Here is a 115,343-nt window from a genome sequence, read left to right as displayed (position 1 = left end):
CGACGTCGTCTATTGCTTCTGCCACCAAAATCGCTAAAAAATGAACTAAACATATCAGATATGTCAAAATCACTACTAAATCCACCAAATCCAGACGATCCGTTCAGTCCTTCCTTACCATATCTGTCATATATAGAGCGTTTATTATCATCACTTAGCACCTGATAAGCCTCATTAACAAGTTTAAATTTATTCTCAGCTTCTTTATCTCCAGCATTTCTATCAGGATGGTATTTTAATGCTAATTTTCTAAAAGCCTTTTTAATCTCATCACCACTAGCATCCCTTGAAATTTCTAACACTTCATAATAATCAACTTCCATTACTTTTCCCATTTTTATTATTTTAAATTTGTGATTTTACCCTATATTTTATAAATTTTAGAGAAAAATTTAATTTTTTCGCGTATAATAGAGAAAATTAAACAAAAAGGATGAAAATGATTAATGTTTTAATGATTGAAGATGATACAGAATTCGCACAAATTTTATCTGAATACTTAAGCGATTTTAATATAAAAGTTACAAACTTTGAAGATCCATATCTTGGACTAAGTGCAGGTGTAAAAAATTACGACCTACTTATTTTAGATCTTACTTTGCCGGGCATTGATGGTCTTGAAGTTTGCAAAGAAATTCGTCAAAAATACGACATACCTATCATTATAAGCTCGGCACGTTCAGACATTAGTGATAAGGTCGTGGGGCTTCAACTTGGTGCAGATGATTACTTGCCAAAACCTTACGATCCAAAAGAGATGTATGCACGTATTACAAGTCTTATCCGCAGATACAAAAAGACAAACGAAGCGACTGAAGAGATCGTAGATAGTGCATTTAGAATAGACGATAAGCGTCACGAAATTTATTTTAACAATGAAGCACTAACGCTGACGCCAGCTGAATATGAAATTTTGACATATCTTATAAAGCAACATAGCTTTTCAGTCTCACGCGAACAGCTAGTTTATAACTGCAAAAGCCTAAAAGACAAAGATTCAAAAAGCCTTGATGTTATCATCGGGCGACTTCGCACAAAGATCGGTGATAACTCAAAATCACCAAAACATATATTTTCAGTACGTGGCATCGGATATAAACTACTAGGATGAGATACTCGATCACCACAAAGATAACTATCATATTTTCAATAGCGTTCTCTCTTGTTTGTCTGCTATTTTTAACGTTTGCAGGCATTCAAAGAGATAACGCTCTTGAACGACTTCGCGATAAGCAAATTAGTGCTATAAACTACCTTCTAACACTCTATGAAAGAGCAAATCCTCCGCGTGATTTAGGCGATTATTTTAAAAATTTTAATCTTGAATATGTTGGCAATAAAAACTTAGCAACATCAGTTGTAAATGAGGGTAATTCAGTATTTGCTCATAGCACACCACTTGGGCTTGTACAATCGCTAAAATACAAAGATGATCTTTATCTGCTTATTAAAAATCCATCTTTCCAGCTTTTGTTAGAAAGCAACGAAGCAAGACATATAAATGATCCGATCTGGATAGCATTTTTTATCGTTTCGGCACTACTTATCTCTCTTTATGTCTCTGTACTTAGGAATTTATTTCCACTGCGAAAACTAAGCAAGGATATAAAACGTTTTGCATCTGGAAATATGGACGTAGCGATATGCAACATTACAAACATAAAAGCACAAGATGAGATAGGGCAAGTCGCAGCAGAATTTGATAATGCTGTTTGTCAAATACGCGATCTAATCCGCTCACGTCAGCTATTTTTACGAGCGATAATGCACGAGCTAAAAACCCCTATCGGCAAGGGTCGCATAGTCTCTGAGATGATACAAAATGAGACACAAAAAACACGCCTCATAAATGTATTTGAACGACTTGAAATGCTTATAAATGAATTTAGCAAAGTCGAGCAACTTCTCTCAAAAAGCTATGCGTTAAACTACGAAGAGTATCATTTTTCACTTATTTTAGAGCAAGTGCAAGATATGCTAATGCTTGATAAATTTGAAGAGCGAGTGAGCGTAGATATCAAAGATGATGTGATATTGCGAGTGGATTTTCAGCTTTTTAGTTTGGCAATTAAAAATTTAATAGATAATGCTTTAAAATATTCAGATGATAAAAAAGCTGAGCTTATCTGCGATAATAACGCAATAATTATAAAAAATTTAGGCAAAGAGTTATCTCATCCGATTAGCTATTATAAACAGGCATTTGTTAGAGGTGACAAAAATAGCAGTAGTGGTATGGGACTTGGGCTTTACATTATAGAGCAAATTTGTGCTATGCAAAAATTTGAGCTTAAATACTCATATGAAAATGGATACCACTGTTTTAAAATAGTTATGCCAAAAAATACTATAGTAACAAAATAACCAAAAGATGAAGAAAAATTTAGAGAAATTTAACGAATTAGTTGATGCATTTAGTAAACTTCCAGGTGTAGGAAAAAAATCAGCTGCACGTTTTGCATATTTTGTGAGTTTGCAAGATACATTTAGCGGTCTTAAACTAGCTCAGTGCATAGAAGATGCAGTGCGATGTCTAAAACGATGCGAAAGATGTGGTGGACTAAGTGAAAATGAAATTTGCGACATCTGTGCGGATACGAGTCGCGATACAAGCAAGATAATAATTGTAGAAACTCCAAAAGATATTTTAGTGTTTGAGCAAAATGGAATTTATAATGGAATTTACTTTGTGCTTGATGACATAGATGATCGTGCGATAGCTAGACTTAAAAATTTAATAGAATTAAATAGTGCAAACGAGATAATATTTGCTTTCACGCCAGGGCTAAACTCAGATGCTCTTATGCTCTATGTAGAAGACAAGCTCACTCTTAGTGGGCTTAAATTTAGCAAGATCGCACAAGGTGTTCCAACCGGCGTAAGCCTAGAAAATGTAGATATGCTATCGCTTTTAAAAGCTTACGAGAGTAGAACAAAGGCATAGGCGAATTTATTCGCCTACATACTTTAAATTTTATAAATATATTAAACTAAATTTACAGACCTTGCCGCTTCAAGGTAGTAATCAAGTTGATCTTTTCTGATTATCCTTATAAGGTTTGTGCTACCCTCAACACCTGTTGGATAACCAGCTGTTATAAGATATGTCTTATCGTGCGTTACATAGCCATTATCAAAAGCCTCTTTTATAACATTTGCCATTAGGATATTGAGCTTGCTTTTCTCAACCACAAGTGCCGGAGTAACACCCCAAGCAAGTGTGAGCGAGTGGGCTGTCTGCTCATCGTGTGCGATAGCAATAATGTTTATAGCCGTACGGTTACGAGCTAATTTAATCGCTGACTTACCTGAGCCTGTTATAGAAAGTATGCCATCAGCCTTTATGCGTACTGCAAGAGATGCTGCACTTGAAGCGACCATATCGGTCTCATCTAAAAACTCAAATTCATCAAATTTATTATAAGGATATATCTGTTGAGTTTGTATGATTGTTTGACTCATAGCCTCAACAACTGCAGCAGGATTTTTGCCTATTGCACTCTCTTCGCTTAGCATAACGGCGTCAGTACCATCTAGCACAGCATTTGCAACATCACTTATCTCAGCTCTTGTAGCTGTCTCATGCTCTGCCATGCTTAACATCATCTGCGTTGCGGTTATTACTGGTTTGCTAGCTGCATTTGCTTTTTTGATGATGAGCTTTTGGATAGTTGGCACTTTGTAAAATGGCACCTCTATACCAAGATCGCCACGTGCAACCATCACACCATCGCTTACTGCAATAATCTCATCAATATTTTCAACTGCATCAAATTTCTCTATCTTTGATATCACGTTCGCACGTGAGCCAAGCTCTTTTAAGATTGATTTCGCCTTTAGCACGTCTTGTGCATTTTGCACAAAGCTAATAGCTACGAAATTTACTCCATTTTTAGCACCAAACTCCATATCTACTCTATCTTTTTGCGTAATGACATCTATGCCAATACGTGTATTTGGGAAATTTACGCCCTTGTTTGAGTTTAGCACTCCATTATTTTCTATATACGTTTGCACCACACTCTTGCCACTTTGTATGACCTTAGCACGTATGGAGCCATCATATAAATAGACATATTCGCCACTTTTTAGCATGGGTAGGATTTGTGGCTGATTTAGGCTCACTTTATAGTGCTTTTCGCCTACTTTTTCGCCAATTATCTCATCAGCACAAATGTCAAGCCTATCGCCAGCGTTTAGCTCAAACGGACTTTGTAGCTTTCCTATACGAATTTTTGGGCCACATATATCTTGAAGTATGCCGATACGAACACCAAGCCTAGCCTCAACGTTGCGGATTTTATCTATATTTGACTTGTGATATTCATGTGTTCCGTGGCTGAAATTTAAGCGAAATACATTAACTCCAGCTCTAACCATCTGCTCTATCGTGTTTTCATTATCGCTTGCTGGCCCAAGAGTAGCCACTATCTTTGTCTTTTTTTGCATACTTATCCTTTTAATTTTTCACGATTATAGCATATTTTATTTTTTATTAGTTATTTTTGAGTTTCTAAAATATTATCAAATGTAAGATGAAATCGCGTTTTACTTGCATCAGATTGACAAGAGATTTTAATCTCTTGTTCATCGCAGTATTTTTTAACGATATGAAGTCCCACGCCAAAGCCACCATTTTGACTATCAAAGCGAGTGTATAGATCAAAAATTTTATCTAAATTTTCACTTGCAATCATATCTCCACTATTTGCGATGATTAGTTCGTTTTTATCTAAATTTATACTGATTTCACCGCCTTCATTGCAGTATTTTACAGCATTGTTTAGTAAGTTATCAATAATCTTTTGTAACTTTGTTTTTGAAGCTTTTATATAAATATCATCTAAGCTGGTATTTAAGCTTATCTTTTTTTGCTCCATTGATAAGCTAAAATACTCAATCCGCTCATCAAGCATATCGGCTAAATTTATGGCTTCATTTTTATCGTTTACGGTCTGATTGAATTTAAGTGCCACTAGATCGCTGTGTAAATTTGATAGCGTATTTGCAGCAGTCTTTATATTATTAAGGTATTTTTTAGGATCACCTTCAAACAACTCCACGCTCATTAGTATCACACTAAGTGGCGTATTTATCTCGTGAGTCGTATCGCGTAAAAATCCGTCTAAAAATTCAACCTTTTCATAAAGCGGACGAAGTGAAAGGCGGATGATGAAATATGCAATTATTAAAATAACTGCTAAAATAATAGCAGAGACGGCTAAAATTTGCATTTTTAGCGTAAAAAGCTTCTCATTTTGCACTCCACGCTTTATAGCAATCATATACTCACTTCCACCATCTTTGCCACTTCTTTGCCCTGACATATGACTCATTTTACCACCCATCATATGATGCGGTCTATACAGAACAAATTGCTCTATTATATCGTCATTCTCAACATATCTACGTGTATTTTTGTTTGGTGTAAAATCGTTTTTGATAACTTCACCTGTTTTTAAATTTAAAGCATAGGCATTTAGCTCAGCAAAATCATCTTTTGATAAAATACCATTTTCATGTAATCTCATCTGCAAATCACGCCTTATCTCTCTTAGCTCAAAGGCATCTTTTTCCATTATAAAATTTTTACCACGCTCATAAAACAGAGTGCCAAAAAAACCCAAAAATGCAATACTTGTCAAAAAATATAACAAAAATATCGGCAAAATATGGTGGCGATTAAGCATATTTGTAGCCTAGTTTTGAAGCACTCACGATGCGTTCTTTACCTAAAATTTTACGCAACTCAGCGATATAAACACGCAAACTTAGCTCACTTGGACTCTCAGAATACTCCCAAATTTCACTATAAATTTCATCACGACTTATAAATTTATCACGATTTTTTAGCAAAAGAGCGAGTAGTTTTGCTTGTTTTTTAGGCATCGCTACACTATTTTCTCCGTTAAATAAAACATTTTGTTTCATATCAAAGCTAAGCCCACCACCTAAAATCTCACGCTCATTTACATTATGTATAAAGGTGCGTTTAAGGATGTTATTAACCCGCAAAAGTAGCTCTTTAAGCTCAAAGGGTTTTTTGATATAGTCATCACAGCCACTTAAAAAGCCATCTTGGACGTCTTTTATTGTATTTAGCGAAGTTGTAAATATACAAGGTGTGCCTCTCCCAGCTTCTCTTAGCTCACGAAGTAAACCAAAACCGCTCCCACCGATAATCTTAACGTCAAATATCCAAAGATCAAAGTTATTTTCATACGCTAAATTTAAAGCCTCATTGTAGCTTTTAGTGCCGATAACATCGTATTTTTCACTCTTTAGATAAGATGTCATCATATCAAGTAACATAGCTTCATCTTCAACAATTAAAATTTTATTCACAAATTGCCTTTGATTTAAAATTTATTTTGTTAAAATCATTTTGCAAAAAAATTTTTGATAAATTTATAATATATTTTTTATAAAAGCCCTAGCGTGTGCCAAGGCTTTAAGCTTTAATTAATGTGTATGTCCTACGTGTTTATCACTCTTATTATCAACTTTATCGGCGTCAGAATGTCCTGCATGTCCACCTTTAGAACAGCCACAGCCACCTTTTTTATCATCAGATTTTTTACTCATCATGCCCTTATTATCACTCTTGCTACCACACATGCTAGATTTATTAGAGCTATTTTTATCTTTCATTTTAGCAGAGCAACCATGTTTTTCACCCATTATATCGCCCATTATATCCATAGAACGAGCCTCTTTAACACTTAAACTATCCATCTTATCACGCATAAGACCTTTATATTCATCCATAAATTTACTACGCTCCGTATCGCTCATTGATGATATTTTTTTATGCATTGCATCACGAAAATCATCTTTTATATCCATCGCTTCAGACTGCAACTTTCCAGCACGTTTATGCATCTCTAATGAAATTTCACTAAGCGTCTTTGCATCAGCATTTGCTATCATACCTGAAAGCTCAGCGTTTGTGCTATCTTTTATAGACACTGCAAATAGGCTTGATGCCACCAAAATACTAAACACTGCCACTTTTGTTTTACTTAAAAACATCTTTTCTCCTTTAAAATAATTGTTATTTTACTTAAAATTTTCTTACTTTATAGCTTATATCACCGCGTCCGTGAATACCACATTAACCCTGCGATCAAGCTATAACTAACGAGCTTCTTTATTGCTTAAAGAGATAATCCTATCATCAAAATCCCTCTAAACTTGCCCATCAATCTCACACTCCATAGGTATATCGTAACTATTTACCTACTTTTATGTAAAAACATATTGGCATTTTAATAAATTTTTGTGAAATAAAAGTTAAAGCTATAAAATTTACACATTAGTATTAAATTTGAAACGATTAATAGCCCATTATCTTTTAAATTTGTATTTTGAAATAGTATAATATTTCAAAATTTAAAGGAGTAAAAATGAAAAAAATTTTAATACTAGTGGCTACTATGTTATTTGCTTCACTTGCATTTGGCGATGAAGGCAAGGTGTATAAGCTAAAACTGGCTAGTTCATGGGATAGCACGATGCCCATACTTGGCGAGGTACCTAAGCGATTTAAAGAGGTGCTAGAACGTATGAGCAACGGACGCATAGAGCTTCGTATAGACTATCCATCAAAACACAAGTCGCCGTTTGCGATGCTTGACTTTACTAAAACAGGTCAGTATGATATCGGCTATACAGCGAGTTATTACTACAAAGGCAAGGATGCAAAGACGATGTTTTTTACGGCGGTGCCTTTTATGTTAAATACGGATGAGCAACAAGCGTGGTATAAATTTGGTGGTGGTAAAGAGCTTGAGGCAAAAGTCTTTGATTCGCATAATATCAAAGTGTTTAATGCTGGGAATACCGGTATGCAGATGGGTGGTTGGTTTAAAAAAGAGATAAAAAACGTAGATGATCTAAAAGGCTTAAAGATACGCATACCAGGCTTTGGCGGTGAAATTTATGCTAAACTTGGAGCAAATATAAATACCATACCGACAGGTGAATTATATATGGCACTTGAGATGGGGACGATAGATGCGGTTGAATGGGTGAGTCCAGCCTATGATATGGCACTTGGATTTCATAAAGTGGCTAAATTTTACTACACTGGTTGGCAAGAGCCAAATGGTGAAACGCAATTTTTCGTAAATAAAAAAGCTTACGAGAAGCTACCAACTGATCTTCAAGCGATATTTGAAGCTGCAGCAGCACAAATTTCACAAGATGTAAGAAGAAAGGCATTTTTTGAAAATACTGAGTATTGGGCAAAAATGAAGAGTGAGTTTGCAGATATTGAGGTCAAGTCGTTTACTCCTGATGTCATCGCTGCACTTAAAAAGGCTACAAATGAGCTACTAGATGAGCAAAGCAAGAAAGATCCATTGTTTAAAGAGATAGTTGAGTCTCAAAGAGCATTTTTGAAAAAAGCCAGAGAGTGGAGCAAGATCTCAGACTTTGCATATATACAAAACACAAGTGAGTAACAATTAAACCTTATTGCACCGTTACTTTAGCGGTGCAATTTTGATTTTCAGCAAATTGTATAATTTATAAATTTAGGTTTACTAAATCTGCTTATTAGTATACTTAAAGCTTAAAAACTTTACGCATAGATCGCTCTATCCTGCTCTCATCAAGAGTTGAATTATAAAATAAATTTAGTGCCAAAACCGCTTGAAACAAAAGCATATCAGCACCGTTTTTGCAAGTTAGATTGTGTTTGTGGGCTAAGCTTAAAAATGGCGTGGCACGATTATATATAACATCAAAGGCAAAATCTGACAACTTAAGCGTTGGGTCTAAAAGCTCAAGTGGAGCACAGAGCGTATCATCTTTTAATCCAGCAGAAGTTGAGTTTATGACTAAATCATAGCCTTTTGAGTTATAACTATCCCAACTAAAACACGCAAACTCACTCTCAAAGTCCACCAAACGCTCTTTACTTCGGTTTAAAATTTCGACTTCTACGCCAGCGTCTTTTAATACATAAGCCAATGCCTTAGCCGTGCCACCAGCACCGATAATAAGAGCTGTTTTTAAAGTACCAAACGGCTGTATCGCTCTTAAAAAGCCAGGTGCGTCTGTGTTATAGGCATAAATTTTATCATTTTTAAACACCAAAGTATTTGCAGCACCTGATTTTATAACGATAGGAGATGCCTCATCTGCTAAGCATAACGCCCACTCTTTATGTGGCACGGTTACATTTGCACCACTTAATCCAAGGCTTTTAAATTTATTAACCAGCTCACTACCATCTTTTAACAATACACGAGTATAAACACCATCAAGCCCCATATCTTGCAAGGCTTTATTATGAAGCCTTGGAGATATAGAGTGTGCTACTGGGTCGCCAAAGAGTGCAAAAATTCTCACTACGTCCTACTTATGCCTGTATATAAAGGCATCTTTATTGACATCTTTTCGAATATCGCTAAGAGTAGAGCTTAAGTTGTTGCCACTAAGAGGACCCACTAAAATTTTAGTTATCTCGCCTACTTTTAGTGTTTTATAGCTATAACCCTTTGCTCCAAGTTGTTTAATATAAGATGCATTTGGATTAAATTTACCAGTTGCAAATACCTGCACGTATGCACCAACGCTAACATTGCTTCTAACGTTAGTCACTACTTTTGGCGTCTCAACCTTTGGTGTTGATTTTTGCATAGCTGGTTTACTCTGCTCTTTTTTATCTGCTACCCTTGGTTGTTCTTTTGGCTCTGCCTTACTTTGCTCTTTTATCTCTGTTTTTGGCTCATCTTTTGATTCTGGTTTTGAAACTATCATAGAATCTTTGACTTTTGTCTTATTGTTCTCTTTATCTTTGAGCTTTTTTATCATATCTTCAAAGTCATCTTTTGACTTATCAGCTGGCTCTATAGGCACTTGCTCAAACAACTGATCATCGTTCTTTTTCTCGTTACTAATGATATCTTGCGTTTGTGCCTGTTGTGGCATAGGTGGTAAAACAAGCCTTGAATCTATCTCAGCTTGATTTTGCGGTGTATCATCTGAATTTATAAGCTTCATCGTAATGACTATCACTAAAAATAACACAACTAAGGCAGCAACAAACATCAAAAGCTTTTTAAGCTTTGCACTTTTGTTCTCGTCATCTCTATCAAGCAATATATCTTTTAATTCATTTTCTTCCATCATCACTCCTTACATATGTTTAGACCAGCTTGCTCCACGTTCTTTTTGATAAAGACGGTATGGCAAAGCTAGGATATTAAATTCTTTCGGTAGCTCAATAGTCGGAAACATTCTCCACTCTTTTGCCAAACGTTGCGAGAGCTTTGCACTTAGCATATTTGCAAGTTGATAGGCCTCATTTAGCGTTGTATGGCCCTTATGCACGTAAAGATGCAAATGACCGCTCGTTTTACTCTCATAAGCTGTAAAATTTATATACCCCTCTTCTCTAAGCAAAAGCTGTGCCCTATGCCAAAAACGCTCAGGAGTCCTGCCATTGTAGTCAAACACAATATTTTCAACTTTATCGGCTGAGTTTATAAGCGAGTGGGCCACGGTTATTTTACCACTTTCGTGATCCTTGATAATGTTATAATTAAGTGGTTCATTCACTCTTTCAAATTTATCAAAAAAAAGCTTACCCTTATATTCAAGCTTATTTACTATCGTATCACGCTTGATATAATAGTGCGTGGTTATAATTTTTATAAGAGCCGTATCTATGCTTTGCATTAAAACATCGCTCTATCATATATTATAAAATTTGACGCAAGTGCCTTTAGTTCAGCTCTTACCTTGTTTTGAAGATCTGTGTTACTTATATCACTTAACACATCAGCTATCTTATTTGCTATGATCTCAAACTCCATCTCTTTCATACCACGAGCCGTTAGTGCTGGACTACCTACACGGATACCGCTTGTTACAAATGGACTTCGGATCTCGCCTGGTACGGTATTTTTATTGACCGTGATACCAGCGTTGCCAAGTGCTATGTCAGCCTCCTTGCCACTAAAATCTCTATTTAAAAAGTTCATTAGAATAAGGTGATTATCTGTGCCACCACTAACTAGCTCAAAGCCACGCTTCATAAGCACTTCGCCTAATTTTTTAGCATTTGCTTTAACCTGTTTTGCATAGACTTTCCATTCTGGGCTAAGATTATGTCTAAAGCCAACAGCCTTACCAGCGATAACGTGCATAAGTGGTCCGCCCTGAATGCCGGGGAATATTGATGAGTTTATCCTTTTAGCATACTCTTCATTATTTGTCATGATTATACCACCACGTGGTCCACGCAATGTCTTATGCGTAGTTGAGCTTACAACATCGCAGTGTGGGAATGGATTTTGATGCTCGCCAGCTACAACAAGTCCGGCTATATGAGCCACATCAGCAAATAGTATCGCACCAACCTCATCAGCTATAACTCTAAATTTATCAAACTCAATCTCTCTTGTGTATGCACTCGCACCACATACAATCATTTTAGGCTTTACTATCTTTGCAATATCTAAAACACGCTCATAGTCTATACGTCCATCAAGCTCAACACCATAAAAAAAGCTCTCATAAATTTTACCAGAGCTACTGACCTTTGCACCATGTGTTAAATGCCCACCATGGCTTAGATCCATACCTAAAATTTTATCGCCTGGATTTAGCAAAGCACCATAAACTCCTTGATTTGCCTGGGAGCCTGAATTTGGCTGAACGTTTGCATACTCGCAACCAAAAAGCTGTTTGCATCTATCAATAGCAATCTGTTCTATCTCATCAACATACTCACAACCACCGTAGTAACGTTTACCAGGATAGCCTTCTGCGTATTTATTTGTTAAAACTGAGCCCATAACCTCCATAACTTCAGGATATGTAAAATTTTCACTAGCTATCATCTCAAGATGATCACATTGACGTTTTAGCTCCAAATTTACAAGGTCAAATATCTCCTTATCGTAACTCTCTAGACTCATTTTTCATTCTCCTTTATTTCAGTTTTTAGCGGTCTCATAGCAGGGAAAAGCACTACATCACGTATTGATTTTTTATTTGTTAGCAACATAACAAGGCGGTCTATACCTATACCCTCTCCAGCCGTTGGAGGCATGGCATATCCTAGTGCCTTTACATAACCCTCATCCATCGCGTGAGCCTCGTCATCTCCAGCATTTTTAGCATCTATTTGAGCTGCGAAGCGATTGTATTGATCGATCGGATCATTTAACTCATTAAAACCATTTGCCAGTTCTCGCCCAGCGATAAATAGCTCAAATCTCTCAGCTATATCTGGGTTTTTATCGCTTCTACGTGAAAGTGGGCTGATAGAAATTGGAAAATCTATAATAAATGTTGGATTGATAAGCTTTTCTTCCACATAGTTATCAAATAACTCAGCTTGAAGATGCCCTAGATCAAGTTTGGCATTTGCCTCAAAGCCATCTTCTCTAAGCTTGGCTAAAATTTTATCCCTATCATTGATAATATCAGCGTCTATACCACCTATGTCAACAAGAGCTTTTTTATAGTTTATCCTTGCAAATGGCTTTGAAAAGTCGATATTCATACCATCAAATTCTACGACCTTTTCCATATCAAGTCTATCAAGAAGAACATTAAACAAATCTTCTGTGATGCCCATTAAATCGTGGTAGTTGTGATACGCCCAATAAAACTCAATGCTTGTAAATTCTGGGTTGTGAGTAAGATCCATACCTTCATTTCTAAAATTTCTATTCATCTCATAGACTGCTTCAAATCCACCTACTACAAGGCGTTTTAAATATAGTTCAGGAGCTATCCTAAGATAGCGATCCACCCCTAGTGCATTATGAAATGTAACAAATGGCTTTGCATTTGCACCGCCTGCTATTGGATGCATCATCGGAGTTTCAACCTCTAAAAAGCCCTTATCTTCAAAAAATCGTCTGATCGTGCTAACAATGATAGAGCGACGTTTGAAGTCTGTGCGAACCTCTGGATTCATTATCATATCAAGGTAACGTTGACGGTAGCGTGTCTCGATATCGGTTAGTCCGTGAAATTTCTCAGGCAACGGACTTATCGCCTTTGCCGCCAAAACCAACTCACTAACATGCATAGAAAACTCACCAGTTCGTGTTATAAATGCATATCCACGCACAAAAATTATATCACCAACTTCGATATTTTTCTTTACTATTTTAAACCACTCTTCATCAAGTGTGCTTTTGCTAAAATAAATTTGAAGATTGCCACCTTCATCTTCAATATTTGCAAATATAGCTTTTCCGGCGTCACGGATGAGTTTTATGCGTCCAGCCAACCCAACCATCTGGCCTTCTGCTTTTTTATCTTCCGTATCTTTTATAAAACTAAATTTTAGCCTAAATTTTGATATATCCATATCTCTTCTAAGAAAATGTGGGTATGGATTGACTCCTAAATCTCTTAAATTTTGTGTAGTTTTAAGTCGTTGAATTTCTAATTGATTGTCAAATATCACCCTATTTACCCTTTATATTATTTTTGTTACAATCTTTACAAATTCCATAAAGTTGCATCATATGCCCTGTGAGTTTAAACCCATGCTCTTTGGCAATCGCAATCTGACGTTTTTCTATCATTTGATCTTCAAATTCTATGATAAGCCCACACTTTCTACATATCATATGATCGTGGTGTGGTTTAGTAGCAAGCTCAAATTTCTTACCCTGAGCACCAAAGCTGATAGAAGTAACCATCTCTGCTTCTTCGAGTAAATTTAGTGTTCTATACACAGTTGCTATGCCGATATTTAGCTCTGGATAGCTCTCTTTTATAAATATATAAAGCTTTTCTGGCGTAAAATGCTCATCGTTATTATAAAGCGTTTTTAGCAAAACTTCACGTTGTTGAGTATATTTTAGTCCATTATCACGAAGAACCTTTTTAAATTTCTCAAGCAGTGCATCATATTCTAAATTTTCGATCATTGTTCATCTCCATTTGTTGTGTTTTTATCTAAATTTATGCTTGTATTTGTATCCATTTTTATGAGTGCGTCAGTTTTATTTGTGTCAGGTGTTCGCGTAACTATATTATTAACATCATTTTTTAGCTGATTTACATCGATATTTGTTATCCATTTTCCAGCTTCAAGTAGCGTTGGATGGACTTTGCTATTTTGAAATAATGGATCGAAATTTTTACTCAGTCCTGTTCCCGATATAACAGCTATAACCGCTGCAAATATCAAGAAAATTTTACCGCTTCCAGCAATAAATCCGCCAAATCTATCCAAAAATCCAAGTCCACTAAGTGCTATCATTTTTGACAAAAATTTGCCTATTAGCAGACAAAGTATCCAAAAAACTATCCAAAGTGCAACAAATCCTACAAATTGAAGCATAGAAGCATTATCAAATTTATAGATATTTTCATTTATCAGCGTCTCAGCCTGAGCTGAAAATCTACTTGCTACGATCAAACCGCCGATAAGGCCAATAAGACCAAAAGCCTCTTTTATAAGACCATTAAAAAGCCCTTTGATACCAAGTATCAAAACCAAGGCAACTACAACTATGTCAAACCAATTAAATGCGTCCATTTTACATACCTACTAAATTTAAAAAATCCTGCACATTTGTCGAATGATTGAGTGCATTTTCTTTACTGATAGCTCCGCTTTGCACTGCTTTTTTTAGCGACTGAGCTTGAGTTATCATACCATTTTGTTGCTGATTTAATTGCATTTGTGAATAAATTTGGTGAATTTTATTCTCACGTATTAGATTTGCAACTGCTGTATTGTTTACTAAAATTTCATATATCACGCATCTACCGCCGTCTATTTTAGGCACTAAATTTTGTGAAACTATCATCGCAAGTGAGCTACTTAGCATATTTCGCACTTGCACTTGTTCGCCACCGCCGAAACTGTCTATTATGCGATTTATGCTCTGCACGGCTGAGTTTGTATGAAGTGTGGCTAATACTAAATGCCCTGTTTCTGCAGCCGTTATAGCTGTAGATATAGTTTCAGCATCACGTAACTCGCCAACCAATATCACATCCGGGTCTTCACGCAAGGCATACTTTAAAGCCCTTGCAAAGCTGTGTGTATCGGTGCCAACATTGCGATGGGAAAAGAGTGAATTTTTACTCTCGTGAATAAACTCAACAGGATCTTCTATCGTGATAATATGCTTATTTTCATGTAAATTTATCTCATTTAACATCGCTGCAAGTGTTGTTGATTTACCACTACCAGTCGCTCCAGTAACTAGTATAAGCCCCTTTTGACGAGTTAAAATTTGCTTTAAAATTTGCGGACTATTCAGTTCATCAAGCGTTGGGATATGCTTTGGTATCACACGAAAAGTAGCTGCTAAATTACCATTATCTGTATAATAGAAATTTGCACGAAATCGCCCAAAATTAACTATCTCAAACGCAAAATCAAGCTCTTTTTCGCTTTTTAAAATAACCTCTTGCTCACTATCTATCAAGCCATAACATAAATTTTTAATGCTTTCACCGCTTAAAATATCAAACTCTAATGCTCTTAAGGCTCCATCTACTCGCATTTGCGGATATGCATTTGCTACAAAGTGTAGATCGCTAGCATTATTAGCTACGGCAATTTTAAACAATTTTTGCATATCAGAGCTGATTTGAGTGTACATTTGCTTTAAATTTTTATCCTAAATTTCTACTCTATTATCTTTGGAACACTGAAAAAATGACCCTCTTTTAATGGAGCATTTTTTAGTATAACATCTATCACATCGCTGGAGCTTGGCTCATCATCTCTTAGCAAAGTTCCACCATTTATCGAGCTTACGACCGCTTCATCACCACTTAGATCAAGTTCATTTAAAACATCTACAAATGATACAATATTGCTTAACTGAGCCTTAATCTCTTCGCGTTTATCATCATTTATTTTTAACGACGATAGCTTTTCAAGCTTTGCAAGTAGTGCGTCATCAATATGCATAAAAAGCCTTTAATATTAAATTTTTAGCCATTATAACACATTTAAGCTTTAAACTAAAACAATAGTAACTATAAAAGCTAAAAATACATTACATTTTCAGCTTTTATTTTATCAAATTTTATCTAAAATTGATAATATTTCATAAAATTTTACCATTTCACTCCAGCTTCTAGCCAAAACTGACGCCCAGATTCATAAACTAGCTCAGATGATATATCTGCCAATACTCTAGCCTTATTCTTTATTATTTAACGTATTAAAAATATCTAAATTTGTAAAAACTCTACATTTTTCAGTAATTCTTTACTATATCCTATACGCATATCCCACGAATAGCTACTGCCAAAATCTACTTTTTCATAGACATCGTAGAGCCTATTGTGATTAGGATTAGCCGTTGCAGTTTTGATTATCGCGTCTTGTTTTCACGATATGAAAAATAGTTATTTATACTAAGTACTTTAGTTATGATATTTAGCGTCGCTATCCAAGGTCTAGCATAGTTTTGTATAGGCAAGTCATATTAATTTATAACGCTTCCTTCATACGCAACAAGCTTTTCTTTGTGTATCGTATCACTATCAAGCGATACGTCATAAATACTATTATTTGACTTTGATTTTATATGCTAATAATTTATCTCAAAGCCATTTTTGATTCTCCATAAGCTTAAGTCATCTACACTTTTAGACTAGGTGTTAAGACCTTGCTTTCGCCCTTACCGTCGTTTGTAAATGTCTGATAATCAGCTAAATTTGGAAGGTCAAGGGTTCTTCTGGTGGCTTTTATGACTTGATCTTTACCCTTTCTGTCAATATACTTTGCACAAATTTCAAATCCTTAAAACTTTTGCTTAAATCCCACAGAAAGCTCATTGTCATATGGAATTTTAAGCTCTGAGAATTTAGTTAGCGATAAGACAGTAGATGATTATTTCCAGCTTTGAGTATATGAAGTCCTTGATCTTGTTTATGTAGTGGCGAGTTTTTATATGCCATTGCGTAGCTTATAAGAAAAATTTGCGTCATAGTAGCGATTTGCACCAAAGCTGATTATTCAGATCGTAACTAGAACTAAAACACTAGGCTAATTTAAAAATTTGTTGAGTTTAAAATGCATTTTCGTCTTCATATGTGAAATCTCGTCCGAGAATCCTGAGTATGTTGCATATAAAATTTTCCGTGAAACCCAGACCTTGGATCTCGCGTTTTAGAATCTATAACACCGCCAGTAAAATCACCGCATTTTGCAGATATATCACTATCTATCGCTATGCCTTGAGAGACAGAATTTATAGTATCAAATATGCCGTAATATTTTGAGCCGTTTATACTAATATTTGCAGAATCTACCTCGCCCATTGTCGTTGATTGGCGATTTGTATTACAAATTGCACATTTGGATTTGCCTTTAAAAGTTGAACAAAGTCGCCATTATTACTTAGCAAAGACTCTATTATCGTCTTACTTGTGCTCTTTACAATTTGAAATTTATCTGTAGATGTAGTCAAGATTAAGTTATTTTTTGTCGCATTTGCATCTATATTTACCTCAGCTAACTCATATTGAATTTTACTATCATCAATAGTTGATAAATTTACACCGCATAATAAAACAGCTAAAGAGTAAGCAATCCTGCGATAGTCTCTATCTCTTTTCATTACTTTTATCCATATTTTAGGCATATTTTCCCTTTATGCTTAAAAATTTTTATTAAAATAATGTCCCTTTAAATTTTAAATATAGTTTAAATTAATAATGATTATCTATAAATATTTTATCAATGCAATATAGCTAAAATTAAAAAATATTTTTGCATAGTTAAACCTCTTTTTTGTATGCTTTAATTTTATTTATGCTACAATTGCGATTTAAATTTTATATGAGGATAAAAATTTGGCACTAAAACAGGATTTAAACGAGATAAAAAAAGAGATCGGTGCAGAAGAACAGTTCTTAGAAAGCGTCATAAAGGGTGAGAGATTTTTTAACAAATACAAAAAAGTATTTATCTTAGCTTTTATTATTGCTATAATAGCGATAATAGGCTTTTATGCAAATAAATTAGTCAATCAAAACCGTGTAGAGAAAGCGAATGAGGCATATTCAAAACTCATAACAAATCCAAATGATACCGCCGCCTTACAAATTTTAAAAGAAAAGGCTCCATCACTTTATGCACTTTATGAATTAAAAGCAAGACTTGCAAATGGCGATACAAATGGCACAAAAGAGCTTTTAGATCTTTTTATTGACCCTATAATAAAGCAGATTATAGTAGCACAAGATGGTGAAAATAGTGAAATTTTAAGCAGTTATGGTGCTTTTATTAAGGGCTATGAGTTGCTAAAACAGGATAAAATAGATGAAGCGAAGGCTGAATTTGCAAAAATTCCACTTGACTCACAACTTACAAATTTAGTTAAAAATTTACAACACTATCAGGGAATAAAATAATGAGAAAATTTGCACTTTTATTAACACTAGGCATCGCCTTGTTATTTGGCGGATGTGGCACAAAAAGGCAGTATTTCGAGCCAGAAAATGTAAATGAAAGTATAAAACTTTCATCAGATCTACCATCTTCTATAAAAGCCACAAGTCCAAATGGAGCAACACTTAAAAATGGCGATATAATAACAAAAGATGGGCTGCTAGAAGAGATAAAGCTGCCAAAAGATTATATGTTTTTAAACAAAAGTCAAAGTCAGATCATATCGTCTGATCTAAATGGCGATCTAAATGTCAGCGATATGAGTGGTGCGACACTTTATTATGGTAAATTTCCAACAGCTATCATCTCAGCATCAATAGAGGGCAACCTACTAGCAGCCATCAGTGCGACAAATCATATATATCTAATCGATATAGTTGCAGCAAAAACCATAATGGAGTATAAATCATCTGAAATTTACGCTGTTGATTCACGTGTGGCAGCACCTTACTTTATGAGTTCGCTTATCATATATCCGACATTAGACGGTAAAATTTATATCGTTCAAAAAGATAGTGGGCGTATCATAAGAGATATAGTAGTAAGCTCTGAAAGCTTCTTTAATAACGTCATATTCTTAGATATTATTGGCGAAAATATGATAGCCGCAACAGCCAAAAAACTTATCGTGATAAACCCACAAAGGACACTGTATTATAACGGCGAGATAAAGAATATATTGGTAAATGGCGAAGATATATATGTATTTCAAAAGGATGGAAACGCCATAAAAACTGATCTAAATCTACAAAAAATCAATGAAGTAAATTTTAAATTTGCCATATTTTCAGATGCGATAGCTTTAAATAACTCACTTTACATCATCGAAAAAACAGGCTATCTTATAAAGACCGATCTTGATCTAAATAATGCTAAAATTTATGAGCTTGATGGGGAGATAAAAGACAAAAGCTTTATGAGCAAAGATGCGTTTTACTATGACGATGAGTTTGTGAGATTTGAGTAAAAATTTATGAACAAAAGGCTCTGTGAACTCTTTGAAAAAAGGCAAATTTTACTTAAAAATTTACAAAATTTAGATGTGAGTGAATTTAGCAAAAAACGCTCACTTGCTCTGTATTTTGGAGTAGATACGAAGGGCTTTTATACGTTAGTTTGTGTAAGAGATGCAAAATCTAGACTACTTTTAAAAGAAGCTTTAAAGATAGATGAAATTTGCCAAAAATGTGAGGTAAAATTTAATACAACTATCAAAAAACGTGTGCTATTTTACAATTCACAAATTTGCTCAAAATCACTTGAGATATTGAATAAAAATGGCTGGAGATGTTATGATTTTGTGTAATATCGGAAACACAAATGCAACTTTTTTAGATGATAGCAAGATCTCACGTATGAGTGTTGAAGAGTTTAAAACATATGAGCCAAGCGAAAAGATCTATTTTATATGTGTAAATGATAGTCTTTTTAATAAACTAAATAGCAATAAATTTTTTATAAATTTAGAGCCATATTTTGAGATAGATACGATATATCAAGGACTTGGTGTTGATCGTATAGCGGGATGCTATGGCATAAACGACGGTGTTGTAGTAGATGCTGGAAGTGCCATCACGATAGATATAATGGCAAATGGCATACACCTTGGAGGATACATACTGCCAGGTATTGCAGGTATGTTAAAGGCTTACGAAAATATATCACCACGCTTAAAATTACCCATAAACTCACAGATCGACATAGACGCACTACCACAAAAAACAGCTGACGCGATAAGCTACGGCATACTAAAGCCTATCGTTACACTGCTAACACAGCTTGCTGGTAGCAAAAAGGTATATTTTACAGGTGGTGATGGCGAATTTTTAGCTAAATTTTTTAAAAATGCCATATGCGACAAGATGCTCGTATTTCGTGCTATGCAAAAGCTCATCAAAGACAAAAAGGAAATTTTATGCTAACTATAGCATTGCCAAAGGGCAGGATAGCAGAAGATACTCTTGATATTTTTAGGAAAATTTTTGACTCGGATTTTTTATTTGAGGATCGTAAACTTATCCTTAGCGAAGGAAGTTTTAAATTCTTAATGGTACGAAACCAAGATATACCCACCTATGTAACAGAGGGTGCAGCAGATATCGGCATAGTCGGGCTTGATGTGCTTGAAGAGCACCGCCCTGATGTAGTGCGTTTGCTTGATCTAAAAATAGGCAAATGTCACGTTTGCGTTGGTATAAAAAATGAAGATGAACTTGACTACACACAACCCGAACTTAAAATCGCAACTAAAATGCCAAATATCACGCGAAACTACTTCGCACAAAAAGCGATCGCCGTAAAGATAATCAAACTCTACGGCTCAATAGAACTAGCTCCTATAGTTGAACTAAGCAATGCTATAGTTGATGTAGTCGAGACCGGTACAACAATGAAACAAAATGGACTAAAAGTGGGCGAAACTATAATGCAAAGCTCAGCACACTTAATTGCAAATAAAAATAGTTTTGTGATAAAAAAAGATGAAATTTTAGAGCTTTATCACAAGATAAAAGAGCAAGTAGATAAGGACTAAAAGGCTAAAATTTTAGCTAATTATTTGCATAAACTTTATAAATTTATACTCTTATTTTTAAATTTTTAAATTAAATTGCTACTCTATCATATTGCTAAATTTAAACCACCGCTTACCAAAAACTTGACTTAAAATTTATCATCTAAAATTTTGCAAAGTCATGATTGTCTATAATTCTTTATGTATTCTGCAAAACGTCTTATTATTGCACTATTAAAATCGTAGTAGTTTTTAGTTTACTTAGTTTTGTAGTAAACTTATCTTTGATATACATTTTAAAAATTGAAACTTATTGTTTAATAATATCATTAAAAATTCTCCGATAGTAAGACATCGTAGCTTTTTAAATGAGTCTGGTAGTTTTTATATAGTCTCTTTTCATCGTGCAATACTACCAAACAATCAATTACAAATTTAAAACTAGTATATATCCCTATGATACTTTGTGATAGCATCCATAATCAAGTAGTTTTTCAAAAACCTTTAACCTTTAACTTAGCTTTAAGTTATGATAAACTATTCTTTTAATTTATAGTATAACCAGCTATCATAGTTTTATATAAATTTAATTCTAACTACTTTATTAAAATTGGCTCAGAAATCTTTTTTATAAACATTAAAGTTGCATTTTGCAAATGAAACTTCAGTTAAAATTCTCTATCAAATCCCTAAAAATAGCATATAGCTGCTCTACTTCAGCCACACTTGTTCGCTCATTTACTGCGTGTATGCGATCATTTATCACTCCAAACTCAACGACCTTTACACCAAACTCAGCCAAATACCTTGCATCGCTTGTGCCACCTTTTGTATTTAGTTCAGGCTTAATACTAGTTATATTTTCGACACTTTGAGCCATTTTTTGTACTATTTTACTATGTTTGTCCGTCAAAAATGGCTTTGAACTTTGCTTTAAATTTAAATCATAGCAAAGCCCGTTCAAGACACTGCTTAGATAATTCTGCACGTCATCAACACTTGTCATATCAGAGTTTCGCACATTAAACATCAGTGTAACATCGCTTGGAGTAACATTACAAACTTGCATACCACCACGAATATCTGTGATGACTATCTTACTTGGCGAAAAAAACTCACTACCACTATCTAAGTCATATCCTGCGATCTTGTCTAAAAGCGATGCCAACAGATGCACTGGATTGACACATTTTTCAGGATATGCAGCATGCCCTTGTACTCCTTTTATAACTATCTTGCCATTTATCGATCCGCGTCTACCAACTTTTAGGCTATCGCCAAATTTTTTATCACTTGTAGGTTCAGCCACGACCGCAAACTCAGGTAAACAACCTTGCTCTTTCATAATTTTTAAAGCTTCAAGTGTGCCATATATCGCATCACCCTCTTCATCGCTTGTTAAAATAAGACTGATTTTACCTTTAAATTTAGAAGCTCTAGCTGCATCCTTACATGCACAAACAAAGGCAGCTACACCACTTTTCATATCCTGCGTTCCACGCCCATAGATATATCCATTTTTATGGCACGGCTCAAATGGATCACTCTCCCAGCCCTGTCCTGATGGTACAACATCGATATGACCTGCAAAGGCAAGATGGGAGCTACTCGCACTGTCCAAAGTGCCAAACTCACGGCTAAGTATCAAACTTTTAACTCCATTTTTCTCTATAAACTGAGCTTCAAACTCACTCAAAAACTCAGCTATAAATTTCAAACAACCATCATCATCAGGCGTAACTGAGCGAAATCTAATAAGCTGCTCAAATAGCTCTATAACACTCACTTATAGCACCTTGCCACTTGGAGCACCTAAGTAAAATCCCTGAAATTCATCCACACCTATCTCCTTGCAAATATCCAAAACATCCTTTGAATGAACGTATTCAGCTATAGTTTTTATATTTAGATCCTTAGCAAAAACAACAATCGCACGTGCGATAGCGTATGAATCTTTATTTGTATCAATATCTTTTATAATCGAGCCATCTATCTTTATATAATCTGGTTTTAGCTTGATAATATAGGCAAAATTTGAATACCCTGAACCAAAGTCATCTATGGCTATTTTAGCACCCATATTTTTAACCTTATCAATAAAAATACTCGCACGATTCACGCCTTGCATATCTTCATCTTCGAGTATCTCAAAAACTATACGATCGGCAACTTTGTGCTTATTTAAAATACTTAAAACAAATGCACTTACGCTACCATCTGTCATATCTCTAACGCTCAAATTTATAGACAACACTAAATTTGGATCTTTAACTAACTGTTCTATGCTCTTTGAAACTAGCATTTTTTCAAGCTCTACATAGCGTTTGATACGCTTTGAAACGCTCAAAAATACTTGCGGAGACACAATTTCGTTGCTATCAACTATGCGTATTAAGCACTCATATTTTACCACATTACCATTAGCATCAAATATCGGCTGATAATACGGTACTATGCTATCGTTCGTGATAGCCCTTTTTATAAGCTTTGAGTGTTCGATCTGCTTTGCATATTCAGCCTTTTGGTTAAGTCCTTTAAAGTAGCAAACATAGTCTTTATCTGTCGTCTTGGCGATCTTTAATGCCACGATAGCCTTTTGTAGCGTGTAGTCAGTATCAATTGAAAAGCCTATAGTCGTATGCACCTCGATATCGGATATCTCTTCGCCATTTTCATCTTTTATAGTGATAAGTCGCCCTTTAAATCGCCCTAAAAGCTTATCTGCAAGATCTTCATATCTATCTATAAAAAACTCTCCATCTTCGATCAATGCAAATCTATCAGTGCCAACACAATAAGCCGACATATTCTCTTTTTTAGCAAATTCATCTATTAAATTTGCCATATATATAAGGATCTGATCGCAGACATATTGTCCGTAAAAGTCATTCATCTTACCAAATTCGTCAATATCTATCAATATAACCTTCGGTAGTCTAAACTTCGATATATCCCTAGTAAGGGCAGTTTTGTTTGCTAGTTTTGTTACTGGATCGATGTATAGCTGAGAAATAAGGTCATCTATTCGACCGGACGTATTGTCCTTTAAAGAGATGTATTTTTGTTTTAAATTTGAATACGCTACAATAAACCAATAACAACCAATAAGCCCGATCAAAGCAGAAACAAACGCCATAAAAAATACTAATGATAAATTTTGTATAGCCCAATCGATAAATCCTTTATCTTTTAAGCCACTTATGCTATTTTTCAAAACGCTTTTAAATCCTACAATATAGCTACCAGACTGCACAAATGCACAGACTCTAGCACTATTTTCTGGTAAATATTTATATGAAAAGTAGCTATCTTTTCTAAAATCATGCTTAATAACACCAAGACAATCTGCATCATTATAATCGCTTCCGACCCTGATGCCTCTAATGGCGGATGCTGAGACTTTATAGCCATTTTTGCCATTATCTTCTAATAATACAACCTCATATATAGCATTGTTGTTTATATAATCTTGAAACATTTCTGGATCAGATCTACAGACATCTTTAAAACGATCGACGTATTGTTCCGCTAAGAACATAGACTTTTTCTGCAAGTCAATGTTTTGATACGAGACGGCATTTGTAAATTTATAATAAAAAGATATCCCGACAATAGCTACAAAGTATATACAAACAAAAATTGTTACAAGTAGCATTCCATTTATCTTTGCACGTCTTTTTTTATCGTTATTGAGCATAAATATTCCTTATCCTATAAAATTGAATATTTTACCAATTAAAATATAAATTTATCTTTATAATAAACTTAAAATCTTACTATTTTCGCACCAAATCCTCCTTGATTAGGAGCTGCATCGCTAAATCCTTTCACACTAGGATGTGATTTCAAGAAATTTTTAACCGCATATGAAAGCTTTCCTGTGCCTATACCGTGATATACAAGCACTTCATCAAATCCCATAATCAAACTATCACTTATAAATTTATCTAGCTTAGCTATCGCCTCATCAGCTCTAAGTCCGTGCAGATCAAGCGTTACAGACGCATTTGTTGGCCTTTGCACGTTTAGATTTATGCCTGGCTTTTTAGGTGATAGCACTGGAGCGTTATTTTTACGTAAAAGTGCTATTGGCACACGTAGTCTTATCCCTTCGACTTCAATCATAGCGTCATTTTTACTGATGTTTAACACAACGCCTTTTATCTTTTCATATTTTACATTATCGCCTATTTTTAGCTCTTCAATAGCTTTAATATGCGGTTTTACAATGTTAGTTTTTCTTTCGTGAGCAGCGTTTAAGGCACGTTGTTTGTCCTTAGTATCTTTTAAATTTATAACTGATTTTGCCTGTTTTATCGCTTCAAAATACTCTCGTTCAAGCCGTGAGATAATGGCTGAAATTTTCGCTTCATCACGCTCTTTTTGCTCTTTTACATCATCAAGCATTCGACTTAGTTTTTGCTCTTTTTGCGTAGTTTGCCTTAGTTCTTCATTAAGTTTTGTTTGTAAATTTAGCGTCTTTGTAATAATTTCATTTAAATTTTCCTTATCTTCGCCATAAATTCTTTTGGCTTCGCCGACTAAATTTGGCGGTATGCCATATCGACTAGCCGTCTCAAAAGCATAGGACTTGCCTATTGTGCCTTTTAAAAACTCAAATTTCGGACGCTGAGCCACTTCATCATAAAGTGCAGCCACTAGCTCAATCTCACTATTTTTAGCAAGTAGCATTGCCAAACGCTTGTGGTGCGTTGTAATTATCATCTTTATATCTTGTGTAATTAGCTTTTCTATTATGACGCCATAAAGACTAGCCGCCTCTTCAAAGTCAGTGCCTAGCTCTATCTCATCAACGCCAATAAGTAGTGAGCGTTTGCTAAACAAGCGTGAGAAGTGTAGCATCCGTCCAGCAAAAGTAGAGATATCGTTTTTAACATTTTGCGGGTCTTCAATGATAGCGTCAAATTCTTTAAACGTGCCGATAGTTGAGGCGTTTGCATTTATCCGCATAGGTAAAAGATACTTTGATAGAAGCGTTGCTGAGATAATTGATTTTAATAGCATTGACTTTCCACCTGCATTTACACCTGTTATAAGTAATACCTTTTTACTAAAATCCACGCTTATGCTCTTTGGGTTTTTAAGTGCTGGGTGGGAAAAATTTACTAAATTTATGCGATGCGAACTATTTGGTAAAACAAACTCATAATCCCTAGCTCTCGCTAGACGCACACGTGCCTGATACGCATCAAACTGATCAAAGGCGTTGTTTATAAATTTTAAAAACAAAAGTGACTTACTCATCATGCCACTTAGCCGTTTGCAATGTTCATAAACTATCTCTTCGCGACGACTTATTAGCTCGCTTTGCTCATTTTTAAGCCGTTCAACATTCGCTGGTGCAACGTAGAAATACCCACCAGAGCTACGTGCAAGTATCGTGCCTTTAAGCACGTGATTAAAACCGCCACGCACGAGTAGAGCCTCTTGTGAGTTAATAAAATGCACCTGTGTATCTACAATGTATGGCGTGATGTGCTTTGAATAAATAAGCCGTTTTAGCTCGGCATCGATCTGGTTTTTTTTCTCATCAAATACTCTTTTTATCGTTCCAAATCTCTCGTCAACGCTATCTTTAAAAAAGCCATCTTTATCAAAGCTATTTGCCATCTCTTGCATATTTGCAGGGATTTGTATCTTTGCGACCCACTCACCAAGGCGATTAGCAAACTTAAGCCCTTTAAGATAGGAAAAATAGCGAATGATCTTTGCAAATTCATAAATTTCACTGATGTGAAGTGTAGCTTGTTTGCTAAGCCTAGCTAATGCGTCATCTAGACTCATACTCTCGTGTGGTGCATCGAATTCATAGTTTATAAGCTCAGTTATATTTTCAAAGTGAATTTTACTATCGCCTTGCAAAAACAGTGGCTTGGGACGTGCTAAAAAACTCTTAAAACTATCTAGATACTCGCTTAGATCAAGGCGAGTTATTATCTCATCAAACCCACTCATCATTTCTCACATTTTTTGATAGGAATTATAACGCCATCAAGCTCTTTTATATCACGTTTTACGACAAATGTCGCAGTGCCAAACTCATAGTTAAATTTATCATTTGTTACGTTATACTCGCCACAAACTATAGTTTTGCCCTGCTTGAATTTATTTAATATAGCAATACTTTTACTCTCATTTTCAGATATATTTTGCTCGTAAATATACGCAATCACCGACATGACCGCCAAAATTGCTGTTATGATAGCTTTTGTCTTTTTACTAAGTTTTTCATCTTTTATCGCCCAAAGTGCCACTAACAAACAAGTAATAGCCACAACTAGAATTAAATTTCTTATCATTTTATACCTTTAACAACTTCCACGTAGCTGAATACTAATGTCCCCAGCACCAAATCCCACAACTATGCCGTCACTTAAACGATTTATCACACCAAACTCATCGGTAAATTCTACTCCATTTTCTGTTCGCTCAACCCTATCTGTAAATATCGGATTATACTCCTTAAACTCGGCTTTCATATCAACTTCAATAGGCGTCTCTCCTGCTGCATAAACAGGTAGAATAACTAGCTCATCAACCCCCTTAAAACACTCCTTAAATCCAGCTAAATTTGTGCTTAATCTAGTATAACGATGTGGTTGAAATATCGCTGTAACTTGCGAAATTCCAAGTAATTTTGCATACTCAAAAACCGAAGCCAAAGTCGCTTTTATCTCAGTTGGATGGTGTGCGTAATCATCAATAAGTATAAAGTTTTTATCGGCACGTAATATATCAAAACGCTTTTTTATCCCTTTAAAATTTAAAAGCTTCTCTCTTATATCTTTTAATGGCGTTTCGTGTAGTGCTGCAAGTATAGCAAGACTAGCGTCTATGGCGATATGCCGACCCATACCAAATACTTCAAATTTACCTAGATTTTTAAGATTAAAGCTCGTGTACGGCTGATAGTCTCTAACAACCATCGCCATTTCCGTGATGTCTGTGCTAGGAAAAAGTCGTATAGCGTCAATCTTTAAGGTGCTTAAAAACTCATCTTCAGCGTTTATAACACGCACCTTTGCACGCTCTAAAAACCCCTTATACGCAGCATAAAATTTTGCTAAATCATAATCATAATGCTCCATATGTTCGGGTTCTGCGTTTGTTACAACGGCTAGATATGGATTTGAGTTTAAAAAGCTACTATCGCTCTCATCTGCTTCAAAAACGACATTTTGACTCTGCTCGTATCGCATATTTGAGCCAAACTGCTTTGATATGGCACCGATGATAACAGAGCCATCTATCAAGCTTGAAAGCATAGCTGATGTCGTGCTTTTTCCGTGTGCTCCAGCAACTGAAAATACACGCTTATCCTCAAGCACGTAGGGTAAAATTTCTTTTCTAGAAAAGCACTTTATCCCACGCTTTTTAGCCTCAACTAGCTCTACATTATCATCTTTTATCGCTGCTGAATATACTACAAAATCTTGATCTTTTATCGCCTCTTTACAATGCGGCGTCATCACCTCTATGCCTTGTTTTTGAAGCTCTAGCGTAGTTTTGCTCTCTTTGATATCACTACCACTTATCTTTAGTCCTTTTTCATTTAAAAAGCGGGCGATGGCAGAAATGCCAATACCTCCTATCCCAACAAAATGTACCTTTTTCACTTTTAATTCCCCATACTTGATAGATTTTTAATAATAAACAAATTCAAAAAAGAGCAACTCATTATATTAAATTTAATTTTCATTTTTTTATCGCCCTTTTGTTAGCTCAAAGCTCGTCTTTATCAGATCCTGCACTACACTACCTTTAATGTCACTATCTAAATTAACACTTATCCAATGTTTTTTATTCATATGATAAGCTAATAAAATTTGACTATCATCTCTTAAAATTTTAGCCAAATCAGGCTTGCATTTTAAATTTAAAATTTGTATCTGTCGTCCTGATTTAAAGCCTAATTTTTCACTTTCAACTAGCATAAAAACAGCAAACCATTTTTCATTTTGAATATGGCGAAATACTACAAACTCGGGGTATCTTTCAAACAATCTTTCACCTTTTATGCCATAACTTTGATATATAAATTTAAAAATTTCATCTTGTTTTTTATGATTAGCCATATTATCTTACATATCTTTTATTGAAGATTTTATATGCTCTCGTTCTTCATTAGATAGGCCATATTTATCAAACAATTGTTCGTCAATCTCATTTATAGGCTTTGTCCAGTCTATATCTGATTTATTTGTAAAGTCTTGCATTGGAACAAATTTATATGTTGCTTTCGTCCCGTGCTGACTTATTTTTGCCAAAAAATGTAAATATCTTGCAAATTTGGTTTTCAGATACAACGACAAATTTATAGACGAAAACTCAGTTAATTCGGCCTCTGCCCCAATGGTTAAAAATGTTTCCGTACATACAGAATTTGGCTCACCAACAAACGAATTTTGGTTGTCATCTTTTAACTCTGTACCAATATTATTTGCATATGGAGTATAAACTTTCCAAGTATTAATCCATTCTTTATTATTTAATATTAAATTTTCTTCTATATATCCAACTTTTTGACTTTTTCCATAGCATTTTACAGGCTTAGAAAGTTTTTTTGCGTCAATTTTAAAATGACTACTATTAACAAAATTACTTTCTAATCCAAACGGTTTCCTAGCTGATATAATATCATCGAGCATATGTTTATCTTTTGTTAAAAATATTTTATTTATAACACTTAAACCAAAATTATCTCTAACAAATATGTCTACACCATCTATCAGTAATCTTCTATTAACATCAGAAACAACTTGATTATCCTTATGCGTAACAACTTTCACTTCCAATTCCGTTTTATTTTTGTCTTGTATAAAATAGCAAACACCACCCCTATTATTGGTATTAGGAAACAGATCTTCTGGAGTTAAAAAATCATGCAGCTCTTTTATCGTTTTATCTCTAAGCATCAAATCTCTAAACTCATCTAATCCCTTACCTCCAGCAAACCATCTTGTAGGAGTTATGTAACAAGTATAATTAGAAGAAAGCTCTTTACCAAGCAAAACAAAATACTGATAGATAGGCTTTGCACTTGCCTGAGCCCCACCATCACTTATTTGATACGGCGGATTGCCAACTACAGCTCCAAATTTCACTTTATCATCACCTGCCTTAATTTCATCATTTAATTTAATCTCGCTAAATTTTTTGTCTTGTTTTAGCAAATTGCTTATTTTTTTATAATCTACTTTATCATTTTCATTATTAACATCTATCAAATCATAAGCATTAAAATTTATTGCTATATTATCTATATTTAGATTTAATATCTCATAAAATCTTCTCGTAAATTCGTATGCCACCTGCGATGTTGGGATAGAGTAAATAATATCCTTTATTTCCTCGTGAGAATATCGAAGTTCAGAGGTTAATCTCTTATACAAAGATACCGCATACTCTCCTGATTTACTAGCGGTATCAAGTAATTTTTCTTTATTGTTTATAATTTCTCTTAGTCTATCTTTTGGTAATAGCGACACCATCTCATCACACACTCTTGATGGTGTAATTATCTCAGACTCAGACATTCTATTAAATTTTTTTATAGATGTCATAGCTCTTGTGAGTGGTTCTATCCTTTCATCAGAAACAAGCATAGATATGTTTTGAATTTTATAATCCAAACTACTTCTTTTAAATGGATCCATAGTCTCGCTTATCTTTTGAATAATATCCTTTTTTAAGAATAAATTTCTTGAAAGTCTGCTATTTTCTGCACTATCAATTACACTTAAAATATCGTCTAATGAAGAGACTCTATCTTTAGTCAAGAATGAGAAGAAAAGCAATCTTTGATAGTATGTTTTTATCTGATTCTCTAATTTTTTTATTTCATCAGCAGTCTTGGTTTCACTATAGTCTTCTTCATTTTCATTTGGTCTTGCCTCATCTGTATTTTTTACTCTATCTGTTGTAGGCTCATCAATATCTAAGTCTTCGCCATCACCTTGATTAGGATCGATTATTAAACCTTGTTTTGAATTAAATTCAGCTTGGCTTTCTATGGCCTCTCTGACATCTTCATCATTAAGTATTGATAAGTCTACAGGAATATCTAATACCTCATCAGATATGCTTCTTTGATTGTTATATTCACTTATGGCTTCTAAAATATTAGTAGCTTCTACCTCTTTGATTTTATTATGGTTCATCATAATAATCGGAGAGATACGAAGCTCTTCAATGATTCTTTCTTTTAGCTTACTATTGCCATTTTTATCAGTATTAACATTATAAATAAGTGATTTTTGTTCTTGCATTCTAAAGAGTCTGATAGGATCAAAATCAACAAGCAATGTTTGTGGTTTTAAGTTCTCTTTAATAATCCCATTATCGCTAGATAAGATTCTGATATACTGGTTTTGAAGTCTAAATATAGACTGATCATATTCTTGTGGAGAAGCCGTATCCTTAAAATAAAGCATAGTATCCCACTGCTGTACTGTAGAGCCTGTGAGCATTCTATTAACTGTTAGTGTTAAGGTTTTTTGATTTTTTGCTTCACATTCTCTAATCTTATTTTTTATATCATTTGGTTTTTTATACTCTCTCTTTGCTTCTACTCCTGAAATATTAATAATCTCGTATTCGCTTAAATTTTTAAAAGTATCTTTTTGTAGTTTTATTAGCTCTTCCATAGCATCACAAGACGCACAATATGGCAATACCATTACCATATGTCTACACATCTTGCCCTCTTTTATCTTATCGTAATCTAAAAAGCCTAATAATTCATCATCTTCTTTACTACCGTCTATTACTTGCAATAAATCAAGAATTTCAATTTCGTTGATGAATTTTTTATGTTTATTATTCTCGCTATCCTTTTTTATAGACCTTGGTTCAAATAATTTTGAAAAAGCAAAGCTAACTCCACTTTTCTTTAAAGCTTCCATTTTTTCACGTGATGATTTATTTGGATTAAAGGCAAACCGAATCATTTGTGGGAAACCATAATATGGGTTGTCCCATTCATTTACATCATCGTTATTTAGATATTTTCTATCCCAATCTTCTTGTTCCTTGACAATATCAGAAAACTGAACAAATGAGATGATATCTTCTTTTGCAAACTCACTGCCCATCAAAATACGATATGGCGTTCCAGACAAATGCAATCTTATTCTTGCATTTATTTTCTTGATCTCTTTTTCAGCTTCATTGATATCAATATTTTCATCATCAAATTTATTGATATTTTCTTTGTCTGATTTATCATATCCTGCATCTTTTAAGATTTTTCCAAAGGATTCTGCTCTTGCTCCAAAATGTGTTTCATCAACAATTAAAAGGTCTACTTGCTCTCCAAAAATTTGTCTGTGTTTATCTTTAACGACATCTCCTTGAAGGTCTTGCAAAGTGAGAAAAACAACAGCATTTTTCTCTTCTAATAGCTTATCCTTAATTGCACTTTCATTATTGGCTAAATCAGATGCCTCTAAAAACACATATTCAACAAAATTTCCAGCACTTTCCACCGTCTTCTTCCATTCATCCTTTACATCTGCCTTAGCTGATACAACTAATACAAGCTTGGCTTTTAATTCCAAAGCACAGCAAAGAGAGGTGAAGGATTTACCAAAACGCATTACTGCATACATCAAAAGATTTTTTCTACCATTTTTTACAGCCTTTGTAAAATTATATACCGCAGCTTGCTGATTTGGTCTTAAAGTCCAATCTTCTTCTCTTTCATAATGATAAATCTGGGGTAGTCTATTATCTGAGCTATAGTATTCATATTTCCCAGAATTTGACTCATAATTTTCTTTTATGTCTTTAATGGCATTATCAATATCAGAATCGTCTGTATCTTTAAAAAATTCTCTGCTGTAGTAGATATCCTCATCTAAATCTTTTTTCGTTAAGCGTTTTTTCTTTAAATCATTTTCTAGATATTGATGTATGGAATAATCTCTAAAATAGGTTTTTTCATCAATAATAGCTTCTTTATTATATTTTTCTTCAAGCTCCGGGAAAAATTCTTTCCACTCTTTTATCCTTTTTGATACGGATCTATAAGTATCCCCCACTTTCAAATAATTTGGTATAGTATTTGTTGTAAAGGCATAGATACGTGGTTTAACACGTCCAATTATTATTCTATCCAATATATCTGTAGCTTCTATTCTTGAATCATCCATTTATCTATATCTCTTATCAAGTCTTGAAAAATAATATTTTTTTTAGATTTCCAATCTTTTATAATACACAAAGCATTTTTATCTTTTTCCATAAAATCAAATAATGTCATTTGTGCATTTAACTCAACGGGTTTTTTATATGGAATAGTATATGTTAGTCCATCCATCTGCCATAGATTCCATGAAATTATCTTAGCTATTTTTAAAAGTTCCTCTTCTGTCGGCTCTCTATATAATCTATCTTCCATATAATCACAATAAGAAATAAGCAAATTTTCTCTTGCTATAAGCAAACTATCTCCTTGAAATTCAAAGCCATAAATACTTTGAAACGCTCTTTCTGTCCATTTAAGCCATTCTGCCTCCGTAGTCGTATTTTCTTTTACAACTCTCATTTTTCTGTCTAATATACCTACTCTTTTATGCAGCTTTATAGGCTCTCCGGTAACTGTATCATATCTGCTTACTAAATATGGTGCTTCCCCACATGCAATCTCAAGCCTTCTATCATCAACATATTTTTGCCAAGTTTTATTTTTTTTATTTGGAAATTCTATTTTGTTCGTAGTTGCAACCCAAGACTTCTCTTTTTCTATATTAAAGACATAATCTTTTTCAAACCATGCATTATCAACTAAATTATTTTGAGCATTACAGACCCAACTTGGAGTAAAAACCTCTGCTTTTTCTTTCGTTCTATTGCCCTGATTTTCTTTAGTCTTAAATATTCTAGGTTGAATTACCTTTGAATTATTGCCATTAATAAGATCAAAAAGGATAGGATAATGCGAGCAGTACTCTTTTCCTAATATCTCATAATCATCTGTTCCCCAGATAATATTTCTATTTGTTGTTCTATCAATAAGGAGAGTTTTTAAAATCTCCTTACTCCATTTATCTTCATCTACATCAATTGTAAATGCCATTTATCTGACCTTCTTAATATATTTTTCAATACAAATTAAATCTCCTACGTATATTACAAACTCTTTGTAAATTTTTCCGATAACAAAAAAAGACGCTCGTCATATTTAACTATCTTAATATTATACCACATACCACATATAGTTGCCAAATATAAATGATACACAAAAACGATCAGTATAGCCAAAAGACCACACTGATATAGTTTTTACGCAATTGTTTCATTCTTACTAAAAAGTGCTATATTAAACATACTTGCTTCACTTGTATATCTGCAATATAACTACTCACCGGTAATGCTTTAAATATTATTTGATTGCATTAGTAGGATTTTGTAGTTAATCTTTAAGTTTTCTCTATTCAAATTCAAAATTAATAATAGTTTTAAATTATATACATCTTGAACTCAGTAAAAATCCATACTAGTTAATCTACATTTTGCTTATCTCAATGCTTTTATACTCACTAAATGGATAAAAGTGTGTCTATTTATTTGTATTATATAGCTTATATTTTTACTACAAAAAGCTATTATCGCTTAGCTGATGTGTTAGCTCTTAGCCTTGGATATAGAGTATCAAAAGCAAATTATAAACATTTACAATATCTGTCTTTTATCTTTTAGAACTAATTTTGCCTTTTATAACAGTAGCTTAGATGATCATCTATCACACCGATAGCTTGTAAAAACGAATAAGCACTAACCGCACCGAAAAATTTAAAACCACGCTTTTTCATATCTTTTGCCACATATTCACTAAGTGGTGTTTTAGCTGGAATTTCTTTAATATTTCTCCAGTTATTTTTTATCTGAATACCACCAACAAAGCCCCAAATATACTCATAAAAGCTACCAAACTCACTCTGTACAGCTAAAAATGCCTTTGCATTTGCACTCGTTGCAGCTATCTTTGCACGATTTTTTATTGCACCATCATATTTTAAAATTTCATCAAATTTAGCTTCATCATACTTAGCAATCACGCTTGGCTTAAAACCATCAAATGCCACTCTTAGGCTCTCTCGCTTTTTTAACACGATATACCAACTAAGCCCAGCTTGAAAACTCTCAAGCACAATAAACTCAAATAACTTTCGCTCATCACGTATCACCTGCCCCCACTCATTATCGTGATAGCTACGATACAAATCATCTCTTTCACACCATTCGCAACGTTTTATCTCTAAATTTTTAGCCATTTTCTACTCAAATTTAGCCACTATGCTATCAAACCCCCAAAGCTTTCTAGCTGCACTCACCTGTCTTTTATCAATATCAAGCACGAGCATCTCCTCGCCCTCGCCAAGTCTTTGCGAGATCTCTCCAAATGGTGTAACTAAAAAGCTATCGCCATAAAAACTCCAGTTCTCATCTGTATCTTTTTGTTTATAAGTTCCTATACGATTGACACGCAAGACATAGACATTATGTGTAAAAGCTCGCATTTTTAGTAGCTCTTCCCAACGTCTTTGCGTCTGAAATGTATTCGCACAAGGCACGATAACCACATCTACCTTTTTCGCACTCATTGTTACCCAACTCGTGTCAAAATGTGTCTCAAAGCCACTAAGGACACCGACTTTTAACCGCTCATGAGTAAAAAAAGCAAAGTTTAGATCACGCTCGAATTTATTTGCATAAAATTTGCTCTCGTTCCAGTGAGAGTAAGGCATTAAAATCTGCTGGTCATAAAGCCTAGTCTGACTTGGGCTAAATTTTGCCACTGACTTAAACATATCACCACCACGAAAGCTCACGATAGGTGCTATGATCGTAAGCTCATATTTTTTCGCCAAATTTGCAAGGCTTTGAATTTTTTGCTCACTTTGTGCCTTTATCATATTTTTAGGCATCATCTCAAGCTCTTTAAAAAAGCTATTTAGCACATATTCACCTAGTACCACGAGCTTTGCACTCTCATCAGCACAAATTTTTAGATAATAATCCAGCCTTGCCTCACTCAATGGTAAAGTCGGTAGTTGCAAAGCACAAATTTTACTCATCATCCACTTCTTGTATGCTAAGCTCAGCCTTTTGTAGTATCTCTCTTGCCTCGGCTAAAAGCTGTTTGCCCTGTTTGTGTAGCTCAACACTATGCATAAGGCTTACTTCATCTTTATTTAAATTTGCTAAAATTTCATTAGCCTGTTTTATCTTATCTTCAAATGTTTGTGAATTTTCCATTTTATCCCTTTATCTCACGTTCAATAGCACGTTTTACATACATTTCAAATTTATCTATCTCAACCAAAAAAGCATCGTGTCCGTAACTGCTATTTATCTCTATGTATTCGCACCGCTCACATCGTCCCATATCGCAAAATGTATCATAAATTTCACTCATACAACTAGGTGGGAATAGCAAATCTCCCTTAAATGCAATAAGACTAAGGTGCGATTTTATCGGACTTAAAGCGTCTTTTAAACTATCATAATGACGTGTGCAATCAAAAATATTCATCATCTTTACGATGTAAAGATAGCTTAGTGGGTCAAATCGCTTTGGAAAATTAAAGCCATTATAATCCATATAGCGATCAACTTCAAAACGTCCAAAAAGTTCGTAAAGTCCATCTGTTTGGACATAGTTACGGCCGAATTTAGTATCCATACTATCAGGGCTTAAAAAGCTTATATGCCCTGCCATTCTACCGTAGCTTAGCCCATTTAATCCATTCTCTTTGATAAAATTTTCATCATATTCGCCATTTTTAAACTCAGGGTCATTTACGATAGCACTTATGGCGATTTTATTAAAAGCAATCGCCCACGCTTTGCTTTGATAGGTGCTAGCAAGCATTATTATACGTTCAGCAAAATTTGGAAACTCTATCGCAAAACAGAGTGCTTGCATACCACCAAGTGAGCCGCCTATCACAGCTTTGGCTCTATAAATTCTAAGCTCGTTAAATAGCCTTATCTGAGCCTTTACGACATCACTTATCGTTAAAACTGGAAATTTAAGCCGATACTGCTTACCAGTGCTAATATCTATGCTAAGTGGCGAGGTTGAGCCGTAGCATGAGCCTAGAATGCTAACACAAATGACAAAATATTTATCTGTATCTACGGCTTTACCGCTACCGATGAGCCCATCCCACCAACCTGCTTTGCCATCATTTTCGTATCTGCCAGCTGCGTGGTGTGAGCCAGTGAGTGCGTGGCAGATGACTACGACGTTGCTTTTATCAGCATTTAACTCACCATAAGTCTCATAAACTAGCTCATAAGAGCTTAGCAAACGACCGCTTTCAAGGTATAGTGGCTCACTAAACTTAAATTTACCAGTTTTTAAGTTTAACACTAATTACCGACTTTATAATTTGGTGCTTCATGCGTTATGACAACGTCATGCACATGACTCTCTTTTAGTCCTGCACTCGTTATCTCTACAAACTCTGCTCTTTCTTGAAGCGTAGGTATATCCTTTGCTCCAACATAACCCATAGAACTTCTTAAGCCACCTATTAGCTGGTGTATGACATCTTTTAAACCACCCTTATACGGCACACGCCCTTCAATGCCTTCAGGGACCAGCTTATCTTGTGCTGTACCTTCTTGAAAATACCTATCAGAACTACCGCGTGTCATAGCACCGATGCTACCCATTCCACGGTAAGCCTTATACTGTCGCCCTTGATGAGTGATGACCTCACCCGGGGTCTCTTCGCAACCTGCAAGTAAGCTACCAGCCATAACACAACTAGCTCCAGCAGCAAGTGCCTTTGCCAAATCGCCTGAGTATTTTAATCCACCATCAGCCGTAACTGGTATGCCGTAACGTGCTGCTTCTGTCGCACAGTCATCTATGGCTGAAATTTGTGGCACACCGACACCAGCGACGATGCGTGTGGTGCATATTGAACCCGGTCCAATGCCAACTTTTATGCCATCTGCCCCTGCTTCAGCTAAGTCTTTAACAGCAGCAGGATTAGCGATATTACCCACGACAACATCAACTTCAAATTTAGATTTTATCTGTTTTAATGTATCTATAATACCCTTTGAGTGCCCATGTGCTGAGTCCATAACAATAACATCAACTCCAGCATTTACAAGTGCTTCGACTCTATCAAGTTGACCCACACCAACAGCCGCTGCTACACGAAGTCTGCCGTAGCTGTCTTTATTTGCATTTGGATACTCTTTGCGTTTTTTTAGATCTTTTATCGTAATAAGCCCATCAAGCTTACCGTTCTCATCAACGATAGGAAGCTTTTCTACACGATTTTGGCTAAAAATTTTCTCCGCATCATCAAGAGTGCAGCCTTTTGGGGCGGTTATCAGTGGTGCTTTTGTCATTCTATCTTTTACAAGTGTAGTCTTGTCGGTTTCAAATCTTAAATCGCGATTAGTTAAAATTCCTATTAATTTATGCTCATCATCAACTACTGGCACACCTGATATATGCAAATCCGCCATTAAATTTAAAGCCTCGCCAACACTCGCATCAGGCTTTATAAATATAGGATCAATAATGACGCCACTCTCGCTTTTTTTAACACGTCTAACCTCTTTGGCTTGACTATTTATATCCATATTTTTATGTATAACGCCGATACCACCAAGTCGTGCCATCATAATAGCTGCACGATGCTCTGTTACCGTATCCATCGCGGCTGAGACGATAGGAATGTTTAACGTTACGTTTTTGCTAAATTTAGTCCTTATATCAACTTGCTTAGGCAAAATCTCAGAATACTGTGGCACAAGTAACACATCTTCAAACGTCAAAGCTCTCTTAACTATCTTCATGCTCTATCCTTTTATTAAATTTTCTAAGCTAGTTGCACCATCTATCAAAGTCTGCTCATCCCATGCTCTACCGATAAGTTGAGCACTTATATTTAGATTATCACTATTTTTTGCTATCGGTACAGAGATGGCAGGAAGTCCAGCTAAATTCACACTTATTGTATATATGTCACCCAGATACGCTTCAAGTGGATCGCTCAACGCTTTAAATTTAGGAGCAACACTTGGAGTAACCGGCATAAATATAAGATCAGCTTCATTTAAAATTTTCTCATACTGTGCTTTTATGTGAGCACGTGCTTTTTGAGCTTTGATATAGTAAGCATCGTAATATCCGCTACTAAGCACAAAAGTACCTAGTAAAATTCTACGCTTTACTTCATCACCAAAGCCTTCACTGCGTGAGTTTATGTAAAGCTCTTTTAAATTTTTAGCCTCAGCTCTGCGACCATATCTTACACCATCAAATCTACTTAAATTCGCACTTGCTTCAGCAGTTGCGATGATGTAATAAGCTGCTACATCGTATTTTGAATCCTCTAAGTTTTTATAAATTATATTGTGTCCGTGAGCTTTTAGCTTATCAACAGCTTTTAAAAGTTCACGCTTTATATCTTCACTTGCATTTTTAACATAGTTTTCTATTACGCATATTGTTAATTTTCTATCGCCGTTTATTTTGTCACTTATACTTTCAAATTTAACATCTGCACTCGTACTATCTCGATCATCATGCCCAGCAATAATATCATATAATATCGCAGAATCCTGGACGTTTTGAGTGATCGGCCCTATCTGATCTAAGCTACTTGAAAACGCACCAAGTCCATAACGGCTAACTCGACCATAAGTTGGCTTAAAGCCTACACAACCGCAAAACGCGGCTGGTTGGCGTATGCTACCACCTGTGTCACTACCAAGTGAGGCGATAGCGATACCACCAGCGACTGCTGCAGCTGAACCACCACTTGAGCCACCTGGGACATATGCGTGATTTAAAGGATTTAGCGTATGTCCGTAATATGAACTCTCAGTCGTGCTACCCATCGCAAACTCATCCATATTTGCCCTGCCAAATGGAGCTAAATTTGCTGCGAGTAACTTCTCAATAACTGTTGCATTATAAGGTGCTACGTATCCTTGTAAAATTTTTGAGCCACTCGTTACATTCCAGCCTTTAACTTGGATGTTATCTTTTATGGCTATTGGCACACCTTCGCCTAACTTTGCGATAGGTAGATTTGACAGTTGCTCTACATAAGCTCCTAGATTTTTCTCTTTTATTATCTTTGCTTCAAGCTCAGAACGTAGGGTTTTTATATCCTCACTTGAGAGTTTTAATGCCTCTTTTAAAGTTATCACTTTCTATCCTTTAAATTTATTTACTAAAACTACACCAAACCCGGTGAGAGCGAGAATAATACCTATGCTAATGCTGATAGTTAAAAGTGAAACAGGCTCAGCAAACACCACTTAAAACCTTTCTGCACCTTAAGCAGGTCGCTCCCTCATCATCAGCATTAAATTTCCAGCAACGTGGACATTTATGAGCCTTACTTAGAGCTATTTTAAATTTATCCAAGCCTACTTCAAACTCACAAAGCCCCTCGCTCTCATCATATCTACTAACTTCGCTAACCATATACAAATCAGCCACTTCATCAATATCGTAGTCTAAAATTTTCTCACTCGTAGTCTGCAATACTAGCTCTAGTGTTGATTTTATCTTTTTATCTTTTTTAAGTACATCTATAAGCTCAAAAAACTTCTCACGACTTGCAAACAAACTCTCATCCAATGCTTTAAACTCTAGCTCAAGTGGAGCATAGACTAGATCAAACGCATCGGCTGAGCCATTTTTGATAATGCTAGGAGCATACTCCATAACCTCATCTATCGTGTATGTTAAAGTTGGTGCAAGTAGTGGTAACAGTGATCTTGTGATGAGTGCCATCGCACTTTGAGCACCTCTTCTGCGTCTACCATCTTTTGTATCACAGTAAAGGCGATCTTTACACACATCAAGATAAATTCCGCTAAGATCAGCTGAAAGAAAATTTAAAAGGATGTTAAATCCCTTTGAAAAATCATAATTTTTAAAGCAATTTTGCACCTCGTCAAATGTGCGTTTCGCACGACTTAATATCCATCTATCAAGCAGACCAAACTCTGTTGAAAGCTCATCTAAATCATTTACGTTTGCTAGTAAGAATCTAATTGTATTTCGTATTTTTCTATATTGTTCGCTTACTTGTTTTAAGATATTATCGCTTATTTTAAGGTCGCTTGAATAATCGCTCAAACCAACCCAAAGACGCAATATCTCCACACCATAAGTCTTAGCCACATCTTGTGGAGCGACCACGTTACCCTTGCTTTTGCTCATCTTTTGCCCGTTCTCATCAACGGTAAATCCATGAGTGAGTATGCTCTTATAAGGGGCATGAGAGTTTACTGCTGTGCTTACTAAAAGAGAGCTTTGAAACCAGCCACGATGCTGATCAGATCCTTCCAAATACATACTCGCCGGATAGTTGCCAGCATCGTAGTTCTCGCTTTGTAAAACTGCATACCATGTTGAACCGCTGTCAAACCAAACGTCAAGTATATCCATAACTTTTTCTAAATTTTCAGCATTGTATTTTGAGTTTGGTACGAGCAGCTCAGCAATGCTAAGATCCCACCAAGCATCCGCACCATTGACCTTAAAAATTTGATAGATATATTCTAAAACATCAGCATCAAATATAACCTCTTTAGTATCCTTGTGCCTAAAAAATGCTATCGGCACTCCCCAGTCACGCTGACGAGAAATACACCAATCAGGGCGATTTTCTATCATTGTGCCTATACGACGCACACCTGCAGCAGGGTAAAATTTAACATTATTAAGCTCGCCACGTGCTACCTCGCGAAGTGTCTTACCATCAAGTCTAGGCTCATCCATAGCGATAAACCATTGCTTTGTTGCACGATAAATCACCGGCTTATGCGTCCTCCAGCAAAACGGATATGAGTGAGTAAATTTAGAAACATGTAACAAACTCTTACCAAGAAGCTCAATGATACGCTCATTTGCTTTAAAGATATGGATGCCGATAAATTCATCAACCACATCCGCTCTAAATAGCCCACGCATCTTTAGCGTCTCATCATATAATCCACCATCATCAACAGGCATATTTATATCGGTTATACCATATTTTAAACACACATAATAATCATCTTCGCCGTGTCCAGGGGCAGTATGAACTAGACCAGTTCCACCATCAGTTGTAACATGTTCACCTAATAAAAATCGAGATTGGTTATCGTTTAGTGGATTAATAGCATGTGTATTTTCAAGTAAGGTAGAGCTAAATTCTTTAATAATTTTACCATTTGTAATACCTAGCTTTGTAAGTCCTTCGACCAAATCTTTGGCAAATATAAAGCCATCGTCAGTTAATACATAAGTCTCGGTTGGGCTTAAGCTTATGGCTTGATTTGATGGTAGCGTCCAAGGTGTAGTCGTCCAGATAACAGCACTTGCTTTGCTGACACCAAGCTTTGAAAGAGCGTCTGTGTCAAGCTCAAATGCTACATAGATAGAGTAATCCTCTTTATCTGCATACTCAACCTCTGCTTCAGCTAGTGCTGAACGAGCCGCCCAGCTCCAAAATACAGGCTTGCTTCTCTCTATGATAAGCCCGCGTTTGGCTATCTCGCAAAGTGCTTTGTATATGTCAGCTTCAAATTCAAATTTCATTGTCAAGTATGGATTTTCAAAGTCGCCAATGATACCGAGTGCTTTAAACTCATCACGCTGAATATCTATAAACTCACGAGCATGAGCACGACAATACTCACGAATTTGCGTCTTGCTAAGCTCCTTTTTTTTCTCGCCAAGCTTAACCTCAACTTGTTGCTCTATAGGCAGTCCGTGGCAGTCCCAGCCCGGTACATAGCGGACATTTTCACCAAAAAAGTAGTGAGTTTTTATTATTATATCTTTTAAAATTTTATTAAGTGCGTGTCCGATGTGAAGGTGTCCATTGGCATACGGTGGTCCATCATGGATGTTAAAACTAACCTTTGCATTTTGACGGTTGCGTTTCATTTTCTCATAAATTTTACGCTCATTATGCCAGGAGTTTAGGCGTTTTGTCTCATTTTCTGGCAAGTTACCTCGCATAGGGAATTCTGTCGTTGGGAGTAATAATGTGTCTTTGTAGTCCATAGGTTGCCTTGATTTGTTGAATAAATTTGCAAATTTTACCTTAGCAAGGGTTAAATCACACTGAAAAATCGTCAAATTTTAAAAATACCAAGCCAAATAATGCTATAATCAGCCAAAAAAGGAGCTAAAATGAAACACTCACTGCTAATAATTGGTGATGAAATTCGTATAAATAAAGAGCTTTTAGGATATATTTTTGATAGTTATGAGAGGCATTTTGGTGAGCTTGGTGAGATAAAATTTGGCTATAAAAATAAAGATTTACCATTTTTGATAGAAGATATGATAAACGAGTTTGATATACTTTGTATATTTGCTAAAGATGATTCTTATGCAACGATAGCTAAAATTTTAGCCACGCTTAGTAGCGATACGCTTGAGTTAAAAGAGGGTGAGAATTTTGTGCCAAAAAATGCTTTAAAATTTCAAAATAACAGCTTTTTGATAAAACTTAACCAAACACAGATAAATTTAATAAAGGCAAATCCGACCGAAAAACTAGGCGATCTTTTAAGCGAATATGAGCGTGATTTTAGCTATTTTACGCTTTTTGATATAGATGCTGATAGTGCTAAAATTTTGCTTGATCCGTTGGCAAAAACATATGAGATAAATATAAGTCTAAGTGAGATAATCACAAACTTGGTCTTAATCCGTGCAAAGGCTAATAAATTTGGTCAAATTGAAGGATTTTTGCAAGGCGTTAAGACGCTATTTCCGCAAAAGATGTGTGAAGGTGGCGATATTATTAAATTTATAGCTGAACGACTTATACAAAAAGGACTTAAAATAAGCTTTGCAGAATCTTGCACAGCTGGGCTTGCAGCGGCTAAATTTGCTCGTTTCAGCGGAGTTTCAGGAGCCTTTGATGGTTCGCTAGTAACTTACGCAAATGAGCTAAAGCACGAATGGCTAGGTGTTAGTAATGATGTGCTTGACACTTATGGGGCGGTGAGTGAGCATTGCGTGAGAGCTATGCTAAAGGGAGCATTAAACAACTCAAATGCTGACTTTGCCTTAGCCATCAGTGGCGTGGCAGGCCCAAGTGGTGGCAGTATAGAAAAGCCAGTTGGTACGGTATTTGTAGGAGCTGCAAGTAGCGATGGTAGCATGATAGTTGAACGACTTATGTTAAATGGAGAGCGTAACTACATAAGAGAGCAAAGTGTATTAAGTGCATATTTGTGCCTACTTAGGCTAAAAAGTGAGATATTTTTTGCTTAGTTTAGAGTTTTAAATTTAAAAATGTAAAGAGTTGTTTAAATACTAAATTAAACAACTCTTATAAAGAATAAAGAGCGGATAGCTCCGCCTATCTCTTTAGCTAAAATCTGTCTTTATGTCTTGGCTTATCTCTATTTTGATAGTTTCATTTGAACTTGTAAAGCCTTCATATAGAACATAGCCATTTGTTGCACCACTTTGATCAGCTGACTTGGTCCAGCCTTGACCGCTAATAGTATCATCACTATTACCCTCTATTTTTAGGATAGTGTCTTTGTTATCGATCATATCAAGCACATCGTTCGCATCTAAATTTTCAAGCTTGATGTTATCGCCTAGCTTCATTTTCTCTAAGCTAGTTATATCCTCTCCTAGGTTTGCAATCCTATCAAAGTCTATGCTAGTATCAAGTGTCGCCACCTGATAGTATCCATTGCCAGTTATAGGTGAAACTAGTTGATAGTCAGTGCTTTCATCTATCACGTCACTAGCATCATATACTTTAAGCTCTGTTGTCGCTATTGGCGTCTCAAACTCAACTTTGAAATTTTCACTCGCTATATATGAGTTGCTATCGCTGTAAAAGTCGTATGAGTAGCTACCATCCTTGACCTCAGCTGTACCTACAAGTGTAGATGTGCCGTTGATGACTTGATAGACATTTAGCACAGTGCCATCATCTGCATCTATACCTTCACCTGTGATAGTTGTCTTATACTGTTGTAATATTTGCTTGCTAACTGAGTCATATGCTAAGTGATCTGCACTTACTACTGGTATCTCATCACCTGTTCCAAGTGTCACTGCAGTGGCACCATTTTTTGATACTTTTACGTTTAAACCAGTGTTGCCACCTGCATCGGTATATATAATATCAACTGGGTAAAATCCACTCTTCTCTATAGTTACGCTATACTCTTTCATACCATCACGTTTTGCATTGCCATCATTTATGCTATCGTCGGTAGTATTTGTATTTGGCTTAAATGAAAAGTTACTATACTCGTTTGAAAAGATAGTTAGCCCATCAAGGGTGAATCTAAAGCTACCTTTGGTATCTGCTGTAAATTTATAAGAAGCACCAGCCTCAAGAAATATATAACCATTCATAGTTATCACGCCAACTTTTTCAGTGCCAGTTATAGTGTTTGCACTATCGGTTACGTTGTTTTCTCCAACTAGAGTTTTAAAATCACTTAGTGTTAGTATAGAACCCGTTTTATTTAAATTTAAAGATGATGTCGTAAATGTCGCACTCTCTTTTCCGCCATTTGCTATAAAATCAGCTGCTATACGAGCTGATGTTTGCACATAGTTTGTCGTTATCTCTCCATTAGATGCATATAGGCTTATTTTGCTATCTGTCGTTATCTGATAGTATTTACCACTAAATCCTTTAACATCATCCTGATCAACTTCTGCTGGAGCTGTAGTGCTAACGCTATGAGCGACTTGGGTTTGTATAGCTGTATTTGTATCTGCATCAATAGTCGTTACATTGGCACTATCACCAGCGATAGAGACTGATGTATTGGTAGCAGTATGAATAACCTCTATCTTATCGCTCGAGCTTAGTTTCAAGTCAGTTTCAAGCAATTTTAGTTGATATTTACCATCATCATCTATAGTAGCTTCCCCTAGCTCTTTGCCATTGTATTTTATGATTACCTTCTCACCTGCAGCTAAATTTGTATCTCCGCTTATTACACTGCTATATCCGTTATCCACCTCATCCGTGTCAGTAGCTATATTTTGTATCTTAGAAAATATCATACCACTCTCTTTGGTACCCATTTTAGCATAGTCATTACTATCATACGCATCAGTTGCAGTATCCTTTGTCTTAACATCAAGTTGCAAGCCACTTCTACCATTAGTATTAAAGTGAACCATCTCTATCGGCTTATATCCAGTCTCACCAGTATAAACAAAATTCTTTATATGTATACCATTGCTACTCCAACGATTTACATTATAAATTTGATTACCATCTATCGTCATCTTAAAGCCGTCATCTACATAGACTTTAAATTCATAAGTTTTACCCTTTTGCATATAGACATAACCTTCCATAGTCTCAACTGCTTTTGGTGAGATTAAGCTATTAGTATTTGCTAGTTTTCCATCACTTGTATACTCTATGCTATCTGCATCAGCACCTAAAAACTGCAAATACCCAACGCTCTTGTTGCCCTTTGTGAGTGAGTTTGTTTCTGTTCTTTCCTTGCCACCATAGTTTATGATCGTAGCTGTAAATGTCGCATCTGAAGTAGATGTATGTTCTATATATTCTAAAGCATTTGATAAATTGTCCACACTATGATTTTTAACATAATCACTATCTATCTGATAATATTTTCCATTTAGCCCTATATATTGATCTAATGATTCGCCATCTTGTGATGTCTTGCCATATATCGACACTACATTGACGCTTATGTCTACGCCGATATTTATATCAGTTGATGTCTCGCCGTAATTACCAAATTTATCAGTTGAGCTTACGCTTACTTTATAATCGCCATTTTGTAGCTCGTTAGGAATGTAAGTTATCGTACCATCAGCTGCTATACTATCTTGTGGTACTTCATAAATTTGAACTATCTCTTTGCCGTTTTCATCAAGCTCTGGATTTCCATTTGTATCTAGTCGAGTTATCTTTATAGATACATTTGTACTTCCTTGCTCGACAATAGCTTTTATAGTTGGAGTGCTATCATTTATAGCTCCATTTGCACTATTTGCTTTGCCATTATCGGATTCGACGCTTATAGTTGGTTCATTTGTAGTATCTATATTAAATTTGACCTCTTGTGTTGTCTCATTACCGACTTTATCTGTTGCTGTTATGGTAAATGTATGATCTCCGTCAGCTAAATCAGAACTTGGAGTATATCTAAAATACCCATCTGCATCAGGAAGTATAGTAGTGCCATTTATAGTTACACTAACAACATTTACATCTTCTACCTTAAACTCAAGTGTAGGTGTTGCATCATTTGTATAATACACGCCGTCTGTTAGAACTAAATTTGTATTTGGTATAACATCAGAAGCATCTTTTCCAACATTATCTATTAAATTTAGACTATTTATGGCTGGGTTAACAGTATCAACATCAACAACAAGAGTGCTTTTCTCGCCTCTATTACCAGAAGCATCAATAGCTGTAAATTCAAACGTATGCTTGCCATCGCTTAATGCAGAAGGTGTGTATTCAAAGTATCCGTTGCCAAGGATATTAGCCCTTACAGTAGCAACAAAAACTCCATCTTGATATACTTCAACTGTTCCGCGTTGCTCACCAAATCCTCTAATCGTAGGCGTATTGTCATTTGTATAGCTTATGCCACCTTTATTATAAACTACTGGTTCATCCCAAGCATCATTTTTGCCTAGTATATTGCCATTTTCATCTTCTGGATATACTAGTTTTCCATCTTGTACTCCACCTTTGACATTATCATAAATTCCAACGACATATGGTGCATTTGGAGCGACTGTATCTTTTGCTAAAGCCGTTGCTTCTACTTTTTCAGATGTATTGCCAGCTAGGTCAGTAATAGTCGCACTTAGCTTTTCACCATTTTCGATATATCTTACTGTATTAAATTTATAATTACCATCAGCATCTGTATCGCCCTCTGCAACAATATTGCCTTCCGCATCACTTACAACTATATGCCCAGCTTCACTAGCTTTACCTGATACGATAGAGGTAGTGTTTTCTGATAATTCAACTCTTGTATGATAGACATAATATCCTTCCATATCTGTAAAAAATTCAGGGTGATTTTCCTTATCAGTTTTTGTATCTACTGTTACAGATACATCGCCATTTTCATCGGCTATCGCTCTAGCTGTCTCAAGATATATAGTCTCACCGGTTGTTTTATTTCTGGCGACATATTTTACAACAATCTCCGAACCTGGCTCTGATTTGTAATGATATATCTCAGTCTCATCATTTGACATAGGGACACCAAGTGTTCTGCTCTCATCCCTTATTCCTTGATTTCCTATCATTTCTATAACATTGCCATTCTTGTCCATATTTATACCAGTTACTCTACCTACATAACCTTTTTTGTCATCATATCTCATAACTAACGTTGGCTGAGCGATAGTTTCTATAACTAAAGTTGGAGCCAAAGCAGTGGTATCTATGTTTTGCGAAGTAGTATCAACTGCTCCTGCACCATCTTCGAAATTTGGTGCTTGGGCAAATGTAGCACTTATATCATCTAGACTTCTGCCATCTGCATTTATATTTGAGTAGTGTCCGCCCTCTATAAAGTAGCTCTCATTTAGCTGAGCTGTTCCACCGTTACCGCCAGAACCAGCACCAGCACCACCAGCTGCAGTCTCTTCTAAGTTTGCTAGATCTTGACCTTGAAGTATCGCTTGTTGAAGTGTTGATGCATCAGCTACTGTATTGCCCTCAAAGCTATTTGTATCGACTACACTATCATCTATCTTAACATTATCGTTACCTAGTATTGGTAGCTCTTTACCATTTAATAGCGAGATAACTAAATTTGAGCTAGGTGAACTAGCAACTACACTTTCGCCCAAAGCGATCTCATCGCCTACTTGTAAAATTCTTTGTGTTCCATCAACACTTACTGCTATAGCAGAACCATTTAATTGTTTTACTATACCAACTATATTTGCCATTTTGCAATCCTTAATTTTAATTTTTTTTGCATTATATTGTAATTTTTTTAAAAAGTGTATTGTACTGAAGTACAATAATTTTCGTAATTTTTCAAAAAAAAATAAAAATTTGCAAAGTCTGATAAAATTTGATTTAAGTGTTAAAAAATTGGAGTAAAAAAGAAGTGGCTCCGGATGCTGGGCTCGAACCAGCGACCAAGTGATTAACAGTCACCTACTCTACCACTGAGCTAATCCGGAACAATTAAAAGAAATCGCATTATATATAAAAACTCTACATTTGTCAATAAAATTTAGCTTAAATTGCTTACTTTATAAATTTTTCACCCTATAAAAGCTCACTCCAGCAACTTGCGTCTTATAAATTTTATCATCAGCTAAAAGCTCGGCTAAATTTTGCTTTGAAATTTGTGAGAAGTTATCCGCCACATTTGCTTCACTTTGTGGACGACGCAAGAGCATTTGCAAGATCTCATCTTTACTAAAATCCATCTGTTCGTTTATATTTTTTGTAGTTACCACCACGACTGGTATGCCACTTATCTGGGCTGATAGCTCGTGTAAAACTTTACTACTTACACCCTTTACTGGATATGCTGGTGGGCGATCTATACTACTTATATCTACACGATGCGGAGCTATGCGATTTATAGCTAAATTTAACGCTCTAAACTCATCTAATGTATCGTTAAGCCCAGCCACAACAAGCACTTCAAGCACAAGTTCACCCTTAAATTTACAACGAAACTCTGCCATTTTTGTAACCAGCTCATCTACTAAAATTTCTTTGCTGCCACGATCTATCTTTTTAAATGTCTTTTGCACTGCACTATCAAGGCTAAATTTGACTATATCTATATCCATTAAGGCATCGCACACTTCATCTTTTAGCACGCCTGTACCATTTGAAAGTATTAGCAGTTTTTTATCTCGTTTTATTAAATTTAACTCACTCACAAGCTCTTTTAAATTTGGATAAAGAGTTGGTTCACCATTTGCTGTAAGCGTTATAACCTCAGTGTTTGAGTGAATTTTAAGAGCGTTAGTGACTTCATTGACTATCTGTTTTACACTTGGCGGATTGGGTATTATATTTGTCGGCTTTTGTGCTGTTAGTTCGCAATATATGCAATCAAAGTTGCAAGATTTGCTTAGTGGTGAGAGATCCACCCCTAAAGATATACCAAATCTCCGTGAATTAATAGGTCCAAATACTATGTTTAAAATTTCTTCTTCCTTGCATTATGTAGTTGTCCTTAGCCATCTCATCTACCTCAGATGTTATTGTGTTTGCTTGATTGGCTATCTATACATTTTGTTTAATTAAGCAATCAACTTGTGCTACACTTTGACTACCATATTGATAGCTTAACATTGATGAGCTCATCTTGCTATTTTATGATTGATTGACTTGCCATTGATGACACATACACTATCATAGATGTTTTTATTTATTAAGTTTGATATTATACCAAATTCATCTTTTATTTCATAGCTTAAAAATTTAAATAAAAATTTTAAACTTAATGAGATAGATAAGATCACAAAAATAAATAAAGTCACAATGAATATTAGATTGTTGCTTATTTTATTGAAATAGTTTTTACGCCAGAGTAAGCATCAATATCGACTAAACCAAAAGATATTAAAGATATTGTAGTTAAGTTAGTTTATGGCTTTGCAAATATAAGTCTATTCATATAATGCAGATGATCGCTTTAGTTTTCAAATTTAAAGATAAACGATTCTTCGTCTTTGAGCAATCAAAGTAGTAAAAATTCCAAATGCTACCATAATCAAAACTAAAAAGTACCTCGTTTTTGTAATTTGAGAGTAAAAAGCTAGGAATTTTACTCCTAGCTTTAAAAATTTATAAATTTTCTATCGTTACAGGGCGATCAAATGCACTTATAGGCTCAAGTTTACCCTTAAATTTCTCCACTTGAACTAAGCTTGTATGAGCGGTGTTACTTTGAGATAGTTTTGATGAGCCAATGTCTTTAGTTAAGACATTGATATTGCCATGTTTACAAAGACTCTTTTCACCAAATTTTATAGGGTCATACCACGCACCTTCGCTTATAATGATAACATCATCAAGTGCCATCTCACTCACTAATGCCCCGCATAAAATCTCGCCTCTATCGTTATAAACTCTTACGACATCGCCAGTTTTTATACCACGCTCGGCAGCTGTTTTAGGGCTTATTAGCACTGGCTCACGCTCCCTTATCTCATTATAATTTCGCAAAACTGAGTTATTTAGCTGCGAATGCAATCTAAATTTAGAGTGAGCACCACTAACAGCAATCGGATATTTTTTATTTTTATCGCCTAGCCATTCAAATGGTGGCATCCACGTTGCATGTGGCGGACAGTCATCATAGCCAAAAGAGGCGATAGTCTCTGAGTAAATTTCAAGCTTACCAGATGGCGTTTTAAGTGGATTTTTGCTAGGATCAGCACGAAAATCAGCGTAGTTTGTAAAGTATCGCTTACTCTCATCAACTTTATCAAATTTAACATATCCACGCTCCCAAAACTCATCAAAGCTAGGCATCTGTACGCCCAACCCACGAGCTTTGTTTGCAGCGTCAGCGTAAATTTCTTTTACCCATTCAAGCTCGGTTTTACCCTCACTAAATGCCTCTTCACGCCCCCACTCCTTGCAAAGCAAACGTGCTATCTCAAAGTCACTCTTACTCTCACCTATAGGCGTTACAAGTGGCTTTATGGCAAATAAATACTCACCGCTAGAGTTTGCAAACTCAATGTCTGTTCTCTCACACTCTAACGCCACAGGTAACACTATGTCGCTAAATTTAGCATTTGATGTCCAAAATGGCTCGGTTGTGATGATAGCACTAACCTTTTTTAGTGCTGCCACAGCTCTATTTGTATCTTGATGACGTGTAAAAGTTGAGCCATTTGCATTAAATATCACTCTGATATGTGGGAGTTTATAAATTTTTCCGTTTCTAGCTAGTTCTTTGCCCGGTTCAAGTAGTGCATCAATAAGTCGTGAGTTTGGCATCTCATATCCTTGTGGTTTTGACAAAACCCCATTTGGAGCGATAAATTTATCACTAACTTGTGGACTAAATGCCTTAAGCTTTGGTGCAATGTAGGTCTCATCTGCATTTTTATGCATCTGATCGTTCATCACAAAGCCACCGCCTATCTTGCCAATGTGTCCAAGCATCGCAGATAGTGTTATTAAAGCCCAATAAGCCATCTCGCCGTGATGTTGTCTTTGTATAGCATATCCTGTAACGATGACAGCATTATCTTTTGCCAAGGTATCAGTTAGCTCTTTTAGCTTTGCTTCACTAACGCCACAAATTTTAGTCGCCCAAGCTAGGTTTTTAACCACACCATCAGTTTTACCTAAAAGATACGGCAAAAACTTATCAAAGCCTACGGTGTAGCGGTCAATGAAAGCTTTATCAAATTTACCGCTCTCATAAAGATAATGACACATACCAAGCATCATAGCAGTATCAGAACACGGCACAACACCGATAAAATCAGCATCTAAATATTGCGAAGTTTCATTATTATAAACATCTACACTATAAATTTTAAGCTCTTTTTTCTCCTGTAGCTCTTTCATTTTAGCATAATAATGATAAGAGTTATGCATAGGAACGCCGATTGCGATTTTGTTTGAAACAACTGGATTCGTCCCCCAAAATACGATGGTTTTTGCCTCTTTTAGTATAGCTTCCCACTTAGTTGGATTATGCGTTGGATCTATTGAGCCTGTTACGTGTGGCAGTATCGTCTGAGCCGCTCCATAAGAGTAGCCACCTAGCTCATTTACGTAGCCACCAAGGACATTTAACATACGCTTTGCTGTCCTTTGTCCGTGTCCGACTTTACCTAGACTACCCCACTGATAAACCTGCCCGTAAATCGCTTCTGAGCCGTATTTATCGTGATTTTCTTTTAAAATTTTAGCACTTAGCTGTATAGCTGTATCCCAACTTACACGCACAAACTCTTCACGCCCTCTAAGCTCTGGCTTTGGATTGTTCGGATCAGCTAAAAAGCTCTTGCGTATGTATGGGTATTTCACACGAGTTTCATTTTGAATATGATCGCTTAGTGCGTTATTTAGTACAGTTGGTGCAGCATCTCCTTCAAATGGTTGCGTATCAACTACTCTGCCACCTATAGTTTTAACATAGAACGCACCAAATTTATTCGCACATAAATCCATCTTCTCATCAAAAATGCCCTGCTCTACGCTACTTAATTGTTTGGCCGTTAGGCTAGTCGCACCTAAAGCACCTAGTTTTAAGAAATTTCGTCTTTGCATATTTTACCTTTGTGTCAGTTACGCAAACTTGCGTCTTAGAGCGAAATTGTAGCATAAATTTACTTTTTATGTATAAAATTTGTTTCAAGAAAAGGAAATAACAAATGATAAATTATGAAACTAGAAATTTACTAATAAAGATGATAGATGCGACATCAGATCAAATTTTTATCGCAATCGTGCGAGGTGCCGTCAAAGCGTCTAAATGTGAAAAAGATCAAAAATTCCTAGAACAGATCCGTGCTAAGCTATATCTAGAAAAAGATCCAAAAATAGATATATTAAACGTCTCAAATAATCTTGTAGAGTTATTTGAGAAATACCGAGCAGATAGCGTTAATAAATTTATACAAACATATATAAAAGCCTAAAATTAGGCTTTATACTCTATATTTATCTCAAATTCTTTCAAACGTTTATGGATAGAGCGTAGTTCCGTGATAGTTGTCCAATTGTTTAAAAATACTGAAAATGAGTTGCGAACTTGCGAAAATGCGTTATTTACTTGCATCATAATGCCAAGCGTTATAACACCAGCAAAAATCCCAGGACCCATGATAAGAAGTGGGACTATAACCATAAGCTGAGAGAAAAAATTTAGCCATATATCAAAATATCCGTAGTGTAAAAATAGACGATTGTAGTTAAATTTAAGTCCAGTAAATAGCTCAGTGAGTGTCTCAACTTGAGCGTGATTTTGCTTATCATCTTCACCATAAACTAGCTCTTTTCTAAAAGCAGCTTCAACTTTTTGATTATTATATTCAAGTCCAGGCAACATAATACCTACAAACCAAGATATAATAAGTCCGCCGAGACTAACAACAAGTGCAACCCAGACAAGTGAACCTTGAATATCTTTTAAATACGGCAACACGACTTTATCACTTAACCCCCAAAGTATCGGTAAAAATGCAAATAGCCTCATCATAGCACGAGCTATTTGCAGTCCAAGACTCTCAACTATCTTTGCAAAGCGGTAGATATCTTCTTGGATACGCTGAGAACTACCTTCAATATCTCTTTTAACATTACGCCAATACGCTACATACTCAAACGTCATAGCCTCACGCCACTTAAATGCCCAAATACGCGTAAAATATGCAGTTATAGTGGCTAGGAGCACGTAAGGAAAGGCGATTTTAGCAAATTTATAGATACTACTCCAAAAGTCATCAATGGTATGTTTTTTTACATCGCCAAGCATATCATAAAACTCTTTATACCACTCGTTTATCATAACTGTCATTTGCGTTTGCGTGTAGAGTGAAAACAATAAGAAAAAAAGTCCGGCATAAGCCCATAATGCCCATTTTTTACTTTTAAAAAATGATGAAAACAAAATCAGCTCCTTAAAAAAAGAATAGCTCGAAATTGTATCTTAAAAATATAAATTTTTTATAAAATATAAATTTAATCATAATTAATATCAATAAATTTAAAATTTTATGATAATATCTCACAATAAAATTCAAAATAATATTTTAATAGGAGAAATCTATGAGCTATAAAAAGCAAAATGAAAAATGTAGCAATAAAATTTTATTCTTAATCGCTACTTTACTTTATGTAATGCATCTAAGTGCTACTGATACAACGCAATATGAGCTAGAAGAGATAAACGTCGATGCCAATACAACAAAATTATCTAATGATGGAGTTTTAACAAAAACCGATAGTTTTGGTGGCAAAAATATAATTACTCGTGAGCTTATAGACGCCACTCCTGCTAGAAATGGCGACATAACAAGCCTACTTCGTGGCAATCCAAGTGTAAAGTTTTCAAATTCAAATAAACGCTCAACAACTATGGGCGAGATAGATCCAGCTGATATAAGCATAAATGGAGCACAATATTATCAAAATAACTTTATGATAGATGGTATGAATATAAACAACGATCTTGACCCAAGTGGCAACAAAGGATATTCTCACAGAAATGCAAATAATATCTGGAATCCTATCAGCTCAGCATCTCAAGGTATGTCTATAGATAGTGACTTTGTAGAGAGTATAGATGTATATGATAGTGATATAAGTGCTAAATATGGTAGCTTTACAGGTGGCGTGGTAGATGCTAAAACTCGCAATCCACGAGCAGGATTTCACGGTAAAATTTCTATGTCGCACACAAGAGATAGCTGGACGAAATATCATATAAACAACGAAGAGTCCACAAACGGCAACACAGCTGATGATTTTAAAAACTCTGCAGATGCATCAAATCAACCATATTTTAAAAAATATACAACACGTTTAAATTTAGAAGGATTTTTGACCGATGACTTGGGATTTTTGTTTGGATACACAAATACTCGCTCAACAATACCACTTAAAACTTATGCGTCCACTTCAACAAATGGTAATTATGTTAATCAAATATCAAAGCAAAGACGAAACATTGATAATTATTTTTTAAAGACCCTTTGGTATGCCACAGATCGTCTTACTATAACCCCAAGTATAACCTATGCACCACAAACTGCAAAGGTGTATCGTAAACTTGCAAAAGACTCATTTATGGATCAAACATCTGGTGGTTTAACATTAAATTTAAAGACCGATTATGATCTTGATTTTATGAAGATAAATCAACAAATAAGCTACTCAAAACTAGAAACATCAAGAGATTCGGCAAATCAATACTCAAATTCTTGGAAATATTCAGACGCTAAAGATTGGGGCGTACCCACAGGTAACTCTTTTGAGGGAGCCTTTGGCGATATAAATCAAGAACAAAAGACAATAAATTATAATCTAGATCTAGAATTTAATGAATTTGAAGCACTCTGGGCTAAGCATAAATTTATAACAGGCTTTGAGATAAAAAGGCAAGATGTTTTTTATGAGATACCAAAGGAATTTACAGCTGCTGGCCAACCACGCTCACTTAATGGTAACAACTGCGAGGCTGGTGATCCATATTGCTCAAAAGATAGCTCATTTGGTGGCAATGGACAATATCTTGCATATCTACAAGTATATGGTCCAGGAAAAGTATGGTTAAAAACAACTTCTTGGGCTTATTATCTAGAAGATAAAATTAATATAGGAAATTTAACTATAAGACCGGGTGTTAGGATAAGTGGTGATGATTATATGGACAAAAAGACAATTGCACCAAGATTTAGCACCAGTTATGATATATTTGGAGATGATAGTACTATTATTGCCTTTGGACGAAATAGATATTATGGTAGAAATATGTTCTCTTATGTATTAACCGACGGTAGGCTTAGCTTAGTAAAATACTACCGCAGAACCCAACCAACAATATCATCTTGGAATCAAGAGGGAAGTGGCGTAAATGATACATATTTTCGTCAGCTTGATATACCTTATGATGATGAAACCTCATATAGTATAACTCAACAATTTGCAGATTTTACGCTCGGCGTAAAATATATAGATAGAAAAGCTAGAGATATAGTAACTCGCTCACGTGCAAATGCCGTTGGCGTTACTTGCGATACGACAAATGGCTACTCAAGGGCGTGCTATACATACTCTAATAACGGTTGGAGAGATACAAAAACTTGGAATGTAACTCTTAAAAATACAAAGTCACTTAAAATTTATAATACAGATCATAATATTGAAATAGCTTATAGCAATCTTAAACAAAAGCGAAATGCAAGCGTTTATAGCTCATCTATCGACGAAGATATAATAAACAATAACAAAATAGTATATTATGATGGAAAGTTAATAAACTACAACGAACTTCCAGTAAATGACTTTGCAGATCCTTGGGTGCTAACAGCAACAACAGTCTCGCATATACCACAAGCAAATTTAACAATATCAAATTTTTTAAACTACAGAGGTAGCACAGATGCCACAGCAAGAACTGGCACACAAAGAATAAATGGCAATTCGTATGATAAATACGAAAAGGTAAAACTAGGCAAAAGATACACTTGGGATATGCGAATAAACTATACACACAAACTTCCAAAGGATATAACGGCTTTTATAAATTTAGATATTACAAATATATTAGATAGAGTCAATAAGGCACAAACTGCTACAACAACTTCAACAGCAGTTGCATACGAAGCTGGTCGTCAGTTTTGGCTTGAAGCTGGACTTAAATGGTAAATTTTGCAAAAAGATATAACAATGCGATATCGTTCTCGTTATCGCTTGCTTTGCACTCGGTATTTTTTGGATTTGGATTATATGCTACAAAAAACAATATACTTATGGCAGATAGGCACGAAACTACAAAAGTTATGTCTATAAAACTGTCTCAAATCTCAAATAACAATAGTCAAGACGAGCTTCAAGCCTCACAAAAACAGGCAGAACAAAGTATCTTAGCCCAAGCCGTCCAAGAGGTAAAACCACCAAATTATGAACCAGAACCCATCATAGAAGATATCAAAGAAATAAAAGAGGTCATAAAGACACAAGATAAGATAGTTAAAGATGTAGTTAAAAAGCCGATTTTAAAAAAGCCAAAGCCAAAAAAGCAGCTTGAAATTGTTAAAAAAACGTGTAAAGATCACAATGAGCCATCAAGAAAAGCTAGCACTCCAGCCAGTCAAAGCGTGGCAAATAACGAAACCGTAAACGACGGAGGCTCAAAGCAGTCAGGGGTCTTAGACGCAAATAAACAAGCTACCGCTAAAACGATACTTGGTGAAGTTCAAGCTGCAATCTTAAAACACAAAACATATCCAAAACGTGCAAAAGATGGCGACATGAAAGGTAAAATTTTTGCTAGGTTTAAGCTAAAAGGATACTGCGAATTTGAAATTTTAGAGATAACAAAAGGGAGTGGGTATGCATTTTTAGACAGACATACGCTAAATATCATAACAAACGCATGTAAGGACTTCCCATTTGAGGCTATCGGCATGGATATAATGCTACCTATAAATTTTAACCTATATAAACATTAGGAGAGTTAATGAATATAATCGAGTGCCGTAATCTAACGCACTTTTATGGCAATAAAAAAATATATGAAAATTTAAATTTTAACGTCGAGCGTGGCAAAGTCGTCGGATTGCTCGGTAAAAACGGTGTTGGTAAAAGTACGACGATAAATATCCTTATGGGATTTTTACGCCCACAAAGTGGTAGCTGTAAAATTTATGGACAACACGCCGATGAGCTGACACCACAAATGAAAGCCAAAATCGGACTTTTATACGAAGGACACGTATGCTACGACTATCTTAGTATAGCTCAAATCGAACGCCTTTATGCTACACACTACGGTAATAGATGGAAAAAGGACCTTTACTACGAGCTGATCGCCAAAATGGGCGTAAGCGAAAAACAAAAAATTCACACTCTATCGTGCGGACAACGCTCTCAGGTGGTTTTAGGGCTTATATTTGCCCAAGATCCAGAGCTACTTATACTTGATGATTACTCTATGGGACTTGACACTGGATATAGACGGCTTTTTGTCGAGTATCTAAGCGAATTTATAAAAGATGGCAAAAAAACGGTTTTAATGACAACACATATCGTAAGCGATCTACATCATCTCATCGATGACATCATTGTTTTAAGGCGTGAGAAGGAGCCATATTGTGCTACTTTGAGCGATTTTAGAGATAAATTTAAAGGCTACTCACTTGAAAAAAGCGTAGATCTAAGCCAAATTTCAAATATACAAAATGTTCTAAGCTTAAAAAATGAAAATCAAATTTTTGGCTTTTTTGATGAGCCTATAAGCGGAGCAAAAGAGCTTAATCTTGACTTTGAAGAGGCCTTTTTAGGGCTTGTGGGGAGATATTGATGAGACATATTTTATTAAAAGAATTTTATAAATTTAACCTTGCATTTTGGCTATTTGTCGCAATGATCGCATTTTGCTGTGCGTGGGTGTATTTTGAAATTGTCGGTGGTTTTAACAAATTTGGCACGATGATGTATTCGCTTCAAGTGATTTATAATAAACAATTTACCTACAACCATTTAGATGAGCTAAATTTAGCATTTGGCGTTATAATTGGGATTATGTCTATGTTTTTTGAAAGACAAAATGGACGCATAAGAGTGCAATTGGCATTTCCGCATAGCTACACTAAAAATATGCTGACAATCACACTCGTGCCACTTATATTTTTGCTCGTCATATTCGCAACCGAGATTGCCGTGATATTTTGCATATTTTCTAAATTTTTCCAGCCAGAGTTAAGAGACGCACTCATCAGCACTCTTATATACTCGTGTATCTTTAGCACTGCACTCTTTTTGTTATCTCAAAGTGTAATGATAGAACCGAGCTTAAAACGTATCATCGCAAGTATCGCAAGTGGCGTCGCGATATTGTTTTTGTATTTTAAGATAAATCCTGACGTAGGACACTCCAGCCTTTATTATCTTAACTCAAATTTATGGATATACGCTCTTATATGTTGGGTATTTTGTCTGTCGTTACTTGTGCTTTCTTTGCAAAATTATAAAAAAGGCTATATAAAATGAGAATCTTAAATTTCATCATAATGGGCATTTTTGCTCTGATTTTAAGCTATTTTTTGCCTGTTTTTATAAATTTATTTATGCCACTTAACTATAGCTTCGAACGCGTAAGATACTCACCTGTTATAGATGAGTTTATATACTCAAATACAAATCGTAAAGACAATACAAAAAGCTTTAAGATCATCGGCGGTAATGAGATTAGTGAAGATAAATTTTTAGAGCTTCAGCCATTTACAAATTACTATGTTTTGATACAAAAGGGTAAATTTCCACAAAAATTTAAGATGTATGAGAATAATACTTCTTTAATCGTAAAAAATTCGCAATTTTTAAATTTAAAATACGCTTCAAACAAAGCAAAATACCCTGACCTTTACGTATTAATCGAGCCTGATGAGCTTTATGGCAGACTCAAATACGCACCATTTTTGATACGATTGGGCAGTAAAAATGGCTTTGACGTGATTAACACAGATATAAATAAAATAGATAAAAACTTAAGCGAAAATTTAAACAAAGCATTTTTAGATGAGGGCTTTAAACTACCAGCGAAGGCATTTTTCTCTAACCCAAGCTTGATGAAAGAATTTGATGAAGGTGCATTTGTAGTCGATAGCACAAACACGATATTTCACCTTAAATTTAACGATAATAAATTTTGGATAAAAAATACAAATATCACAAAGCCAAACATCATAAAGATGGTCATAAGCGAAAACAAAAGGCGTGAGTTTTATGCTCTTGTAATAACGAGCAACGAGATAGGACTACTTAGTTATGACTATAAATTTATAAATCTTCCAAATGACGAATATGAGCCATTTAAAGCCAATTTAAACTTAGCCATTTCTCCTGTGGATAAAGTTTTAAGCTTTACAACAAAAGAGCAGATAAAAACTTATGTTATGGATTTAGATTACAACGTGATAAAACAAAACACAACACAGCTTACGCCACCTACGAGCTCTCGTGAGCTAAAAGCTTATGTATTGCCATTTGAGCTTAGTATCGTCCAAGATGACTATGCTTATGAATTTAAATTTATAAATTTTAGTGCAAAAAGTGTTTTCATATCGGTTTTATTAGCATTTGGGTTTTTTGCTTATAATTTGGCTTTTAAAAAGCGTAAAGCCTTTGCGGATAGTGTTTTTATAGCGATTTTTGGAATATATGGCCTTATCGCAGAAATATTTTATGGTATAAAAAAGGAATATAAATGAGAAAATTTTTACTAATTATCTTTACAACTATTAGTCTGTTTGCTAAATTAAATGATGATCCTAGTATCTTGCAGGGCACACTTGAAAATGGACTAAAATACTACGTCAAACAAAATGCCCTTCCGTCAAAGACGGCGTATTTTTATCTAGTGGTAAACTCAGGCTCGACCGACGAAGAGCTAAATGAACGTGGTTTGGCTCATTTTGTCGAGCATATGGCATTTAACGGTAGTCGCGACTTTAACAAAAATGAGCTTATAAAAACGCTTGAAGCATTGGGTGTTAGATTTGGAGCAGATCTAAACGCCCAAACCGGCTATGATCGTACATCTTATAATCTCACAATCGCTGTAAATGATGAAAATTTAAACGACGTTTTTAAAGTTTTTAACAACTGGATGGATGGCGTAAAATTTAGTCCAGATGAGCTAGAAAAAGAGCGTGGCGTTATCATCGAAGAGGCTCGTCAGCGAAATACTCCTGGATATAGGCTATATAAGAAACAAACAAAGCAGCTTTTTGACGGTAGCATCTATCTAGACAAAGCACCCATTGGCGATATGAACGTTGTGCTAAACGTCAGTGCAGATGAGATAAAGGCGTTTTATCACAGACTTTATCAGCCACGATTTATGAGCTTTGTAGCAGTAGGTGACTTTGACACACAAAAAATCGTGAAACTTATAAAACAAAATTTAAGTAGTGCTAAAAATACAAACTCCTACGAACACCCAAGCAAAAATATTCCATTTAAAAATGGATTAAGTATCTATAACTACGATACAAACGAAACTGGCACAAACACTATAAGGATAAGCTATTTTGATAGATATGAGCCACGCACAAATGAAAAAACTGCTCGTAAAAATTTAATAAATTCCTATATATCGAGTCTGCTTTCAGCACTTTATGAACGTAAAAGTAACGAAGAAAACTCGCTATTTAACGTCAGCTTCTCACGCCCAAATCTACAAAACCAACAAACTATGTATAGCTTTGACACAAACGTTATAAAGGGCGATTTTAACGCTACTTTAAGCGATATGCTAAGCGTTATAAATGGTGTTAGTAAATACGGCTTTACTGAAAGCGAATTTAAAGATGTTAAAAAATCTTTTATAAACTCTACAAACACGCGATTTGAACAGAGTAAAACCAAAAAATCAGATACTTACGCTAAAGAGATCGTCAGCGGCATCGAAAGTGGCAATACAATACTTAGCAATGAAGACGCAAAAGATCTAAATTTAAAGCTACTTGATGAGATAAGTTTAGAAGAGGTAAACACTGAATTTAAGCGAATTTTGGCACTTAATGATATGCGTGTGAGTGTTTTTAGCACTAGTGGATATAAGTTAGATATGGATAAATTTAGAGCATTTAAAAACAATGCTACCGCATATAACGGACACACAAAGCCAAAGGTTATCGCAGCTTCGCTCATAGATGATAACATAAAGCCAAAAAGTATCGTCAGCACAGAATTTGACGCAAAACATCAAATTTATACTTATATCTTAGAAAATGGTGCAAAAGTCATATTAAAAGATCTAAAAACTCGTAAAAATTATATAAATTTTGCTGCTATAAGCAAAGGTGGAATTTCAAATCTAGCTCACCCAAAAGATGGTGGATTTGCCACACAGGTATCAAACCAAAGTGGTGCAGGAGAGTTTAACAACTATGAGATCGCCAAAATTTTAAACGGTAAACACATAAGCTATCAAAAGAACATAGATACACTCTCGCAAGGGTATTATGGTAGCTCAAATACAGCCGATCTAAAATATCTTTTTCAAGCGATAAATTTAGAGTTTAACTCGCCTAGACTTGATGAAAAGGTGCTAAAATTAGTCCAGACTAGAAGCCTTGATAATCTTGCAAAAAATGAAAAATTGCCTGATTATAAATTCAGTACCGAGTTTGTGAAGTTTTATTATAATAACAATGAACGCACAAGACCACTTGAAAAAAGCGATATAACTGAGCTAAACATAGATGAGCTTAAACATATCGTAAATAATAAATTTACAAATGCCGCATCGTATATTTTTGTGCTGGTTGGTGATCTTGATATGCATATTATCGAACCACTTTTGCAAAAATATATAGCCACTTTACCGAGTAAAAAAGAGCTTGAAAATTTCGTAGATGACGGAGTGCGAAGTATCCGCGGACAACATACTTTTAAACGCGACTATCAAACATCACAAAAGAGCGAAGTAAATATAAATTTGATAAATGAAAATGCTAAATATTCACGTCAAAATGCTATAAAAGCACAAGCATTAGGTGCCGTTTTGCGTATGGCATTGCGTGAGAAAGTGCGTGAAGATAATGGCGAAACATATGGATTTTCACTCGGCATAAACATAAGTAAATACCCATATGAACACTCCACTCTTAATATTGGCTTTACTTGCTCGCCAAAAAATGTAGATAAAATTTTAGGTGAAGTTTGGGCGATATTTGACGATATTAAAGCAAATGGTGCGATAAATAAGCAGCACTTGCAAAATTATAAAAAATCAGCCCTACTAAGCATAAATAAAAACTATGATCAGCCAGACTTTTGGCAGAGAAATATCATAAATCACGAGTTATACAACTATGAGCTTTTTGATCTTGATGAGTATAAAGATATGATAAATTCGCTCAGTAATGATGATATAACAGTGGCTGCAAAAATTTATCTTGATAGAAGCAATCAAATAGTAAGCATAAACAATCCAAATGATAAAAAATAGCTTAAAGACAAGGGTAACTTTGTCTTTAAGCTATTGAAAATTTTAAATTTACAAAGGATGTCAGACAATGCTTTCTATCTACACTTTAGATACACTGATGTTTAAGTCAATGCCATAAAATCTACTTAAGCTATCACTTTTATTATCTCATCTACACTATCAATTGCCGCCTCACCGCCGTCTTTTACTAAAGCCACAAGACTATCAAGAAGTATCGCAAAGTCCCGATTGTGCGTAGTTGACACCATGATAGCCACTATTAAAAGCTGTTTTGCATATATCTGAGCCACTCATTTTCGTTATAAATTTATTCTCAAGCTAACTAATGCCAAGCATTTGTATATATTTTTGAACGATCTTTATATCCTCTTGACTTGCTTTTTCAAATACACCAAGGTGTGTGGTACGAGTAAAAATAATGTGTTTAAAGCGGTCTGTTTATGTTTGAAATTTTCATTTTGTGAAACATATGCCATTATCTTTACACACTCTTTATTTTCACTTCAAGGATATTTTAATATTTACAAAATTTAGTCTTAAGGATATCCCACAATGCCAGATGGCTATATCAAAAATGTATCATTGATGTTATATCTATATAGCTGAGTGTATTTTGCAACATACAAATTACAGTAAAAATGTTGAATTTACCGTATCTAAATCTGAAAAAGCAAATACGCTAAAGAAAGCGTCGAATCAATATTTTTAATTCACTATAAAAAATTGAGTATGATAAATATTTTTCTTAGCCCATTAATCTTTTAAGATACAGTGGCACCAGAGATCTTACAAGATACTAAACAAACCAATGCCACTCAATTTCATCACATTTTTTAGCTTATAAATTCCAAGAAATTAATGGTTACATATAAATTTAATTGCACTTATCTCTAATCAATATTTTAGTATGGCATACCCAAATAATATATAGATAAAGACTTTCAATACATTTGTTTGCTAACCAAAACAAATGATACTTTAGAAGAGCTAGGAACTCAAACATATGATTTTAAAAACCACAAATCTGTTTTAAATACTAGACTAAAATAACCGCTCTCAAAGAGGTTTATGATCTTAACTTTGTATTTTTACCAGAAAAATGAATGATAAATAATGTAATAAATCACAAAAAATTTAGAACAAAAAATACAGCGTTTAATGCATATCGCAGATACTAATCAAAATATAAATGTAGAATTTAGATACAGCTACAAAGACAATCTATGTCATAAGTAACCAAACGGTAGTGTAACTTAAGGGCATTTAATAGCCCTTAAATTTAAACTATTTCAAAAAGCTTTGCAGACTTCTAACTTCTAAGGCTTCTCCATCTTGGACTGATCTAAGCGACTTAGCTGCTGCTAGTGCTGCACGCATAGTAGTGAAATATGGTATCTTAAATCTTAGCACACTTTGACGAATTTTCTTACCATCATCAGCGTTTGACTTACTATCGCTTGTATTAATAACTAGCGTTATATCGCCATTTTTAAGCCTATCTTCTATGTTTGGACGGCCTTCGCTTATCTTATATACAAACTCTGCATTTATACCATTTTCTTTTAAAATTTTATGCGTTCCACCGGTTGCGATGATGTTAAAGCCTAAATTTATAAGTTCATTTGCAAGGCGTGGAGCATAGTGCTTGTCCGCGTCAGTTAGCGTTAAAAATACGTTACCCCCACTTGGCAGACAGTTATTTGCTGCGATCTGGCTCTTAGCAAATGAACTAGCAAAATCAGAGCTAATACCCATAACTTCGCCTGTGCTTTTCATCTCAGGCCCAAGGATAAGGTCAGCACCACTTAGCTTATTAAAAGGAAAAACCGCCTCTTTTACGCAAGTATGTCCTTTAATACGTGGTAGCAGTATACCGCTCTCTTCGCTCACAACGCCGTATGCGTCATAAAATTTCAAAGCCTCACGTAGATTACCCTGCCACATAACACGAGTTGCGACCTTTGCCATAGGTATGCCCGTAGCTTTGCTGACAAAAGGCACAGTGCGACTTGCACGAGGATTGACCTCTATCATATAAAGCTCATTTTCATATATCGCAAACTGAATATTCATAAGCCCTACGACGCCTAAATTTAAGGCTATATCACGAGTTTGTGTTCGCACCTTTGCTATCATCTCATCACTTAAACTCATCGGTGGCAAGATACAAGCACTATCGCCTGAGTGAATGCCTGCCTCTTCTATGTGCTCCATTATCGCACCAATATAAACATCCTTACCGTCACATATCGCATCTACATCAAGCTCAGTCGCATCTTGTAAAAATTTATCTAAAAGCACTGGTGAGTGGTTGCTAACATTAACCGCTTCACTCATATATTCTTTTAATTCTGCTTCGCTATGTACTCTTCTCATCGCTCTACCACCTAGCACGTAGCTAGGTCTTACTAATACTGGATAGCCGATGATCGCGGCCTTTTCTATCGCCTCTTTTTCACTCGTGGCAGTATCGTTGCGTGGCTGAAGAACGCCAATGCCATTTATAAACTCGCTAAATTTCTTTCTATCCTCTGCTATATCTATCACGCGTGCAGTAGTTCCTATTATCTTAGCCCCTGCTATACTTAGTCGTTTAGCAAATTTAAGTGGGGTTTGTCCGCCAAAATGCACAATTACACCGTCTGGACTCTCTCTCTCAATGACCGCTCTAACGTGCTCAAAATCTATAGGTTCAAAGTAGAGTATATCACTTGTGTCATAATCAGTTGAAACAGTCTCTGGGTTGCAGTTATACATTATTGTTTTTATGCCAAGATCACGCAGTGCATAGCTAGCATGGACGCAACAATAATCAAACTCAATGCCCTGTCCTATGCGGTTTGGACCGCCGCCGATAATCATCACTTTTTTGGCTTTTTCTATGCTATTTTGCTGTGGCAACTTTGTAATATTTGTCGTTGAATAAAGATATGGTGTAAGTGCCTTAAACTCACCAGCACACGTATCAACTTCGTTGTATTCAAGATCAATACCAAGCTTTTTACGTGCGAAATATATATCATTTTGACTAAGTTCAAGATTGTCTTTTAAATTTATAAGGTGAGCTATCATCTTATCCGAAAAGCCCATAGTTTTGGCACGGCGAAGCAGATTTTCATCGGTTAGTATATCCATATCAATCTTATCTTCAAATTTAACAATTTCATAAATTTCATTTAAAAACCATGGATCTATCTTACTAAACTCAAATATCTCATCTATGCTAAACCCTGCTCTAAACGCATCAGCCACCATCAAAATACGCTGTTCGTTTGCATTACGAAGTCCATAAATAAGCTCATTTTTGCTTAAATTTAAAGTATTAAAACCACTTAGATCACGTTCTAAGCTACAAAGTGCCTTTTGTATACTCTCTTTAAATGTTCTACCTATCGCCATAACCTCGCCAACTGACTTCATAGCCGTACCTAGGTATGGGTTAGAACCCGGAAATTTCTCAAATGTAAAACGTGGGATTTTAGTAACAATATAATCAATCACCGGTTCAAAACTAGCTGGTGTACCAGTGATATCATTTTTGATCTCATCTAGGCTAAATCCAACAGCTAAAAGTGTCGCAACCTTTGCTATAGGATAACCAGTCGCCTTTGAAGCCAGAGCTGATGAGCGTGAAACGCGTGGATTCATCTCTATAACTATCATACGCCCTGTTTTTGGATTGATCGCAAACTGCACGTTTGAGCCACCCGTATCAACGCCTATCTCACGAAGTATCGCAAAACTCGCATCACGCATCGCCTGATACTCTTTGTCGGTTAGTGTTAGGGCTGGAGCTACTGTTATACTATCTCCGGTATGAACGCCCATTGGGTCAAAGTTCTCAATGGAGCAGACAATGATACAGTTATCATTACGGTCACGGATAACCTCCATCTCATACTCCTTCCATCCAAGCAAACTCTCCTCAACTAAAATTTCGTGTATCGGACTAGCATCAAGTCCAAGCTGAGCAAGCTCTCTAAACTCATCAATGTTATACGCCACGCCACTTCCAGCACCACCAAGCGTAAATGAAGCTCGTATAATGATAGGAAAACCAATGTCACTTGCAGCATTTAATGCCTCTTCAAAGGTGTGTGCATAGTGGCTTTTAGGAAGATCCATACCGATCTTTTTCATCACCTCTTTAAAAATTTGTCTATCCTCGCCCTTTTTGATCGCCTCTGGTCTAGCTCCAAGAAATTTAACATCACCCAAAAGATCGCTCTCGTAAAGCTCCATAGCTACGTTTAGTGCGACCTGTCCGCCCATAGTAGGAAGTATCGCGTCCACGCTCTCTTTGTCTATTATACGTTTTATACTCTCTTTTGTGATAGGCTCAATATATGTCGCATCGGCAAAATCCGGGTCTGTCATAATAGTCGCTGGGTTTGAGTTTATTAAAACCACTCTATACCCAAGCTCTTTTAGCGTTTTAGCAGCTTGTGTCCCTGAGTAGTCAAACTCACACGCCTGACCTATCACGATAGGGCCCGAGCCTATCAGTAAAATCGTCTTAATATCATCTCTTTTTGGCATTATCTTTCCTTTGTAACAACATATAAATAACTTGGTATATTCACACGAACATAAGGCTCTACAAGAACACTCTTGTATAAGCTTTCATCATAAATTTCTATAACCTTTCCCACTGGCACACCACTAAAAAATATATTATCCAATCCACTAGTAAAAACCTCATCACCAATCTTTGGTTCAAGCCATTGTGGAACAAATTTGATTAAAATTCCATTTTGATTGCCGTGTGCTACACCTGGTATCTGCTGAGCTCCGATATAAACAGCAAATATGCTTTTAGGATCAGTTTGCAAATATGCCAACGGCTCTCCATCTTTGTCAATAACTATACCAGCACTCTTTCCCTGATACATAAGTCCATAAATTTTAGAGGTATTATAATCATCAAATTTGCTTATCCAAATTTTATCATAATCCCCGATACTTGCGTAGCTAAGCCCTCTTACTAGCTGAACTGACGGAGCGTAAGCAGTCGAGTTTCTATCTTTTAGAATTTGATTTAGTTCATTTGCGAATGTATTAAGCAACATAGCTGAAATTTCTAATTCAGCATTTTGCTCTCTTAAACTTCGTATCTCGCTGACTTGTCTAAAATACTCATTTATGCTATTTTTTACATTTTCAGCGACACTACCATATAAATTTACAAAGTAATTACTAAATCTCACAGATAAGTTACCAAGTAATTCACCTTTATAGATCGAAGCAGTAACTAAAACCGCTATAAGCAAAAAAAATAATGCCTTAGTCTTCATTGCTTAGTTGTTGAAGCAGACCTATCTCCTCTAATGCCTTACCTGTTCCACGTGCAACCGCCAAAAGTGGTTCATCAGCAACAAATACAGGTAACTTCACAATATCTGATAAAAATTTATCAAGCCCACGTATAAGTGCCCCTCCACCAGTTAGAACAATACCGCTTTCAACGATATCTCCGGCTAGATCAGGCGGCATCATCTCAAGCACAGTTTTAAGTGCATCAGCTATCTCTTTTAATGGCTCTCTCATAGCCTCTCTGACATCTTCACTTGTCAGCTCTATACGGCTTAAAAGTCCGCTAACTTGATCACGTCCTTTTACAACTATAGCGAGTTCTTTTTCTAGTTGTACGGCTGAACCTACGCTTATTTTTATCTCTTCACCGGTTCTTTCACCGATTAAAAGGTTGTATTTTTCTTTTATGTAATTAACTATACTACTATCTATCTTATCTCCTGCTGTGCGTATAGACTTGCTTATAACAAGCCCACCAAGTGAGACAACACCTATCTCTGTCGTACCGCCACCGATATCAACCACAAGGCTACCCTGAGGCTCACGCACCGGCAAATTTGCACCTATCGCAGCTGCCATAGGCTCTTCTATCAAAAAAACCTCTCTAGCACCAGCACTTAAAGCACTCTCACGCACCGCCTTACGCTCAACCTGTGTAAGTCCATATGGTACAGAGATGATTATACGTGGACGCAAAAAACTCTTTCTTCGGTGTGTTTTTTCTATAAAATATCTTATCATTTTCTCAGTCATATCAAAATCAGCTATAACACCATCTCTCATCGGTCGTATCGCTTCTATATCACCCGGAGTTTTACCCACCATATCCTTAGCGGTGTGTCCCACAGCTAAAATTTTTTGCTTTCCATATTTTTCACGCTGTATCGCTACAACCGATGGTTCGTTTATAATTATACCCTTATCTTTTACTAGCACAAGCGTGTTTGCCGTGCCTAAATCTATACCCATATCGCTTGAGAAAAATCCTATAAGCTGGTCTAAAAACATCTTTTTCCTTTATGCACTCTTTTTATTGTGTTTGACAAATATCGGCTTTGTCCCATCTTTGACAACCTCTTTTGAGATGACGACATCGTAGTCTTTATACTCAGGTAACTCATACATTATATCTGTCATTATCTCCTCCATTATGCTCCTAAGCCCTCTAGCTCCGGTCTTTCGCTCTATCGCAAGAGCTGCTACCTCTTTTAATGCATCATCATCAAATTTAAGCGTTACTCCATCAATAGCAAATAGCTTTTGATATTGCTTAAGTATCGCATTTTTTGGCTCAGTTAAAATTTTAACCATATCTTCTTGCGTTATCTCATTTAGCGTTGCTACTACGTGAAGTCGTCCGATAAGCTCTGGGATCAGTCCAAAATGTACCAGATCATCCGGCTCTAACAAATTTAATAGATCTTCACGTTCTGATTTATTACGCTTTTCTTGATTAAATCCAAGTATATTCTTGCCAACACGCCTTTCTATAATATCTATAAGCCCATCAAATGCACCACCACAAACAAATAAAATATTAGTCGTATCTATCTGTATGAAGTCCTGATTTGGGTGCTTCCTACCGCCTTTTGGTGGGATATTTACTACACTTCCTTCTATGATTTTAAGCAAGGCTTGTTGCACTCCTTCACCTGAGACATCACGAGTTATACTGCGATTTTCGCTCATTCTAGCTATCTTGTCTATCTCATCAACAAAGACAATGCCCTGCTCAGCTCGTTTTACATCGCCATTTGCAGCTTGAAGCAAACGTGTTAGGATATTTTCTACATCCTCGCCGACATATCCAGCCTCTGTTAGGCTAGTTGCGTCGCATATTGCGATAGGCACATCAAGAAATTTAGCCAAAGTTTGAGCCATAAGCGTCTTACCGCTACCCGTTGGACCAACTAACAAGATATTTGATTTTGATAGCTCGGTCTCATCTTCAATGTGATCTTGTTTAAAAATTCTTTTATAATGGTTATAAACGCCAACGCTAAAAACCTTTTTTGCCCTATCTTGTCCTACGACATAGCTATCTAAAACTGACTTTAACTCTTTTGGCGTTAGATTGTTGTATTCTATTTTTTCACTATCATTTACCGTTTCTTCAATGCTTGTATCACCATATATCATATTATAGGCTGCTTTTATGCAGTGTTCACAGATAAATGCATTTCCAGCGATATCAGTCAGCAAACGCCTATTATTTGATTCTGACTCACCGCAAAAATTACACTTTCTTGCCATTAGTCTCTCCCTTTTGCAAGCGGGATTCCCCTTGAAGTATTGATTATAAAATTACACATTTTTTTCACGTTTTCATCTTTTGTTTTATTTAGTAACTCGGTAGCTTGATCTTTTAAGCTTATGCCCTGATTAAACAAAAATCTATAAGCTTTTACTAGCTCTTCAACTTGATCTTTATCAAATCTGCGACGAATTCCTACTAAATTTAAGCTTCTTATATATGCCCTATTGCCCTCTGCAAGACAAAATGGCACGACATCTTGGCTAAGTGCAGACGCACCTGCTATCATACAACTCTCACCGACTTTGACAAACTGATGTATCGGCGTGAGACCACCAACAACGGCAAAATCTCCAAGCTCAACATGCCCGGCAAGTGTAGCGTTATTTGCTAAGATTACGTTATCACCGATTAAACAATCGTGTGCAATGTGACAATAAGCCATTATAAAGGCGTTATCTCCGATACGTGTGATACCATCTCCTTTGTGTGTACCTGAATTTATCGTACAAAACTCGCGAATAGTCGCATTTTTACCGATTATAACACCTGTGTTTTCTTCGCCTTTATAGCTTATATCTTGCGGTATGTCGCCTACGATAGCGTAGCTAAACACACGTGAATTATCACCTATTTGAGTGTTACCGATGACTCTAGCACCTTGCTTTATTATTACATTATCACCTAAAATCGCACCACTGCTCACATAGGCATTAGCTTCTACAACTACATTCTCACCTATCTTTGCACCATCTTCTACAACAGCTGTTTGATGTATATTTTTCATAATTTTTCTCTATAAATTTATTTATCAACTATCATAGCTTTAAGCTCAGCCTCAGCACAAAGCACACCCTCTATATAAGCCTTACCATCAAGCACCCAGATATTTCCTTTATGCTTTAAAACTTCAAGGCGATACTCTAAGCGATCACCAGGACGAACTGGATGGCGGAATTTTGCTCTATCAATACTCATAAAATACACGACTTTATTATCCGCAGCATCAGCCTGTCCTTCGTCGGTCATACTATTAAACGCTAAAACTCCACCAGCCTGAGCCATACCCTCTATGATCATCACGCCAGGATATATCGGATGACTAGGGAAATGTCCCTGGAATATAGGCTCTCCTATCGTAACATTTTTATACGCCACTATATGTTTTGCTGGTTGAAGCTCTAAAACTCTGTCAATCAGCAAAAATGGAAATCTATGTGGCAAAATTTTTTGAATTTCAACAACGTCTATCACTATAAAACCTTTTAGATAAAAAATTTCTAGCAGATTTTAACAAATTTTTACTAAGAGCAAGTTTATTGTTAAAATTTTCATCATCCCCTAAGCAAATTTGAAATAAAATATAAACCCGATAAACGACGATCAGCCAAAGGTAAAATTTGCTTTTTAACTCTTATGAATTTATATTTTTATTTCTGCCTTTTGTATTTTTTATATATTTTTACTTAAATTATAAGCGTTTGCCCGTAGTTGCAAAGGTATTTTTGGTATTTTCAAGTCTATTTTTCTATGGCTATTGGAACGTAGCTTATCTGCCTATTTTGCTAATTAGTATCATTTTTAACTACTTTTTGAGTATATCATTTGATAAAGTGAAAAAATATAAAAAGCTACTTTTGATATTTGGCATAGTCTTTAACATATCTTTGCTTGGATACTTTAAATACTATGACTTTTTTATATCAAATTTCAATACAGTATTTAATACAAATATAAATTTATTGCACCTTACATTACCATTAGCCCTTTCATTTGTTACTTTTCAGCAAATAGCTTATTTAGTGGATAGTTATCACAAATACACTAAAGAGAAAAATTTCTTAAATTACACACTTTTTATCAGCTTTTTCCCTCAACTTATCGCTGGTCCTATAGTCCATCACAAGGAGATGATGTCGCAGTTTGCTAGTAAATTTAATATGGTTAAAAACTATAAAAATATAGCGGTTGGAATTTTTATATTTAGCATAGGGTTGTTTAAAAAAGTTATAATCGCTGATAATTTTGCCATTTGGGCTAGTGCTGGATTTGACACCGCTACATCTTTAAGCTTTTTTGAAGCATGGGCGACTAGTCTATCTTATACATTTCAGCTATATTTTGATTTTAGCGGATATTGTGATATGGCGACAGGCATAGCACTTATGTTTAATATAAAACTTCCTATAAATTTTAACTCTCCATACAAAGCCCTTAACATACAAGACTTTTGGCGTAGATGGCATATGACGCTATCAAGATTTTTAAGAGATTATATCTATATCCCACTCGGTGGCAATAAGGGGGGGGGCAGAACGCACTTACGCTAATTTATTAATAGTTTTTTTAATAGGTGGCTTATGGCACGGAGCTGGTTGGACGTTTGTATTTTGGGGATTTTTGCACGGTATAGCACTTATTGTCTATAGGATTTGGAACTCTTTAGGGTTTAAACTACATAAAATTTTAGCTTGGGTTATCACGTTTAACTTTGTTAATGTTACTTGGGTATTTTTTAGAGCCAAAGAGTGGGATGACGCGGTTAAGGTTATAAAAGGAATGATTGGAATTAACGGCGTAATCTTTCCACAAGTACTTGCTAAAAAATTATCATTTTTACAAGAGTTTGGTGTTCAATTTGGACCTTTGATAGTTGCACATAAAATAACTATAACATACATTCTTATTTCATTATTTGTTATTTGGTTTAAAAACTCACAATATTTGGCAATTAATATCAAATTTACAAACAAGCAACTTCTATTTTCGTGTTTATTGTTTTTAATTTCTGCTTTATCTATGAATAAAATTTCTGAGTTTTTATATTTTAATTTTTAGTGGAGAAGCATAATTATGTATGTTATAGCAAAAAAGTGGATAAATAAGTGGTTTTTGATATTTTGTGTTTTAATTGCTACTATAAGTTTTTTTAATGTCTATGCTGATTGTTTTGGTGTAATTAAAGAAAACAAAACAATAGAAAAAATTTCAAAAGATTTGATAAATGGTAAAATAATTTCAGGATTTGGTACATTTGAGCTTAATGATAGGCATTTAAGAAAATCAATCATCAACCATACGCAAACTCCTCCAGATATCATAGCTATCGGCTCATCTAGAATAGAATCGCTTAGTCAAGATATGTTAAAAACTGATTATAAATTTTATAACTATGGCTTATTTAGTGGTAGTTTAGAAGATCATTTGGCACTACTTAAAATTTACTATGATAAATTTAAAAGCTATCCAAAGCATATAATATTTGAAATAGATCCTTGGATTTTTAACAAAAATCATGAGATCAAAAAATACCTATCCTTATACAAAGAATACATTCAAATGCTTGATATTATAGGGGCAAAAAATGAAACAAAAACACATAATATATACAAAAGTTATTTAAAAATATTTTCAATTGATTATTTTATTACAAATTTAAAATTTATTAAACAAAAAACACACTTTCATATATCAAACACCACAGATATTGATGAATCATCAATAAGTCCAGATGGCTCATTAACTTATGTCCGTGACCTCAGAGAGCCAGATTATGAATTTGTAAAAAAGGTATCAATCATTTATGGTAATGGCAAAATAAATAATTTACAAAATTTCAATGAGCTAAATACTGATATTTTTGAAAAATTTATCAAATTTTTGATGAAAAATGGAACAAAATTTTATTTTTATCTAGCACCATATAATCCAATAAGCTACGATATTTTTATCAATAAACCAGAATACAAAATAGTAGATGAAGTAGAAAAGTATTTAATAAATTTTGCAAAAGAAAACGATATACCGTTAATAGGCTCATACAATCCACATAAATTTAGTTTCACAAATTCTGATTTTTATGATGGAATGCACCCACTAAAAAACGTTTATGAAACAATCTTTAAAAATTTAAAAATAGAGTAATCACTCCACCACTAAAATCTCGTGGCTATCATTATACAGCACGTTTTTGGCGTTTATTTCGTATCTGCCAACACAGATCTTATCAAGAATTATTATCGGATTTTGACTAAATTCACCACAAAGCTCACGTCGCAAATTTAGCTCACTCTCAACGCTTGGCGGATTTTTACAAAGCTCATAGATACTTTTAAATTTCTGGCTCTCACTGCCATTTACTCGCCTTAAAATTTCGTTAAAACTAGCCAAATTTATAAGCACTACTCCATCTTTTAACTCATCACATATAACGCTTGGCTCATTTACACTCAACTTCACATTTTGACGCTTAAAATTTGAGTAAAGCACAAAGTAGCTTGGTATTACTTTGTCATTAAATTTCACTCGTCCATAAAGTAAGCGATAGTTCAAAAAGTATTTTCTTGAAAGGTGAAATTTCACACCTTGTATCTCACATTCTCGCACATTTTTATAAAGTTTAAGTCGCTCTTGCACACTACCTGGCAACACTCTCCCATTTACATCGCTAAAGAGATCATAAAGTGGCAAGTTTTGAGCTTCTCGTTGCTTTAAAAGTCCATAAATGCAACCACAATAATTCTGATGATAGAGCTTGTCTTTTTTAGCAAGTTCAAACTGAGCGTTCGTGCCACCATTTATACGGTAATCAACCGCAACTGCTTTTAAATTTGTTCCCTTTATCGTGTTATCAAGTGCATTTTTAAGCTGAGCGAAATCTTTTTTAGGACTCATTAAAAGTGTAGTTGTGATACTAGTTTCGTCTAAACTCTTAGCCATTTTAGCCGAGTTCCCCATACGAAACTCAAAGCAATATACACATCTTTTGCCCTTTTCAGGCTCATTTTCAAGTCCTTTTGTGCCATCAAGCCACGCTTCATAATCATAATCACCACATATAAGCTCTACACCAAGACTCTCACAAGAACGTTTTACATCTTCATAACGTAGTACAAACTCAGCATATGGATGGATATTTGGGTCATAAAAATAACCAATAAGCCTTTCATCTGGAAAATCATCTAATAAACGACGTAAAAAGTAGTGACTATCAACTGAACAGCAGATATGAACTAACAAATAATTAACCTTTTTTTAGTTAAAATTATATCAAATTTCCAAACTAAAATATAAACAAAACCATTAGAGTGTCTTTGGCTCTAAATTACAGGCTTTTAATGAGTATGATATTTTTCATATTGATTAAAATGTCTAATGTTTGGTGCATTTTGACACAAAATCACAAAAAGATAGTGAAATATATGAAATTATTTAAAAAATATCATTTTAAAAGGCTAAATTTAAATGAATAAAAATAAAAAACTCGCTCTAATAATCTCATCAGTTTTCATCTCGCTCACACTTATTTATACACTTTTTGGCTTTTTTGGTGTACCTTATATCCTTAAAAATGTTGTGCCAGATAAATTAAAAGATATAAATGTAAGCCTTAGCATTGCAGATGTGAAATTTAACCCTTTTAAATTCGAGCTAAACATAACAAAATCTGAACTAAATACAACTACTCCGCTATTTGCCAGCGATCAGCTCGATGTTAAACTAAAACCATTTTCGATATTTAAAAAACTAATTAATATCGATATTTTACGTATAAATGAGCCACGCATAAATATAAGTCGCGATGAAAATGCTACGTTAAATTTAGCTCCATTTTTAAGCCAAAGCGAGACAAATGCAACTGATAAACCAAGCTCTATAAATTTTGCACTAAACCACACTAAAATAATAAACGGAACATTTGCTTACACAGACAAGAGTCTTAAAAAGCCATTTCACGTCAATTTTAGTAATATAAATTATGAAATTTCAGACATAAACACTAAGCTAAATAGCGTAGGCAAACACAACTTTAACTCAAACTCAAGTTTAGCAAACAAGATTGATTGGCAGGGTGGAGTGGATCTCTTACCACTACGAATTTATGGTATTTTAAACATAAATGACTTTAACATTAACCCAGTTGCGATAAGCTTTATCGATGATGTAAATTTACAGATAAAAAATAGCATAATCAACACAAAAATCAACTACAAACTAACATTTGATGATAATCAAACTAGCATTACGTTAAAAGATAGCTTTTTAAATTTAAAAGATTTTGATATGAGCGAAGGAAATACAAGCATAAAGTTAAACGAGCTTAATATGCCAGATATCAAATTTGATGTAAATATAAGTGAAAATAAAAACATAAATCTCGCACTTAGTAGCATAAATATTAAATCACCAAATATAAAAAGCGTAGCAGATATAAGCTTAGACGAGATAAAATTTAACGATATAAACTTAAATGCAAATATCGATAAAAATAGCTCTATCGTGTTAAATGCAGGGCTAAATTCACTCGATATAAATCAAACTTCTCTGAGCCAAAATGGAATAAATTTAGCAAACATTAAAGATATAAATGTAAGCGAACTTAATCTAAATTTAATAGATCAAAAAATAGCACTAAATTTAAATAATATAAGTCTTGCTAATTTGAGTACAAACATCGGTAAAAACGGTAAAACAGCAATACAAAGCGTATCAATAGCTAGACCACATCTTGATATAGATAAAAATATCAGCAAATTTAATATAAAAGCTATAAATATCGAAAATATCGGTGCTACTGCGAATAAAAATAAATTTGCCAATATCAAAGATATGCAAATAAAAAATATCACTTTTGACCTACTTAAAACTGCTCTAAATATAGAAAATATCGATATAAATGCACCAAAATTTAGCTCAAATCTAAATAATAATGGACTTAATGCGATAAACGAGCTTGGATTAAGTAATAGTAAAAATGCAAAAGAGAAAAGTAAAAAATCAAGCAATACAAAAATCAATCAAAACAGCACAAATGATTTTAAATTTAACATACAAAATATCGCTGTAAACAACGCTGATATCGAGCTTATGCATATATTTGAAAAGCAAAAAATACTACACAAACTAGATCATTTAAATTTAAAAATATCAAATTTAAGTTCTGACTTTAACAAGGCGATAGATGCAAATTTAGATATGAAAACCTCACAAAAGCTAAACTTAAATACAGACGCTAAAATAAAATTAAACCCGCTAAATATCGAAGCAAATGTAAAGCTTAGTAGCACAAATTTACCACACTATTTTAGCTATGCCAAAAATTATTTAGATGCTGAACTTACCAATGGCAATTTAAGTATCAATACAAAGATAAAATATACTAAGGATATGACTGCCGATGGTAGTACAAAGCTCGAAGATATCGAATTAAGAGATGCAAAAAAACATAAAATTTTCACACTTAAAAGCCTTGATATAGCTAAGATGAATTTTGCTAAAAATACTATATCTCTTGATAATGTAACACTAAAATCACCATTTATAAAAGCTCATCTAGACGAAGAGAGAAACTTCAATCTTTCATCTCTCGTAAAAAGCGATGAAAACACGCAATCAACACATTCAAAAACGATGCAAAAAAATAGTAAAGAACAAAATGAGTTTAAATTTAGTATGAAAAATTTCGCGATAGAAAATGCTACACTTGACTTCTCTGACGCATCGCTTTTTATGCCATTTGCCACAACCATCACAAAGCTAAGCGGAAAGCTCTCTGATATCGATGAAAAGCATATCACAAACGGTACTTTTAAAGGTATCGTGGGTAAAGATGGCTTCGCTCAGATCACTGCAAAACTAATGCCATATGAGCCAAAGAAAAATACAAATATAAAGCTTGACTTCAAAAATATAGATCTAGTCGATGTAACACCGTATAGTGGGCAGTTTGCTGGATATAAGATAGCAAAGGGGAAGCTAAATTTAAACCTATTATATGAAGTAATAAACTCCAAACTAAATGGTAAAAATTTTATAAATTTTGATACTCTGACGCTAGGTGAAAAGGTTGATAGCAAAGACGCGGTAAACCTACCGCTGTCACTTGCGATATCTATATTAAGCGATCAGGATAATCAAATAAATATAGATCTGCCAGTTGAGGGTGATCTAAACGACCCTGACTTTAAATATGGTGGCGTTATATGGGCAGCTATAAAAAAGCTATTTGCCGATATAACATTGGCTCCATTTAGGCTGATTGGATCAGCACTTGGCATAGATAGCTCAAAGCTAGATAGTATCGACTTTTTGGCTAATAGTAGTGAGCTTATAAGCTCAGAAAGTGCGAAGATAGCAGACTTTATCAAGCTCACGACAGCAAAGCCAAATATGAAACTCACCATCACGCCAACATATGCAAACATCGATGAGATAGAGATGAAAAACAAAAAACTTGATGAAAAAATCAATGCAGACATGGGAAAAACTGGAAAAGATTATATAAACTCACTAAAATCGCTCGTTCCAAATGAAAAAAACGAAGATGAAGAAGTTTTAAGAGAAGTGGCATTAAGAGATATTTTGCTAAGCCAAGATAATCTTATAGCTCTAGCAAATGATAGAGCAAAAGTCGTTGTAGATGCACTCATAAAGGCTGGGTTGACAGATGATCGTATAACAGTTAAAGAGCCAAAAAATGTGGAAGCAAAGCAAGATACCTACGTTGGAATTTTAATGGGTGTTGGCAACTAAGCCCAACACCCATTAAACACGCTAAACTCACTGCTTATAAGGCACTTGTTTTCTTACGCTATCATAATCTATTCCGTTAAACATACGCTTTCTATTTGAGTTAAACTCATCTCTTAAAACACTTCTTTGCGGATCAAACTCAAGTGGCTCCACGCCGACTATATCAGCTAATAGATGAATAATATCATCTGTCATAAATGGTTTATCTTTTGCTCTTTGTAGTAATTCCCAAATGTCTGCATGGTTTTGTTTAAATTTATCACTAGCGATAAAAACCAGCGGTATCTCAAGAGTAAAACGATTGATGACGCCGTGTCCGATAATATTACCCTTTTTAAATAACGTTTCGCCATGGTCTGAAAAATAGATAATCAAACTCTCATCATCTTTAAAAATTTTATAAATTTCATTAATAATATAATCGTTATAAAAAACGCTATTAACATACTTTGCACTGATTTGTTTTTGGCGTTGACTAAGCGATGAAACGTCTATATCTTCGGCCTTAAATTTATCAAATTCTTTTGGATATCTTCTATCGTATTTCTCATGACTTCCCATTAAATGTATCGCATAAAAACTTTTATTTTGTGATGATTTCTTTATACTGGCTATATGTGACAAAATATTCTCATCAAATTTATTTTTAGGATCATAGAAGCTACCATAATCAACATAAAATACATTATCACAACGCTTTGAAGTACTATATGAGGCACTAGCATAAGCTCCACTCATCTCTTGGTTGCTTATCCAAGATGTCTCATAGCCTATTATATTAAACATATCAACCATATTTAGACTTTGATACCATGGTATTTGACGCTCATAACTACTAAAATTTAATACTCTTTGTAGGCTTGGATTAGTCGCAGTAGCTGGTGCGACAGTGTCACTAAAGGCTATTAAATTTTTACTATTTATCAAATTATACATATTTGGCGTATTATTTAGTTTATAGCCATAAATTTGCATAAAGTCCCTATTTAAGCTCTCTCCTATTACAAAAACTATATTTTTTATATCTCGTTTGGCCGTTATTTGCGAATTTTGGCTTTTTGATAAGTCATAATTTTTTATTATCTCATTAATCGTTGATACATAACTATCACCAAAAAAGTACTCACTTGCAACTAGATAGAACTCAATAAGCGTATTTTTGGATACTTTGGTTTTAAAATCTTCGTTTGATATGTATTTTTTGGCTATATCTACGACTAGCCATAGCGTAGCACATATATAGATGCTTGCTAATATAATGCCTTTATTTTTACTATCTCTTTCTGCCCCCCCCCCCACATTAAAATTTAAAATTGTATACGAGATAATAACTAAAAAAACTAAAAATAGGCAGAATTTAAAATCAAAATACACCTGAATAAATTCATAAATTTCAGACTTGGTTGTATTTATTAGTGCGTCTATAATAACGCTATTAATGGTCGTATAGAAGTTTTTTAACAAAAATATATCAACCAAACATAGCAAAAATATCAACACAAAATAGACATAAGCCACAAATTTAAATTTTACACCAAATATTAAAAACAAAATATGAAATATCAAGATATTTAAAACTAAAATAACTGTAAAATTCCTAAAAATAATAAGATATATACGTTCATAAAAATATAATCCATTAAAGACATCAACTATCAACATCAAAAGCGTTGTCAATATAAATAAATTTAATAGTGGCTTTTGTCTCATTGCTTCAAAAAAACTATTTAACGAAGCTATCATTTCACAAGCTCTCCTAAAACTTTAGCAGCGTGATCTTTTGCCTTAACGTTTTTATATACCTTTAAAATTTTTCCATCTTTGCCGATAACAAAAGTTGTTCGCACGATGCCAAGATACTCTTTACCATAGTTTTTACGCACCTGCCACACGCCATAAAGCTTTGCTACTTCACGCTCAGGATCGCTTAATAAGATATGTTTTAAACCCTGTTTATTCATAAATCCGAAGTGGCTTTTGACACTATCAGGGCTAACACCTACAATGACGCTATCAGAAGCGATAAACTCATTATAAAGTGTGCTAAACTCACAAGCCTCGGTCGTACAGCCTGGTGTATTATCCTTTGGATAAAAGTAAAGCACGACATTTTTACCTACAAAGTCCTTTAACGACATTTTTACGCCATCTTGATTTTCTAGCTCAAAACTAGGTGCTACATCTCCTGCTACAAGCGTTACTTTACGCTCTATATCCTCTTTGCTAAACTCGCTCATTTCTTACTCCTTAACTCTTCTAAACTTACTCCGTTTTTGCCCACACTCTCAGTCTCAAGTGTCTCTATCATCACTAAAACCGATGTTGGGTCTTTGCCTAAAACTCGCACCAAAGTATCGGTTACTTCAGCAATTATCTGCCCTTTTTGCTCCTTTGTTGGCTCAGGAGCTGCTATTTTTATATTTACAAATGGCATATACTACCTCCTTTAAATTTTAACAATTATAACAAATTTCATCATACTTTAATCTCAAATTATATAAGATTTGAAAATAAATTTGCATTACAAATATTAGGGATTTTACGATGAAAATACCATTTTTTACTAAAACTTTTAAGGCTTTACTTATAAGCACATTGATATCTACAAGTGCGTTTTCATTTACCCAAGGTGTTGATTATGATATTTTGCCGACACGCATAGACGTACCAACGCCATCTTTAACAAAAGTTTTTAACTACTCTTGCGTGTATTGTTACCGCTTTGACAAGAGTGTTACGCAAAAACTTATGAGTAAGCTTGAAGGGGTAAAATTTATCCCTATGCATCTTGATAGCAAGGGTAAATTTGGTGAAACGACGAGTAAAATTTTAGCCTCTATGTTAGCTTTAGATGAAAAAAATGGCATTGATGTTTTTAACGATAAATCAAAATTTAAACAAGCAAAATTTACAATCTATAAATCAACTCACGACAAGAAAGAGGAGTTAAGCAAAGATGTATTTATCGCGATGGCTCTAAAAGGTGCAAAAATCAGTCAAAGCGAGTATGAAGACGCTCTAAATTTACCACGTACGCAACAAATTTTAAGCGAATGGGCAAATGCTTACGATATCGCAAAAATTCAAGGCATTCCGGCATTTGTCGTAAATGGAAAATATATAATCAATATCAATACGCCACAACTATCGATCGATAGCATGGCTGAGCTTGTAAAATTTCTTTTGGAGAGATAAAATGGACTACAATCGCGAAAATAAGGGCTTTGTATGCTTTATGTATAATACAACTAGCAAAAGAGCGATATATTTTTTAATCGCTTGTCTTTTTGGTGGGTTGGCATTTGGATTTTATGGGCTTAAAAGTGAAGCTAATGAGTTTACCGTTGCATCAAATGCGTTATTTGCGATGAGTATTTCAATACTAATCACTCTAATAAATCCAAAAATTTTCATCCTTAAGCTTATTGGCTTTATCGGTGCTCTTATAAGCATTGCCATTGCTTTGCATAATATAAATTTACTAAGCAAACTTAGCGAAAAGGTAGTGATATTTAATGCATATTTTTACCTCTTAGTTATTTGTGGCTTAGCCTTACTTGTAATGCTTCTAAGCTGGTTTGTCTATAATGCTAGAAGTAGCGAGATAAATGATATTTAATTCAAAAAAAATTTTATAAATTCTTAAATAATTATAAATATAAAAATATAATTTTTTAATATAAAATTTTAATAAATATCTAAAGTAACTTTCACTACAATACTTTCAACCAAATTTTTAAGGGAGAGAGCATGAAAAGACGGGAATTTTTAAAAGGTGTAGCCACAGTAGGTGCTATGAGTGCGAGTAGTACTAATGCTATTGATATAGTGAGCGATGGACTTATGAATGACGAAAGTGCTAAGATGACCAGCTCACACTTTGGTGCATTAAGAGGACTTGCTAAAAATGGCAGATTTGAAGGTGCATTAGATGCTCCTGAGCTTGACTTCTTCCCTGTTAGCCTTACTCAGGGCATAGTTGCGAGAACCTATGATACAACACGTATTGCAAAACCAAGCGTTCGTAAAGGCTATCTAAAAGATGGCTATAAAAGCGATAAAAGTATGCGTGGCAAAGATGAGTGGGTAGAGATAAGCTGGGACGAAGCATATGATCTAGTCGCAAATGAGCTAAAACGTGTTTATAAAGAGTATGGTGCTAGTTCGGTTTATGGTGGTAGCTATGGCTGGTTTTGTGTCGGTAGCTTAAATAACCCTCAAGCCCTGCTTGGTAGGATGTTAAATATCATCGGAGGCTATACAACTAGGACACTAACATACTCAACTCACGCTATACGTGCTATCACGCCTTATGTAACAGGCACAGATGAGTCAGGTGCTTTACAAACTGCGTGGCCAGTGATACTTAAAAATACAGAAGTTGTTGTTATATGGGGTGCCGATCCGATAAATACAAACCAGATTGCTTGGGGTGTACCTGATCACGAGAGCTATATATATTTTAAAAAGCTCAAAGAACAAATGAAAAAGCGTGGCGTAAAAGTCATCGTCATTGACCCAGTTTATAACAATACATCAAACTACCTAGATGCACAACATATCTATATCAATCCAACCACTGATGTACCTTTGATGATGGCGATATGCTATGAGATGTTAAAAAGTGGCGTGGCTGATGAGAAATTTTTAAAAAAATATACAAGTGGAGCGGAAGAATTTAAAGCGTATTTACTCGGTAAAGGCGAAGATAAAGTCGTAAAAGATGCAAAATGGGCAAGTAAAATTTCAGGCGTAAACGAAAAAGATATAAAAGATCTTGCCACCTTATTTGGCTCAAAACGCACTATGCTAATGTGTGGCTGGGGACCTCAACGTGCTCACCACGGAGAGCAGTTTCACTGGATGGCGACCGTTTTGGCCTCATTTATAGGACAGATCGGTTTACCGGGTGGTGGATATGGCTTTGCTTATCACTACTCAGATGGTGGTTGCCCTTCCCCTGCAGCACCGACTGGTAATGCTCTAAGTGCAAATTTAAATGGCTCACAAGGTGCAACTACTTCAAACTCAGCAGCATTTCCAGGGCTTGGTAGTATGAGCGTTATTCCAAGTATGGATGGCGAGTGGAAAAGTCGTGAAAATATCGCTATACCAGTCTCTCGCATAGTTGATTGCATCAATAATCCAGGTAAGGAGATAGAGTTTAACTGCAAAACATTAACCTATCCTGAGATAAAAATGGCCTACTGGGCTGGTGGCAATCCATATCACCACCATCCAAGCACAAACGAGATGGCTAAGGCTTTTGCAAAACTTGATACATTCATCGTTCAAGACTGTTTTTGGACAGCGAGTGCAAGAATGGCAGACATTGTATTACCCGCTTCAACCGAACAAGAGAGAAATGATATAACCAAATCTCACACAAATAAATTTATAATAGCAATGCATAAAATCGCAGAGCCTTACGGAGAGGCAAAAAGCGATTATGAAATTTTCTCAAATATATTAAAACGTTTTGACGAAACTAAGTTTAACGCATTTACTGAGGGTCGTGATGAAATGGAGTGGGTTAAACATTTTTACGAAAGTTCAAAGAAAAAAGCAGACGCTTCAAAGATAAAAATGCCAACTTTTGACGAATTTTGGAAAAAAGGGTATGCCAAATTTGAGATACCAGAGTCAGCAAAAGAGTATATAAAAATGGCTGATTTTAGAAAAAATCCTATCGTAAATCGCCTTGGTACACCATCAGGTAAGATAGAGATTGTCTCTAAAAAGATAGCCAAAGCAAATTATGATGACTGCAAATCTCATCCAACTTGGATAGAGCCTATGGAGTGGCTAGGTAGCGAAAAAGTTAGCAAATATCCGTTAAATTTAGTTAGCCCACACCCAAAATATCGCCTTCACTCACAGTTAAATAACACTTGGCTACGAAACCTAGAAGAGGTAAAAGGCAGAGAGCCTGTTTGGATACATCCAGATGATGCAAAGGCTAGAAATTTAGCCAGTGGCGATGTAGTTAAAATTTATAACGACCGAGGTGAAACGTTAGCTGGTGTTATCGTAACTAAAAACGTAAAAAAGGGTGTCGTGCGTATGCAAGAAGGTGGCTGGTGGGATCCAACTGACGGAAACAGTGGTATTTGTATCCATGGCAATGTAAATGTTCTCATACCAAACGAACCGACATCAAAGCTCGCTTGTGGCAATCAAGCCACTGCACTCGTACAAATAGAGAAATTTGACGGTGAGCTTCCCATGATAAAGGTATTTTCACAGCCAAAATTTAGCAAAAAGGCATAAAAATGAGAAAATTTTTAGCTTTAGCGATTTTAAGCTCAACACTTTTTGCAGCAGACATTTATGTAGGGGCGATCGCCCCTATGCTAGATAAGATCGGCGGAAAAGAGATCGCTACACTTCACATAGGTGCAAAGGTAAAAGAGCTAAGCTTAAAAGGCGAATACGCTCAGATAGAGTATCAAGGCTTTGTACCAGAAGGTAGTACGATAAGTTACGCAAGGCTTGGTATTTTAGAACAAGACTTGCAAGCAAATAGTGAAAAATCACTAAAACTAGTCAAAAAAGTTATTGATGAATACGACAATGAGTGGCAAATAGTTAGCATCAAAGGCTTTGTCAAAAAGGACGCTCTAACGCCAAATATAGATGAAATTTACGCTCGTGGCGAAGATTTGTTTAAAAACCGTTGTGGTGGCTGTCATGCCCTACATGGATATGATGAGTTTAACGTCAATGTCTGGCCTAGTGTGGTTGAGACAATGATAGGTAACTCAGCCCTTACGCCAGATGAGTTTGAAGAGGTCGTGAGATTCTTACAAAGTAAAGCTCCGACTGAATAGCTAAAATTACGCCCTTAAAATTTTCTATTTTTACACTCTTTAGGGGCGTAAATTTACAAAAAACTTACAACGAATTAAATTTTAAACATTTTTTTGCTACACTCTACAAATTTTAAATCAAAGGAATAGCTATGAATGCAGCAGATTTTATCTGGATGGATGGGAAGTTAGTAAAATGGGAAGATGCTAAGATTCATATTTTAACTCACTCGCTTCACTACGCAAATGCCGTATTTGAAGGTACTAGAGCGTATCCGACCGACAAAGGTTTGGCAATATTTAGACTGGCTGATCATACCAAGAGGTTATTAAAATCAGCCAAAATGACTGTCTTAAACGTCAAATATACACAAGAAGAATTAGAAAAAGCTCAAATAGAACTACTACGTGCAAATAAATTTAAAAATATCGTCTATATTCGCCCTATCATCTATGTAGGTTATGGTGTTATGGGTGTATCGCACATAAAAGCTCCTATAAATACAGCAATCGCGGCATGGGAGTGGGGTGCATACCTAGGTGAAGATGGACTTGATAAAGGCATAAAAGTAAAAATTTCAAGCTTTACACGAAGCCCTGTAAAGGCTCAAATGGGCAAAGCAAAAGCGAGTTCAAACTATCTAAATTCACAAATGGCAAATTTCGAAGCACAAGAGGCAGGATATGATGAAGCGTTGCTTTTAGATGAAGAGGGTTTTATAGCAGAAGGTCCTGGCGAGTGCTTTTTTATCGTGCAAGATGGTGCTCTTATCACGCCTCCAAGTGATAATGCACTAGTATCTATAACGCAAGACACAGTTATAAAACTAGCTTATGATCTTGATATAGAAGTTCGCCGTGAACGTATCACACGTGATCAAGCCTACACAGCTGATGAGGCATTTTTCACTGGCACGGCAGCCGAGGTAACGCCTATAACAAATATAGACGCTCGTATCATTGGCACTGGTGTGTGCGGAGAAGTAACAAAACGTCTACAAAAAGCATATTTTGACGTAGTTTATGGACGCAATCCAAAATATGCCTCAATGCTAACTTATATTTAAATTTAAAAGGAAATTAATGCCAGCTGATTTAAACGATTATTTCAATAAGCGAAACAACAGATCAAACAATAACGATTCAAATAGTGGTGGTAACGATAACAGTAGACCAAAGATGGACTTTAAAGCACCAAAGCTACCTGATGGCTTTGGAAAATTTGGATCGCTTGTTTACGTCATTATAGCAATCGTTGCAATACTAGCGATAACTCAACCGTTTGTTATAATAAACTCAGGCGAAGTTGGTATCAAATCAACTGCCGGTAAATATGAGCCAAACCCTATGCAACCGGGGTTTCACTTCTTTATACCATTTATACAAAAAGTTATCGTCGTAGATACTCGTGTACGTCTAATAAATTACACATCTGGCGAGGATATGGGTGAACAAAGGAATGCATCTCACATAACAAACGCTGGCATCATCCGTAAAAACTCAATATCAGTTTTGGATGCTAGAAACTTGCCAGTTAGCATTGATATAACCGTGCAATACCGCTTAAATCCTGAAAATGCACCGCAAACTATCGCATCTTGGGGGCTTAGCTGGGAGAATAAAATAGTCGATCCAGTTGTGCGTGATGTTGTGCGAAGTATCGCTGGTAAATATACGGCAGAAGAGCTTCCAACCAAGCGTAACGAGATAGCTACAGCCATAGATGATGGCATACGTAAAGATATCGACTCTCAGCCAAATAAGCCGGTTGAGCTACTTACCGTGCAGCTACGTGAGATCATCTTACCTGAAAAGGTTAAGGAGCAGATAGAGCGTGTCCAGATCGCAAAACAAGAGGCAGAGCGAACGAAATACGAAGTTGAACGAGCAAACCAAGAAGCACTTAAAAAGGCTGCTCTTGCAGAGGGAACAGCAAAGGCTGCTATCATCGAGGCACAGGGGCGAGCAGATGCTGCGAAGATAGAGGCTGACGCTCAGGCATATGCGAACAAAGAGGTCGCAAAGAGTCTTGATAGCAATCTTTTAAATTTAAAACAGATAGAGACACAGGGTAAATTTAATGATGCATTGCGTGAAAATAATGACGCTAAAATTTTCCTAACGCCTGGCGGTGCTGTGCCAAATATCTGGATAGATACAAAAGATAAAGCTAAACAAAGTGCTATAGAGAGATAAAAATGAGCGTAAAAGGTATGAGTATAGACTGGCAAAAGGTAGGCGGTATGGTGCCTGTTGTAGTTCAAGAAAGCAATACAAACGAAGTTTTGATGTTTGCTTTTATGGACAAAGAGGCATTAGAGCTAAGCCTACAAACTGGCTATGCTCACTACTTTTCACGTACTAAAAATCGTATCTGGAAAAAGGGCGAAGAGAGTGGCAACACTCAAAAGATAAATGAGATATTTTTAGACTGTGACAATGACACGCTATTAATAAAAATAACACAAAATGGCGGTATAGCGTGTCATACTGGTGAAAAAAGTTGCTTTTTTAGGCAGGTAAATTTAAACAATGATGAGAGTTTTAAAAGTGATAAAAAAGATGAAAATTTAAACTCAATTACTAACAAAAACCGTCAAATTTATAATATCATTGATGAAATTTACCATGTTATACTAGATCGCAAACTAAACGCAGATCCGCAAAGCTCATATGTTGCAAGTCTGTTTAAAAAGGGTGAAAACGCTATACTCAAAAAAATTGGAGAAGAGGCAACCGAATTTGTAATGGCATGTAAAGACGCATCTCATTTTGAAGATAAAATGCAAATTCCTATTTCTACAAATTTAGATGAGTTGTTTGACTCAAGCTCAAATGCAGTTGATATGGACGAAAAGAGCAAAAACGATGTGATATATGAAGCAGCTGATCTATGCTTTCACGTTCTAATTGCACTTGCTTCACATAATATCCATCCAGAACGTATCAAAAGTGAACTTGCAAAGCGAATGGGTATAAGCGGCATCGAAGAAAAAAACTCAAGAAATGATAGATAATATAAGACAGAGCATACTTTTTGCCCTTGCAAATGCTCAAGCTATAGATTTTTTAGCATATAGTTGGGTGTTGCTAGCTCTTATATTTTTAATATTTGTTAGTGTATTTTTAGCATCAAAAACTTGGTGGCAATTTGGGTTTTTGCTCATTTTGTTCTCAGTTATAGCATTTTTTATAGGAATTTATTATGTAAATTTGGAGCTAAACGAGCAATTAAGACCTGTTAGTATAAGTAAAATTTACAAAAAACAACTAAAATATTCAAATTCTTTACTTATAGATTTTAACATAACAAATAAATCGCATAAAACATTAAATATATGCAAAATATACCTTGGATTTTATCTAGGATCGGCAAATAAAAATAGAAATTTTATTAACTCGCTTAACCCTTTTGCGAAAAAGACGATTATACTAGATGAAGTTTTTAAACCAAGCCAAACAATACAGGTCAAAGAATTTGTTGATGATTTTGCCTTTATTGATTATAATATAACTAAAAAAGCGGAGTGTTTTTGATGAGTGCAAACTACTTTACTATCGTCCATATTATCGTTATTTTTATAATTGTACTACTATCAATACTATTTTTTATATTATCACTTAAAGCCGAAAAAAAACTATTTTTATCACTTCTTTTGACAAACATCTTAGTTTCTACAACGCTTTGCATTTTTTTGATGTTGGTGCTTGATAAATACACAAAAAAAGGTGTTTTAGAAAATGTAACAAGTGAGCGAATACTAAGAAACGAAAGCATTACATTTCGTGGAAATGTCCGAAATGTAGGTAAATTTATGATAAGTCAATGCACCTTAGAAGTTAAATTAGTCAATCAAGTGTTAGGCAAGGATAATATGGACGGCGAATCGTTTTTTAAACCAAGCGGTATGAGTTTTTTCTCATGGTTTAAAAAAGATGACGCGAATGCTAGACCAAATACAGTTGAGCAAAAATTTATAATCGTAAGAGACTTGCCACGTAACAAAAGTATAAATTTTAGTGTCAATATGCCATATCCGCCATACTTTAAAAAAGGTATGAATATCACAAAGCTATACTGCCATTAAAGACTACAAAGCACTGCTAAAAGGCGACCTTGCTTTTTTATATCATTATCAAAGAGCATTTTAGCTCTTTTACTTTTTGCAAACTCTTTTACTTTTTGTAGCATATCGCTATCTCGCATATCGTAGCTTAACTCAAATTTGCTGATCTTTGCACCCTTTTTGCTCATCTTTGTCTGTATTAAATTTGTAAAATATCCATCATTTCTCTTATAATAATTCGTAATACTTAGTGAGTTTATAAACTTACCGCTTAGCAACTCAGCACACACGCTACTGTCTGAACTATACAATACGCTCTCTACAATTCCTCCGCCAAACTCATAAAATTTAATGGCTTTAGTCGTTTTTAATGCGGCTACATCAGCTTTTGAGTTTGGATTAACGCTCACATTCGTATCTAAATTTATAATGATATTTGCTCTATTTTTAGCAATATTATACATATCGCCAAGTTTAGTGTTAGCAAACGCTCCTATCTCTCGTACCAATGCTACACCGTTACTAGCCATGTTTTTGTTATCTATTAAATTTAATCTCTCAATAAACCCCACTTCACGTTTTATGCCGTCATTATCAACAAAAGCGGTCCAAGTTATCTCATACTCTTTTTTATGCTGAGTTTTAGCCGCACAGCCTAAAAAGACAAACGCCACTATCAAAGTGATAAATAAATTTTTTAAAAATCTCACTTAATAAAATAATCTCCATCAAAGCTAACAAGCGAGTATTTACGCTCATCGCCTATACTTTTTACTAACTCTTCAATTCCTAAAAACTCCAAGCTATCAGCACCGATATAGCGACACACGTCATCTTTACTCATATTTGCACTGATTAGTTCAGTAAAGCTTGGCGTATCTATGCCATAACGCTCAGGAAATTTAAGCTCAGGACACGCCACACGAAAATGGATCTTCTTAGCTCCAGCATGGCGAAGTAACTCCACTATCCTTTTACTAGTTGTTCCACGCACTATACTATCATCTACAACAACTATGCTTTTACCATTTAAAACACTACTCATAGGATTTAGCTTTAGTTTGACCTTTAAATTTCTCATCTCCTGTGTCGGCTCGATAAACGTCCGCCCCACATAGTGGTTACGCACGATAGCCGCTTCAAACGGCAGTCCGCTTTGTTGAGCATATCCCAAAGCAGCTGGCACACCACTATCTGGCACAGGTATGACAAAGTCCGCATCTACTTTACTTTGACGAGCAAGGGCAGCGCCCATCTTTTTACGTATCTCATAAACGTTTTTATCGTCTATCACGCTATCAGGACGTGCAAAGTAAATATACTCGAATGCACAAATCCTACTATCAGGCTCAAAGAGTTGAATACTATCAAACTCATCTTTGTTATGTTCAAACACCATCATCTCACCAGGTCTTACCTCACGGATAAACTCAGCACCGACTAGATCAAACGCACAAGTCTCACTCGCTACGATATATCCGCCGTCTTTAAGTCGTCCAAGTGAGAGTGGACGCACTCCAAATTTATCGCGTATCACAAAGACTTTATGGCGAGACTGAATGATAAGACAATACGCCCCAACTATCTTGCTAAGTGCATATACTATACGATCTTGTAAGTGTTCGCTATGATTTTGTGCGATTAAGTGAATGATATTTTCAGTATCCATATTTGATTGAAATATCGCACCATTTTTAATAAGCTCTTCACGCACCTCATCTTTATTTATTAAATTTCCATTATGCACGAGCGAGATAGAGCCTAGTGCGTAGTTAGCAAATATAGGCTGTGCGTCTAGGATAGAGTCGCTACCAGCGGTTGAGTAGCGGTTATGACCTATCGCCATATCGCCTTTTAATGTCTCAAAACTATCCTTACTAAAGACCTCTGTTACAAGTCCACGGTTTTTTATCGTTCGTATTTCGCCCTTGTCATTTGCACTGATGCCACTTGACTCCTGTCCCCTATGTTGCATTGCAAACAACGCATAATACGCAGTTTTAGCTGCATCTTTTGAGTTTATCACTCCTACTATCGCACACATTTATATCGCCTTTTTAAATTTATTACTTGTAGATTTTAGCTCAAATTTACTAAATTTAAAGCCCCAAACAATCATCAATACCGTAAAGTCCGCTCTGTTGCTTACTTACCCACACCGCCGCTTTTATCGCACCTTTGGCAAATGTCGCCCTACTTGTAGCAGTATGATTTAGCTCTATAAACTCGCCGTCATTGTAAAAGCCTATCGTGTGTCTACCAACCACGTCTCCGCCACGCACCGCAAAGACAGCTATCTCGTCACGGCTTCGCTCACCTACTAGTCCATCTCTGCTAGTTACAATTACATCTTTTAAATTTAGCTCACGAGCCTTTGCGACGTGCTGAGCTAGTGTCAGAGCCGTACCACTTGGAGCATCCTTTTTGTGTCTATGGTGTTGTTCAACTATTTCTATGTCAAACTCACGCAGAGCCTTTGAGGCTAGAGCCGCTAGACGGTTTAGCACAGCGACACCTAGACTCATATTTGTAGCATATAGTATCGGCATAGTGTTTGCAGCTGAGTTTATCAGGCTTAGCCCCTCCTCTCCTAGCCCTGTTGTGCCGATAACTAGTGGTTTTGGATTAGTTCGTGCGTAGTTGATTAAATTTATAGCTCCTTGTTTTATCGTAAAATCTATCACAACATCACAGTTATCAAAAAGATCGCTTAACTCGCTCGTAACTATTACACCCTTTAGCTCATATCCTAATGGCTCAATAGTATAAGCTACACTTAAAACTGCATCTTTGCTATCTTTTAAACATTTAGCTATCATCTGCCCCATCTTGCCACTAGCCCCATGCAAACCAACTCTTATCATTTTCATCCTTTACAAATTTTTAGCTAAATTTAGCATATTTTTCATAAAAAGCCGTTTGCATTTGAAAGCCAATAAAGCTATAATAAGCAAAAAATTTGGAAATTTAGTGGAAAATCAACCCTTTTTAAAAGAGCAAATTTTAACTTATCTTGGCAACAAACGCTCACTTTTAAATTTTATCGCACAAGGCATAAAATATGCAAAAGATGAGCTAAAAAAGGATAAACTAAGCTGTGTTGATCTTTTTTCAGGTTCTGGTGTGGTAGCAAGATATCTCAAACAACATGCAAATTTTTTAGTCGCAAACGACCTTGAGTTATACTCTAAAATCACAAACGAGTGCTACCTAAGCAACCCAAATAACGAACTTTTAAGCAAGATAGATGATAATTTTATCACTCTAGCTGAAAAAATAGAGCTAAATTTAAAAGATGGCTTCATTACTCGCCTTTACGCACCAAAAGATGAAAGCAATATCACAAAAGATGATCGAGTCTTCTACACCCACCGTAACGCAACCTACATTGATACAGCAAGAAATTTGATAGATGAGCTTGAGCTTGATATACAGAAATTTTTCATAGCACCGCTACTTTATCTAGCTAGTGTGCATTCAAACACGAGTGGGATATTTAAAGGATTTTATAAAAACCGCCAAGGCATAGGGCAATTTGGTGGAGAAGGTCAAAATGCCTTAAAACGCATAACTAAAGATATAAAGCTCATCAAGCCGATATTTTCAAACTTTAATGTGCCATTTTACGTAGAGCAAAAAGATGCAAACACCCTTGCAAAGGAGCTAGATGTAGTTGATGTTTGTTACCTTGATCCACCTTATAACCAGCACCCTTACGGCTCAAACTACTTTATGTTAAATTTAATAGCTTCAAATATTGAGCCAACTGAGATCTCACGAATTTCTGGCATACAAAAGGGCTGGAATAAGTCCATATATAATCAAAGAGCAAACGCACAGGAGGCATTTTTTGAACTTATATCAAATTTAAAAGCTCGTATTATAATCATCTCATTTAACTCAGAAGGTTTCATCTCACAAGAGAGTTTTGCGAAAAATTTATCCAAATTTGGCAAAACTCAAAAACTAGAGCAAAAATACAACGTTTTTCGTGGTAGTCGCAATCTTAAAAATCGTAATCTGCACGTCAAAGAGCTACTTTATGTGCTTAAAAAGCCAAAAATTTAATAGCTAAAAATCTCTTAAAACTTATATTTTCTAGGATATCCAGTAAGCGATAATAAGCAATGAAAATACGTAACCCAAAGTAGTTTAAAGCACTTAAGTAAAATGTGAAAATTTAACAAGAGAGCTTGAAACGAAAACAAGATAAGGGTAATACATGGGATAAATTTGGCTAAATTTTCTCAAAAAATTTAAGCATTTAGAGTCTTTTGAAATTTTTAGATACTTATTGATTATATTGAGTGTCTCTTGTAAGTTCATTTACACTCCTTTTAAGTTTAAATTTTATTAAAAATTAGTAAATTTATAAAAGTGATTAAAATGTTAAATTAGATATATTTTTATAAACCATTTTAAAGGATACATAATGAAAAAATTTATGACAATCTTAGTGCTTTTATCTATGTGCTCTTTTGCTGATACTCGTTATAAAAATACTTGTGATAATCCTGCAATTAGAAAAGAACTAAAAATAGCTAACTCTGAAGCTTCTGTAAAGTTGGATGGATATTTTTCTTTTGTCCTTGCTTCGTGTGTAAATAGTAATTATGAAAGAACCTATATTGCTTCTAAAGAGTTTCTTGAATTTCTTAAAATCCGGGATAACTTAAGTGGTGAAGATACTTCGTGTTTAACGATGAATCTGGCTGAAAAAAATTTGTTATCATCTGTAGGTAAACTTACTGATAGATTTCTGGATGAAGATTTTATTGAAAGATACAGAGATAGTGTAACATACGATGAATGTAAAAAACTTATACCTGGTTTTTAAACACCAATAATTAAAAGGAATACAATGAAAAAATTCTTAGTAATTTTAACACTTTTATCTGCCTACGTGCAATCTTATGGGTATGATGCCTGTAATTATCCTGAAATAAAGAAATTTATTGAAGAAATGAATTCCAAATCTCCTGTAAAAGTAGATGATTATACTACGGGTATAGGTATTTCGTGTGTAAACAACGCTATAGAGTTTATTTACGTTACTTCTGATGAGCTTTTTAAAAAAATTGAAAAATTAGATAAACCTAAGGTAAAACGTGCTATGTGTTCATTTCCAGAGACAAAGGTTTGGTTATCAAAAGTAGGTACAGGTAAGATGATTAGCACATATATAAATAAAAGTCTTACTGAAAGATTTCAATTTAGTGTAACTAAAAAAGATTGTAATTTTTAAATCTATCTTCATCTAATTTAATGCACTTTATACCTGCATTAGCTAACAGTTTTAAACCGTTTGAACTAGTAAGAGTATCTAAGTAAAATACCTTAGATACTCTTTTAAAAAAGATTATCAAAGAAGCACAATGCTCGCAAGGTGCATAAGAAATTAGCATACTTAATTTATTATTGCAATTAGTTTTTTCTAAGTTAAATAAAGCCATTTCCCATAGAATTAAAACAAAGAACCTATTAAAGTGTTAGTTCGCATAATAAAAGCTTAGTAAAAAAGGAAGGCTAAAATCCTAATCAAATAGCAAGGAGCTGACTTGCCCGGCTTTACCTTATGCAAACTAAGAATAGGCTAAACAATTAATATGACTTTATAATTTTTCATAATTATTAAATTAAAAATTTAGTAATAAATATTTTATATTTTGTATTTTTACTTAACTAATACTCAGCCACAAAAAACATATAATGCAATGTTTTTTTGTGGAAATAAGCCCACAATATCGTCATTAAACACACAACAACTTTTATAATCAAACTAAGACTATTATACTAAAAATAATAAATTAGTCTATCTCTATGTTTTAATAAAAATAGACTAATATAATTTTAGTGTAAACTCTCTATATAGCTCATCGCACTAAGAGCCGCCACAGCACCATCACCAGCAGCAACTACGACTTGTTTTGGGGCGTCTTTGCGTATATCGCCAGCACCAAATAGTCCAGCTATACTTGTTTGCATCTTTAAATTTACATCCATCTGACCACCATCTGCCATATCGCAGATAAATTTGCCGTTTTCATCTTTTAAAATTTCATTATTGACATTTAGACCAACAAAAGTGAATATCCCAGGCACTTTTAGATCGCGTTGGCCATCTTTTGTATCTAGTATAAGTCCTACAAGACCAGCCTTATCGCCATACGCCTCATTTATAGTCGCACTTGTGATAAATTCGATTTTGTTATTTTTACGAGCTTTTTCTAGCGTAGTTGGTGCCGCACGAAAACCCTCACGCCTATGTATGACATAGACTTTTGAGCAGATATTTGCAAGATATATCGCCTCTTCTATTGCAGTATCACCACCGCCAAGGACTGCAACCTCTTTGTTTTTATAAAAGAACCCATCGCAAGTAGCACACGTGCTAACCCCACGCCCAAAAAACTCATCTTCGCCTTTAAACCCAGCTCTACGTGGAGTTGAACCAGTTGCTATGATGACCGCTTTTGCCTGTTCGCTTTTGCCACCGTCAAGTAAAATTTCAAAGCTCTTGTCAGAATTTTGACGCACTCTGACGACATTCGCCCATTTATGCACTAAGCCAAAGTGACTACACTGCTCCCACCATGTACTCATAAAATCATATCCACTCTCACCAGGCTTTTTCTGCCCTGGGTAGTTCTCTATCTCAGAGCTACTTGTAATCTGACCGCCTGGCTCACCTTTTTCAAACATAACTACATTTTTAAGTCCGCCACGTGTTGCGTAAAGTCCAGCACTTAGCCCAGCTGGACCACCTCCGATGATTGCTAAATCTAACATATTTTATCCTTTATTCTATTATTTTTATTTGCGAATATTGTTTATAAATTTGTCCGTTTTGTCTTATAATCTCAACACTACTTGGAACATTTGTGATGTTTAAAGTGCGAATGAGCTTTAAAATCGTGTTAATATCGGAGCTAACATAACTTAAAGTCGCGTTTGACTCCTCTCTTTTTTGAAATATATCCACCGCAACTATCGGTAGATCTCTCTTTTGCTCTTTTAAAATTTTATCTAATCCTAATTGATTTGAGCTAAATACCACAAGCAGATATTTGTCTTGATTTGGCGTAAATATCTTACTTTTTTCATAAAAAATCATCTGTGAAAAATCTATAAATTTAAATTTTGAAAATCTATAATCATTGTAAGCAAAGGCTATGGCTATCATTGCCGCACCAAAAAACGAACCAAATATATATGTAAGGGGGAGCAAGCTCCTCCTATCAGTTTTTGCCATTAAAGAAGTGAATTTAGCTTATCTGTTAAGGCTTGTTTTGACTGAGCTCCGACCATCTGCTCTACCACTTCACCATCTTTGAAAAATAGTATAGTTGGTATTGAGCGTATGCCAAACTCAACCGCAAGGTCTTGAACCTCATCTGTATTTACTTTACAAATTTTAGCTTTGCCATCAAAATCCTCAGCAAGCTCTTCTATAACAGGTGCTAACATCCTGCATGGTCCGCACCAAGGTGCCCAAAAATCAACCAATGCAATGCCCTCTTTAACTACATCAAAATTAGCTGTTGTAAGCTCTATGTATTTTCCCATTTTTTCTCCTTATTTTTTAGATTGGGTAATTATAATAAAATTTATTAAATTCCGTTTAAATTTAATATAAATAATAATTTTTATAAACTAATATTTTCTATCAGTTCTATTTTTTCTTTTTTTATTACGAGCAGATCTATCTGAAAGTCACTATCTAAGCCATTTTTCATAAGATAATAATCAACTGCTTTTAAAATTTTTACATATTTTGACGGCGTTAGCCGATACTCCACCTCATACTCGCCACTAGTCGCCTTAACCTCTATGAAGTGTAAAATTTGATTTTTACCCTTTGCTATAATGTCTATCTCACCAAATTTAGAGCAAAACCGCCTAGCAATTATCTCAAATTTAAGCTCTTTTAAATAAGTCTCTGCTCTATCTTCGCTAGATAGGCCAAACAGATACTGCCCTAATCCCACCTACTCTTCTATCCTTATCATAAATGGCATCTCTTTGATAAACTTCTGTTCGCTTAACAACTTCATCACACGTTTTACATCACTTTCAAGACTAGTGTGAGTCGTAAAAAATAGCGTAGCAAGTCCACTCTCATCGCTCTTTGCGTTTGGTTTTTGTAAGAAACTATCTATCGAGAGATTGTTCTCACTCATTAAATTTGTAATACGTGCCAAAACGCCCTTTTTATCATCAACTTTAAGCCTAAAATAATATTTCGTGCGGATATTTTTCTGCTCTAAAAGTTTTAAAGACACTAGTTCAAGCGGTGCTTTATATCCTAACATAGGCGATTTTATCCCACGAGCTATGTCTATAAGATCGCTTATAACAGCACTTGCAGTAGCTGCTCCACCAGCCCCAGCACCGTAATACATCGTCTCTCCAACCGCATCGCCTACAACGCTAACAGCATTCATCACGCCATCAACTTTAGCTATCATTTTATCCTTTGGAACAAGTGCAGGATGAACGCGAAGCTCAACTCTATCGCCCACACGCTTTGCTATTGCGAGTAATTTTATGACATATTCAAAGTCATTTGCGAAAAATATATCCTCTTTTGTAATGCCCTCAATACCCTCTATCAATATATCTTCTGGATAACCATGTGCTCCATAAGCGATACTAGCTAAGATCAAAAGCTTATGAGCCGCGTCAAATCCACCTATATCAAATGTCGGATCGGCCTCAGCATATCCTAGCTCTTGAGCCTTTTTTAGTGCGTCTTCAAAACTAGCACCGCCATTCATCATAGATGTAAGTATATAGTTGCTTGTTCCATTTACTATGCCAGTCATACCCAGTACGTGATTTGCACTTAGACCCTCTCGCAAAGACTTAATGATGGGAATCCCACCTGCTACACTTGCCTCGTAACCAAATGGTGTATCTCCTGCAAGGCTTTGAAGTTTAAAGCGGTGATAGGCTAAAAGGGCTTTATTTGCCGTTACGACTGCTTTTTTACGTTTTAAAATTTCACTCACAACGCGGTATGGCTCATCAACGCCACCCATAAGCTCCACATAAACATCTATATCATCACGTGCGATAACAGCGTCTATATCATCTGTTAGCTCTATTATAGTATCACGCTTTTTGTTTAAATTTTTAACCACTCCAACTACAGGAACGATCTCATCACCACTTCGTGCCAAAATGAGCTTTTTGTTTTTCATTAAAATATTTGCGACTTGTGCACCGACCGTACCTACACCAAGTATTGCTACTCTCATTAAAACTCTTTAAGATATTTTTTTACATTTCTTGCGGCTTGTCTTATGCGGTTTTCATTTTCTATTAACGCAAACCTAACATAGTCGTTTCCACCATCACCAAATCCAATACCAGGACTAACCGCCACTTGTGCCTTTGTCAGTAGCTGCTTTGAAAACTCAAGGCTGCCGATATTACCTACTTGTGGCGGTAGCTTCGCCCAAACAAACATGCTAGAACTTGGCTTATTCATACTCCATCCAGCCGCATCAAAAGCTTCTAGCAATACATCGCGGCGTTTTTGATATGTACTTCGTATCTCATCAACACAACTTTGATCGCCATCAAGTGCCACCGTCGCACCCACCTGAATAGGCGTAAACATACCATAATCAAACCATGACTTTATCTTTTTAAGTGCAGCACAAAGGCGTTTGTTACCGCACACAAAGCCCACACGCCAACCAGCCATATTATAACTCTTTGATAGTGTATAACACTCCACTGCCACATCCTTTGCACCATCTATCTCAAAAATACTTGGTGCCTTATACCCATCAAAGCTAAGATCGGCATAAGCGATATCTGAGATTATATAAAAACGCTCCTGCTTCGACATCGCCACAAGTCGCTCGTAAAAGCTCTTTTGTACGGTTACGGTTGTTGGGTTGTGTGGGAAATTTACCACGACATATTTTGGTTTTGGTGAGCTTGAGTGGATAGTGTGATACAAACTCTCAAAAAATTTATTCTCATCTAGCTCAAATTTATCATTATAAACAAGCGACATCTTCGCGACATTGCCACCGGCTATTATAAACGCTTGAGTATGGATCGGATATGCAGGGTCTGGCACGACAGCAACATCACCTGGATTTATAACCGCACGAGCCAAATTTACAAAGCCTTCTTTACTACCCATTACAGCGACCGCTTCGGTTTCTGGGTCTAAATTTACACCATACATCCGCTTATACCAGTTACAAATCGCGAGTCGGAGCTTATAAATTCCTATTGAAACTGAGTAGCCGTGCGTCTTGTCCTTGTTTGCACTCTCACAGAGCTTATCCACGATATGTTGCGGTGTGCGTCCCTCTGGGTTTCCCATTGAAAAATCTATTATATCCTCTCCATTCCTACGTGCCGCCATCTTTATAGCATTAACCTCAGCAAATACATAGTTTGGTAGACGCTCAATTGTATTAAAACGAATTTCATCAAACATTTAAAACTCCTATTTTATTAACTTCACAACTATCTCATTTTTTATATTATTCATACTGATATTATCGCCTAAAAGCATATATCTTGCACCACTAAGATTTACATCATAGTTTGAATGGATGCTAAATTCTTGTAGTTTTGCAACTTTGTTAAAATTGTTATCATAAAGTCTTATAAGTGGTATCCAAGTATTTGGCTCATCAGATACTATCTGAGCCTTATTAAAATTACGAACGTTTAGGAGATATGGCACATTTGAACGTGTTAGCCTCACCTTGCCATCAATCGCTTCTGCGTCACCTTTTATGTTGATATTTTTAGCATCTAAGTTTAAAACTACTCTACCATTTTGAAAGCTTGTATTTGTTGTGTTTAATCCATTTTTACTAAGTGCATTTTGTATCATCGCGACATTTATGCTATTTTGTGCTTCTACTTCGACTAAATAGCTTATAACGTCTAAATTTATAAACTCATCTACGCTTTCTATACTCACACTGATTTTATTTAGGCTGTGTTCTATAGCTTTTATAAAAAGCTTGGGCGAAACACTATCGCTTGTTACAAATTTTACACTCATCTTGTTTATACCAAGCTCATGTGAGATTATATTTGCGTTATTTACAGCACTTGTATTTAATTCGTTTGCATAAAAATTTATACAAAAAATAGCTAAAAAAGTAAGGAATTTTACCAAGACTTGCCCTTATTTAGTGCAACAAACTCATCGTAACTTATCTGTTTTATCTCACCATTTTCGACTAAAAATCTAGCCGATTTACTTGGATCAAATTTAGAAATTTTATCACCGATTTTTAACTCAATAAAGCCATTTCCACACACAACAAGCTGCCTTTTGCTAAGATCTATATTTATCTCTTTTGTTGTATCGTTTGATATTTTTTGTCCATTTTCTAAATTTATTATACCGATCCAAACACGCTGCTTTGGCATGATCGTCGCTATACCTACACCATCTGATGCATTTGTATCTTTGGGCACAATACTTGCAGTTAGTCTATCTAAAGCCGAGCTTTGTGTTCCAGCGTTTTGATCTAAAATTTGTACCATTGTCGTCGGTAACGTAGCATTTGCACTACTTATGTTTGTCTCTACTTTTGTATCATCTTGGCTTTGAGTTTGTATTATAGGCTCATCTACGACGCTAATTTGCGGTGTTGATATTGTGATATTTGCCTCTAATGCATCCTTCATCTCGCTTACTATACTAGAGTTTGAATACACTGTGCTTCTGTTCTCATCTTCAAAGAAATTTGGTAAATTTTCAATGTATTTATGCAGTTCAAAATAATACTCAGCCATACCAGCAACTATCAATAGCAATATCCAACTAAGCAACCCACTTGATCTTTTGCCTGTCGCTTCAGATGTATAGGCAGGTATCTTTGGGCATATCTTTATCTTTTTACTCTCATTTGGCTTATGTTCGTTTAAAAATACCTTATACTCATCAAGCCATCCGCTAAGATCAATACTGTATTCGCGTTGTAAAATTTTAATATACCCATTTGCCTTTAATGGTGAAAGTTTTTCAAATTCCTTATTTATGATATTATGTATATAATCAGGCTCAATATGCGTCTTTCTCGCTATCTCCTTTATGCCTATCTCTTTTAAATTTTCAAGTTCATTCATCGTTCATCCTATTACAAATTATCGCAAAAGCTGCACTCACATTTAGCGAGTCCCAGCCTTCTTTTAGCTTTATGCCTATGCACTCATCGCACTTTGATATTGCCTTTTGTGGTATGCCCTCGCCTTCTGAACCCATCACTAACGCACGGCGGCCACTAAATTTCATATCCTTAACATCTTTGCCACCACTTGCCGTAGCATATACTTTAAACCCTATCTGTTTTAGCTCATTTATAAGGCTCAATCCGTCTTCAACCAAGGTAATAGGTATCTCATACGCCGCACCGCTACTAACTCGCAACACACCTTCCATATTTACACTTTTTCCGATTATTATCAAGCCTTCGCAACCAAGCGCATAAGCACTCCTTGCTATTGCTCCAATGTTGCCAACATCGCTTATGCCGTATAGCAATGTGATGAAGCTAAGCTTTTTTAGCTCAGTTATATCGGCGAATTTATATTCACTAACTTTAGCCAAAAAGCCCTGATGGTTGCCGCCACGAGCTAAAGACTGTGCACGTTGGTTATCAACACGCACGATACGCTTATTGGCACCACAGATACGAGAAAATAGCTTTCTGTCGCACTCTTTTGAGAGATATATCTCTTCTAAAAGCTCAGGATGCTTATCCAAAATATGTAAAAATAGTTGTTTTGAGTATATTATCATAAGGGTGATGATAGCTAAATTCAAGTAAAAAATAGCTAAGTTTTATTAAAAATATAAAAATTTATTAATATTATGTAACTACGCTTTAAGCGTGGTTACAGTGTAAGCCTGGCATATATCTTTTTGACATCTTCTCCAGTAATTTTACTAAGTAGCTTTGCCTTTACTTTTGGTGTGATGTTTAAGGCGTTTATATCATCTATACTGATGTTTTCTTGAGTGGCATTTAAACTTTTATCCACCACGATACACCACTCACCATTTAAATTTGATACCTTTAGCTCATTTACAAGCTTTGCAGCCTCGTTTTTAAATTTAGTTTCAAATTTTTTTGTAGCCTCTTTTATAGCAAAAATTTTACGACTAGCGTCAAATTTGGCGATGCTTTCTACCAAATTTAATACACGCTTTGGGCTTTCGTATATCACACAAGGATAGGCTAAGTTTAAGGCATTTTGAAGTGCTAGCTTGCGTTCTTTACCAGTATTTGGCAAAAACCCTAAAAAAACAAACTCTTTTTCACAAAGCCCACTTGCTACGACAGTTAAAAGTGCAGCATTTGCCCCGCTTAAAATTTCATACTTTATCTTATTTTGCTGGGCGTATCGCACTAGTGTCACACCAGGGTCGCTAATGCCAGGCATACCAGCATCGCTTACATAGGCGACATTTTTATCAAAAAAATTTGGCTCTAAATTTGAGAAAAATTGCTCTTCATTATGTGTATGAAGTGGGATAAATTTATCTATTTTTATGCTAGCGTTAAAACGCTCATTCAGCAAATTTATAAGTGATTTAGCCACCCTTGTATCTTCGCAGATAACGATCTCGCAAATACGTAAAGTATCTAACGCACGTAGCGAGATGTCAGAGAGATTTCCTATCGGTGTAGGAATAAAATATATCAAGGCTTAGTTATTTAAAGAAGCGTATTTTTTCTTAAATTTCTCAACACGGCCAGCACTATCTACGATTTTCTCGCTACCTGTGAAAAATGGATGGCAGTTTGCACATATATCTACTCTGATCTCGCTTTTATTTGATTTTGTTGTAAATGTATTGCCACAAGCACAAGTTACAGTGCAATCAATATACTCTGGATGTATCTCTTTTTTCATAATTTTTCCTTTTTATTTGACCTTTTATGATTTTTAAATCTTAGTAAGCAAGGCGTGATTATACTAAAAAAATATTAAAAAATCAAATTTATAGAATAAGTCTACTTGCAACGCCTATTATGGCAGTTTGTGACCTTAAAATATTTGACGCTCCAAGTGCATATGAGTTTTTAAATTTAGCCACTTCGTCATCGCTAAAACCACCTTCACAACCGATAAAAAGTAGTTCATTATTATAGTTTTGCAAACTTTTTCCACCAAAATTTATTATTGCAACATTTTCATAAACGCCCAAAAAATCATCAATATTGCTATAAATTTCAAATTCCATAAGCGTCCCACGTCCGCACTGCTCGCATGATAAAGCACATATATACTCAAAACGAGCTAGATCCAACTTAAAATTTGCCTGAGAAAATTTCGTATATACAAAGATGAGTTTTGATACGCCAAGTTCATTTAAAAACGGCAATGTCTTTTCTATCGTCTTAGGCTCTACCACAGCCCAAGCTAGGCTCATACCACGTTTTTGTTCCTCTACAGAGGATGTAAAAACAAGCTCTAGCTCGGCACTTCTTCGCATAAATGAGAGTATCTCATACAAATAATTCTTACCATCTTTTAAATTTCTCACGCTCAGTCGTTCACCCACCTTCATACGTCTTGCTTTTAAGTGCAAAAATGGCTCATTTACAAGTTCTAAACGCTCACATCCAGCATCTTTATCATATAAAAACTGCATCAAATACCTGCCATTACAATAATCACAATGTCCGCTACACTCTTTTTGAGTGCAAAGACTCTAAATTTATCCAACTCTTTTATCAGAGCGTAGCGTTTTAGTCGTTTATATCCTATTGCACTTAAAGCTATGAGAGCAAAAACGGCGACTATCATCTTTGCATTTTTTAAATTTAACTCAAAGTTAAAAGCTGACATCAAAACAAGTCCGGTCATCACACTACATGCTAAAACCGCGTGATATATCGGTAGGTAATAGCGAATTTTAAGAACATAGTTTTTGTCGCTTAAATTTAACTGTGTTAAGCAAAGATAGACTGCACAAAGCCCAAGTAGTGCCCAAAAAAAGGCGATATGATAGGGTAAGGTGTATTCAAAAAGTTTTATTAAATGTTCATTCATTTGCTCTGCTTTTCTGTATCCGCTACGCCCTCTATGGCTGGCTCTGGCGGCAGGGTCTCATCTATACTAACATTTGCATCTATATGCGAAATAGGGATATCAGCTGGGACACTATCATTTTGCTCTAAAATTTGAGTTTTTTTATCTTCGCAGCCCATCAAAAACACTAAAAACATAAGTAAAAAAGCTAAATTTTTCATCATACATCCTTTGGCAAGAGTATCGGTTTACAAAGTTTAATTTTCTCAAACAACAACGTATCTTCCCATTCATCAATCACCGCAGGAGAAAACTCAATCTCATGTAAATTTATCTCTCCCATTTGTGTATTATACGCATCTTCACGAAAACACTGAGCGTAGCCAGTATCGGTCTCATGTACGATAATACTATGCAGACTTACTTCACGCTCACCGTTTTGCATAACACTAAGCTTTAAAAGTCTATCAATGATGACAAAAAATATGCGACAAAACTGCTCTGCTGATGGATTTTGCGGTATACAAATCCAGCGTGCAGAGTGCTTTTTAAGGTCATTTTTATACTCATCACTATCGCCGTTATATATGGTTGTAGCGTGATCAAAGCTGTCAATTATCGTGCGGATATTTTGTTTCATCAGTCCAAAGTCATAGACCATACCAGCATTATCTAAAAAATTTGAATCAAGCAACACTTCAGTTTTATAACTATGTCCGTGTATACTTGTTCTGCAACGCTTTGAGCTACAATCTCTAACAATATGTGCATTCTCAAATTTAAAAAGTTTTCGTATTATCATCAAACACCCTCTTTTTTATCCCAAAGCCTGATATGTGTGCGATCTGAGTAGTTAAAGCCATTTTTTATCGCAAACTCGGCTACTCTTAATGCATTTGCATTTAGTTGCGTATTATCCGCCCCCATAGGCATGCACCAAACATCATTTATAGCTATTTTCAATACTTGCAAAATTTGTTCCAACTCATCATTCTCACCACTCAAAACAAATTTATAAAAACTATCTTTTGCATTATCTTTTATGGCTTTTATGGCTTTTTCATTTATACGTTTCTCAAAGCTAACGCCGCTATTTGCAAGTTTTACACCGAGTGCGAAGTGACAATTTTTATAAATTTCAAACTCACTAAAATCAATAAAAATTGTACCGTTACTCTCAAAATGTACTTCATAATTTAATTTTAGCAAATTTTGTATTAGATTTAAAAATGCTGGTTTTTTATGATGCACCAATGGCTCTCCACCAGTTATAACGATGATGGGCTTTTGAGCTAAACCATCGGCAAAACTGCTAACAAGTGATAAAATTTCACCCACGTTTAGATTATGAGCGTCAAAATGAGATGTAAATACCGCTCTTATCGTATCGCAACCTACTAAACTTTCACCTGTTTTTAAAGAATTTGCCTTAACATTAAAGCCAATGCAGTTTAGATTGCACCCTGCAAAACGTAAAAAAATAGCAAGATGACCGCTGTATTTCCCTTCGCCTTGAATGCTTAAAAAGCTCTCAACCAAAGGTAGTTTTAAGCCATCATCTACGTAAGCTTTTTGATCTTTTAAATTTAAGCCCATCAACCGCCTGTTTGGTAAAATGCTCTACTAGATGTCTCATTTGTTACACCGACTGACCATTTGTTCTCTTTTGGTTTATTTGCCAAGACTTTACGCAAAACCTCAGCTGCACCAACGATGTCGCCACGACTCACTGCATCTTTTATACTCAAAGCCTCTTCAAAATAAAGACAAGGTATAAGTAGCCCCTCTGCACTTAGCCTTATACGGTTACAACTCTCGCAAAAGTCGTGTTTATGTGGGTCAATGATACCAAATTTATATCCATCATCAAGGCGGTAGATAGAAGCTGGTGAGTTTGGTATCTTCTTATCTTTGCTGACACTATATTTTTGCGAGATAATGGCTAAAATTTCATCACTATTTAGCCCTTTTAGATCATTTTTGGCATGTGAGTTTTCCATATATTCAATGAAGCGGATCTGACAATCTCTAAATTTAGCAAATTCAAGCAAACTCACAAGCTCATCGTCATTTACACCATTTAAAGCAACTGTATTTATTTTTACTTTTAATCCAGCATCCAAAGCCGCTTCAAATCCAGCTAAAACTTCGTGTAAAACGCCCTTTTGAGCGATAAATTGAGCCTTTCTCTCACTAAGAGTATCAAGTGACATATTTATGCGTTTTAGCCCAGCATCTTTTAATCTTTTAGCAAAATGACGAAGCATAAAACCATTTGTCGTAAGAGCTAGGTCAATGTCAGGCTTATAATCGCTTATCATCTTTATAAAAATGTCTAAATCTTTACGTACGAGTGGCTCTCCGCCTGTCAGGCGGATCTTTGTTACGCCTTCATCAATGGCTACTTTTACAAACATAAATAGCTCTTCAAAGCTTAGTAAATTTTCCTTTGGTGTCCAGCTAAATGGCGTGGTCGGCATACAATACCTACATCTAAAATTGCACCTTTGCGTAACTGAGATACGCAAGTAATCAACAACTCTCCCATACTGATCGATAAGCATAAAATGCCTTTAAATTTTAAATTAGTTAAATTATAGATTAAAAATTTTAAATATAGCTAAAATGATTTATATTAAATTTTATATTTTAGAAATTAAGATTAGCACTAAGCACAAGCTTATTGTATTCGCTTAGTTTTGCAAAAGAAAAATAAGACAAAATGTAGCGGCAACAGCACAACTATATTAACAAGAAAAAGCAAAATATGTGTAATTATTTAAATGCTATTAAATTTATAGATTTTTTATCTCTATTTTTATATCATTTATTAAAAAACAAGGGGGAAAATGTGCTATATACCTCTACTTACTCTTCACCACTTGGTGAGATTTTACTTACTTCAGATAATATTGGACTAACTGGACTTTGGATAAATGATAACAAATTTTATACTCAAAACTCGACTAATGAGTATCGCTCAAAACAGACACAAGAGATAGTATCAGCAAAACGTTGGCTTGATGTTTATTTTGATGGGAAAGTGCCTAGTTTCACACCGCCACTTCATATGACAGGATCAGACTTTTCTCTATCAGTTTGGCAAATTTTACTTTCAATACCATATGGCAAAACAACTACTTATGGTGAAATAGCAAGACAAATAGCCAAAAATCGTGGTATATCAAAGATGTCAGCCCAAGCAGTCGGTGGTGCAGTGGGACGAAACAGCATAGCTATCATCATCCCTTGTCATAGAGTCATAGGCACGGATGGGACATTAGTTGGTTATACTGGTGGTTTAGATATAAAAAAGAGACTTTTAAAGCTTGAAAATAGCGATAAAATTTGATAGATTTTAGACTAATTTATGTAATTTTAGCACAAATTCTATACGTCCGATACCTATATGGAGATCTTTTGCAATCGTCTCGATACTCTTACCAGAGTTAAAAAGTCGCACAATCTGCTCCTCTTCACCCTGAACATTTGGCGTAATCTTACCAATGTCACGCGTACGTTCTTCTAAGTTTAACATCCGATCTTTTTGCTCACTTGCAAACTCATCTATCACACGTTCTATGCTCTTTATCGCTTTTATGATAGGTACGATCTTTTCATTTAGATCCTTATCAAGCTTATCTTGCAAATCCTTTTCGATCTGATCTAAATCGCTTAAATCGCCGTCTTTAAAAGTGGCTAAATTCGCTATTTGTTTTTTGAGATTGAAATTTTCTTGCATTATACTTTCAATACTACGTTCATATCGTGTAAAACGACGATTTACCTCGCTATCTTTTATATATATAAGTGCGATGATTATCGCTAAAACAATGCCAAATCCACCAAGTACCACAAGCTCCATTTTAGTCCTTATTTACTTTCATATCGCGTATCATTACACGCTCTCTAGCCGTTACATACGCACTCCAATCACTCACATCTTCATCGTGCATATGAACTATCTTAGCCGTCTTTTCATCTATAGCTTGAAAATATATAGCGATGTTTCGTTTTGGAAATATTGGCATTAAAATCCGCCCATAATAAATTTTATCTACTTCAAATTTAGGCTCATCTAAACCAATATATTCAAAATTTATACTTGCTATCTTTGTGCTATTTTCGAGAGATAGGTATTGCTTTTGATTATTTTTAACATAATCACTTAGTTCATCTACTTTCCTATGAAGTTCGATAAGAAGCGTGAGTATCACCTGGTCACTTTCCTTTGTCTCGCCACGCGATTTAGCACGTTTTAGCCACGCACCAAGCGGATCTTCTTCATTTAATGTTAGCATATTAAACTCACGTATAAACTCAGCGTTACCATTATCAATCTCATAATCAAGCTCTAAAGAAGCTGGTATCAGCCTAACTGCACTCATAAAACGCTCCATAAAACAAAAATAAAAAAGGCAATTCCCAAATAACCATTAAGTGTAAAAAACGCCCTGTCTATCTTACTAAAATCACGCCTAACGATGCGGTGCTCCATAAAAAGTATCACGCTACTTATAAATATTCCAAAAAACGCCATAAATCCAAGCTCTGCTGCCCACGCAAAAAGTAGCCAAAATATCGTGGCGATAGCATGAAAAAGGGCTGAGATAAAAAGCGTCGCCTTATCACCATAAACAGACGGTATGCTAAATAGTCCCATTTTTTTATCAAATTCAATATCTTGAAGCGAGTAAAGCAAGTCAAATCCTCCCACCCAAAACATCACACCAAGACATAGCAAAACGCTCCAAAGTGGAATTTCAGCACTTACAGCAACCGCTCCAGCGATAGGTGCAAGTCCTAACGACAGACCAAGCACAAGGTGAGCTAGAGAACTAAAACGCTTAAACAATGAGTAGCCACTCAAAATAAACAGTATCGGAAAGCTCAGCCAAAACGCAAGTAAATTTATCAAATAGGCACAAAATATAAAACCAACTGCGTTAAAAACGATAAATAAAATAAGGTTACCACTGCCTATACGTCCATCTACACTTGGGCGGTTTGCAGTGCGTGGATTTAATCTATCTATATCATCATCGCAGTAGCGATTAAAGGCCATCGCAAAAGAGCGAGCAAACACCGCACACAATGCACCTAAAATAAACAATTTAAAACCAAACCAAGCTGAGCCATTTTCACGCCAACTAGCCACAACCATCGCTACAAATATAAACGGTAAGGCAAAAATCGAGTGCTTAAAAACGATGAGTTCGCCAATGTCTTTTAGCTTTTTTATAAATTCCTGCATATCTTATCCATTTGTGATTTTAATCATTTTACAATCTTTTGCTTTAAATTTAAATTTATATTGTTATAATGGCTAAATTTTAAACCAAAAAGGATAAAAATGAGCCAAATAATCGTAATAGGTGGCGGTATAAGTGGGCTATTTACCGCTTATGAGTTAGCTGCTAGCGGTGCTGACGTGGCAGTCATTGACACAAACACAGATGAGAGTCAGACTTGCGGATTGTTAAGTGCCTTTAACACTTTGCCATTAGCTCACGAAGGTGTGATAAGTAGCTCATTTATGGGGCTTTTTTCATCCCCTTGTGAACTTAGCATAATACCAAATGTGAGTGAAAGCTTTAGGACATGGATGGCTAAATTTAGTCTCAGTATAAGCAGTGAGCGTATTAAAAAGTCGCAAATTTTATTTGAGAAATTTGGCAAAAAGAGCTTAGAAACATATAATAAACTAGCACAAAAGTATCCTGAGATATCTGTAAAAACAGATGGGCATCTGCTAGTTTTTAGCGATGAGCAAAGCTTTAAAAAACATCTTGAATGCACTAAAATCGCTGATAAAACGCAAGAAGTTCTAGACATAACAAATGCTAAAGAAAATCTTGGGCTAATCAGCCAAAACATAAAAGGCATAATAAATTTAAAACGCAACGGACAGCTAAATACACATGAGCTTATAACAGCCTTAAAAATGGAGCTTAATGGATATGGCATTGAGTTTATAAATGATGAGATTGTATCTTTTAAAACAAATGGAGCAAATATAAAAAAGGCTATAGGTAGAAATGGCGAATACGAAGCAAACACCTTTATCCTAGCAACAGGCATAAATACAGATCTAGCAACCTCTTTAGGCACAAAGCTTAATCAAATCCCAGCTAAGTTTTACACCATTGACATCAAGCTAGATACGCGACAAATCCCAGCAAAACCGGTCGTACTTAAAGATAAATTTATAAAAATAGAGCCTACAAACGATGGTATAAGAATCATCTCAAATTTACAAATTGGTACTATAAACACGCTCGTGCAGATGGATAAGATAAATACTTATCTAAACACGCTTAAGCCATTTTGTGAGACTTCCGTGCTACGTGAGCCAAGATATATGGCAAATTTCATAGCTATTACACCAAATGATATGCCGCTCATCGGTCGTGATAAAACATATAAAAATTTAGTATTTTCTATGGGACATGGGTGGTTAGGGCTTAGCTTTGCACCAGCTTGTGCGAGAATATTAAGTGAACTTGTAATGCAAGATCTCACAAACGCTGAGGTTGATGAACTACTACTTTTTAGTGGGTTTTATCAAGGATAAAGGACGGATTTTAATGTTCTGTGAGTTTGCAATCATAGGCACAACAGCAAGCGGCAAGTCAGCCCTAGCTCTACGTATCGCCCAAGAATTTGGTGGCGTAGTGCTAAGCCTTGACTCACTCGCACTTTACAAGCTCATAGACATAGCAAGTGCCAAACCAAGCCGTGTGGAGCTAGAAAGCGTAAAGCATTTTGGTATAGATGAAATTTATCCAGATGAAAATTTTAGCGTTGGGATGTTTTTTGAAATTTATAAACGTGCCTACGCATACGCTAAAAATTTGGCATGTCCACTCATCATCACAGGCGGTAGTGGTTTTTACTTGCGTTCATTGCTTAATGGACTTACACCTGATGTGCCAAAGTGTGAAATAAATTTAAGCAATGCTGAAATTTATGACATTGTTTTATCACACGATCCTGAGTATGCTTATAAATTTAGTCAAAACGATAGCTACAGACTTGAAAAATGGTATCAAATTTATAAATTTAGTGGATCTACTCCAAGCCGTTGGTTAAAAAAAAATACGCAAGAACCACTTATAAAAAATCTTAAAATATTTGAAATTTTATGGGATGTTAACGAGATAAGGGAGCGTATAAAGAAGCGGACAGATGAGATGTTTGAGTCTGGACTACTTGATGAAGCTAAGTTTTTATTTAAGCGATACGACAAGTCGCTAAACGCGATGAGGTCTATCGGGCTTAAAGAGTGCGGTGAGTTTTTACGTGGAGAGATTTGTAAAAATGGCACTGATTTAAATGAGCTAAAATCTCTCATCGCTACGCACACTTGCCAACTAGCTAAACGCCAACGCACATTTAACCGCTCTCAGTTTAGTGATAAATTTATAGGCTCACTAAGCGAGTGTGAAAATGCCGTGAGAGCGTTCATATCTGCTTTGTAGATTTTTAAAATTTTACTTGCTTGTTTAATGAATATATTTACGCACTACTTTAAGTTTTTTATTGAGATACAAAAGTTTAATTTTAAACTTTTGACTTTGTAACGTTTTTTAAAACTTACTTAATAAAGAGTTGTATTCATTGCTTCGTTACAAACTAACAACTATATTTTTACTTCATACTATACGCTTTTAGCTACTAATAGTTTAAAATATTCATAGATTATTAAAAATTAGAACGTTAAATTTTGAACACAAACTATCAATCAAGTAGTTTAAGCCGTTGCTCACATATTGCTTTATATGGGCTTACGAAATTTGACCTCACACACTCACTTAAATGTTCTTTGGCAAGATCTAAACGTTTTAGACGTATATAAATGTCAGCTATCAGCCCAAGTGATCGAAGACGATCTTCTGGTTTTAGACGCATATTTAGGACGTATTTCATCTCATCAAGGGCTTCATTTACACTATCTATCTTAAGTAATGCCGTTGCGTAGAGTATATTTAGCTTTGGAGAAAATGTATCGATCTTGACACGAGTTTGCAATTCTAAAGCCTTTTTAGCGTAGGTACTTGTGTTAGCAAAATCATTTTTAGTATAAGCATATTCGCTTAAAGCGTTATAGGCTTCTATGATCTTAAAGTCACGTCCGCGTAGTTGTTCTATCGCACTTAACGTTGCGATAGCTTCGCTAAAACGATCAAGCTTAAGCAATGAATAAAATCTATCAAAAAGTACTGGCGTTGGGTCGCTATGCTCGACACTAGCTCCCAGCGAAAGTGCGTCATTTGCAGCATTTATAGTCGCTATGTAGTCTCGTTGCTGATATAAAATTTTACTTAAATTTACCAGCCACTCGACGCGATCTTCGAGATTTTCATCCTTTAAGTGAGCTTTTGCTAGTTCAAGAGCCGCGTCATATCGTGCTGTACGAAAATAGCAGTTAAATAGCTTAAACTGTGGTAAAGCGGGCTTATTAACATCATAATGTTCGAGCAAATTTATAACGATCTGACAGTCATCAGCACGAAAGCCCTCATTTGCAAGTTCAAAAGCAGCACTATTTAAGTAACTCATCGCTTCGCTAATATTTAGATCTTTTACGCGGTCGGTATAATCAAGTACTTTGCGGTATTTTCTCTCTTTTAAATTTAACTCCATTTCGCTCACAAGTGCCTTTTTACCGATATCTGCATTGCCATATTTTTCCATTAATGCAACATAATGCTCGTGAAGCTTGGTTGAATTGCTCTCATCAAGCTCAAAAAATAGTGCATCCATAGCCGAGTCAACCTCAGCGATATATTCGCCGTATTTATACTCGCTTTCATAGCGTTTTAGATACTCATAGGCTCTATTTGTATCCTTTAACTTGGCTAAATTTATACCGATATTTTTCAGTGCTGATTCATAAAATTCGTTACGTTTATCGCTATTATTAACAACTATCTCATAAATTTTAGCCGCGACATCGTACATATTTTGTGTGGTAAATAACGAAGCTAGATTCATCGCTCTTGCGGTGTCATTCATTAAATATTTTTCATTTGCGTTTAAAATTTTAAGCAAAAATATTCGTGCTTCGTCAAATTTTGCTTTATCGATATTTGCTCCTACTAAAGCTAATGCTGCACGCGATGCAACACTGACATCATCGCTAGAGTAAAGCACATCTTCATAAATTTTTACCGCCTCTTTGATCTTGCCATTTTTATAGCTAAAATCAGCATAGTCAAGCTGGGCAATCTTGCTAAATTTAGAGCTAGGATATTCACTTAAAAGTATATCTAGCATATATTTTGCATCACTTTGTATGCTCTCTTTTAAGTAGGCTCGGATTATTATAGATACGACCTCTGGATAGTTTTCATCAGATGGGAATTTACGTATCCACACCCTACCCTCGCTTGAAACATCATTTGGCGTAATCTCTTCAAAACTCTCCATTTGAGTAAAAATTTGATCTAATGCTCTAAGTCGGTAAAGTAAAAATTCACTAGCAAATATACTCTGTGGATGCCGTGAAATCGCTATTTGAGTATCATTAACTACTGATGGATACATTCCACGATCGTAAGCTTGTTTTATATTTATATACAAATCAATATCATTGCTGTCCATCCCTTCAATAGGTGAATGGTTTAGATCTAAAGCCCCAATGCTAGGATAAAGCATATCAAAAAACTCAGGTGCAAAATTTAATCCACTTGGTCTTTTAACA

Annotated in this window: 105 protein-coding genes, 1 tRNA gene and 1 pseudogene (2 of these 107 cut by a window edge); 35 read left to right on the top strand and 72 right to left on the bottom strand. The window is 35.3% G+C overall.

The genetic code is table 11. The features are described from left to right. Nucleotides 1-323: the 5' end (the start) of a molecular chaperone DnaJ gene (gene dnaJ, locus KDE13_RS04240; RefSeq protein WP_212142931.1), read on the bottom strand. Its footprint begins 784 nt before the window's first position; 323 of the gene's 1,107 nt are visible here — the first part of the coding sequence; the start codon lies at nt 321-323; the stop codon falls past the left edge of the window. 116 nt (nt 324-439) lie between these two features. On the opposite strand from dnaJ, the gene KDE13_RS04235 reads away from it, so the two are divergent. Genes KDE13_RS04235 through recR form a run of 3 tightly spaced genes read left to right on the top strand, consistent with a single transcriptional unit; the run spans nt 440 to nt 2,944 of the window. After that, complete coding sequence (locus tag KDE13_RS04235) at nt 440-1,111, top strand: response regulator transcription factor (protein ID WP_212140752.1); 672 nt, start codon at nt 440-442, stop codon at nt 1,109-1,111. Further along, complete coding sequence (locus KDE13_RS04230) at nt 1,108-2,364, top strand: ArsS family sensor histidine kinase (RefSeq protein WP_212140751.1); 1,257 nt, start codon at nt 1,108-1,110, stop codon at nt 2,362-2,364. Before KDE13_RS04235 ends, KDE13_RS04230 begins: the two co-directional genes overlap by 4 nt. 7 nt (nt 2,365-2,371) lie before the next feature. After that, nucleotides 2,372-2,944, top strand: coding sequence for a recombination mediator RecR (recR, locus tag KDE13_RS04225; protein ID WP_212142930.1), 573 nt, complete (start codon nt 2,372-2,374; stop codon nt 2,942-2,944). A gap of 41 nt (nt 2,945-2,985) precedes the next feature. Here the strand turns inward: recR and pyk are convergent, their stop codons facing one another. The 4 genes from pyk to KDE13_RS04205 all read right to left on the bottom strand — a co-directional run bounded on the left by pyk (nt 2,986) and on the right by KDE13_RS04205 (nt 7,032). Further along, nucleotides 2,986-4,449: a pyruvate kinase gene (gene pyk / locus KDE13_RS04220; RefSeq protein WP_212140749.1), complete on the bottom strand. Its 1,464-nt coding sequence runs from the start codon at nt 4,447-4,449 to the stop codon at nt 2,986-2,988. Nucleotides 4,450-4,499: 50 nt separating this feature from the next. Next, complete coding sequence (locus KDE13_RS04215) at nt 4,500-5,690, bottom strand: sensor histidine kinase (RefSeq protein WP_212141376.1); 1,191 nt, start codon at nt 5,688-5,690, stop codon at nt 4,500-4,502. Next, nucleotides 5,683-6,345 carry a response regulator transcription factor gene (locus tag KDE13_RS04210; RefSeq protein ID WP_212140747.1) on the bottom strand — a complete coding sequence of 221 codons (663 nt, stop codon included), beginning with the start codon at nt 6,343-6,345 and terminating at the stop codon, nt 5,683-5,685. Before KDE13_RS04210 ends, KDE13_RS04215 begins: the two co-directional genes overlap by 8 nt. A 117-nt stretch (nt 6,346-6,462) precedes the next feature. After that, nucleotides 6,463-7,032, bottom strand: a complete 570-nt coding sequence (locus KDE13_RS04205; RefSeq protein ID WP_212140746.1) for a DUF1104 domain-containing protein — start codon at nt 7,030-7,032, stop codon at nt 6,463-6,465. Between the two features lie 374 nt (nt 7,033-7,406). On the opposite strand from KDE13_RS04205, the gene KDE13_RS04200 reads away from it, so the two are divergent. Then, nucleotides 7,407-8,465, top strand: a complete 1,059-nt coding sequence (locus tag KDE13_RS04200) for a TRAP transporter substrate-binding protein (protein ID WP_212141378.1) — start codon at nt 7,407-7,409, stop codon at nt 8,463-8,465. 103 nt (nt 8,466-8,568) lie between these two features. Here the strand turns inward: KDE13_RS04200 and KDE13_RS04195 are convergent, their stop codons facing one another. The 12 genes from KDE13_RS04195 to KDE13_RS04145 all read right to left on the bottom strand — a co-directional run bounded on the left by KDE13_RS04195 (nt 8,569) and on the right by KDE13_RS04145 (nt 17,576). Next, nucleotides 8,569-9,357: a shikimate dehydrogenase gene (locus KDE13_RS04195; RefSeq protein ID WP_212141379.1), complete on the bottom strand. Its 789-nt coding sequence runs from the start codon at nt 9,355-9,357 to the stop codon at nt 8,569-8,571. A gap of 6 nt (nt 9,358-9,363) precedes the next feature. Then, the gene (locus KDE13_RS04190; protein WP_212142929.1) at nt 9,364-10,137 is read right to left on the bottom strand and encodes an SPOR domain-containing protein; all 774 of its coding nucleotides are present in this window, start codon (nt 10,135-10,137) and stop codon (nt 9,364-9,366) included. Between the two features lie 9 nt (nt 10,138-10,146). After that, nucleotides 10,147-10,689: a DUF1882 domain-containing protein gene (locus KDE13_RS04185; protein ID WP_212140742.1), complete on the bottom strand. Its 543-nt coding sequence runs from the start codon at nt 10,687-10,689 to the stop codon at nt 10,147-10,149. Further along, nucleotides 10,689-11,933 carry a serine hydroxymethyltransferase gene (locus tag KDE13_RS04180; RefSeq protein WP_212142928.1) on the bottom strand — a complete coding sequence of 415 codons (1,245 nt, stop codon included), beginning with the start codon at nt 11,931-11,933 and terminating at the stop codon, nt 10,689-10,691. The genes KDE13_RS04185 and KDE13_RS04180 overlap by 1 nt, the downstream gene beginning before the upstream one ends. Then, a complete protein-coding gene (lysS, locus tag KDE13_RS04175) occupies nt 11,930-13,438 on the bottom strand; it encodes a lysine--tRNA ligase (protein ID WP_338083716.1) in 1,509 nt (502 codons plus the stop codon). The genes KDE13_RS04180 and lysS overlap by 4 nt, the downstream gene beginning before the upstream one ends. Before the next feature lie 4 nt (nt 13,439-13,442). Beyond that, nucleotides 13,443-13,910, bottom strand: coding sequence for a Fur family transcriptional regulator (locus KDE13_RS04170; RefSeq protein ID WP_212140739.1), 468 nt, complete (start codon nt 13,908-13,910; stop codon nt 13,443-13,445). Next, nucleotides 13,907-14,524, bottom strand: a complete 618-nt coding sequence (locus KDE13_RS04165; RefSeq protein WP_212140738.1) for a CvpA family protein — start codon at nt 14,522-14,524, stop codon at nt 13,907-13,909. Before KDE13_RS04165 ends, KDE13_RS04170 begins: the two co-directional genes overlap by 4 nt. Nucleotide 14,525: 1 nt before the next feature. After that, complete coding sequence (locus KDE13_RS04160) at nt 14,526-15,578, bottom strand: type IV pilus twitching motility protein PilT (protein ID WP_229203836.1); 1,053 nt, start codon at nt 15,576-15,578, stop codon at nt 14,526-14,528. A 50-nt stretch (nt 15,579-15,628) separates the two neighbouring features. Then, complete coding sequence (gene gatC, locus KDE13_RS04155; protein ID WP_212140736.1) at nt 15,629-15,916, bottom strand: Asp-tRNA(Asn)/Glu-tRNA(Gln) amidotransferase subunit GatC; 288 nt, start codon at nt 15,914-15,916, stop codon at nt 15,629-15,631. 908 nt (nt 15,917-16,824) lie between these two features. Then, entirely contained in the window at nt 16,825-16,959 is a 135-nt protein-coding gene (locus KDE13_RS09645) for a hypothetical protein (protein WP_267873702.1), read from the bottom strand. An 84-nt stretch (nt 16,960-17,043) separates the two neighbouring features. Further along, nucleotides 17,044-17,277 carry a hypothetical protein gene (locus KDE13_RS04150; RefSeq protein ID WP_212142926.1) on the bottom strand — a complete coding sequence of 78 codons (234 nt, stop codon included), beginning with the start codon at nt 17,275-17,277 and terminating at the stop codon, nt 17,044-17,046. Then, nucleotides 17,265-17,576 (bottom strand): hypothetical protein, encoded by a 312-nt coding sequence (locus KDE13_RS04145; protein WP_212141384.1) that lies wholly within the window; start codon nt 17,574-17,576, stop codon nt 17,265-17,267. Before KDE13_RS04145 ends, KDE13_RS04150 begins: the two co-directional genes overlap by 13 nt. Before the next feature lie 235 nt (nt 17,577-17,811). Here KDE13_RS04145 and KDE13_RS04140 point away from each other — a divergent pair, with 235 nt between their 5' ends. Genes KDE13_RS04140 through hisG form a run of 5 tightly spaced genes read left to right on the top strand, consistent with a single transcriptional unit; the run spans nt 17,812 to nt 20,942 of the window. Further along, a complete protein-coding gene (locus KDE13_RS04140) occupies nt 17,812-18,372 on the top strand; it encodes a hypothetical protein (protein WP_212142925.1) in 561 nt (186 codons plus the stop codon). Further along, a complete protein-coding gene (locus KDE13_RS04135; protein ID WP_212142924.1) occupies nt 18,372-19,376 on the top strand; it encodes an L-seryl-tRNA selenium transferase in 1,005 nt (334 codons plus the stop codon). Before KDE13_RS04140 ends, KDE13_RS04135 begins: the two co-directional genes overlap by 1 nt. 6 nt (nt 19,377-19,382) lie before the next feature. Then, nucleotides 19,383-19,715, top strand: a complete 333-nt coding sequence (locus tag KDE13_RS04130; protein WP_212142923.1) for a hypothetical protein — start codon at nt 19,383-19,385, stop codon at nt 19,713-19,715. Beyond that, complete coding sequence (locus KDE13_RS04125) at nt 19,702-20,331, top strand: type III pantothenate kinase (protein ID WP_212143050.1); 630 nt, start codon at nt 19,702-19,704, stop codon at nt 20,329-20,331. The genes KDE13_RS04130 and KDE13_RS04125 overlap by 14 nt, the downstream gene beginning before the upstream one ends. Continuing rightward, on the top strand, nt 20,325-20,942 hold the full coding sequence (hisG, locus tag KDE13_RS04120; RefSeq protein ID WP_212140728.1) for an ATP phosphoribosyltransferase: 618 nt from the start codon (nt 20,325-20,327) through the stop codon (nt 20,940-20,942). Before KDE13_RS04125 ends, hisG begins: the two co-directional genes overlap by 7 nt. A gap of 643 nt (nt 20,943-21,585) precedes the next feature. Here the strand turns inward: hisG and dapE are convergent. The 15 genes from dapE to ileS form a co-directional block, all read right to left on the bottom strand. After that, nucleotides 21,586-22,707 (bottom strand): succinyl-diaminopimelate desuccinylase, encoded by a 1,122-nt coding sequence (gene dapE, locus KDE13_RS04115; RefSeq protein WP_212142922.1) that lies wholly within the window; start codon nt 22,705-22,707, stop codon nt 21,586-21,588. Then, on the bottom strand, nt 22,708-24,618 hold the full coding sequence (locus KDE13_RS04110) for an EAL domain-containing protein (protein WP_212140726.1): 1,911 nt from the start codon (nt 24,616-24,618) through the stop codon (nt 22,708-22,710). It lies immediately after the preceding gene. Between the two features lie 68 nt (nt 24,619-24,686). Continuing rightward, on the bottom strand, nt 24,687-26,897 hold the full coding sequence (locus KDE13_RS04105; RefSeq protein ID WP_212143049.1) for an endonuclease MutS2: 2,211 nt from the start codon (nt 26,895-26,897) through the stop codon (nt 24,687-24,689). Then, on the bottom strand, nt 26,897-27,241 hold the full coding sequence (locus tag KDE13_RS04100; RefSeq protein WP_212141386.1) for a hypothetical protein: 345 nt from the start codon (nt 27,239-27,241) through the stop codon (nt 26,897-26,899). Before KDE13_RS04100 ends, KDE13_RS04105 begins: the two co-directional genes overlap by 1 nt. A gap of 9 nt (nt 27,242-27,250) precedes the next feature. Beyond that, nucleotides 27,251-28,558 carry a UDP-N-acetylmuramate--L-alanine ligase gene (gene murC / locus KDE13_RS04095; RefSeq protein ID WP_212140724.1) on the bottom strand — a complete coding sequence of 436 codons (1,308 nt, stop codon included), beginning with the start codon at nt 28,556-28,558 and terminating at the stop codon, nt 27,251-27,253. Nucleotides 28,559-28,645: 87 nt separating this feature from the next. Continuing rightward, nucleotides 28,646-29,017: an MmcQ/YjbR family DNA-binding protein gene (locus KDE13_RS04090; protein ID WP_212142921.1), complete on the bottom strand. Its 372-nt coding sequence runs from the start codon at nt 29,015-29,017 to the stop codon at nt 28,646-28,648. Nucleotides 29,018-29,023: 6 nt separating this feature from the next. Further along, nucleotides 29,024-33,094, bottom strand: coding sequence for an Eco57I restriction-modification methylase domain-containing protein (locus KDE13_RS04085; RefSeq protein ID WP_212142920.1), 4,071 nt, complete (start codon nt 33,092-33,094; stop codon nt 29,024-29,026). Next, the gene (locus tag KDE13_RS04080; protein ID WP_212142919.1) at nt 33,076-34,020 is read right to left on the bottom strand and encodes a hypothetical protein; all 945 of its coding nucleotides are present in this window, start codon (nt 34,018-34,020) and stop codon (nt 33,076-33,078) included. Before KDE13_RS04080 ends, KDE13_RS04085 begins: the two co-directional genes overlap by 19 nt. 625 nt (nt 34,021-34,645) lie before the next feature. Beyond that, entirely contained in the window at nt 34,646-35,218 is a 573-nt protein-coding gene (locus KDE13_RS04075; protein WP_229203835.1) for a DNA-3-methyladenine glycosylase I, read from the bottom strand. 3 nt (nt 35,219-35,221) lie between these two features. Continuing rightward, nucleotides 35,222-36,022 (bottom strand): carbon-nitrogen hydrolase family protein, encoded by an 801-nt coding sequence (locus KDE13_RS04070; protein ID WP_212140720.1) that lies wholly within the window; start codon nt 36,020-36,022, stop codon nt 35,222-35,224. Then, nucleotides 36,015-36,203, bottom strand: a complete 189-nt coding sequence (gene xseB / locus KDE13_RS04065; RefSeq protein ID WP_212140719.1) for an exodeoxyribonuclease VII small subunit — start codon at nt 36,201-36,203, stop codon at nt 36,015-36,017. The genes KDE13_RS04070 and xseB overlap by 8 nt, the downstream gene beginning before the upstream one ends. Nucleotide 36,204: 1 nt before the next feature. Beyond that, nucleotides 36,205-37,323, bottom strand: coding sequence for a homoserine O-acetyltransferase MetX (gene metX, locus KDE13_RS04060; protein WP_212140718.1), 1,119 nt, complete (start codon nt 37,321-37,323; stop codon nt 36,205-36,207). Continuing rightward, on the bottom strand, nt 37,323-38,774 hold the full coding sequence (gene guaB / locus KDE13_RS04055) for an IMP dehydrogenase (RefSeq protein ID WP_212140717.1): 1,452 nt from the start codon (nt 38,772-38,774) through the stop codon (nt 37,323-37,325). Before guaB ends, metX begins: the two co-directional genes overlap by 1 nt. A 3-nt stretch (nt 38,775-38,777) precedes the next feature. Beyond that, on the bottom strand, nt 38,778-40,136 hold the full coding sequence (gene gatA / locus KDE13_RS04050) for an Asp-tRNA(Asn)/Glu-tRNA(Gln) amidotransferase subunit GatA (protein ID WP_212142918.1): 1,359 nt from the start codon (nt 40,134-40,136) through the stop codon (nt 38,778-38,780). A 97-nt stretch (nt 40,137-40,233) separates the two neighbouring features. Beyond that, nucleotides 40,234-42,993: an isoleucine--tRNA ligase gene (gene ileS, locus KDE13_RS04045; protein ID WP_212142917.1), complete on the bottom strand. Its 2,760-nt coding sequence runs from the start codon at nt 42,991-42,993 to the stop codon at nt 40,234-40,236. Between the two features lie 129 nt (nt 42,994-43,122). Between ileS and KDE13_RS04040 the strand changes: the two genes are divergently transcribed. Next, a complete protein-coding gene (locus KDE13_RS04040) occupies nt 43,123-44,217 on the top strand; it encodes a CinA family protein (RefSeq protein ID WP_212142916.1) in 1,095 nt (364 codons plus the stop codon). Between the two features lie 96 nt (nt 44,218-44,313). Here KDE13_RS04040 and KDE13_RS04035 read toward each other — a convergent pair whose 3' ends face one another. The 4 genes from KDE13_RS04035 to KDE13_RS04020 form a co-directional block, all read right to left on the bottom strand. Next, entirely contained in the window at nt 44,314-48,894 is a 4,581-nt protein-coding gene (locus tag KDE13_RS04035; RefSeq protein WP_212142915.1) for a retention module-containing protein, read from the bottom strand. 165 nt (nt 48,895-49,059) lie between these two features. Beyond that, a tRNA-Asn gene (locus tag KDE13_RS04030) sits at nt 49,060-49,134 on the bottom strand. A gap of 72 nt (nt 49,135-49,206) precedes the next feature. Continuing rightward, the gene (locus KDE13_RS04025; RefSeq protein WP_212143048.1) at nt 49,207-50,112 is read right to left on the bottom strand and encodes a radical SAM protein; all 906 of its coding nucleotides are present in this window, start codon (nt 50,110-50,112) and stop codon (nt 49,207-49,209) included. 652 nt (nt 50,113-50,764) lie between these two features. After that, nucleotides 50,765-53,215, bottom strand: a complete 2,451-nt coding sequence (locus KDE13_RS04020; RefSeq protein WP_212142914.1) for a molybdopterin-dependent oxidoreductase — start codon at nt 53,213-53,215, stop codon at nt 50,765-50,767. A 104-nt stretch (nt 53,216-53,319) separates the two neighbouring features. Between KDE13_RS04020 and KDE13_RS04015 the strand changes: the two genes are divergently transcribed. Further along, nucleotides 53,320-53,586 carry a hypothetical protein gene (locus KDE13_RS04015; RefSeq protein WP_212140707.1) on the top strand — a complete coding sequence of 89 codons (267 nt, stop codon included), beginning with the start codon at nt 53,320-53,322 and terminating at the stop codon, nt 53,584-53,586. A 2-nt stretch (nt 53,587-53,588) separates the two neighbouring features. Here the strand turns inward: KDE13_RS04015 and KDE13_RS04010 are convergent, their stop codons facing one another. Continuing rightward, nucleotides 53,589-54,557, bottom strand: coding sequence for a putative transporter (locus KDE13_RS04010; RefSeq protein ID WP_212140706.1), 969 nt, complete (start codon nt 54,555-54,557; stop codon nt 53,589-53,591). Nucleotides 54,558-54,715: 158 nt separating this feature from the next. Here KDE13_RS04010 and KDE13_RS04005 point away from each other — a divergent pair, with 158 nt between their 5' ends. From KDE13_RS04005 to KDE13_RS03980, 6 genes are read left to right on the top strand one after another with little or no spacing between them, the layout of a single operon-like run. Further along, nucleotides 54,716-57,316 carry a TonB-dependent receptor plug domain-containing protein gene (locus KDE13_RS04005; RefSeq protein ID WP_212142913.1) on the top strand — a complete coding sequence of 867 codons (2,601 nt, stop codon included), beginning with the start codon at nt 54,716-54,718 and terminating at the stop codon, nt 57,314-57,316. Further along, nucleotides 57,310-58,122, top strand: coding sequence for an energy transducer TonB (locus tag KDE13_RS04000; protein WP_212142912.1), 813 nt, complete (start codon nt 57,310-57,312; stop codon nt 58,120-58,122). Before KDE13_RS04005 ends, KDE13_RS04000 begins: the two co-directional genes overlap by 7 nt. Nucleotides 58,123-58,130: 8 nt before the next feature. After that, nucleotides 58,131-58,973, top strand: coding sequence for an ABC transporter ATP-binding protein (locus KDE13_RS03995; RefSeq protein ID WP_212140703.1), 843 nt, complete (start codon nt 58,131-58,133; stop codon nt 58,971-58,973). Beyond that, nucleotides 58,973-59,662 carry a hypothetical protein gene (locus tag KDE13_RS03990; RefSeq protein ID WP_212142911.1) on the top strand — a complete coding sequence of 230 codons (690 nt, stop codon included), beginning with the start codon at nt 58,973-58,975 and terminating at the stop codon, nt 59,660-59,662. The genes KDE13_RS03995 and KDE13_RS03990 overlap by 1 nt, the downstream gene beginning before the upstream one ends. Next, nucleotides 59,659-60,882, top strand: a complete 1,224-nt coding sequence (locus tag KDE13_RS03985; RefSeq protein WP_212142910.1) for a DUF4857 domain-containing protein — start codon at nt 59,659-59,661, stop codon at nt 60,880-60,882. The genes KDE13_RS03990 and KDE13_RS03985 overlap by 4 nt, the downstream gene beginning before the upstream one ends. Then, nucleotides 60,879-63,629, top strand: coding sequence for a M16 family metallopeptidase (locus KDE13_RS03980; protein ID WP_212142909.1), 2,751 nt, complete (start codon nt 60,879-60,881; stop codon nt 63,627-63,629). Before KDE13_RS03985 ends, KDE13_RS03980 begins: the two co-directional genes overlap by 4 nt. A gap of 125 nt (nt 63,630-63,754) precedes the next feature. Here KDE13_RS03980 and KDE13_RS03975 read toward each other — a convergent pair whose 3' ends face one another. From KDE13_RS03975 to fabZ, 7 genes are all read right to left on the bottom strand, one after another. Further along, the gene (locus KDE13_RS03975; RefSeq protein WP_212140699.1) at nt 63,755-63,919 is read right to left on the bottom strand and encodes a hypothetical protein; all 165 of its coding nucleotides are present in this window, start codon (nt 63,917-63,919) and stop codon (nt 63,755-63,757) included. A 994-nt stretch (nt 63,920-64,913) separates the two neighbouring features. Continuing rightward, a complete protein-coding gene (carB, locus tag KDE13_RS03970) occupies nt 64,914-68,168 on the bottom strand; it encodes a carbamoyl-phosphate synthase large subunit (protein ID WP_212140698.1) in 3,255 nt (1,084 codons plus the stop codon). After that, entirely contained in the window at nt 68,168-68,923 is a 756-nt protein-coding gene (mreC, locus tag KDE13_RS03965; RefSeq protein ID WP_212140697.1) for a rod shape-determining protein MreC, read from the bottom strand. The genes carB and mreC overlap by 1 nt, the downstream gene beginning before the upstream one ends. Then, nucleotides 68,913-69,950: a rod shape-determining protein gene (locus KDE13_RS03960; protein ID WP_212140696.1), complete on the bottom strand. Its 1,038-nt coding sequence runs from the start codon at nt 69,948-69,950 to the stop codon at nt 68,913-68,915. Before KDE13_RS03960 ends, mreC begins: the two co-directional genes overlap by 11 nt. Nucleotides 69,951-69,959: 9 nt before the next feature. After that, nucleotides 69,960-71,195 (bottom strand): ATP-dependent Clp protease ATP-binding subunit ClpX, encoded by a 1,236-nt coding sequence (gene clpX, locus KDE13_RS03955; RefSeq protein WP_212142908.1) that lies wholly within the window; start codon nt 71,193-71,195, stop codon nt 69,960-69,962. Beyond that, nucleotides 71,195-71,983 (bottom strand): acyl-ACP--UDP-N-acetylglucosamine O-acyltransferase, encoded by a 789-nt coding sequence (gene lpxA / locus KDE13_RS03950; protein ID WP_212140694.1) that lies wholly within the window; start codon nt 71,981-71,983, stop codon nt 71,195-71,197. The genes clpX and lpxA overlap by 1 nt, the downstream gene beginning before the upstream one ends. A gap of 17 nt (nt 71,984-72,000) precedes the next feature. Then, nucleotides 72,001-72,450: a 3-hydroxyacyl-ACP dehydratase FabZ gene (gene fabZ / locus KDE13_RS03945; RefSeq protein ID WP_212140693.1), complete on the bottom strand. Its 450-nt coding sequence runs from the start codon at nt 72,448-72,450 to the stop codon at nt 72,001-72,003. Between the two features lie 146 nt (nt 72,451-72,596). On the opposite strand from fabZ, the pseudogene KDE13_RS03940 reads away from it, so the two are divergent. Together KDE13_RS03940 and KDE13_RS03935 are read left to right on the top strand one after the other, a co-directional pair. Then, nucleotides 72,597-74,034 (top strand): annotated as a pseudogene (locus KDE13_RS03940) (MBOAT family O-acyltransferase). Between the two features lie 15 nt (nt 74,035-74,049). Next, on the top strand, nt 74,050-75,120 hold the full coding sequence (locus KDE13_RS03935) for a hypothetical protein (protein ID WP_212142907.1): 1,071 nt from the start codon (nt 74,050-74,052) through the stop codon (nt 75,118-75,120). Here KDE13_RS03935 and KDE13_RS03930 read toward each other — a convergent pair whose 3' ends face one another. Further along, nucleotides 75,121-76,215, bottom strand: a complete 1,095-nt coding sequence (locus KDE13_RS03930; protein ID WP_212142906.1) for an epoxyqueuosine reductase QueH — start codon at nt 76,213-76,215, stop codon at nt 75,121-75,123. It abuts the gene before it with no gap. A 225-nt stretch (nt 76,216-76,440) separates the two neighbouring features. Between KDE13_RS03930 and KDE13_RS03925 the strand changes: the two genes are divergently transcribed. Then, nucleotides 76,441-79,728, top strand: a complete 3,288-nt coding sequence (locus tag KDE13_RS03925; RefSeq protein WP_212142905.1) for a DUF748 domain-containing protein — start codon at nt 76,441-76,443, stop codon at nt 79,726-79,728. 27 nt (nt 79,729-79,755) lie between these two features. Here KDE13_RS03925 and KDE13_RS03920 read toward each other — a convergent pair whose 3' ends face one another. From KDE13_RS03920 to KDE13_RS03910, 3 genes are read right to left on the bottom strand one after another with little or no spacing between them, the layout of a single operon-like run. Then, a complete protein-coding gene (locus tag KDE13_RS03920) occupies nt 79,756-81,471 on the bottom strand; it encodes a phosphoethanolamine transferase (protein WP_212142904.1) in 1,716 nt (571 codons plus the stop codon). Further along, nucleotides 81,468-81,965, bottom strand: coding sequence for a thioredoxin-dependent thiol peroxidase (gene bcp / locus KDE13_RS03915; RefSeq protein ID WP_212140687.1), 498 nt, complete (start codon nt 81,963-81,965; stop codon nt 81,468-81,470). The genes KDE13_RS03920 and bcp overlap by 4 nt, the downstream gene beginning before the upstream one ends. Next, the gene (locus KDE13_RS03910; protein ID WP_212140686.1) at nt 81,962-82,162 is read right to left on the bottom strand and encodes a tautomerase family protein; all 201 of its coding nucleotides are present in this window, start codon (nt 82,160-82,162) and stop codon (nt 81,962-81,964) included. Before KDE13_RS03910 ends, bcp begins: the two co-directional genes overlap by 4 nt. 110 nt (nt 82,163-82,272) lie before the next feature. On the opposite strand from KDE13_RS03910, the gene KDE13_RS03905 reads away from it, so the two are divergent. The 9 genes from KDE13_RS03905 (at nt 82,273) to KDE13_RS03865 (ending at nt 90,625) form a co-directional block, all read left to right on the top strand. Then, the gene (locus tag KDE13_RS03905; protein ID WP_212142903.1) at nt 82,273-82,923 is read left to right on the top strand and encodes a thioredoxin domain-containing protein; all 651 of its coding nucleotides are present in this window, start codon (nt 82,273-82,275) and stop codon (nt 82,921-82,923) included. Nucleotide 82,924: 1 nt separating this feature from the next. Further along, nucleotides 82,925-83,347, top strand: coding sequence for a hypothetical protein (locus KDE13_RS03900; RefSeq protein ID WP_212141413.1), 423 nt, complete (start codon nt 82,925-82,927; stop codon nt 83,345-83,347). Nucleotides 83,348-83,478: 131 nt separating this feature from the next. Continuing rightward, nucleotides 83,479-85,998: a molybdopterin-dependent oxidoreductase gene (locus KDE13_RS03895; RefSeq protein ID WP_212142902.1), complete on the top strand. Its 2,520-nt coding sequence runs from the start codon at nt 83,479-83,481 to the stop codon at nt 85,996-85,998. 2 nt (nt 85,999-86,000) lie between these two features. Beyond that, nucleotides 86,001-86,558 (top strand): hypothetical protein, encoded by a 558-nt coding sequence (locus KDE13_RS03890; RefSeq protein ID WP_212142901.1) that lies wholly within the window; start codon nt 86,001-86,003, stop codon nt 86,556-86,558. A 131-nt stretch (nt 86,559-86,689) separates the two neighbouring features. Beyond that, nucleotides 86,690-87,604 carry a branched-chain amino acid transaminase gene (locus KDE13_RS03885; protein ID WP_212140681.1) on the top strand — a complete coding sequence of 305 codons (915 nt, stop codon included), beginning with the start codon at nt 86,690-86,692 and terminating at the stop codon, nt 87,602-87,604. Nucleotides 87,605-87,620: 16 nt separating this feature from the next. After that, on the top strand, nt 87,621-88,733 hold the full coding sequence (locus tag KDE13_RS03880) for a prohibitin family protein (RefSeq protein WP_212140680.1): 1,113 nt from the start codon (nt 87,621-87,623) through the stop codon (nt 88,731-88,733). 2 nt (nt 88,734-88,735) lie between these two features. Further along, complete coding sequence (hisIE, locus tag KDE13_RS03875) at nt 88,736-89,554, top strand: bifunctional phosphoribosyl-AMP cyclohydrolase/phosphoribosyl-ATP diphosphatase HisIE (RefSeq protein WP_229203834.1); 819 nt, start codon at nt 88,736-88,738, stop codon at nt 89,552-89,554. Further along, a complete protein-coding gene (locus KDE13_RS03870) occupies nt 89,544-90,074 on the top strand; it encodes a DUF2393 family protein (protein WP_212140679.1) in 531 nt (176 codons plus the stop codon). The genes hisIE and KDE13_RS03870 overlap by 11 nt, the downstream gene beginning before the upstream one ends. After that, nucleotides 90,074-90,625, top strand: a complete 552-nt coding sequence (locus tag KDE13_RS03865; protein ID WP_212140972.1) for a DUF2393 family protein — start codon at nt 90,074-90,076, stop codon at nt 90,623-90,625. The genes KDE13_RS03870 and KDE13_RS03865 overlap by 1 nt, the downstream gene beginning before the upstream one ends. On the opposite strand, the gene KDE13_RS03860 is transcribed toward KDE13_RS03865, so the two are convergent. Genes KDE13_RS03860 through dapB form a run of 3 tightly spaced genes read right to left on the bottom strand, consistent with a single transcriptional unit; the run spans nt 90,622 to nt 93,468 of the window. Further along, on the bottom strand, nt 90,622-91,314 hold the full coding sequence (locus KDE13_RS03860; protein WP_212142900.1) for a DUF8095 domain-containing protein: 693 nt from the start codon (nt 91,312-91,314) through the stop codon (nt 90,622-90,624). The two genes, KDE13_RS03865 and KDE13_RS03860, sit on opposite strands and share 4 nt — an antisense overlap. Further along, nucleotides 91,311-92,648: an amidophosphoribosyltransferase gene (gene purF, locus KDE13_RS03855; protein WP_212142899.1), complete on the bottom strand. Its 1,338-nt coding sequence runs from the start codon at nt 92,646-92,648 to the stop codon at nt 91,311-91,313. The genes KDE13_RS03860 and purF overlap by 4 nt, the downstream gene beginning before the upstream one ends. A gap of 55 nt (nt 92,649-92,703) precedes the next feature. Further along, nucleotides 92,704-93,468: a 4-hydroxy-tetrahydrodipicolinate reductase gene (gene dapB, locus KDE13_RS03850; RefSeq protein WP_212140676.1), complete on the bottom strand. Its 765-nt coding sequence runs from the start codon at nt 93,466-93,468 to the stop codon at nt 92,704-92,706. A gap of 106 nt (nt 93,469-93,574) precedes the next feature. Here dapB and KDE13_RS03845 point away from each other — a divergent pair, with 106 nt between their 5' ends. From KDE13_RS03845 to KDE13_RS03835, 3 genes are all read left to right on the top strand, one after another. Beyond that, nucleotides 93,575-94,672, top strand: a complete 1,098-nt coding sequence (locus tag KDE13_RS03845) for a DNA adenine methylase (RefSeq protein ID WP_212143047.1) — start codon at nt 93,575-93,577, stop codon at nt 94,670-94,672. 364 nt (nt 94,673-95,036) lie between these two features. Then, nucleotides 95,037-95,441, top strand: coding sequence for a hypothetical protein (locus tag KDE13_RS03840; protein WP_212142898.1), 405 nt, complete (start codon nt 95,037-95,039; stop codon nt 95,439-95,441). Between the two features lie 24 nt (nt 95,442-95,465). Continuing rightward, nucleotides 95,466-95,849 carry a hypothetical protein gene (locus KDE13_RS03835; RefSeq protein ID WP_212142897.1) on the top strand — a complete coding sequence of 128 codons (384 nt, stop codon included), beginning with the start codon at nt 95,466-95,468 and terminating at the stop codon, nt 95,847-95,849. Nucleotides 95,850-96,454: 605 nt separating this feature from the next. Here KDE13_RS03835 and KDE13_RS03830 read toward each other — a convergent pair. From KDE13_RS03830 to moaA, 17 genes are all read right to left on the bottom strand, one after another. Beyond that, nucleotides 96,455-97,393 carry an NAD(P)/FAD-dependent oxidoreductase gene (locus KDE13_RS03830; protein WP_212140668.1) on the bottom strand — a complete coding sequence of 313 codons (939 nt, stop codon included), beginning with the start codon at nt 97,391-97,393 and terminating at the stop codon, nt 96,455-96,457. Between the two features lie 10 nt (nt 97,394-97,403). Next, complete coding sequence (locus KDE13_RS03825; protein ID WP_229203832.1) at nt 97,404-97,832, bottom strand: hypothetical protein; 429 nt, start codon at nt 97,830-97,832, stop codon at nt 97,404-97,406. A 23-nt stretch (nt 97,833-97,855) separates the two neighbouring features. Continuing rightward, nucleotides 97,856-98,170 carry a thioredoxin gene (gene trxA / locus KDE13_RS03820; protein WP_212140666.1) on the bottom strand — a complete coding sequence of 105 codons (315 nt, stop codon included), beginning with the start codon at nt 98,168-98,170 and terminating at the stop codon, nt 97,856-97,858. Nucleotides 98,171-98,250: 80 nt separating this feature from the next. Continuing rightward, nucleotides 98,251-98,592, bottom strand: coding sequence for a YraN family protein (locus tag KDE13_RS03815; protein ID WP_212140665.1), 342 nt, complete (start codon nt 98,590-98,592; stop codon nt 98,251-98,253). Next, nucleotides 98,593-99,864 carry a homoserine dehydrogenase gene (locus tag KDE13_RS03810; protein ID WP_212140664.1) on the bottom strand — a complete coding sequence of 424 codons (1,272 nt, stop codon included), beginning with the start codon at nt 99,862-99,864 and terminating at the stop codon, nt 98,593-98,595. Beyond that, nucleotides 99,864-101,069 (bottom strand): LL-diaminopimelate aminotransferase, encoded by a 1,206-nt coding sequence (locus KDE13_RS03805; RefSeq protein WP_212140663.1) that lies wholly within the window; start codon nt 101,067-101,069, stop codon nt 99,864-99,866. The genes KDE13_RS03810 and KDE13_RS03805 overlap by 1 nt, the downstream gene beginning before the upstream one ends. 9 nt (nt 101,070-101,078) lie before the next feature. Continuing rightward, nucleotides 101,079-101,765 carry a hypothetical protein gene (locus KDE13_RS03800; protein WP_212142896.1) on the bottom strand — a complete coding sequence of 229 codons (687 nt, stop codon included), beginning with the start codon at nt 101,763-101,765 and terminating at the stop codon, nt 101,079-101,081. After that, on the bottom strand, nt 101,759-102,724 hold the full coding sequence (locus KDE13_RS03795) for a phosphatidylglycerophosphate synthase (protein ID WP_212142895.1): 966 nt from the start codon (nt 102,722-102,724) through the stop codon (nt 101,759-101,761). Before KDE13_RS03795 ends, KDE13_RS03800 begins: the two co-directional genes overlap by 7 nt. Then, the gene (locus tag KDE13_RS03790; protein WP_212142894.1) at nt 102,717-103,397 is read right to left on the bottom strand and encodes a TrmH family RNA methyltransferase; all 681 of its coding nucleotides are present in this window, start codon (nt 103,395-103,397) and stop codon (nt 102,717-102,719) included. The genes KDE13_RS03795 and KDE13_RS03790 overlap by 8 nt, the downstream gene beginning before the upstream one ends. A 95-nt stretch (nt 103,398-103,492) precedes the next feature. Next, entirely contained in the window at nt 103,493-104,305 is an 813-nt protein-coding gene (gene rsmI / locus KDE13_RS03785) for a 16S rRNA (cytidine(1402)-2'-O)-methyltransferase (protein WP_212142893.1), read from the bottom strand. Between the two features lie 3 nt (nt 104,306-104,308). Beyond that, nucleotides 104,309-104,515, bottom strand: coding sequence for a 50S ribosomal protein L31 (gene rpmE, locus KDE13_RS03780; protein WP_212140658.1), 207 nt, complete (start codon nt 104,513-104,515; stop codon nt 104,309-104,311). An 88-nt stretch (nt 104,516-104,603) separates the two neighbouring features. Further along, a complete protein-coding gene (locus tag KDE13_RS03775) occupies nt 104,604-105,257 on the bottom strand; it encodes a 16S rRNA (uracil(1498)-N(3))-methyltransferase (protein ID WP_212142892.1) in 654 nt (217 codons plus the stop codon). Next, nucleotides 105,257-105,658, bottom strand: a complete 402-nt coding sequence (locus KDE13_RS03770) for a hypothetical protein (RefSeq protein ID WP_212142891.1) — start codon at nt 105,656-105,658, stop codon at nt 105,257-105,259. The genes KDE13_RS03775 and KDE13_RS03770 overlap by 1 nt, the downstream gene beginning before the upstream one ends. Then, a complete protein-coding gene (locus tag KDE13_RS03765; RefSeq protein WP_229203831.1) occupies nt 105,655-105,858 on the bottom strand; it encodes a hypothetical protein in 204 nt (67 codons plus the stop codon). Before KDE13_RS03765 ends, KDE13_RS03770 begins: the two co-directional genes overlap by 4 nt. Next, a complete protein-coding gene (locus KDE13_RS03760; protein ID WP_212140654.1) occupies nt 105,858-106,439 on the bottom strand; it encodes a 6-pyruvoyl trahydropterin synthase family protein in 582 nt (193 codons plus the stop codon). Before KDE13_RS03760 ends, KDE13_RS03765 begins: the two co-directional genes overlap by 1 nt. Further along, complete coding sequence (locus tag KDE13_RS03755; protein WP_212142890.1) at nt 106,439-107,233, bottom strand: 7-carboxy-7-deazaguanine synthase QueE; 795 nt, start codon at nt 107,231-107,233, stop codon at nt 106,439-106,441. The genes KDE13_RS03760 and KDE13_RS03755 overlap by 1 nt, the downstream gene beginning before the upstream one ends. After that, complete coding sequence (gene moaA / locus KDE13_RS03750) at nt 107,233-108,201, bottom strand: GTP 3',8-cyclase MoaA (RefSeq protein WP_212142889.1); 969 nt, start codon at nt 108,199-108,201, stop codon at nt 107,233-107,235. The genes KDE13_RS03755 and moaA overlap by 1 nt, the downstream gene beginning before the upstream one ends. Nucleotides 108,202-108,488: 287 nt before the next feature. On the opposite strand from moaA, the gene KDE13_RS09745 reads away from it, so the two are divergent. After that, on the top strand, nt 108,489-108,989 hold the full coding sequence (locus tag KDE13_RS09745) for a methylated-DNA--[protein]-cysteine S-methyltransferase (RefSeq protein WP_324612680.1): 501 nt from the start codon (nt 108,489-108,491) through the stop codon (nt 108,987-108,989). Between the two features lie 6 nt (nt 108,990-108,995). Here KDE13_RS09745 and KDE13_RS03740 read toward each other — a convergent pair whose 3' ends face one another. The 3 genes from KDE13_RS03740 to mqnP are packed head-to-tail and all read right to left on the bottom strand — an operon-like array spanning nt 108,996 to nt 110,891. Next, nucleotides 108,996-109,502 (bottom strand): DUF6115 domain-containing protein, encoded by a 507-nt coding sequence (locus KDE13_RS03740; RefSeq protein WP_212141432.1) that lies wholly within the window; start codon nt 109,500-109,502, stop codon nt 108,996-108,998. 1 nt (nt 109,503) lies between these two features. After that, the gene (locus tag KDE13_RS03735; RefSeq protein WP_212142887.1) at nt 109,504-110,025 is read right to left on the bottom strand and encodes a hypothetical protein; all 522 of its coding nucleotides are present in this window, start codon (nt 110,023-110,025) and stop codon (nt 109,504-109,506) included. Beyond that, complete coding sequence (gene mqnP / locus KDE13_RS03730) at nt 110,022-110,891, bottom strand: menaquinone biosynthesis prenyltransferase MqnP (RefSeq protein ID WP_212142886.1); 870 nt, start codon at nt 110,889-110,891, stop codon at nt 110,022-110,024. The genes KDE13_RS03735 and mqnP overlap by 4 nt, the downstream gene beginning before the upstream one ends. Before the next feature lie 99 nt (nt 110,892-110,990). Between mqnP and KDE13_RS03725 the strand changes: the two genes are divergently transcribed. After that, entirely contained in the window at nt 110,991-112,211 is a 1,221-nt protein-coding gene (locus tag KDE13_RS03725) for an NAD(P)/FAD-dependent oxidoreductase (RefSeq protein ID WP_212142885.1), read from the top strand. Nucleotides 112,212-112,224: 13 nt separating this feature from the next. Next, nucleotides 112,225-113,118, top strand: a complete 894-nt coding sequence (gene miaA, locus KDE13_RS03720) for a tRNA (adenosine(37)-N6)-dimethylallyltransferase MiaA (protein WP_212143046.1) — start codon at nt 112,225-112,227, stop codon at nt 113,116-113,118. Between the two features lie 259 nt (nt 113,119-113,377). On the opposite strand, the gene KDE13_RS03715 is transcribed toward miaA, so the two are convergent. Next, nucleotides 113,378-115,343, bottom strand: partial view of a tetratricopeptide repeat protein gene (locus KDE13_RS03715; protein ID WP_212142884.1) — the 3' portion only. The gene runs 404 nt beyond the window's last position; the window shows 1,966 of its 2,370 coding nt (coding positions 405-2,370); its start codon lies beyond the right edge, outside the window — the gene reads right to left on this strand; the stop codon is at nt 113,378-113,380.

It is taken from the genome of Campylobacter anatolicus, assembly GCF_018145655.1.
GTDB classification, from domain to species: Bacteria; Campylobacterota; Campylobacteria; order Campylobacterales; family Campylobacteraceae; genus Campylobacter_A; species Campylobacter_A anatolicus.
The sequence above is the reverse complement of the archived record's forward strand: the minus strand, read 5'-3'. Positions and strand labels throughout refer to the sequence as shown.

What these genes read in the sequence shown, in the direction of transcription:
- recR (WP_212142930.1), top strand. Translation starts at nt 2,372, where the DNA reads ATGAAGAAAAATTTAGAGAAATTTAACGAATTAGTTGATGCATTTAGT.
- hisIE (WP_229203834.1), top strand. Translation starts at nt 88,736, where the DNA reads ATGAGCGTAAAAGGTATGAGTATAGACTGGCAAAAGGTAGGCGGTATG.
- KDE13_RS04160 (WP_229203836.1), bottom strand. Translation starts at nt 15,578, where the DNA reads ATGCAAAAATTGTTTAAAATTGCCGTAGCTAATAATGCTAGCGATCTA.
- KDE13_RS04130 (WP_212142923.1), top strand. Translation starts at nt 19,383, where the DNA reads ATGAACAAAAGGCTCTGTGAACTCTTTGAAAAAAGGCAAATTTTACTT.
- KDE13_RS04185 (WP_212140742.1), bottom strand. Translation starts at nt 10,689, where the DNA reads ATGCAAAGCATAGATACGGCTCTTATAAAAATTATAACCACGCACTAT.
- KDE13_RS03990 (WP_212142911.1), top strand. Translation starts at nt 58,973, where the DNA reads ATGAGACATATTTTATTAAAAGAATTTTATAAATTTAACCTTGCATTT.
- KDE13_RS04015 (WP_212140707.1), top strand. Translation starts at nt 53,320, where the DNA reads ATGATAAATTATGAAACTAGAAATTTACTAATAAAGATGATAGATGCG.
- KDE13_RS03775 (WP_212142892.1), bottom strand. Translation starts at nt 105,257, where the DNA reads ATGCAGTTTTTATATGATAAAGATGCTGGATGTGAGCGTTTAGAACTT.
- KDE13_RS03900 (WP_212141413.1), top strand. Translation starts at nt 82,925, where the DNA reads ATGGACTACAATCGCGAAAATAAGGGCTTTGTATGCTTTATGTATAAT.
- ileS (WP_212142917.1), bottom strand. Translation starts at nt 42,993, where the DNA reads ATGGACTACAAAGACACATTATTACTCCCAACGACAGAATTCCCTATG.
- KDE13_RS03960 (WP_212140696.1), bottom strand. Translation starts at nt 69,950, where the DNA reads ATGTTTTTAGACCAGCTTATAGGATTTTTCTCAAGCGATATGGGTATA.
- KDE13_RS03885 (WP_212140681.1), top strand. Translation starts at nt 86,690, where the DNA reads ATGAATGCAGCAGATTTTATCTGGATGGATGGGAAGTTAGTAAAATGG.
- KDE13_RS03735 (WP_212142887.1), bottom strand. Translation starts at nt 110,025, where the DNA reads ATGAGTGCAGTTAGGCTGATACCAGCTTCTTTAGAGCTTGATTATGAG.
- miaA (WP_212143046.1), top strand. Translation starts at nt 112,225, where the DNA reads ATGTTCTGTGAGTTTGCAATCATAGGCACAACAGCAAGCGGCAAGTCA.
- KDE13_RS03880 (WP_212140680.1), top strand. Translation starts at nt 87,621, where the DNA reads ATGCCAGCTGATTTAAACGATTATTTCAATAAGCGAAACAACAGATCA.
- carB (WP_212140698.1), bottom strand. Translation starts at nt 68,168, where the DNA reads ATGCCAAAAAGAGATGATATTAAGACGATTTTACTGATAGGCTCGGGC.
- KDE13_RS04040 (WP_212142916.1), top strand. Translation starts at nt 43,123, where the DNA reads ATGAAACACTCACTGCTAATAATTGGTGATGAAATTCGTATAAATAAA.
- KDE13_RS04020 (WP_212142914.1), bottom strand. Translation starts at nt 53,215, where the DNA reads ATGCAAAGACGAAATTTCTTAAAACTAGGTGCTTTAGGTGCGACTAGC.
- KDE13_RS04035 (WP_212142915.1), bottom strand. Translation starts at nt 48,894, where the DNA reads ATGGCAAATATAGTTGGTATAGTAAAACAATTAAATGGTTCTGCTATA.
- KDE13_RS04005 (WP_212142913.1), top strand. Translation starts at nt 54,716, where the DNA reads ATGAGCTATAAAAAGCAAAATGAAAAATGTAGCAATAAAATTTTATTC.
- KDE13_RS04180 (WP_212142928.1), bottom strand. Translation starts at nt 11,933, where the DNA reads ATGAGTCTAGAGAGTTACGATAAGGAGATATTTGACCTTGTAAATTTG.
- KDE13_RS03920 (WP_212142904.1), bottom strand. Translation starts at nt 81,471, where the DNA reads ATGATAGCTTCGTTAAATAGTTTTTTTGAAGCAATGAGACAAAAGCCA.
- KDE13_RS03760 (WP_212140654.1), bottom strand. Translation starts at nt 106,439, where the DNA reads ATGATAATACGAAAACTTTTTAAATTTGAGAATGCACATATTGTTAGA.
- KDE13_RS04085 (WP_212142920.1), bottom strand. Translation starts at nt 33,094, where the DNA reads ATGGATGATTCAAGAATAGAAGCTACAGATATATTGGATAGAATAATA.
- rpmE (WP_212140658.1), bottom strand. Translation starts at nt 104,515, where the DNA reads ATGAAAAAAGAGATACATCCAGAGTATATTGATTGCACTGTAACTTGT.
- KDE13_RS04000 (WP_212142912.1), top strand. Translation starts at nt 57,310, where the DNA reads ATGGTAAATTTTGCAAAAAGATATAACAATGCGATATCGTTCTCGTTA.
- KDE13_RS03895 (WP_212142902.1), top strand. Translation starts at nt 83,479, where the DNA reads ATGAAAAGACGGGAATTTTTAAAAGGTGTAGCCACAGTAGGTGCTATG.
- KDE13_RS04125 (WP_212143050.1), top strand. Translation starts at nt 19,702, where the DNA reads ATGATTTTGTGTAATATCGGAAACACAAATGCAACTTTTTTAGATGAT.
- KDE13_RS03770 (WP_212142891.1), bottom strand. Translation starts at nt 105,658, where the DNA reads ATGAATGAACATTTAATAAAACTTTTTGAATACACCTTACCCTATCAT.
- KDE13_RS04150 (WP_212142926.1), bottom strand. Translation starts at nt 17,277, where the DNA reads ATGGGCGAGGTAGATTCTGCAAATATTAGTATAAACGGCTCAAAATAT.
- mreC (WP_212140697.1), bottom strand. Translation starts at nt 68,923, where the DNA reads ATGAAGACTAAGGCATTATTTTTTTTGCTTATAGCGGTTTTAGTTACT.
- lpxA (WP_212140694.1), bottom strand. Translation starts at nt 71,983, where the DNA reads ATGAAAAATATACATCAAACAGCTGTTGTAGAAGATGGTGCAAAGATA.
- hisG (WP_212140728.1), top strand. Translation starts at nt 20,325, where the DNA reads ATGCTAACTATAGCATTGCCAAAGGGCAGGATAGCAGAAGATACTCTT.
- KDE13_RS03890 (WP_212142901.1), top strand. Translation starts at nt 86,001, where the DNA reads ATGAGAAAATTTTTAGCTTTAGCGATTTTAAGCTCAACACTTTTTGCA.
- KDE13_RS03905 (WP_212142903.1), top strand. Translation starts at nt 82,273, where the DNA reads ATGAAAATACCATTTTTTACTAAAACTTTTAAGGCTTTACTTATAAGC.
- mqnP (WP_212142886.1), bottom strand. Translation starts at nt 110,891, where the DNA reads ATGCAGGAATTTATAAAAAAGCTAAAAGACATTGGCGAACTCATCGTT.
- bcp (WP_212140687.1), bottom strand. Translation starts at nt 81,965, where the DNA reads ATGAGCGAGTTTAGCAAAGAGGATATAGAGCGTAAAGTAACGCTTGTA.
- KDE13_RS03725 (WP_212142885.1), top strand. Translation starts at nt 110,991, where the DNA reads ATGAGCCAAATAATCGTAATAGGTGGCGGTATAAGTGGGCTATTTACC.
- KDE13_RS03995 (WP_212140703.1), top strand. Translation starts at nt 58,131, where the DNA reads ATGAATATAATCGAGTGCCGTAATCTAACGCACTTTTATGGCAATAAA.
- KDE13_RS04165 (WP_212140738.1), bottom strand. Translation starts at nt 14,524, where the DNA reads ATGGACGCATTTAATTGGTTTGACATAGTTGTAGTTGCCTTGGTTTTG.
- guaB (WP_212140717.1), bottom strand. Translation starts at nt 38,774, where the DNA reads ATGAAGATAGTTAAGAGAGCTTTGACGTTTGAAGATGTGTTACTTGTG.
- dapB (WP_212140676.1), bottom strand. Translation starts at nt 93,468, where the DNA reads ATGATAAGAGTTGGTTTGCATGGGGCTAGTGGCAAGATGGGGCAGATG.
- KDE13_RS03835 (WP_212142897.1), top strand. Translation starts at nt 95,466, where the DNA reads ATGAAAAAATTCTTAGTAATTTTAACACTTTTATCTGCCTACGTGCAA.
- KDE13_RS04075 (WP_229203835.1), bottom strand. Translation starts at nt 35,218, where the DNA reads ATGGCTAAAAATTTAGAGATAAAACGTTGCGAATGGTGTGAAAGAGAT.
- KDE13_RS04200 (WP_212141378.1), top strand. Translation starts at nt 7,407, where the DNA reads ATGAAAAAAATTTTAATACTAGTGGCTACTATGTTATTTGCTTCACTT.
- KDE13_RS04105 (WP_212143049.1), bottom strand. Translation starts at nt 26,897, where the DNA reads ATGAGTGGGTTTGATGAGATAATAACTCGCCTTGATCTAAGCGAGTAT.
- moaA (WP_212142889.1), bottom strand. Translation starts at nt 108,201, where the DNA reads ATGCTTATCGATCAGTATGGGAGAGTTGTTGATTACTTGCGTATCTCA.
- KDE13_RS04110 (WP_212140726.1), bottom strand. Translation starts at nt 24,618, where the DNA reads ATGCTCAATAACGATAAAAAAAGACGTGCAAAGATAAATGGAATGCTA.
- KDE13_RS03790 (WP_212142894.1), bottom strand. Translation starts at nt 103,397, where the DNA reads ATGATAATATACTCAAAACAACTATTTTTACATATTTTGGATAAGCAT.
- KDE13_RS04080 (WP_212142919.1), bottom strand. Translation starts at nt 34,020, where the DNA reads ATGGCATTTACAATTGATGTAGATGAAGATAAATGGAGTAAGGAGATT.
- KDE13_RS03870 (WP_212140679.1), top strand. Translation starts at nt 89,544, where the DNA reads ATGATAGATAATATAAGACAGAGCATACTTTTTGCCCTTGCAAATGCT.
- xseB (WP_212140719.1), bottom strand. Translation starts at nt 36,203, where the DNA reads ATGGAAAATTCACAAACATTTGAAGATAAGATAAAACAGGCTAATGAA.
- KDE13_RS03740 (WP_212141432.1), bottom strand. Translation starts at nt 109,502, where the DNA reads ATGGAGCTTGTGGTACTTGGTGGATTTGGCATTGTTTTAGCGATAATC.
- KDE13_RS03910 (WP_212140686.1), bottom strand. Translation starts at nt 82,162, where the DNA reads ATGCCATTTGTAAATATAAAAATAGCAGCTCCTGAGCCAACAAAGGAG.
- KDE13_RS04190 (WP_212142929.1), bottom strand. Translation starts at nt 10,137, where the DNA reads ATGGAAGAAAATGAATTAAAAGATATATTGCTTGATAGAGATGACGAG.
- KDE13_RS03985 (WP_212142910.1), top strand. Translation starts at nt 59,659, where the DNA reads ATGAGAATCTTAAATTTCATCATAATGGGCATTTTTGCTCTGATTTTA.
- KDE13_RS04230 (WP_212140751.1), top strand. Translation starts at nt 1,108, where the DNA reads ATGAGATACTCGATCACCACAAAGATAACTATCATATTTTCAATAGCG.
- KDE13_RS03765 (WP_229203831.1), bottom strand. Translation starts at nt 105,858, where the DNA reads ATGAAAAATTTAGCTTTTTTACTTATGTTTTTAGTGTTTTTGATGGGC.
- KDE13_RS04070 (WP_212140720.1), bottom strand. Translation starts at nt 36,022, where the DNA reads ATGAGTAAAATTTGTGCTTTGCAACTACCGACTTTACCATTGAGTGAG.
- pyk (WP_212140749.1), bottom strand. Translation starts at nt 4,449, where the DNA reads ATGCAAAAAAAGACAAAGATAGTGGCTACTCTTGGGCCAGCAAGCGAT.
- KDE13_RS03865 (WP_212140972.1), top strand. Translation starts at nt 90,074, where the DNA reads ATGAGTGCAAACTACTTTACTATCGTCCATATTATCGTTATTTTTATA.
- KDE13_RS04170 (WP_212140739.1), bottom strand. Translation starts at nt 13,910, where the DNA reads ATGATCGAAAATTTAGAATATGATGCACTGCTTGAGAAATTTAAAAAG.
- KDE13_RS04100 (WP_212141386.1), bottom strand. Translation starts at nt 27,241, where the DNA reads ATGATAAGAAATTTAATTCTAGTTGTGGCTATTACTTGTTTGTTAGTG.
- KDE13_RS03925 (WP_212142905.1), top strand. Translation starts at nt 76,441, where the DNA reads ATGAATAAAAATAAAAAACTCGCTCTAATAATCTCATCAGTTTTCATC.
- KDE13_RS03980 (WP_212142909.1), top strand. Translation starts at nt 60,879, where the DNA reads ATGAGAAAATTTTTACTAATTATCTTTACAACTATTAGTCTGTTTGCT.
- trxA (WP_212140666.1), bottom strand. Translation starts at nt 98,170, where the DNA reads ATGGGAAAATACATAGAGCTTACAACAGCTAATTTTGATGTAGTTAAA.
- KDE13_RS03810 (WP_212140664.1), bottom strand. Translation starts at nt 99,864, where the DNA reads ATGAGAGTAGCAATACTTGGTGTAGGTACGGTCGGTGCACAAGTCGCA.
- KDE13_RS04135 (WP_212142924.1), top strand. Translation starts at nt 18,372, where the DNA reads ATGAGAAAATTTGCACTTTTATTAACACTAGGCATCGCCTTGTTATTT.
- KDE13_RS04205 (WP_212140746.1), bottom strand. Translation starts at nt 7,032, where the DNA reads ATGTTTTTAAGTAAAACAAAAGTGGCAGTGTTTAGTATTTTGGTGGCA.
- KDE13_RS04090 (WP_212142921.1), bottom strand. Translation starts at nt 29,017, where the DNA reads ATGGCTAATCATAAAAAACAAGATGAAATTTTTAAATTTATATATCAA.
- KDE13_RS03805 (WP_212140663.1), bottom strand. Translation starts at nt 101,069, where the DNA reads ATGTTTGATGAAATTCGTTTTAATACAATTGAGCGTCTACCAAACTAT.
- KDE13_RS03795 (WP_212142895.1), bottom strand. Translation starts at nt 102,724, where the DNA reads ATGAATGAACTTGAAAATTTAAAAGAGATAGGCATAAAGGAGATAGCG.
- KDE13_RS03935 (WP_212142907.1), top strand. Translation starts at nt 74,050, where the DNA reads ATGTATGTTATAGCAAAAAAGTGGATAAATAAGTGGTTTTTGATATTT.
- KDE13_RS04235 (WP_212140752.1), top strand. Translation starts at nt 440, where the DNA reads ATGATTAATGTTTTAATGATTGAAGATGATACAGAATTCGCACAAATT.
- clpX (WP_212142908.1), bottom strand. Translation starts at nt 71,195, where the DNA reads ATGGCAAGAAAGTGTAATTTTTGCGGTGAGTCAGAATCAAATAATAGG.
- gatC (WP_212140736.1), bottom strand. Translation starts at nt 15,916, where the DNA reads ATGCATATTGATGACGCACTACTTGCAAAGCTTGAAAAGCTATCGTCG.
- KDE13_RS04145 (WP_212141384.1), bottom strand. Translation starts at nt 17,576, where the DNA reads ATGAAAAGAGATAGAGACTATCGCAGGATTGCTTACTCTTTAGCTGTT.
- KDE13_RS03755 (WP_212142890.1), bottom strand. Translation starts at nt 107,233, where the DNA reads ATGGGCTTAAATTTAAAAGATCAAAAAGCTTACGTAGATGATGGCTTA.
- KDE13_RS04215 (WP_212141376.1), bottom strand. Translation starts at nt 5,690, where the DNA reads ATGCTTAATCGCCACCATATTTTGCCGATATTTTTGTTATATTTTTTG.
- purF (WP_212142899.1), bottom strand. Translation starts at nt 92,648, where the DNA reads ATGTGTGCGATAGTAGGAGTGATAAACTCAAAAGATGCAGCTAAAACT.
- KDE13_RS03840 (WP_212142898.1), top strand. Translation starts at nt 95,037, where the DNA reads ATGAAAAAATTTATGACAATCTTAGTGCTTTTATCTATGTGCTCTTTT.
- KDE13_RS03830 (WP_212140668.1), bottom strand. Translation starts at nt 97,393, where the DNA reads ATGTTAGATTTAGCAATCATCGGAGGTGGTCCAGCTGGGCTAAGTGCT.